The 111534-nt window shown below is 61.1% G+C and carries 104 protein-coding genes, 1 pseudogene and 1 riboswitch (2 of these 106 only partly in view); of the genes and pseudogenes, 49 read left to right on the plus strand and 56 right to left on the minus strand.

What is annotated here, in order from left to right; all coding sequences use genetic code 11:
• Both proC and HBJ59_RS16075 read right to left on the minus strand, forming a co-directional pair.
• Nucleotides 1–334 carry the 5' portion of a pyrroline-5-carboxylate reductase gene (gene proC, locus HBJ59_RS16070; RefSeq protein WP_167664091.1) on the minus strand. Its footprint begins 485 nt before the window's first position, so 334 of the gene's 819 nt are visible here — the first part of the coding sequence; the start codon lies at nucleotides 332–334; the stop codon falls past the left edge of the window.
• A gap of 33 nt (nucleotides 335–367) precedes the next feature.
• Nucleotides 368–1054, minus strand: a complete 687-nt coding sequence (locus HBJ59_RS16075) for a YggS family pyridoxal phosphate-dependent enzyme (RefSeq protein WP_076012991.1) — start codon at nucleotides 1052–1054, stop codon at nucleotides 368–370.
• Between the two features lie 57 nt (nucleotides 1055–1111).
• On the opposite strand from HBJ59_RS16075, the gene HBJ59_RS16080 reads away from it, so the two are divergent.
• The gene (locus tag HBJ59_RS16080) at nucleotides 1112–2146 is read left to right on the plus strand and encodes a type IV pilus twitching motility protein PilT (protein ID WP_167664092.1); all 1035 of its coding nucleotides are present in this window, start codon (nucleotides 1112–1114) and stop codon (nucleotides 2144–2146) included.
• 141 nt (nucleotides 2147–2287) lie between these two features.
• On the opposite strand, the gene HBJ59_RS16085 is transcribed toward HBJ59_RS16080, so the two are convergent.
• Nucleotides 2288–2923: a C40 family peptidase gene (locus HBJ59_RS16085; RefSeq protein ID WP_076012989.1), complete on the minus strand. Its 636-nt coding sequence runs from the start codon at nucleotides 2921–2923 to the stop codon at nucleotides 2288–2290.
• 249 nt (nucleotides 2924–3172) lie between these two features.
• Here HBJ59_RS16085 and HBJ59_RS16090 point away from each other — a divergent pair, with 249 nt between their 5' ends.
• On the plus strand, nucleotides 3173–3601 hold the full coding sequence (locus HBJ59_RS16090) for a TM2 domain-containing protein (protein WP_076012988.1): 429 nt from the start codon (nucleotides 3173–3175) through the stop codon (nucleotides 3599–3601).
• A gap of 134 nt (nucleotides 3602–3735) precedes the next feature.
• Here HBJ59_RS16090 and HBJ59_RS16095 read toward each other — a convergent pair whose 3' ends face one another.
• The 7 genes from HBJ59_RS16095 to gshB all read right to left on the minus strand — a co-directional run bounded on the left by HBJ59_RS16095 (nucleotide 3736) and on the right by gshB (nucleotide 9841).
• Nucleotides 3736–5007 carry a dihydroorotase gene (locus tag HBJ59_RS16095; RefSeq protein WP_167664093.1) on the minus strand — a complete coding sequence of 424 codons (1272 nt, stop codon included), beginning with the start codon at nucleotides 5005–5007 and terminating at the stop codon, nucleotides 3736–3738.
• Nucleotides 5004–6008: an aspartate carbamoyltransferase catalytic subunit gene (locus tag HBJ59_RS16100; RefSeq protein ID WP_167664094.1), complete on the minus strand. Its 1005-nt coding sequence runs from the start codon at nucleotides 6006–6008 to the stop codon at nucleotides 5004–5006. The genes HBJ59_RS16095 and HBJ59_RS16100 overlap by 4 nt, the downstream gene beginning before the upstream one ends.
• A gap of 24 nt (nucleotides 6009–6032) precedes the next feature.
• Nucleotides 6033–6539 carry a bifunctional pyr operon transcriptional regulator/uracil phosphoribosyltransferase PyrR gene (pyrR, locus tag HBJ59_RS16105; protein ID WP_167664095.1) on the minus strand — a complete coding sequence of 169 codons (507 nt, stop codon included), beginning with the start codon at nucleotides 6537–6539 and terminating at the stop codon, nucleotides 6033–6035.
• Between the two features lie 174 nt (nucleotides 6540–6713).
• Complete coding sequence (gene ruvX, locus HBJ59_RS16110; RefSeq protein ID WP_003213744.1) at nucleotides 6714–7151, minus strand: Holliday junction resolvase RuvX; 438 nt, start codon at nucleotides 7149–7151, stop codon at nucleotides 6714–6716.
• Nucleotides 7151–7720: a YqgE/AlgH family protein gene (locus tag HBJ59_RS16115; RefSeq protein WP_167664096.1), complete on the minus strand. Its 570-nt coding sequence runs from the start codon at nucleotides 7718–7720 to the stop codon at nucleotides 7151–7153. Before HBJ59_RS16115 ends, ruvX begins: the two co-directional genes overlap by 1 nt.
• 190 nt (nucleotides 7721–7910) lie before the next feature.
• Nucleotides 7911–8810, minus strand: coding sequence for an energy transducer TonB (locus tag HBJ59_RS16120; RefSeq protein ID WP_167664097.1), 900 nt, complete (start codon nucleotides 8808–8810; stop codon nucleotides 7911–7913).
• A 77-nt stretch (nucleotides 8811–8887) separates the two neighbouring features.
• Nucleotides 8888–9841, minus strand: coding sequence for a glutathione synthase (gshB, locus tag HBJ59_RS16125; protein WP_010167673.1), 954 nt, complete (start codon nucleotides 9839–9841; stop codon nucleotides 8888–8890).
• A 239-nt stretch (nucleotides 9842–10080) separates the two neighbouring features.
• Here gshB and pilG point away from each other — a divergent pair, with 239 nt between their 5' ends.
• From pilG to HBJ59_RS16155, 6 genes are all read left to right on the plus strand, one after another.
• The gene (pilG, locus tag HBJ59_RS16130; RefSeq protein WP_003213736.1) at nucleotides 10081–10488 is read left to right on the plus strand and encodes a twitching motility response regulator PilG; all 408 of its coding nucleotides are present in this window, start codon (nucleotides 10081–10083) and stop codon (nucleotides 10486–10488) included.
• A gap of 47 nt (nucleotides 10489–10535) precedes the next feature.
• Nucleotides 10536–10901, plus strand: a complete 366-nt coding sequence (pilH, locus tag HBJ59_RS16135; RefSeq protein ID WP_017476512.1) for a twitching motility response regulator PilH — start codon at nucleotides 10536–10538, stop codon at nucleotides 10899–10901.
• A gap of 12 nt (nucleotides 10902–10913) precedes the next feature.
• Nucleotides 10914–11438 (plus strand): chemotaxis protein CheW, encoded by a 525-nt coding sequence (locus HBJ59_RS16140; RefSeq protein ID WP_167664098.1) that lies wholly within the window; start codon nucleotides 10914–10916, stop codon nucleotides 11436–11438.
• Nucleotides 11435–13474, plus strand: coding sequence for a methyl-accepting chemotaxis protein (locus HBJ59_RS16145; RefSeq protein ID WP_076017745.1), 2040 nt, complete (start codon nucleotides 11435–11437; stop codon nucleotides 13472–13474). The genes HBJ59_RS16140 and HBJ59_RS16145 overlap by 4 nt, the downstream gene beginning before the upstream one ends.
• Before the next feature lie 147 nt (nucleotides 13475–13621).
• Nucleotides 13622–19462, plus strand: coding sequence for an Hpt domain-containing protein (locus tag HBJ59_RS16150; protein ID WP_167664099.1), 5841 nt, complete (start codon nucleotides 13622–13624; stop codon nucleotides 19460–19462).
• Nucleotides 19455–19910 carry a chemotaxis protein CheW gene (locus HBJ59_RS16155; protein WP_010167660.1) on the plus strand — a complete coding sequence of 152 codons (456 nt, stop codon included), beginning with the start codon at nucleotides 19455–19457 and terminating at the stop codon, nucleotides 19908–19910. Before HBJ59_RS16150 ends, HBJ59_RS16155 begins: the two co-directional genes overlap by 8 nt.
• A gap of 32 nt (nucleotides 19911–19942) precedes the next feature.
• On the opposite strand, the gene HBJ59_RS16160 is transcribed toward HBJ59_RS16155, so the two are convergent.
• A complete protein-coding gene (locus HBJ59_RS16160) occupies nucleotides 19943–20530 on the minus strand; it encodes a mobile mystery protein B (protein ID WP_167664100.1) in 588 nt (195 codons plus the stop codon).
• The gene (locus HBJ59_RS16165) at nucleotides 20521–20985 is read right to left on the minus strand and encodes a mobile mystery protein A (RefSeq protein ID WP_076017748.1); all 465 of its coding nucleotides are present in this window, start codon (nucleotides 20983–20985) and stop codon (nucleotides 20521–20523) included. Before HBJ59_RS16165 ends, HBJ59_RS16160 begins: the two co-directional genes overlap by 10 nt.
• Before the next feature lie 671 nt (nucleotides 20986–21656).
• On the opposite strand from HBJ59_RS16165, the gene HBJ59_RS16170 reads away from it, so the two are divergent.
• The 10 genes from HBJ59_RS16170 (at nucleotide 21657) to madM (ending at nucleotide 29640) form a co-directional block, all read left to right on the plus strand.
• Complete coding sequence (locus tag HBJ59_RS16170) at nucleotides 21657–21980, plus strand: DUF6124 family protein (RefSeq protein WP_008434138.1); 324 nt, start codon at nucleotides 21657–21659, stop codon at nucleotides 21978–21980.
• 315 nt (nucleotides 21981–22295) lie between these two features.
• On the plus strand, nucleotides 22296–23966 hold the full coding sequence (mdcA, locus tag HBJ59_RS16175) for a malonate decarboxylase subunit alpha (protein ID WP_167664101.1): 1671 nt from the start codon (nucleotides 22296–22298) through the stop codon (nucleotides 23964–23966).
• Entirely contained in the window at nucleotides 23967–24815 is an 849-nt protein-coding gene (locus tag HBJ59_RS16180) for a triphosphoribosyl-dephospho-CoA synthase (RefSeq protein ID WP_167664102.1), read from the plus strand.
• On the plus strand, nucleotides 24815–25114 hold the full coding sequence (locus HBJ59_RS16185; protein ID WP_003216806.1) for a malonate decarboxylase subunit delta: 300 nt from the start codon (nucleotides 24815–24817) through the stop codon (nucleotides 25112–25114). Before HBJ59_RS16180 ends, HBJ59_RS16185 begins: the two co-directional genes overlap by 1 nt.
• A complete protein-coding gene (locus tag HBJ59_RS16190) occupies nucleotides 25107–25949 on the plus strand; it encodes a biotin-independent malonate decarboxylase subunit beta (protein WP_167664103.1) in 843 nt (280 codons plus the stop codon). The genes HBJ59_RS16185 and HBJ59_RS16190 overlap by 8 nt, the downstream gene beginning before the upstream one ends.
• A complete protein-coding gene (gene mdcE / locus HBJ59_RS16195) occupies nucleotides 25946–26722 on the plus strand; it encodes a biotin-independent malonate decarboxylase subunit gamma (protein ID WP_167664104.1) in 777 nt (258 codons plus the stop codon). Before HBJ59_RS16190 ends, mdcE begins: the two co-directional genes overlap by 4 nt.
• Nucleotides 26716–27312, plus strand: coding sequence for a malonate decarboxylase holo-ACP synthase (locus tag HBJ59_RS16200; protein ID WP_167664105.1), 597 nt, complete (start codon nucleotides 26716–26718; stop codon nucleotides 27310–27312). Before mdcE ends, HBJ59_RS16200 begins: the two co-directional genes overlap by 7 nt.
• Nucleotides 27309–28214 (plus strand): malonate decarboxylase subunit epsilon, encoded by a 906-nt coding sequence (gene mdcH, locus HBJ59_RS16205; RefSeq protein ID WP_167664106.1) that lies wholly within the window; start codon nucleotides 27309–27311, stop codon nucleotides 28212–28214. Before HBJ59_RS16200 ends, mdcH begins: the two co-directional genes overlap by 4 nt.
• Nucleotides 28215–28460: 246 nt before the next feature.
• Nucleotides 28461–28874 carry a malonate transporter subunit MadL gene (madL, locus tag HBJ59_RS16210; protein ID WP_076017755.1) on the plus strand — a complete coding sequence of 138 codons (414 nt, stop codon included), beginning with the start codon at nucleotides 28461–28463 and terminating at the stop codon, nucleotides 28872–28874.
• Nucleotide 28875: 1 nt separating this feature from the next.
• Nucleotides 28876–29640 (plus strand): malonate transporter subunit MadM, encoded by a 765-nt coding sequence (gene madM, locus HBJ59_RS16215; RefSeq protein ID WP_167664107.1) that lies wholly within the window; start codon nucleotides 28876–28878, stop codon nucleotides 29638–29640.
• A 156-nt stretch (nucleotides 29641–29796) separates the two neighbouring features.
• On the opposite strand, the gene HBJ59_RS16220 is transcribed toward madM, so the two are convergent.
• Genes HBJ59_RS16220 through HBJ59_RS16230 form a run of 3 tightly spaced genes read right to left on the minus strand, consistent with a single transcriptional unit; the run spans nucleotide 29797 to nucleotide 31857 of the window.
• Complete coding sequence (locus tag HBJ59_RS16220) at nucleotides 29797–30711, minus strand: LysR substrate-binding domain-containing protein (protein WP_167664108.1); 915 nt, start codon at nucleotides 30709–30711, stop codon at nucleotides 29797–29799.
• 37 nt (nucleotides 30712–30748) lie between these two features.
• On the minus strand, nucleotides 30749–31291 hold the full coding sequence (locus tag HBJ59_RS16225; protein WP_167664109.1) for a chromate transporter: 543 nt from the start codon (nucleotides 31289–31291) through the stop codon (nucleotides 30749–30751).
• Complete coding sequence (locus HBJ59_RS16230; protein ID WP_167664110.1) at nucleotides 31291–31857, minus strand: chromate transporter; 567 nt, start codon at nucleotides 31855–31857, stop codon at nucleotides 31291–31293. The genes HBJ59_RS16225 and HBJ59_RS16230 overlap by 1 nt, the downstream gene beginning before the upstream one ends.
• Nucleotides 31858–32103: 246 nt before the next feature.
• Between HBJ59_RS16230 and HBJ59_RS16235 the strand changes: the two genes are divergently transcribed.
• Entirely contained in the window at nucleotides 32104–32721 is a 618-nt protein-coding gene (locus HBJ59_RS16235; protein WP_167664111.1) for a hemolysin III family protein, read from the plus strand.
• Here HBJ59_RS16235 and HBJ59_RS16240 read toward each other — a convergent pair.
• Nucleotides 32716–33618: a LysR family transcriptional regulator gene (locus HBJ59_RS16240; protein WP_076017762.1), complete on the minus strand. Its 903-nt coding sequence runs from the start codon at nucleotides 33616–33618 to the stop codon at nucleotides 32716–32718. The two genes, HBJ59_RS16235 and HBJ59_RS16240, sit on opposite strands and share 6 nt — an antisense overlap.
• 108 nt (nucleotides 33619–33726) lie before the next feature.
• On the opposite strand from HBJ59_RS16240, the gene HBJ59_RS16245 reads away from it, so the two are divergent.
• From HBJ59_RS16245 to HBJ59_RS16255, 3 genes are read left to right on the plus strand one after another with little or no spacing between them, the layout of a single operon-like run.
• Nucleotides 33727–34968, plus strand: a complete 1242-nt coding sequence (locus HBJ59_RS16245; RefSeq protein ID WP_167664112.1) for a D-amino acid dehydrogenase — start codon at nucleotides 33727–33729, stop codon at nucleotides 34966–34968.
• Between the two features lie 10 nt (nucleotides 34969–34978).
• Entirely contained in the window at nucleotides 34979–35332 is a 354-nt protein-coding gene (locus HBJ59_RS16250) for a RidA family protein (protein WP_167664113.1), read from the plus strand.
• Between the two features lie 24 nt (nucleotides 35333–35356).
• The gene (locus tag HBJ59_RS16255) at nucleotides 35357–36292 is read left to right on the plus strand and encodes a transporter substrate-binding domain-containing protein (protein ID WP_256576986.1); all 936 of its coding nucleotides are present in this window, start codon (nucleotides 35357–35359) and stop codon (nucleotides 36290–36292) included.
• Between the two features lie 74 nt (nucleotides 36293–36366).
• Here HBJ59_RS16255 and HBJ59_RS16260 read toward each other — a convergent pair whose 3' ends face one another.
• Nucleotides 36367–37086 carry a 16S rRNA (uracil(1498)-N(3))-methyltransferase gene (locus HBJ59_RS16260; protein ID WP_076017765.1) on the minus strand — a complete coding sequence of 240 codons (720 nt, stop codon included), beginning with the start codon at nucleotides 37084–37086 and terminating at the stop codon, nucleotides 36367–36369.
• Nucleotides 37087–37249: 163 nt separating this feature from the next.
• A complete protein-coding gene (locus HBJ59_RS16265) occupies nucleotides 37250–38656 on the minus strand; it encodes an adenosylmethionine--8-amino-7-oxononanoate transaminase (protein WP_167664114.1) in 1407 nt (468 codons plus the stop codon).
• Between the two features lie 280 nt (nucleotides 38657–38936).
• Between HBJ59_RS16265 and HBJ59_RS16270 the strand changes: the two genes are divergently transcribed.
• The 3 genes from HBJ59_RS16270 to HBJ59_RS16280 all read left to right on the plus strand — a co-directional run bounded on the left by HBJ59_RS16270 (nucleotide 38937) and on the right by HBJ59_RS16280 (nucleotide 40871).
• The gene (locus tag HBJ59_RS16270; RefSeq protein ID WP_167664115.1) at nucleotides 38937–39488 is read left to right on the plus strand and encodes a cytochrome b; all 552 of its coding nucleotides are present in this window, start codon (nucleotides 38937–38939) and stop codon (nucleotides 39486–39488) included.
• Between the two features lie 32 nt (nucleotides 39489–39520).
• Nucleotides 39521–40117 (plus strand): YceI family protein, encoded by a 597-nt coding sequence (locus HBJ59_RS16275; RefSeq protein ID WP_076017769.1) that lies wholly within the window; start codon nucleotides 39521–39523, stop codon nucleotides 40115–40117.
• Nucleotides 40118–40274: 157 nt separating this feature from the next.
• Entirely contained in the window at nucleotides 40275–40871 is a 597-nt protein-coding gene (locus HBJ59_RS16280; RefSeq protein ID WP_076017770.1) for a YceI family protein, read from the plus strand.
• 72 nt (nucleotides 40872–40943) lie between these two features.
• Here HBJ59_RS16280 and HBJ59_RS16285 read toward each other — a convergent pair whose 3' ends face one another.
• The 5 genes from HBJ59_RS16285 to ahcY form a co-directional block, all read right to left on the minus strand.
• Entirely contained in the window at nucleotides 40944–42830 is a 1887-nt protein-coding gene (locus HBJ59_RS16285; RefSeq protein WP_076017771.1) for a DEAD/DEAH box helicase, read from the minus strand.
• Between the two features lie 222 nt (nucleotides 42831–43052).
• Nucleotides 43053–43856, minus strand: coding sequence for an ABC transporter substrate-binding protein (locus HBJ59_RS16290; protein ID WP_167664116.1), 804 nt, complete (start codon nucleotides 43854–43856; stop codon nucleotides 43053–43055).
• A gap of 70 nt (nucleotides 43857–43926) precedes the next feature.
• On the minus strand, nucleotides 43927–45009 hold the full coding sequence (locus tag HBJ59_RS16295) for a hypothetical protein (protein WP_076017773.1): 1083 nt from the start codon (nucleotides 45007–45009) through the stop codon (nucleotides 43927–43929).
• 75 nt (nucleotides 45010–45084) lie between these two features.
• Nucleotides 45085–45930, minus strand: coding sequence for a methylenetetrahydrofolate reductase [NAD(P)H] (gene metF, locus HBJ59_RS16300; protein ID WP_076017774.1), 846 nt, complete (start codon nucleotides 45928–45930; stop codon nucleotides 45085–45087).
• 167 nt (nucleotides 45931–46097) lie between these two features.
• Nucleotides 46098–47507 carry an adenosylhomocysteinase gene (ahcY, locus tag HBJ59_RS16305; RefSeq protein WP_076017775.1) on the minus strand — a complete coding sequence of 470 codons (1410 nt, stop codon included), beginning with the start codon at nucleotides 47505–47507 and terminating at the stop codon, nucleotides 46098–46100.
• Nucleotides 47508–47528: 21 nt separating this feature from the next.
• Nucleotides 47529–47635, minus strand: a riboswitch (S-adenosyl-L-homocysteine riboswitch).
• A 198-nt stretch (nucleotides 47636–47833) separates the two neighbouring features.
• On the opposite strand from ahcY, the gene HBJ59_RS16310 reads away from it, so the two are divergent.
• Nucleotides 47834–48238: an acyl-CoA thioesterase gene (locus tag HBJ59_RS16310; RefSeq protein ID WP_003216852.1), complete on the plus strand. Its 405-nt coding sequence runs from the start codon at nucleotides 47834–47836 to the stop codon at nucleotides 48236–48238.
• A gap of 76 nt (nucleotides 48239–48314) precedes the next feature.
• A complete protein-coding gene (locus HBJ59_RS16315) occupies nucleotides 48315–49202 on the plus strand; it encodes a formate/nitrite transporter family protein (protein ID WP_076017922.1) in 888 nt (295 codons plus the stop codon).
• On the opposite strand, the gene HBJ59_RS16320 is transcribed toward HBJ59_RS16315, so the two are convergent.
• Nucleotides 49196–50461, minus strand: coding sequence for a sodium:proton antiporter (locus tag HBJ59_RS16320; RefSeq protein WP_076017777.1), 1266 nt, complete (start codon nucleotides 50459–50461; stop codon nucleotides 49196–49198). The two genes, HBJ59_RS16315 and HBJ59_RS16320, sit on opposite strands and share 7 nt — an antisense overlap.
• Nucleotides 50462–50706: 245 nt before the next feature.
• On the opposite strand from HBJ59_RS16320, the gene HBJ59_RS16325 reads away from it, so the two are divergent.
• A complete protein-coding gene (locus HBJ59_RS16325) occupies nucleotides 50707–51540 on the plus strand; it encodes an EamA family transporter (RefSeq protein ID WP_167664117.1) in 834 nt (277 codons plus the stop codon).
• Nucleotides 51541–51571: 31 nt separating this feature from the next.
• On the plus strand, nucleotides 51572–51958 hold the full coding sequence (locus HBJ59_RS16330; protein ID WP_167664118.1) for an MAPEG family protein: 387 nt from the start codon (nucleotides 51572–51574) through the stop codon (nucleotides 51956–51958).
• A gap of 141 nt (nucleotides 51959–52099) precedes the next feature.
• Here HBJ59_RS16330 and HBJ59_RS16335 read toward each other — a convergent pair whose 3' ends face one another.
• The gene (locus HBJ59_RS16335) at nucleotides 52100–53272 is read right to left on the minus strand and encodes a murein transglycosylase A (protein ID WP_167664119.1); all 1173 of its coding nucleotides are present in this window, start codon (nucleotides 53270–53272) and stop codon (nucleotides 52100–52102) included.
• A 128-nt stretch (nucleotides 53273–53400) separates the two neighbouring features.
• Between HBJ59_RS16335 and HBJ59_RS16340 the strand changes: the two genes are divergently transcribed.
• On the plus strand, nucleotides 53401–53850 hold the full coding sequence (locus tag HBJ59_RS16340) for a cytochrome c (protein ID WP_167664120.1): 450 nt from the start codon (nucleotides 53401–53403) through the stop codon (nucleotides 53848–53850).
• A 6-nt stretch (nucleotides 53851–53856) separates the two neighbouring features.
• Here the strand turns inward: HBJ59_RS16340 and HBJ59_RS16345 are convergent, their stop codons facing one another.
• The 5 genes from HBJ59_RS16345 to HBJ59_RS16365 all read right to left on the minus strand — a co-directional run bounded on the left by HBJ59_RS16345 (nucleotide 53857) and on the right by HBJ59_RS16365 (nucleotide 58887).
• Nucleotides 53857–54252 carry a DUF1090 domain-containing protein gene (locus tag HBJ59_RS16345; protein ID WP_076017782.1) on the minus strand — a complete coding sequence of 132 codons (396 nt, stop codon included), beginning with the start codon at nucleotides 54250–54252 and terminating at the stop codon, nucleotides 53857–53859.
• Nucleotides 54253–54333: 81 nt separating this feature from the next.
• Entirely contained in the window at nucleotides 54334–56007 is a 1674-nt protein-coding gene (gene ligB / locus HBJ59_RS16350) for an NAD-dependent DNA ligase LigB (RefSeq protein WP_173860418.1), read from the minus strand.
• A gap of 110 nt (nucleotides 56008–56117) precedes the next feature.
• A complete protein-coding gene (locus HBJ59_RS16355) occupies nucleotides 56118–56459 on the minus strand; it encodes a hypothetical protein (RefSeq protein WP_076017784.1) in 342 nt (113 codons plus the stop codon).
• A 222-nt stretch (nucleotides 56460–56681) separates the two neighbouring features.
• Nucleotides 56682–57872, minus strand: a complete 1191-nt coding sequence (gene metK / locus HBJ59_RS16360; RefSeq protein ID WP_076017785.1) for a methionine adenosyltransferase — start codon at nucleotides 57870–57872, stop codon at nucleotides 56682–56684.
• Nucleotides 57873–57891: 19 nt separating this feature from the next.
• A complete protein-coding gene (locus HBJ59_RS16365) occupies nucleotides 57892–58887 on the minus strand; it encodes a metalloregulator ArsR/SmtB family transcription factor (RefSeq protein ID WP_076017786.1) in 996 nt (331 codons plus the stop codon).
• A 249-nt stretch (nucleotides 58888–59136) separates the two neighbouring features.
• Between HBJ59_RS16365 and tkt the strand changes: the two genes are divergently transcribed.
• The 6 genes from tkt (at nucleotide 59137) to fba (ending at nucleotide 65417) form a co-directional block, all read left to right on the plus strand.
• Nucleotides 59137–61134 carry a transketolase gene (gene tkt, locus HBJ59_RS16370; protein WP_167664121.1) on the plus strand — a complete coding sequence of 666 codons (1998 nt, stop codon included), beginning with the start codon at nucleotides 59137–59139 and terminating at the stop codon, nucleotides 61132–61134.
• Between the two features lie 170 nt (nucleotides 61135–61304).
• Nucleotides 61305–62354, plus strand: a complete 1050-nt coding sequence (gene epd / locus HBJ59_RS16375; protein WP_063026588.1) for an erythrose-4-phosphate dehydrogenase — start codon at nucleotides 61305–61307, stop codon at nucleotides 62352–62354.
• 19 nt (nucleotides 62355–62373) lie between these two features.
• On the plus strand, nucleotides 62374–63537 hold the full coding sequence (locus HBJ59_RS16380) for a phosphoglycerate kinase (RefSeq protein WP_167664122.1): 1164 nt from the start codon (nucleotides 62374–62376) through the stop codon (nucleotides 63535–63537).
• Nucleotides 63538–63566: 29 nt separating this feature from the next.
• The gene (locus HBJ59_RS16385; protein WP_167664123.1) at nucleotides 63567–63794 is read left to right on the plus strand and encodes a hypothetical protein; all 228 of its coding nucleotides are present in this window, start codon (nucleotides 63567–63569) and stop codon (nucleotides 63792–63794) included.
• Between the two features lie 60 nt (nucleotides 63795–63854).
• On the plus strand, nucleotides 63855–64190 hold the full coding sequence (locus HBJ59_RS16390) for an MliC family protein (protein ID WP_076017790.1): 336 nt from the start codon (nucleotides 63855–63857) through the stop codon (nucleotides 64188–64190).
• 162 nt (nucleotides 64191–64352) lie between these two features.
• Nucleotides 64353–65417 (plus strand): class II fructose-bisphosphate aldolase, encoded by a 1065-nt coding sequence (gene fba / locus HBJ59_RS16395; RefSeq protein ID WP_003177554.1) that lies wholly within the window; start codon nucleotides 64353–64355, stop codon nucleotides 65415–65417.
• A gap of 60 nt (nucleotides 65418–65477) precedes the next feature.
• Here the strand turns inward: fba and HBJ59_RS16400 are convergent, their stop codons facing one another.
• The 3 genes from HBJ59_RS16400 to HBJ59_RS16410 form a co-directional block, all read right to left on the minus strand.
• A complete protein-coding gene (locus HBJ59_RS16400) occupies nucleotides 65478–65771 on the minus strand; it encodes a fructose-bisphosphate aldolase (RefSeq protein WP_167664124.1) in 294 nt (97 codons plus the stop codon).
• 396 nt (nucleotides 65772–66167) lie between these two features.
• Nucleotides 66168–67397: an alanine racemase gene (alr, locus tag HBJ59_RS16405; protein WP_167664125.1), complete on the minus strand. Its 1230-nt coding sequence runs from the start codon at nucleotides 67395–67397 to the stop codon at nucleotides 66168–66170.
• Between the two features lie 141 nt (nucleotides 67398–67538).
• On the minus strand, nucleotides 67539–68204 hold the full coding sequence (locus tag HBJ59_RS16410) for a polysaccharide lyase family 7 protein (RefSeq protein WP_076017793.1): 666 nt from the start codon (nucleotides 68202–68204) through the stop codon (nucleotides 67539–67541).
• 308 nt (nucleotides 68205–68512) lie between these two features.
• On the opposite strand from HBJ59_RS16410, the gene HBJ59_RS16415 reads away from it, so the two are divergent.
• The 3 genes from HBJ59_RS16415 to HBJ59_RS16425 are packed head-to-tail and all read left to right on the plus strand — an operon-like array spanning nucleotide 68513 to nucleotide 71484.
• Nucleotides 68513–70624, plus strand: coding sequence for a bifunctional diguanylate cyclase/phosphodiesterase (locus HBJ59_RS16415; protein ID WP_167664126.1), 2112 nt, complete (start codon nucleotides 68513–68515; stop codon nucleotides 70622–70624).
• Between the two features lie 43 nt (nucleotides 70625–70667).
• The gene (locus tag HBJ59_RS16420) at nucleotides 70668–71168 is read left to right on the plus strand and encodes a M48 family metallopeptidase (protein ID WP_076017795.1); all 501 of its coding nucleotides are present in this window, start codon (nucleotides 70668–70670) and stop codon (nucleotides 71166–71168) included.
• Between the two features lie 19 nt (nucleotides 71169–71187).
• The gene (locus HBJ59_RS16425; RefSeq protein WP_076017796.1) at nucleotides 71188–71484 is read left to right on the plus strand and encodes a helix-turn-helix domain-containing protein; all 297 of its coding nucleotides are present in this window, start codon (nucleotides 71188–71190) and stop codon (nucleotides 71482–71484) included.
• Between the two features lie 115 nt (nucleotides 71485–71599).
• Here the strand turns inward: HBJ59_RS16425 and HBJ59_RS16430 are convergent, their stop codons facing one another.
• Entirely contained in the window at nucleotides 71600–72052 is a 453-nt protein-coding gene (locus HBJ59_RS16430; RefSeq protein ID WP_076017797.1) for a GNAT family N-acetyltransferase, read from the minus strand.
• Between the two features lie 221 nt (nucleotides 72053–72273).
• Between HBJ59_RS16430 and HBJ59_RS16435 the strand changes: the two genes are divergently transcribed.
• Nucleotides 72274–73011 carry an ABC transporter substrate-binding protein gene (locus HBJ59_RS16435; protein ID WP_076017798.1) on the plus strand — a complete coding sequence of 246 codons (738 nt, stop codon included), beginning with the start codon at nucleotides 72274–72276 and terminating at the stop codon, nucleotides 73009–73011.
• A 119-nt stretch (nucleotides 73012–73130) separates the two neighbouring features.
• Here the strand turns inward: HBJ59_RS16435 and yccS are convergent, their stop codons facing one another.
• The 10 genes from yccS to betI form a co-directional block, all read right to left on the minus strand.
• Entirely contained in the window at nucleotides 73131–75314 is a 2184-nt protein-coding gene (gene yccS, locus HBJ59_RS16440) for a YccS family putative transporter (RefSeq protein ID WP_076017799.1), read from the minus strand.
• Between the two features lie 234 nt (nucleotides 75315–75548).
• The gene (locus HBJ59_RS16445) at nucleotides 75549–76727 is read right to left on the minus strand and encodes an NAD(P)/FAD-dependent oxidoreductase (protein ID WP_063026608.1); all 1179 of its coding nucleotides are present in this window, start codon (nucleotides 76725–76727) and stop codon (nucleotides 75549–75551) included.
• A gap of 150 nt (nucleotides 76728–76877) precedes the next feature.
• Nucleotides 76878–78215 carry an ATP-dependent RNA helicase DbpA gene (gene dbpA, locus HBJ59_RS16450; RefSeq protein ID WP_256670841.1) on the minus strand — a complete coding sequence of 446 codons (1338 nt, stop codon included), beginning with the start codon at nucleotides 78213–78215 and terminating at the stop codon, nucleotides 76878–76880.
• 130 nt (nucleotides 78216–78345) lie between these two features.
• The gene (gene mdtD / locus HBJ59_RS16455; RefSeq protein WP_076017801.1) at nucleotides 78346–79773 is read right to left on the minus strand and encodes a multidrug transporter subunit MdtD; all 1428 of its coding nucleotides are present in this window, start codon (nucleotides 79771–79773) and stop codon (nucleotides 78346–78348) included.
• Between the two features lie 37 nt (nucleotides 79774–79810).
• Nucleotides 79811–80701 (minus strand): alpha/beta fold hydrolase, encoded by an 891-nt coding sequence (locus HBJ59_RS16460; protein WP_076017802.1) that lies wholly within the window; start codon nucleotides 80699–80701, stop codon nucleotides 79811–79813.
• Between the two features lie 301 nt (nucleotides 80702–81002).
• Nucleotides 81003–82319 (minus strand): TldD/PmbA family protein, encoded by a 1317-nt coding sequence (locus HBJ59_RS16465; protein WP_167664128.1) that lies wholly within the window; start codon nucleotides 82317–82319, stop codon nucleotides 81003–81005.
• Nucleotides 82319–83761 carry a TldD/PmbA family protein gene (locus HBJ59_RS16470; protein ID WP_167664129.1) on the minus strand — a complete coding sequence of 481 codons (1443 nt, stop codon included), beginning with the start codon at nucleotides 83759–83761 and terminating at the stop codon, nucleotides 82319–82321. Before HBJ59_RS16470 ends, HBJ59_RS16465 begins: the two co-directional genes overlap by 1 nt.
• Nucleotides 83762–83968: 207 nt before the next feature.
• On the minus strand, nucleotides 83969–85672 hold the full coding sequence (betA, locus tag HBJ59_RS16475) for a choline dehydrogenase (protein WP_167664130.1): 1704 nt from the start codon (nucleotides 85670–85672) through the stop codon (nucleotides 83969–83971).
• 192 nt (nucleotides 85673–85864) lie between these two features.
• Entirely contained in the window at nucleotides 85865–87337 is a 1473-nt protein-coding gene (gene betB / locus HBJ59_RS16480) for a betaine-aldehyde dehydrogenase (protein WP_167664131.1), read from the minus strand.
• A gap of 109 nt (nucleotides 87338–87446) precedes the next feature.
• Nucleotides 87447–88040, minus strand: a complete 594-nt coding sequence (betI, locus tag HBJ59_RS16485; RefSeq protein WP_010167549.1) for a transcriptional regulator BetI — start codon at nucleotides 88038–88040, stop codon at nucleotides 87447–87449.
• Nucleotides 88041–88416: 376 nt separating this feature from the next.
• Here betI and HBJ59_RS16490 point away from each other — a divergent pair, with 376 nt between their 5' ends.
• Nucleotides 88417–90351 (plus strand): BCCT family transporter, encoded by a 1935-nt coding sequence (locus HBJ59_RS16490; RefSeq protein WP_256576989.1) that lies wholly within the window; start codon nucleotides 88417–88419, stop codon nucleotides 90349–90351.
• Nucleotides 90352–90415: 64 nt separating this feature from the next.
• On the opposite strand, the gene choV is transcribed toward HBJ59_RS16490, so the two are convergent.
• From choV to HBJ59_RS16505, 3 genes are all read right to left on the minus strand, one after another.
• Nucleotides 90416–91594, minus strand: a complete 1179-nt coding sequence (gene choV, locus HBJ59_RS16495) for a choline ABC transporter ATP-binding protein (RefSeq protein ID WP_076017808.1) — start codon at nucleotides 91592–91594, stop codon at nucleotides 90416–90418.
• Nucleotides 91591–92436 (minus strand): choline ABC transporter permease subunit, encoded by an 846-nt coding sequence (gene choW / locus HBJ59_RS16500; RefSeq protein ID WP_076017809.1) that lies wholly within the window; start codon nucleotides 92434–92436, stop codon nucleotides 91591–91593. The genes choV and choW overlap by 4 nt, the downstream gene beginning before the upstream one ends.
• Nucleotides 92437–92503: 67 nt before the next feature.
• Entirely contained in the window at nucleotides 92504–93451 is a 948-nt protein-coding gene (locus HBJ59_RS16505; RefSeq protein WP_017476446.1) for a choline ABC transporter substrate-binding protein, read from the minus strand.
• A 437-nt stretch (nucleotides 93452–93888) separates the two neighbouring features.
• On the opposite strand from HBJ59_RS16505, the gene HBJ59_RS16510 reads away from it, so the two are divergent.
• The 3 genes and pseudogenes from HBJ59_RS16510 to HBJ59_RS16515 all read left to right on the plus strand — a co-directional run bounded on the left by HBJ59_RS16510 (nucleotide 93889) and on the right by HBJ59_RS16515 (nucleotide 96886).
• On the plus strand, nucleotides 93889–95265 hold the full coding sequence (locus HBJ59_RS16510) for an L-serine ammonia-lyase (RefSeq protein WP_076017810.1): 1377 nt from the start codon (nucleotides 93889–93891) through the stop codon (nucleotides 95263–95265).
• A gap of 26 nt (nucleotides 95266–95291) precedes the next feature.
• A pseudogene (locus tag HBJ59_RS31550) lies at nucleotides 95292–95381 on the plus strand (outer membrane lipoprotein carrier protein LolA); the annotation flags it as partial.
• Between the two features lie 401 nt (nucleotides 95382–95782).
• Nucleotides 95783–96886 (plus strand): GlxA family transcriptional regulator, encoded by a 1104-nt coding sequence (locus tag HBJ59_RS16515; RefSeq protein WP_003216915.1) that lies wholly within the window; start codon nucleotides 95783–95785, stop codon nucleotides 96884–96886.
• A gap of 107 nt (nucleotides 96887–96993) precedes the next feature.
• On the opposite strand, the gene HBJ59_RS16520 is transcribed toward HBJ59_RS16515, so the two are convergent.
• The 6 genes from HBJ59_RS16520 to HBJ59_RS16545 form a co-directional block, all read right to left on the minus strand.
• Complete coding sequence (locus HBJ59_RS16520) at nucleotides 96994–97257, minus strand: hypothetical protein (RefSeq protein WP_017476443.1); 264 nt, start codon at nucleotides 97255–97257, stop codon at nucleotides 96994–96996.
• Nucleotides 97258–97635: 378 nt separating this feature from the next.
• Nucleotides 97636–98796: a gamma-butyrobetaine dioxygenase gene (locus HBJ59_RS16525; RefSeq protein WP_167664132.1), complete on the minus strand. Its 1161-nt coding sequence runs from the start codon at nucleotides 98794–98796 to the stop codon at nucleotides 97636–97638.
• 9 nt (nucleotides 98797–98805) lie between these two features.
• Nucleotides 98806–99282, minus strand: a complete 477-nt coding sequence (locus HBJ59_RS16530) for a thioesterase family protein (RefSeq protein ID WP_167664133.1) — start codon at nucleotides 99280–99282, stop codon at nucleotides 98806–98808.
• Between the two features lie 166 nt (nucleotides 99283–99448).
• Nucleotides 99449–100414, minus strand: coding sequence for an L-carnitine dehydrogenase (locus HBJ59_RS16535; RefSeq protein WP_017476440.1), 966 nt, complete (start codon nucleotides 100412–100414; stop codon nucleotides 99449–99451).
• Nucleotides 100415–100591: 177 nt separating this feature from the next.
• Nucleotides 100592–101479, minus strand: coding sequence for a 3-keto-5-aminohexanoate cleavage protein (locus tag HBJ59_RS16540; RefSeq protein WP_003216924.1), 888 nt, complete (start codon nucleotides 101477–101479; stop codon nucleotides 100592–100594).
• Nucleotides 101480–101566: 87 nt separating this feature from the next.
• Nucleotides 101567–102511, minus strand: a complete 945-nt coding sequence (locus HBJ59_RS16545; protein WP_076017815.1) for a choline ABC transporter substrate-binding protein — start codon at nucleotides 102509–102511, stop codon at nucleotides 101567–101569.
• Nucleotides 102512–102704: 193 nt separating this feature from the next.
• Between HBJ59_RS16545 and HBJ59_RS16550 the strand changes: the two genes are divergently transcribed.
• The gene (locus tag HBJ59_RS16550; protein ID WP_076017923.1) at nucleotides 102705–103649 is read left to right on the plus strand and encodes a GlxA family transcriptional regulator; all 945 of its coding nucleotides are present in this window, start codon (nucleotides 102705–102707) and stop codon (nucleotides 103647–103649) included.
• Between the two features lie 138 nt (nucleotides 103650–103787).
• On the opposite strand, the gene HBJ59_RS16555 is transcribed toward HBJ59_RS16550, so the two are convergent.
• From HBJ59_RS16555 to HBJ59_RS16565, 3 genes are all read right to left on the minus strand, one after another.
• Nucleotides 103788–104204 (minus strand): DUF3010 family protein, encoded by a 417-nt coding sequence (locus HBJ59_RS16555; RefSeq protein ID WP_076017816.1) that lies wholly within the window; start codon nucleotides 104202–104204, stop codon nucleotides 103788–103790.
• Nucleotides 104205–104242: 38 nt separating this feature from the next.
• Nucleotides 104243–105400, minus strand: a complete 1158-nt coding sequence (locus HBJ59_RS16560; RefSeq protein WP_167664134.1) for an MFS transporter — start codon at nucleotides 105398–105400, stop codon at nucleotides 104243–104245.
• A gap of 95 nt (nucleotides 105401–105495) precedes the next feature.
• Complete coding sequence (locus HBJ59_RS16565) at nucleotides 105496–105897, minus strand: lysozyme inhibitor LprI family protein (protein WP_076017818.1); 402 nt, start codon at nucleotides 105895–105897, stop codon at nucleotides 105496–105498.
• A 219-nt stretch (nucleotides 105898–106116) separates the two neighbouring features.
• Between HBJ59_RS16565 and HBJ59_RS16570 the strand changes: the two genes are divergently transcribed.
• From HBJ59_RS16570 to dgcB, 4 genes are all read left to right on the plus strand, one after another.
• Nucleotides 106117–107094, plus strand: coding sequence for a dipeptidase (locus HBJ59_RS16570; RefSeq protein WP_005792153.1), 978 nt, complete (start codon nucleotides 106117–106119; stop codon nucleotides 107092–107094).
• Nucleotides 107095–107170: 76 nt separating this feature from the next.
• Nucleotides 107171–107701: a DUF5943 domain-containing protein gene (locus HBJ59_RS16575; protein WP_017476435.1), complete on the plus strand. Its 531-nt coding sequence runs from the start codon at nucleotides 107171–107173 to the stop codon at nucleotides 107699–107701.
• 15 nt (nucleotides 107702–107716) lie between these two features.
• Nucleotides 107717–109777: a dimethylglycine demethylation protein DgcA gene (gene dgcA, locus HBJ59_RS16580; RefSeq protein ID WP_076017819.1), complete on the plus strand. Its 2061-nt coding sequence runs from the start codon at nucleotides 107717–107719 to the stop codon at nucleotides 109775–109777.
• Between the two features lie 155 nt (nucleotides 109778–109932).
• On the plus strand, nucleotides 109933–111534 hold the 5' portion of the coding sequence (gene dgcB / locus HBJ59_RS16585; protein WP_076017820.1) for a dimethylglycine demethylation protein DgcB. The gene runs 339 nt beyond the window's last position; 1602 of the gene's 1941 nt are visible here — the first part of the coding sequence; the start codon lies at nucleotides 109933–109935; its stop codon lies beyond the right edge, outside the window.

Consider the following 111534-nt stretch of genomic DNA (forward strand, 5'->3'; position numbering starts at 1 on the left):
GGGCGCCGAGCCAGTGGGTCATGCTGGCGCAAGTGATGCCGGCGGCGATGGACACCACCAGTTGATGGGGTTTGAGGCTTGGGCGCAGGCTTTCGCACACGGCTTTCATGGCTTGTGGCTTGACCGCCAGCACCACCACGTCAACGCCTTCAATCGCTTCTGCGTTGTCGGCGAAGGTTTCGATGCCGTGCTCGGCGCTGACGCGGGAGCGAGTATCGGCGCCCGGGTCGCTGGCGCGAATCTGCTGTGCTTCCAGGCCCTTGGCCCGCAGGCCGCCGATCAGGCTGGCCGCCATGTTACCGGCGCCGATAAAGGCAATACGCGTGTTGCTCATGACAGGTCCTTACTCAGATGGAAGTCAGCCATTTCACGGCTGGCCGTAGTCGCGGGCACCAAACAGCGCGGTACCGATCCGCACCCAGGTGGCCCCTTGGGCAATGGCCGACTCAAGGTCGTGGCTCATGCCCATGGAAAGTGTGTCGAGACCCAGGTTCAGGCTCGCTTGCAGGTCGCGTACTGTCGCGAAGGCTGCGTCCTGTTCTGCGCGGTCGTCGGTTGGCTCGGGGATCGCCATCAACCCGCGCAGCTTCAGGCGCGGCAGGGCGCTGATGGCTTCGGCCAGGGCGGGCAGGTCGGCGGGTGTACAGCCGGACTTGCTGGCTTCGCCACTGACGTTGACCTGAATGCAGATATTCAGCGGCGGCAGGTCAGCCGGGCGTTGCTCGGAAAGGCGTTGTGCGATTTTCAGGCGGTCCACGGAATGCACCCAAGCGAAGTTCTCGGCGATCGCACGAGTCTTGTTCGATTGAATGGGGCCGATGAAGTGCCAACTCAAGGGCAGGTCGGTTAATTCGGCCTGTTTGCCCAGGGCTTCCTGCAGATAGTTCTCGCCAAACTCACGCATCCCGGCGGCATACGCCTCGCGTATGGCTTGTGCGGGTTTGGTCTTGCTCACGGCCAGCAGGTGCACGCTGTCCGCGTCGCGCTGCGAGGCTTGGGCCGCGGCTCGGATCCGCTCGGAAACCAGGCTGATGTTGTCTGCTATGGTCGACATTCAAGTTGCGCCCGTGGATATGGAGTCCGCGGCATTCTACTGGAAATGGAAAGCCCTATGGATATCACTGAACTGCTGGCTGCCGGCGTGCGCCTGGGGGCCTCGGACCTGCATTTGTCGGCCGGGTTGGCGCCGATGCTGCGAGTTGATGGCGAGGTCTGGCCCCTCGATTGGCCGGTGCTGCTCCCTACGCAATTGGCGGAGTTACTCAGCCCTTTGCTGAACAATCATCAGCAAAAGGATTTCGAAACATCTCTTGAAACGGATTTTGCCTTCGAGCTGCCCGAGGTGGCGCGGTTTCGGGTAAATGTGTTCCAGCAGCATCGGGGCATGGGCGCGGTGTTTCGCACCATCCCCTCGACGGTGCAGAGCCTGGAAAGCCTGGGGTTGGGCGAGGTGTTCCGGCGCATCGCAGACCTGCCCCGAGGGTTGGTACTGGTCACCGGGCCGACCGGTTCCGGCAAGTCCACGACCCTGGCGGCGATGATCGATTACCTCAACACCCATCGTCGCCAGCACATCCTCACCCTTGAAGACCCGATCGAGTTTATCCATCAACCGAAAAGCGCTCTGATCAACCAGCGGCAGGTGCATCGCGACACCCACAGTTTCTCGGCCGCCCTGCGTTCGGCATTGCGGGAGGACCCGGATGTGATCCTGGTGGGCGAGCTGCGGGACCTGGAAACCATTCGGCTCGCACTGACGGCGGCGGAAACCGGGCATCTGGTGTTCGGCACATTGCACACCACGTCGGCGGCTAAAACCGTGGATCGAGTGGTGGATGTGTTTCCGGCGGGGGAAAAGGCCATGGTCCGCTCGATGCTCTCGGAGTCATTGCAGGCGGTGGTGTCCCAGGTGCTGGTGAAGAAAGTCGGCGGCGGGAGGGTGGCGGCTCACGAAATCATGCTTGGCACGCCGGCGATTCGTAACCTGATCCGCGAGGACAAGGTGGCGCAGATGTATTCGGCGATCCAGACGGGTGGGGCGCTGGGGATGACGACGCTGGACATGAGTTTGAAGGCGTTGGTCAGCCAGGGGCTGATCAGCCGGGAGCATGCGCGGGAGAAGGCGAGGGTGCCAGGGGATATTTAAGATCGCGTGGGCGATGAAAAACTAATGTGGGAGCGGGCTTGCTCGCGAATGCGGTGTATCAGTCAAGCATGTATCGACTGACACTCCGCATTCGCGAGCAAGCCCGCTCCCACACAAGCCCGCTCCCACATCAGCCTGATATCAGCGCTGCACAATCCGCAGATTGTTCTGCTCTTTAGGCAGGACACGCTTGGCAATCACGTAGTTCTTGTCCCAGAACGGCTTCTTCAGGGTATCGATGCTCACGGACTTGCCACGACGCGGTGCGTGGATAAAGCGGTCGTTGCCCAGGTAAATGGCAACGTGGTTCACCTGGCGGCTCTTCAGTTTGAAGAACAGCAGGTCGCCCGGTTTCAAATCCTTGCGCTCAACCTTTTGCCCGTGGCCGGCGGCCATGGCGTTGGAAGTGCGCGGCAAATCCACGGCTTTTACGTCGTTAAACGCATATTTCACCAAACCGCTGCAGTCGAACCCTTTACTTGGGCTGCTGCCGCCCCAACGATAAGGAGTACCGAGCACGTTGACGGCGCGGCTGAGGACGTTGCTGCTTTGCTTGGTGTTGACGGCCATCAACCCTGGAACTGCCTTACCGTTGGCCTTGCTCAGTTGAGTCGGGCGCTTCACGGTCAGCTTTACCGATTTGGCGGAGCTGGTGGTGGCGTGAACTTTAGGGGTGAAACCGTTAACGTTTGGAAGTCGTTGCTCACGATTGGTGGCGTGGGCGGCCAGTGGCATTAATAGGCAAATGGTTAGCCATGTCTTGAAAAATGGTCGCATTAGGCGTGGCTCTTTTAGGTTTGCGCGCAACTTTATAACAGCTTTTTGTGTCGTTCTAAGGCCGTTTGTCGACTGAACCCTGGGGTCAAATTCAGGAAAAACGCGACGAATTGTCGCTATTGTCCGACTCAGGTCAGGTGGCATAAGGCTTTGCGGGAGGGAAGATACCATTTGCCGTGCGTCGGGCGCCCGTAAAAAAGTCACAAAGAAAATGAAAAAATTTATCTATCGAGGCGAAAGAGGTACTCCATGAACACCTATCGACAGGATGTTTCGCAACAAGACACCCACAGCAAGGTGATCGGTTACCTGCTCTGGATTTTCGGTTTTACCGGTGCTCACCGCTTTTATTACGGCAAACCGGTGACCGGGACGATCTGGTTTTTCACCTTTGGTTTGTTCGGGATTGGCTGGCTGATCGACTTGTTCCTGATCCCGGCGATGGACCGGGAAGCGGACCTGCGATTTACGGCCGGGCCGATTGAATACAACGTGGCCTGGATTCTGTTGGCGTTCCTGGGTGTGTTCGGGTTGCACCGCATGTATCAGGGGAAATGGATCAGCGGGATCGTTTACTTGCTGACTGGCGGGTTATTCCTGATCGGCGTGCTGTATGACTTCTGGACGCTGAATACGCAGGTTTCGATCCGTAATGCCGAGCGCAGCGGCGGTCGATAAGATTTGTGAAGATCCAAATGTGGGAGCGGGCTTGCTCGCGAATGCGATGTGTCAGTCGACATCTCTATTGACTGACCTAACGCTTTCGCGAGCAAGCCCGCTCCCACATTTACTGTGCCCGCTCTGAATCGGGTTTAAGCTTGGTAGCTGATCCGCCCATCCACCAGCGTGTACCGCACATTCGCCGGCAAGCTGTGACCAATGAACGGGCAGTTCTCGCCCTTGGACAGCCAGTGTTCCCCGGCAATCGTGGAACTGGCCGTATCAAACAGCACCAGGTCCGCTGCCGACCCCACCGCCAACTTGCCCGCCGGCAGGCGCAGTGCCTCGGCAGGGCCCGCACTGAGGCGTGCCAGCAGCGTCGGCAGGTCCAGCAAGCCATCCTCCACCAGCGTCATTGCCAGCGGCAGCAACAGCTCGACACTGCTGATGCCCGGCTCTGTCGCGCCGAATGGCGCCAGCTTGGCGTCCCGCTCGTGGGGCTGGTGATGGCTGGAAATCGCCGAAACCACCCCGGACTTCACCGCAGCCCGCAAACCGTCACGGTCAGCGCGGGTACGCAGGGGCGGCTGCACGTGATACAGGCTGGAGAAGTCGATCAGCGCCTCATCCGTCAAAATCAGCTGATACAACGCCACATCCGCCGTCACCGGCAAGCCGCGGGCTTGGGCCTGAGCAATCAGGGCCACGCCGCGAGCGCTGGTCAGTTGGCTGAAGTGCGCGCGTACGCCGCTTTGCTCCACCAGCAGCAGGTCCCGGGCCAGGGCCACGGTCTCGGCGGTTTCCGGGATGCCCGGCAGGCCAAGGAAGCTTGCCGTGGCGCCTTCGTGGGCCAGGCCACCTTCGGCCAGGTCACGGTCCTGGGAGTGGAAAATCACTGTCAGGTCGAAGGTCGCTGCATATTCCAGCGCGCGGCACAGGGTGCGGGTGCTGCGAAAGCTCTCCAGACCGTTGCCGAAGGCCACGCAGCCGGCGTCGCGCAAGGCGATCAGCTCGGCCAACTGTTCGCCGTCCAGGCCTTTGCTCAGGGCGCCGATGGGGAACACTTTGCAGTTGCCGGCTTCGCGGGCGCGGTCGAGGATCAGCTCGGTCACGGCCGAGGTGTCCAGCACCGGCTTGGTGTGGGGCGGGCAGCACAGGCTGGTGACGCCGCCGGCTGCGGCGGCGCGGGTTTCGCTGGCGATGCTGCCTTTGCGGCTGTAACCCGGTTCGCGCAGGGCGACGTTCAGGTCCACCAGCCCAGGCGCGGCGATCAGGCCTTTGGCGTCGATGGTTTCACTGGCGCTGAAGCCTGCGGGTGCGGCGCCGATGGCAATGATCTTGCCGGCTTCCAGGTGCAGATCGGTGACTTGATCCAGGCCGCTGGCCGGATCGATGACTCGGGCGCCGAGAATGCTGAGCTTCACTGGGCGTTCTCCTGCTCGAATTGACGTTGTGCGGTTTGCCCGCTCATGGCCATGGACAACACAGCCATGCGGACGGCGATGCCGTAGGTCACCTGGTTGAGAATCACCGACTGCGCGCCGTCGGCCACCGCCGACTCGATCTCCACGCCACGGTTGATCGGCCCCGGGTGCATCACGATGGCATCCGGCTTGGCGCCGGCCAGGCGCGCGGTGGTCAGGCCGAACAGGCGATAGAACTCGCCTTCGCTCGGCAACAGGCCGCCGGCCATGCGCTCGCGCTGCAAGCGCAGCATGATCACCACGTCCACATCCTTCAGGCCTTCGGCCATGTCGGTGTAGACCTTCACGCCGTATTGCTCGATGCCGATGGGCAGCAGGGTTTTTGGCGCGATCACGCGGATGTCCGGGCAGCCAAGGGCTTTCAGGGCCAGCATGTTCGAGCGCGCTACCCGCGAGTGCAGGATGTCGCCAACGATGGCCACCGAGAGGTTTTCGAAGCTGCCTTTGTGCCGACGGATGGTCAGCATGTCGAGCATGCCCTGGGTCGGGTGGGCGTGACGGCCGTCGCCGCCGTTGATGATCGCCACGTTCGGGCACACGTGCTCGGCGATGAAGTGCGCAGCACCGGAGTCGCCGTGGCGCACCACGAACATGTCGGCGGCCATGGCTTCCAGGTTGCGCAGGGTGTCGAGCAGGGTTTCGCCCTTGCTCGCCGACGAGGTGGACACGTTCAGGGTGATCACGTCAGCCGACAGGCGCTGGGCCGCCAGCTCAAAGGTGGTGCGGGTGCGGGTCGAGTTCTCGAAGAACACGTTGCAGATGGTCTTGCCGCGCAACAGCGGGACTTTTTTCACCGCCCGGCCGCCGACTTCGAGGAATGAGTCGGCCGTGTCGAGGATTTCGGTGAGCAGTTCGCGGGGCAAACCGTCGAGGGACAGGAAGTGTTGCAGCTGGCCCTGAGCGTTGAGCTGCAGCGGGCGCTTGGCATCTAGAGGCGTCATCGCGGGGACTCTTTACAAGGCGGTTTAAAGGGCAAGGTCTTGCAGTTCGAGTTCGAGCGGCGTGGGACCGGACAATTTTACCCGCTGGTGGGCTTCCAGGGACAGGGTTGCGCCGACCACGTCCGGGCTGATCGGCAATTCGCCGGCATCCAGGTCCAGCAGGCAGACCAGTGTCACGCTGGCCGGGCGGCCGTAGTCGAACAGTTCGTTCAGGGCGGCGCGGATGGTACGACCGCTCATCAGCACGTCATCGATCAGTACCAGATGCTGGCCTTCGATCTCGAACGGCAGGGCCGAAGGACGCACTTGCGGGTGCAGGCCGTTCTGGCTGAAGTCGTCACGGTAGAAAGACACGTCCAGGGTGCCCAGGGGCGAGTCGCTGCCCAGTTCTTCCAATAGTGCCTGGGCCACCCACACGCCACCGGTGCGGATGCCGATAAAGCGCGGCTCGCTGATAGCGCGGTGTTCCAGGTGCGCCTTGAGGCGGATCGCCATCTGGCTGATCAGGTCGGCGGGATTGGGCAGGCTCATGGTGGCTCCTTCAAGGCCTTGCGCAGGCAAGGTCCGGGCTCAAACGTAAAAGACACTGTAGGAGCGAGCTTGCTCGCGAAGAACTCACAGGCACCGCGTGCATCACTGGACGCGCGCGTAATCGTTGACGTTTTTCGCGAGCAAGCTCGCTCCTACAAAAAGCAATGCGGCAATTCAGGATTCAAATAAAGCGGTGTTTTCATCCAGCCAGCCCTGCAACAGCAGGGCCGCGGCGATGGCATCCACCGGGTTGTCGCGGTAGCTGCCTTTCTGCCCGCCACGGTCGCGGCGCTCGCCCTTGGCTTCAAAGGTGGTCAGGCGTTCGTCGTGGGTATAGAAGGGCAGGTTGTAGCGGCCATTCAGGCGGCGGGCGAATTTTTCGGCCCGCAGGCACATCTCGCTCGGGGTGCCGTCCATGTTCAAGGGCAGGCCGACCACGACGGCGTCGGGCTTCCATTCCTTGATCAGGGCTTCGACCTGGTTCCAGTCCGGCACGCCGTTCTGGGCTTTCAAGGTGCACAGCTCGCGGGCCTGGCCGGTGATGACCTGGCCGACCGCTACGCCGATCTGTTTGGTGCCGTAGTCAAAGCCGAGGATCAGACGCAAGGCCATCAGGCGTGCCCCGCCCGGCTGGTCAACAGGCTGAGGTTGATCCGCAGCTTGGCGGCGGCGGCTTCAAGGCGCAGTTCGCTGGGGGTGTTGAACAGGATGTCGGCGTCAAACGGGCACGTCAGCCAGGCATTGCTCGCCAGCTCGGCCTCCAGTTGCCCGGCTTCCCAGCCGGCGTAGCCCAGGGTGATCACGCTTTGATCAGGCCCGATGCCATCGGCGATGGCGAACAACACATCCTGGGAAGTGGAAAGCGACAGTCCTTCAAGGTCGACGGTCGCCTGGAATTTCGGCCCGGTAGGGTGCAGCACAAAACCCCGGTCAGTCTGCACTGGCCCGCCGATGTAGATCGGTACGTGCTGGCAGTTGGCGGGCGGGTCGATGTCCGGGCGCAGTTGCTCGAGGATATCGGCCAGGTTCAGGTCTTGCGGGCGGTTGACAACCAGCCCCATCGCACCATTGGCGGTGTGCTCGACGATGTAGGTCAAGGTCTGCGCAAAGTTCGGGTCGGCCATATGAGGCATGGCGATCAGGAATTGGTGCTTGAGGTAGGTCGGGCTGACATTTTTCATGTCCGCTAGTGTGGCGTTGGAGGGGCGAACTGACAAGCTGAGGATGCGCAGGAATTGGTTTGGCGTGTTGATTCTCTGTAGGAGCGAGCTTGCTCGCGAAAAACCGGAGAGCGCCGGGTTAAACCAGAAAGCTCGCGTTATCGTTAACGACCTTCGCGAGCAAGCTCGCTCCTACACAGAGCAGGGGCGGTTAGTTACTGGACAGTCGATCACCTTTGGCAAAGCGCCAGGTGCGAATGATTTCCAGGCGGTCGATGTCGTTCAAGTCCCCGGTAAACGGCGCAAAAGGCGCCGCCAGGCGCACGATGCGTTGCGCCGCCTGGTCCAGCAGCGGCTGGCCGGAGGACTCCAGCACCTGCACTTCATACAGGGTGCCGTCGCGGTTGATCGACACCAGCAGTCGCAAATTACCGTAGATCTGCTGGCGGCGCGCTTCGTCCGGGTAGTTCAGGTTGCCGATGCGCTCGACCTTCTTGCGCCACTCGTCCTTATACCAGGCGCCTTTGTCGCGCATGGTGGAGGCGGCGTTGAGGCGGTAGATCCGTGGGCGCTTGGCGTACAGCTGTTGTTCATGGGCCAGTTCGGCTTCCAGGCTGGAGATTTCACTGGAGAGTTGCGAGCTGTCAAACGTCGGGGCCGGCGGGGCAGGCGTGGGTTCAGTCTTGGCCTTTTCCCGTTGGGTGGGCGCTTTTTGCGGTTTGGGCGCAACGGTGGTCACGGCGGCCTTGGGTGCAGCCTGTTTCACCTCCGGCTTGGGCGCTGGCGGTGGCATGACCTTATTGACCTTATTGTCCTGGAACGGTGCCACTTCGGTGGTCTTGGGCACGGCCTTCTTGTCGAGGGTACCGCTGCCTTGCTGGTTGTCCTGGGCGAGAAAGTCAGCCTTTTCGGGCTTCTTTTCGCTCTTGAAGGTGGCGAGGGTGATTTCCAGGGTCTTGGTGATCTGCTTGGGTTCGGCAAAGGTGAAGCCCAGGCCGAGGATCAACGCCAGGTGAATCAACGCCGCGAGAAACAGGGTAAATCCGAGCCGATCAGCCGGGCGCACGCCGCTGTGGGAGAGTTCGGGGGGCAGATCGGGCGGGAGCGTCATGACAAGAAAACCAACATCGCGCGTTTCACAGGTGGCGCATGATAACGCAATGTTGGTTTGTGTCCGGCTGTTCTATGTCACTTGGCTTGTAGCTTGGAGGCAATGGCCGCCATCAGCATTTCGCCGATGTTCGTGCCAAATGCATTGTCGATCTCGCGAATACAGGTCGGACTGGTGACGTTGATCTCGGTGAGGTTTTCGCCGATTACGTCTAGTCCTACAAACAGCAGGCCCTTTTCACGCAGGGTTGGGCCGACTTGGGCGGCAATCCAGCGGTCCTTGTCCGTCAGCGGGCGGGCTTCACCCCGGCCACCGGCTGCCAGGTTGCCACGGGTCTCGCCGGCCGCCGGAATACGTGCCAGGCAATAAGGCACCGGCTCGCCATCGATCATCAGGATGCGCTTGTCGCCGTCCTTGATTGCGGGAATGTAGGCCTGGCCCATGATCTGCTGGGTGCCCAGCGCGGTCAGGGTTTCCAGGATCACCGACAGGTTCGGGTCGCCCGCGCGGTGGCGGAAGATCGACGTGCCGCCCATGCCGTCCAGCGGCTTGAGGATCACATCACCGTGCTTGGCGGCGAATTCACGCAGCACATCGGCACGGCGGCTGACAACGGTGGGCGGCGTGCACTGTGGGAACAGCGTGGCGAACAGCTTTTCATTGCAGTCGCGCAGGCTCTGGGGCTTGTTGACGATCAGCACGCCCGCGCGCTCGGCCTGCTCCAGCAGGTAGGTGGAATAGACGAACTCCATGTCGAACGGCGGATCCTTGCGCATCAGGATTACGTCGAGGTCGCTCAGGGGGCTGTCGATTTCGTCTTGCAGTTCGAACCACTTCTCAGGGTTGGCAAACACCTGCAGCGGGCGCATCCGCGCCCGCGCTTCACCGTCGCCCTGGTAAAGGTCCGGCTGCTCCATATAGAACAGGCTCCAGCCGCGGGCCTGGGCGGCCAGCAGCATGGCCAGCGAGCTATCCTTTTTATAGGAGATGCTGGCGATAGGGTCCATGACAATGCCGACGCGAACGCTCATGGGGTATTTCCTCTAGCAAATAAGGGCGCATAAAAGTGGCGTCAGAGTGGCGCTGCGGCTGTTGTGGGTCAAGGAAAAACCACCGCGCGGGTCGGCCGATAGATTGCGTTCTGAGACTGTGCTAAAAAGGCTGCCATGGCACATCAGCCCTTGAATTCCGAGGCTTTTGACGCTCGTCCTGTGCAACATCAGGCAGTACACACCGAAAACCTATTCGCTGTGGCGATGGTAGAGCAGATATGGAACAGCATTCCAACGCCTTGAAAGTGATGGTGATCGACGATTCGAAAACGATTCGCCGCACGGCCGAAACACTGTTGAAGAACGTAGGGTGCGACGTCATCACGGCCATCGACGGTTTCGATGCCCTGGCCAAGATTGTTGACCATCACCCGCACATTATCTTTGTCGACATCATGATGCCGCGCCTGGATGGCTATCAGACTTGCGCGCTGGTGAAGAACAACCCGGCGTTCAAGTCGATCCCGGTGATCATGTTGTCTTCCAAGGATGGTCTGTTCGACAAGGCCAAGGGGCGCATCGTCGGTTCTGATCAGTTTTTGACCAAGCCTTTCAGCAAGGAAGAACTGCTGAGCGCGATCAAGGCCTATGTACCGGGCTTCGCCGCAGTAGAACAAGCACACTGACGAGGGCCCCACGAGGGCTTGCGTCTACTAGATAAGTGGGGAAAACCATGGCACGTGTTCTGATCGTCGACGATTCGCCGACTGAAATGTACAAACTGACTGAAATGCTCGAAAAGCATGGTCATGAAGTCCTCAAGGCCCAGAACGGCGGCGACGGCGTCGCGCTGGCGCGCCAGGAAAAGCCTGACGCGGTATTGATGGACATCGTCATGCCCGGCCTCAATGGCTTCCAGGCCACCCGGCAGTTGACCAAAGACCCTGAAACCGGGCACATCCCGGTGATCATCATCACCACCAAGGATCAGGAAACCGACAAGATCTGGGGCGAGCGCCAGGGCGCCAAGGATTACCTGACCAAGCCTGTGGACGAAGAAACCCTGATCGCCACCCTGAACAAGGTGCTGGCCGGCTGACGGCACGTTCCCATGACCGAGTCGCAAACCGCCTTCGAGCTGCTGCTGGACATCGACCGCCGCTGCCGCTTGCTGGCTGCCGACCTGCCGTCCCAGGAAACCCGGCTGCACAGCTGGAGCGGGATCGGGTTTCGCCTGGGCGAGCACTGGTACGTGGCTCCCATGGGCGAGGTCGCAGAAGTGCTGCACGAACCGCGCTGCACCTTGATGCCCGGGGTCAAACCGTGGGTCAAGGGCGTGGCCAACCTGCGCGGGCGCTTGCTGCCGGTGATGGATTTGGGCGGGTTCCTCGGCCTTGAGCTGTCGGTGGCGCGCAAACAACGGCGGGTGCTGGTGGTGGAATATCAGGACGTGTTTGTCGGCCTGTTGGTGGACGAGGTGGTGGGCATGCAGCATTTCGCACAAGACGCATTGTCGACGAGCACTGCGGCCAGCGCGCCGTTTATCCAGGGCCAGTTCGACGGCGACCAGCTGTGGCAGGTCTTCAGCCCTTTCGCCCTGGCCCTGGCCCCAGGCTTCATGGATGTCGCCGCATGAGTACCGTCACTCCCGTCAAACCCCAGGAGGCTTCCCGCAGCCGCTCGCAGATCATCGTGCTGTTTATCGCGCTGATCGTGTTCATCATGCTGCTGTTCGCCAACTTCGCTTACCTCAACACCCAGTCCACCTACGACAAGCAGTACATCGGCCACGCCGGTGAGCTGCGGGTGCTGTCCCAACGCATCGCCAAGAACGCCACCGAGGCCGCCGCCGGCAAGGCGGCTGCGTTCAAGCTGCTGGGGGATGCGCGCAACGATTTTGCCCAGCGCTGGGGTTACCTGAAAAAAGGCGACCCGGCCACCGGCCTGCCCGCGGCACCTACCGCCGTTCGCGCAGAAATGCGCGCGGTGCAGACCGACTGGGAAGCGCTGCTGAAAAACGCCGATGCGATTCTGGCCAGCGAACAGACGGTGTTGTCGCTGCACCAAGTGGCTGCCACCTTGGCGGAAACGGTGCCGCAGTTGCAGGTCGAGTCGGAAAAGGTTGTGGACATCCTCCTGCAACGCGGCGCGCCGGCCAGCCAGGTGGCTTTGGCCCAGCGCCAGTCGTTGCTGGCTGAGCGCATCCTCGGTGCGGTGAACACCGTGCTGGCGGGCGACGAAACCGCGGTGCAGGCCGCCGATGCCTTTGGCCGCGATGCCAACCGTTTCGGCCAGGTGCTCAACGGCATGCTCCAGGGCAACCCTGGGCTGCGTATCTCTCAGGTAGAAGATCACGATGCGCGGGCGCGGCTGGCGGAAATCGCCGAGCTGTTCGAATTCGTCTCCGGCTCCGTGGATGAAATCCTCGAGACCTCGCCGCAACTGTTCCAGGTGCGCGCCTCTGCGAGCAATATTTTCAACCTGTCGCAAACCCTGCTGGACGAAGCCTCGCACCTGGCCACCGGTTTTGAAAACCTGGCCGACGGGCGCACCTTCGACACCATCGGCGGCTACGTGCTGGGCTTGCTGGCGCTGGCCTCGATCATCCTGATCGGCCTGGTGATGGTCCGCGAGACCAACCGCCAGTTGCGGGAAACCGCTGAAAAAAACGAGCGCAACCAGAACGCGATCATGCGCCTGCTGGATGAGATTGAAGACCTGGCCGACGGCGACCTGACCGTCACCGCCTCGGTCACCGAAGACTTCACCGGCACCATCGCCGACTCCATCAACTATTCCGTGGACCAGCTGCGCGACCTGGTGGCGACCATCAACCTCACCGCCGGCCAGGTGGCTGGCGCGGTGCAGGACACCCAGGCCACCGCCATGCACCTGGCCCAAGCGTCGGAGCATCAAGCGCAACAGATTGCCGAAGCGTCCACGGCGATCAACCAGATGGCCCAGTCCATCGACCAGGTGTCGGCCAACGCCGCCGAATCTTCGGCAGTGGCCGAGCGTTCGGTAGAGATCGCCAACAAGGGCAATGAGGTGGTGCACAACACCATCCACGGGATGGACAACATCCGCGAACAGATCCAGGACACCGCCAAGCGCATCAAGCGCCTGGGGGAATCGTCCCAGGAGATTGGCGACATCGTCAGCCTGATCGACGACATCGCCGAGCAGACCAACATCCTCGCCCTCAACGCGGCGATCCAGGCGAGCATGGCCGGTGACGCCGGGCGTGGTTTTGCGGTGGTGGCCGATGAAGTACAGCGCCTGGCCGAGCGTTCTTCAGCGGCGACGCGGCAGATCGAAACCCTGGTGCGGGCGATCCAGACGGACACCAACGAAGCGGTGATTTCCATGGAGCAGACCACCACCGAAGTGGTGCGCGGTGCGCGGCTGGCCCAGGACGCCGGCGTGGCGCTGGAAGAGATTGAAGGTGTGTCGAAAACCCTGGCGGCGTTGATCCAGAGTATTTCCAACGCGGCGCAGCAGCAGACGTCGTCGGCGGGGCAGATTTCGTTGACGATGAACGTGATTCAGCAGATCACCACTCAGACTTCCTCTGGTTCCACGGCCACTGCCGAGAGCATCGGCAACCTGGCAAAAATGGCCAGTCAGCTGCGGCGGTCGGTGTCGGGGTTCACCTTGCCGCCAGCCCCGTAGGAGCGAGCTTGCTCGCGAAAAACCCGAGAGCGCCGCGTTCATTCAGAATGCCCGCGTCATCGTTAGCGCTCTTCGCGAGCAAGCTCGCTCCTACAGGGCGTTATGTTCAAGCAACACGGCAACTCATGAATTCAGACGGGAGCAGTTATGGTTGATCGGCACGACTACGTGGCCCTCGAATGGGTCAAGGGCGAAATTGCCGAAACCCTGAAACAGGCCCGTTCGGCGCTGGACGCCTATGTAGAAGAAGGCAGCAGCGAAGCCATCGGCCAATGCCTGGAATGCATCCATCAGGTCCATGGCAGTTTGCTGATGGTCGAGTTCTACGGCGCAGCCCTGTTCGCCGAAGAAATGGAGCAACTGGCCCTCGCCCTGCAAGGCGCGCGCGTCAGCCAGCGCGACGAAGGTATTCGCCTGCTGCAACAGGGCCTCGGCCAACTGCCGCTGTACCTCGACCGCGTACACAGCGCCCGACGCGACCTGCCCTTGGTGGTGTTGCCGCTGCTCAACGACCTGCGCAGCGTACGCGGCGAAAGCCTGCTCTCGGAAACCAGTCTGTTCAGCCCGCAACTGCTGATTATCCCGCCACTGCCCGAGGAGGCGCTGGCCCAGCGCACGCCGGAGGGTTTCCCCGAGCTGCTGCGTCAGTGGCGGCAGATGCTGCAACAGGCGCTGGTCGGTTTGTTGCGCGAAGACCACGGCCCCAGCAACCTGGAAGACATGGCACGGGTTTTCGCCCGCCTCGAAGCCCTGTGCCATGGTGCGCCGCTGTTACCGTTGTGGCAGGTGACCTCGGCGCTGGTGGAAGGCATGCTCATTGGCGTGGTCGCCAACAGCCCGGCGTTGCGCAGTTTGCTCAAAGCCTGCGACAAGGAACTCAAGCGCCTGCTGATCCAGGGCATCAACGGCATCAACACCCCGGCCCCGGATGAGTTGCTCAAGAGCCTGTTGTTCTACGTTGCCAAAGTCACCCGACCGACTCCACGGATGCAAAGTTTGAAAGAACGTTATGGCCTCGATGAAGCCCTGCCCGACAGCGCCGTGGTGGACGCCGAACGCGCCCGCCTGGCCGGCCCGGACCGCGACGCCATGGGCTCGGTGCTCGGCGCGCTGTGTGAGGAGCTGGTGCGGGTCAAGGAACGCCTGGACCTGTTCGTACGCAGCGACCGCCAGCACGCCTCCGACCTTGAAGCCTTGCTGGCGCCCTTGCGCCAGATCGCCGATACCCTGGCGGTATTGGGTTTCGGCCAGCCGCGCAAAGTGATCATCGACCAATTGGCGGTGGTGCTCGGCCTGGCCCAAGGGCAGCGCGAGCCCAACGACGCGGTATTGATGGATGTCGCCGGTGCGTTGCTCTACGTCGAGGCCACGCTGGCCGGGATGGTCGGCACTGTCGAGCCGGAACGCCGCGAAGAAAGCCGCCTGCCCACCACCGATTTGACGCAGATCCACCACCTGGTGATCCGCGAATCCTGCCAGTGCCTGACCCAGGCCAAAGAGCTGGTGATCGACTGCATCGAAGCCCATTGGGACCGCCAGCGTCTGGAGTCACTGCCCGAGTTGCTGACCCAGGTGCGTGGTGCCCTGGCGATGATTCCGCTGCCGCGTGCGGCGAGCCTGATGCGCGGCTGCAATGACTACGTCAACGAGCAACTGATGGTCAGTGAGGCCGCGCCTTCCGAGGCGCAGCTCGAGCATTTTGCCGATGTGCTCACCAGTCTCGAGTATTACCTCGAACGCATGCTGCAGGACCACGACGCCCCGGGCGAACGGGTGCTGGAAGTCGCCGCCGAAGGCCTCGCTGCACTGGGCTATTTGCCGGCCGAGAAGCCGTGGCGCCAGGCGCTGCTCGCCCAGGATGACACGCCGGCGGAACAAACCCCGTTTCTCGCGGATGCGCTGGCCAGCCCCACCTCGCGCCTCAACCCGCCAGCCCTCCAACGCCCTGGCAGCCTGCTGCCACCGCCTGCCGGCGAAGAGCCCATCGACGACGAACTGCGGGAAGTGTTCCTCGAAGAAACCACCGAAGTCCTCGACGTGCTGCACCGCTACGTACCTACCGGCACCGCGAGCCTGGAAGACAAGGCCACCCTGAGCGAAATGCGCCGCGCCTTCCACACCTTGAAAGGCAGTGGTCGCATGGTCCGCGCGTTGGTGTTGGCGGAGCTGGCCTGGGCGGTGGAAAACCTGCTCAACCGCATACTGGAACGCAGCGTTGCGCCGGGCCCTGATGTGCAAGCGGTGCTGGATGACGTGCTGGAATTGCTGCCTGAGCTGATCACCGATTTCGCCGACGATGCCCAGCGCCAGCGCGACGACGTAGACGAACTGGCGGCGCGGGCTCACGCCCTGGCCAGCGGTGTCGAACCGTCGGCCACAGACCCGGCCACCCTGGACCCGCAGTTGCTGGAGATCTTCCGCAACGAAGCCCAGAGCCACCTCGACAGCCTCAACCATTTCCTGCAACAGGCCACCGAGCACCTGCCGCTGCAAGTCAGCGATGAACTGCAGCGCGCACTGCACACCCTCAAGGGCAGTGCCTACATGGCCGGTGTGTTGCCCATCGCCGAACTGGCGCGACCGCTGGATCACCTGACCCGCGAATACAAGGCCCATCGCCTGCCGCTTGACCTGGATGAAATCGAATTGCTGCTGGAAGCCGAGGCGCTGTTCCAGCGCGGGGTGCGCCAGCTGGACAGCGATCCCCATGCGCCCATCACCGGTGCGGCAGGGTTGATCGAACGCACACAGAACTTGCTGAACAGCCAGCTTGAAGCCTTGCTGAATGCGCCCAACACCGGCCTGCGGATCAAGCGCGACCCGCAGTTGATTGCCAACTTCCTGGCCCAGGGCATGGATATCCTGCTGGACGCCGAAAGCCTGCTGCGCCGCTGGCAACAACATCCCGGCGAGCGCCAGGAACTGAGTGCACTGCTGGACGAGCTGACCACCCTCGGCGAAGGCGCGCACCTGGCCGACCTGCACCCGATGGATGAGTTGTGCGAAGCCTTGCTCGACCTCTATGGCGCGGTGGAAGAAAGCAGCCTGGCGGTCAGCGAGCGCTTCTTCCACGAGGCTGAACAGGCCCACGAAGCGCTGATCAACATGCTCGACCAACTGGCTGCCGGCCAGGAAATCAGCGCGGCTCCGGCACGGGTTCGAGCCCTGCGCGAGCTGTTGGATGAAGGCCTCGACCCGTCCGCCACCGGCTTGATCAAAACCGATGGCAGCCGTGCGCTGAGCATTTCCGAACTGGGCGCCGCCACGGCGAAGTTGGACCAAGGTTTTGCGGTAGACGATGAGATCGTCGAGATCTTCCTTGAAGAGGCGGTAGACATTCTCGACAGCGCCGGCCAGTCCCTGAAACGCTGGCTGCTGGACCCGGATAACGCAGCACCGCTGTCGTCGTTGCAACGGGATTTGCACACCCTCAAGGGTGGTGCACGCATGGCTGAAATCGGTGCGGTGGGCGACCTGGCCCTTGAGTTGGAAAACCTTTACGAAGGCTTGGTGGACCGTCGCTACAGCTATTCCAGCGAGTTGGCGAACGTGTTGATGGCCAGTCATGAGCGACTGGCACTGCTGCTTGAGCAACTGCAACACCAGCAGCCGCTGAGCGACTCCACCGACCTGATCAGCCACTTGCGTGAGTTGCGCCAAGGCCCCGTACAAGCGGCGCCCGCAGCCGCCGCCGAAGTCGAGACACCAGGCAGTGATCCCGAGCTGCTGGATATCTTTCTCGAAGAAGCCGCCGACATCCTCGACAGCTCCGGCGCCGCGCTGTTGCGCTGGCAGGCCGAGCCAAAAAATCGCCAGGAAGTCGAGACACTGCTGCGCGACCTGCACACCCTCAAGGGTGGCGCCCGCATGGTCGAGATCGGCCCGATTGGCGACCTGGCCCATGAGCTGGAGTTTCTCTACGAGGGCTTGTCGGCAGGGTTGCTGGCGCCCTCGGCTGAACTCTTCGCGTTGCTGCAAGGCTGCCACGACCGCCTGGCGCAGATGATCGATGCAGTGGCGGCGGGAATGCCGGTGGGCTCGGTGGATCTGCTGATCGAGCGGATCAAAAGCCTGGTGCATCCGGCTGAAGTGACGGCCGCACCGGTGGCGTTGGCGGCCACCAAAACCGAAGCGGTGCCGGCCAGCGATCCGGCCGCCGACATGGTGAAGATCTCTGCCGACTTGCTGGATGACCTGGTCAACCTGGCCGGTGAAACGTCGATCTTTCGCGGGCGTATCGAGCAACAGGTCAACGACGCGAGCATCGCCCTGCACGAAGTGGAAACCACCATCGAGCGCATGCGCGACCAACTGCGCCGGCTCGACACCGAAACCCAGGGTCGCATTCTCAGCCGCCAACAGGCTGAGGCCGAACGCCTGGGCTACGAAGAATTCGACCCGCTGGAAATGGACCGCCATTCCCAACTGCAACAACTGTCCCGGGCCCTGTTCGAGTCAGCCTCCGACCTGCTCGACCTCAAGGAAACCCTCGAGCGTCGCAACCAGGATGCCCACAACCTTTTGCAGCAACAGGCGCGCATCAACACCGAGTTGCAAGAAGGCCTGATGCGCACGCGCATGGTGCCCTTCGAACGCATGCTGCCGCGCCTTAAACGCATCGTGCGGCAGGTGGCGGGCGAGTTGGGCAAGGATGTGGAATTTATCGTCGGTAACGCCGAAGGCGAGATGGACCGCAACGTGCTGGAACGCATGGTCGCGCCGTTGGAACACATGCTGCGCAACGCCGTCGACCATGGCCTGGAATCCCGCGATGCGCGGTTGCTGGCGGGCAAGCCTGAAAAAGGCCGGATCACGCTGGACCTGACCCACGAAGGCGGCGACATCGTTTTCGACATGCGCGACGACGGCGCCGGCGTGCCGCTTGAAGCGGTTCGGCGCAAGGCGATCAAGCGCGGTTTGCTCGACCCCAACCTGGAAATCAGCGACCGCGACGTGTTGCAGTTCATCCTGCAACCGGGGTTTTCCACCGCCGAAAAAATCACTCAGATTTCCGGGCGTGGCGTCGGCATGGACGTGGTGCATGAAGAAGTGCGCCAGCTGGGCGGTTCGATGGTTATCGATTCGACGCCGGGGGAGGGCGTGCACTTTCGCATTCGCCTGCCGTTCACCGTGTCGGTCAACCAGGCGTTGATGGTGCAGTGCGCGGACGATCAATACGCGATCCCGCTGAACACCATCGAAGGCCTGGTGCGGGTTATGCCCCATGAGCTGGAAGGGCACTATCAACTGAATCCGCCGCGTTACGAATACGCCGGCCAGCGCTACGAGCTGTTCTACCTTGGCGACCTGCTGCACACCGTTGGCCGCCCGAACCTGCTCGGCCAATACCAGCCGCTGCCGGTGTTGCTGGTGCAGTGCAACGAGCGGCGCGTGGCGGTGCAGGTAGATGCCATGGCCGGCACCCGGGAGATCGTGGTCAAGGGCCTGGGGCCGCAATTTGCCGGGGTGAAGGGCCTGTCGGGCGCAACCATCCTCGGCGATGGCCGCGTGGTGCTGATCATCGACCTGCTGGCGCATATCCGCGCGCGGCCACCGGCCTTGCCGGCCCAGGCGGTCGAGGCGCCCTTGATCCTCAACGACCCCCTGAAAAAGCGCCCGTTGCTGGTACTGGTGGTGGACGACTCGGTCACCGTGCGCAAAGTCACCAGCCGCCTGCTGGAGCGCAACGGCATGAACGTCCTCACCGCCAAGGACGGCATCGACGCCATGGCCGTGCTGGAAGAACACACCCCGGACCTGATGCTGCTCGACATCGAAATGCCGCGCATGGACGGCTTCGAAGTGGCGATCCAGGTGCGCGACGACCCACGGCTGATGCGCATGCCCATCATCATGATCACCTCCCGCACCGGGCAAAAACATCGCGACCGGGCCATGGCGATTGGCGTCAACGACTACCTCGGCAAGCCTTATCAAGAGTCGGTGTTGCTGGAAAGCATCGCTTATTGGAGCAAGTCCCGTGCTTGATCACCGCGCTACGCAACTCACTGGCTTGCTGCTGCCATTGGCCGACCGCCACCTGTTATTGCCCAACGTCGCCGTGGCCGAGCTGATCGACTTCCAGCGCGGCGAACCGGCCAGCGACGCGCCGCCGTGGTACCTGCGGCAAGTCACATGGCGGGATCGGCAGTTGCCGTTGATCAGCTTTGAAGCGGCGTGTGGCGAGTCGGGCGTGGTGGGAGAGCGCGCACGGATTGTGGTGCTGAACGCCCTTGGAGGACGGCCGACGTTGAAGTTTATCGCGTTGGTGATCCAGGGAATTCCGCGTTCGTACAAGCTCGATAGCCAGCTGAGTTATGTGGACGTACCGCTGTGCCCGCTGGAACTGGCGGCGGTGCAGGTGGGGGAGCATGTGGCCAGGGTGCCGGATTTGATGGGGTTGGAGGCGTTGTTGGTGGAGGCGGGGTTGGCCTGATCTACACATTTTCTATAAGCAATAACATACGCTCAACTGCGCACGAAAGCCTGAAGCGGGCCGTAGTCATTTATGTCGGCGGCACGCAGTGCATGGATATATAACGTGCGTACTTCACTGGCTGCCATCAGGTTCGCGCTTCCCCAAGAGAACGGAGCGAGCCCGTGCTGCCTCAGGAGGCAGTCGGCCATAAGGCGTGAGTGTCGTCCGTTTCCATTGGGGAATGGGTGCAACGACACGAGTTGGTGGTGGAAGCGCACAGCCACCTCTTCGGCAGGGAACACGTCGTGCTCCAGCCAGTAGGTCGTGTTATCGAGTAACTGGCGCAGGTTGACTGAGATTTTTGTCCAGTCGCAGCCAATATTTTTGTCGGACTTGCGAAACGTCCCGGCCCAGATCCAGGTATCGCTGAACATTTTGATGTGAAGTTGACGGCAGAAGTGTTCGTCCAGGACGTCCAACTTTTTTTGCCGCCCAAGCCAGCGTATGGCCTTGATGATGTTTGCCGCTTCCCATTCATCAAGTTCACCTTGAGTACCGATGTGCTTTGGCTTCAGGCCTGCGGCTTCATCAAGGTCTAACGGTGTTTGCCCAGGTTTGAGTTCAAGTTCTATCGCCATAGTCGAGCCCACGATCCGGAGAGCAGTTCTTTGCGTCGATCGTCCACTTGGCTTTCGATGAACGTATCTGAAGGCCGCTGATCTTCAAGGCTCATTGTGTGGGTGACCCCCATAATCTCTTGTCTGGCCAGCCACTCGGCGCGGGCTTCAACCGTCTGGTGCAGTGGTTTTCGCGGCACCAGGGCGTAAACGAGCTCGCAGTCCAAACCCGCCGCCAGCTTGCGTAATTGCGCGAGTGTGATCCGATCTTCGGCTTCGGCCCGTTCCGACTGTTGCAAGGTTGCGAAGGCCACGCCAACCAAGGCTGCTTGAGCCCTTAACGATCGACCCAGTGCTTCCCTGATGGAGCGCAGCCAGCCGCCCGGCGGCGTGGGCTTGCCCCGCAGTGCTTCAAAGGGTTCGAGTGCCCGCTCCACTTGGGTAAGGCGCAATTTAAAGAGATCGGACGAGGCCATGAGATGCCACCTTTTTTAGCCTGGAAATATTCGTATCCAGCTTATTGTATGCCCTTAAGCATACGTTTTAATATTAATTGATAGGTTATGACCATACATAATTATCTACTATGTATGCTCAAATGCGATCAATAATAGGAATCTAGTATGGCTATAGGCAATCGGTATGGATGAGTTCCTGTGATCCTTGTAGTGAGCGAGGTAAGCCCGCTCACTACAACTCCGCTTGGTCGTTGGCGCTTTGCATTCGGCCGCTTTCAGCGGCTATACGATTTGGAAATGAAGGCTAGATGGGACGATTCCGAGCAACAACCCGAAAAGTTCGTAGGAACAATCGGCGCGTGTTTGCCTTCGGATTTTTCCTGCAACCTCTCGCGCTGTGCATGAACTTGTTGTGCTCTGTGATCGCGCCTAGTCTTCGTCCGTCATCGCAAAAAACGGTGACACGGACGTGCAAGTCCGGTTACATATCGGCGCACTAACGCCCATAGCCATTCAACGGGCGTTTTTTATGCCTGCTGTATTTCTTATGGCGGCCGTGCGTGGGAGATCCCTTGGGGTCTGCCGGGGTCCGATATGCCCGGTCTTGCACACCTGCGCACAGCTGCCACCATAATTCGCGTGCAAGCGGACGGTGTCAGCTTCCCTAATACATATCGGAGCTGCACATCATGTTCAAACCTACCCCCAATCCGCCGCACAACACCGAAATCGAACACCGCAAACTCCAGGCCGCCGCCGAGCGTGCAATGGATCATTACTTTCCGACTTCCGCTTCATCTTCACTCTTTACCGTCACTCCCTCTCAATCCACCGAAGCCCTGCTGGCCAACGCTTCTGAAACCTTTGCCTCACTCAACGCCCTGACTTCCAACCTGGCCTTCGAATTGGAAGGCTCCCAGCGCGGCGTGGTGCTGGCCATTCAGCAGATGAGTGAGCTGGGGCAGTTGCTGGTTGATCAGGCTCTGGAGCAGGTGAGCCCAGCGGCTATGTGACGAAGTGAGATCAGTCCCAAAAAGGGACTGATCGTTCCCATTTTGGGACTTCTGCACGCGTTCTCACGAACAGCGGTGAGCTAATGTGGGAGCGGGCTTGCTCGCGAATACGGTGCGTCAGTACCAGATTTATCAACTGACCCACCGCATTCGCGAGCAAGCCCGCTCCCACATTTGAACTGCGCTTAGCTCGAGCCTCAGCGTTTGCTGGCGAACCATTACTCCAGTCGTAACGATCCACCGCGCAGCTTGATTGATGCCCCCCCAATACCCTCCTAAGGTACAGCCCACGACAGCAAATCCCGTGGAGCGACCATGACAACAACAACCTCCCCCGACTCGCGCTGGACGCGGCGGCGCGATGAGAAGCAGCGCCGGCTCGCATTGGTGCGATCCTTCGCCGATGGCGCCGTGCTCCCCAGCGAACGCATCGTCGAAGCCCTGGAAGCCCTGATCCTCCCTGGCGACCGTGTGGTGCTGGAAGGCAACAACCAGAAGCAGGCCGATTTTCTCTCCCGCTCCCTGGCAAAGACCGACCCCGCCAAGCTCCACGACCTGCACATGATCATGCCCAGTGTCGGCCGCTCCGAGCACCTGGACCTGTTTGAAAAGGGCATCGCCCGCAAGCTGGATTTCTCCTTCGCCGGCACCCAATCCCTGCGCATCAGCCAGTTGCTGGAAGACGGCCTGCTGGAGATCGGCGCGATCCACACCTACATCGAACTCTACGCGCGGCTGGTGGTGGACCTGACTCCCAACGTGGTCTTGTCCGCCGGTTTCATGGCCGACCGCGCCGGTAATATCTACACCGGCCCCAGCACTGAAGACACGCCAGCGCTGATCGAGCCGGCCGCCTTCAGCGATGGCATCGTGATCGTCCAGGTCAACCAGTTGGTGGATGACGTCAGCGACCTGCCGCGTGTCGACATTCCGGCAAGCTGGGTCGATTTCGTGGTGGTCGCCGACAAGCCTTTCTACATTGAACCGCTGTTCACCCGCGACCCACGGCACATCAAGCCGGTGCATGTGTTGATGGCGATGATGGCGATCCGTGGCATTTACGAGAAACACAACGTTCAGTCCCTGAACCACGGTATCGGTTTCAACACCGCGGCCATCGAATTGATCCTGCCAACCTACGGTGAATCCCTGGGCCTGAAGGGCAAGATCTGCCGCAACTGGACTCTCAACCCTCACCCGACTTTGATCCCGGCTATCGAAAGCGGCTGGGTCGAAAGCGTGCATTGCTTCGGCACCGAACTGGGTATGGAAAACTACATCGCCGCTCGGCCGGATGTGTTCTTCACCGGCCGCGACGGCTCGCTGCGTTCCAACCGGATGTTCTGCCAGCTGGCCGGCCAATACGCGGTTGATCTGTTTATCGGCGCCACCTTGCAGGTCGATGGCGACGGGCATTCCTCCACCGTCACCCGTGGCCGCCTCGCCGGCTTTGGCGGTGCGCCGAACATGGGCCATGACCCACGCGGTCGCCGCCACGGCACACCCGCCTGGCTCGACATGCGCCATGACGACGCCCCGGAAGCCTTGCTCGAACGTGGCAAAAAACTCGTGGTGCAAATGGTCGAGACCTTCCAGGAAGGCGGCAAACCGACCTTCGTCGAAACCCTCGATGCGGTGGAAGTGGCGCGCAAAAGCGGCATGCCCCTGGCGCCGATCATGATCTACGGCGATGACGTCACTCACCTGCTCACCGAAGAAGGCATCGCCTACCTGTACAAGGCCCGCTCCCTTGAAGAGCGCCAGGCGATGATCGCTGCCGTGGCCGGAGTGACCGCCATCGGCATGCGCCACAACCCCAAGGACACCGCGCGCATGCGCCGCGAAGGCCTGATCGCGCTGCCCGAAGACCTCGGCATCCGCCGCACCGATGCCACCCGCGAGTTGCTGGCCGCCAAGAGCGTGGCCGATCTGGTGGAGTGGTCCGGTGGCTTGTACAACCCGCCCGCCAAGTTCAGGAGCTGGTAAATGCACGCACTCAAACTGCACGACCTGACACTGGCCGAACGCCTGGCCGACATGGCCGTCGACGCCTTGATTGATGAAGCCGACCTGTCGCCGAAACCGGCCCTGGTGGACCGTCGCGGCAACGGCGCCCATACCGATTTGCACCTCGGCTTGATGCACGCCTCGGCGCTGTCGCTGTGGCCGGCGTTCAAGGAAATGGCCGAAGCGGCGGTTGAATGTGGCGAAGTGGGTTTGTCCTTGCGAGAAGCCCTTGGGCGGATCGGTCGCGAAGGCGAACAGGCGATGCTCGTTACTACCAGCGGCGTGAATACCCATCGCGGTGCGATCTGGGCGCTCGGCCTGTTAGTCGCCGCCGCCGCACTGCAACCCGAATTTTGCACGGCCAACGCAGTGACTTTGCGCGCTGCCCGCCTGGCCTTGCTCAACGACCGCTACGCTCCTCAACCGCTGAGCCACGGCGCCCAGGTCGCACAACGCTATGGCGCTCGCGGTGCCCGTGAAGAAGCTCAACTGGGCTTCCCATCAGTATTGCAACGCGGCCTGCCACAGCTGAAAAAAAGCCGTCTGCAACAACACGGCGAACAGAACGCTCGCCTCGATGCCTTGCTGGCGATCATGACGGACCTGGCCGACACCTGCGTGCTCTACCGCGCCGGCCCTGAAGGCTTGCAGGCCATGCAACAAGGCGCCCAAGCGGTGCTGGACGCCGGCGGCAGTGCGAGCCTCGCCGGCCGCCGCCAACTGCACGAGCTGGACCAGCAACTGCTGGCGCTGAATGCCTCCCCCGGTGGCGCCGCCGACCTGTTGGCCGCCTGCCTGTTTATCGACCGCCTCGACGGAGCGCTGTGATGGAAACCTTATCCTTTGAATTCCCCGCCGGTCAGCCTGCCAAAGGCCGCGCGCTGGTGGGTTGCGTCGGCTCGGGCGACCTGGAAGTGCTGCTGGAACCGGGCACCGCCGGCACCCTGACGATCCAGGTACAGACTTCGGTCAATGGTGCCCAGCTACGTTGGCAGCACCTGTTTGAACGGATCTTCCAGGAGCAGACGCCCCCCGCACTGAACATCGATATCCACGACTTTGGCGCCACACCCGGCGTGGTGCGTTTGCGCCTGGAACAGGGCTTCGAGGAGATCGGTCATGACTGACTTGCTCAACAAACACAGCTTCGTCGAACTCGGCGCCCGGCAGCGGGCCAAGGCCTTGCTCGATGCGGGCAGCTATCGCGAACTGATCGATCCGTTCCAGCGCGTCATGTCGCCATGGCTGAGTCGCCAGGGCGTGGTGCCTCAGGCAGATGACGGCGTGGTGATTGCCAAGGGCAGCATCGCCGGCTTGCCGGTGGTCATCGCCGCTATTGAAGGCAATTTCCAGGGCGGCAGCCTCGGTGAAGTCGGTGGCGCGAAGATGGCTGGCGCACTGGAACTGGCCGCTGAAGACAACCGCAACGGCATCCCGACTCGCGCCATCCTGCTGCTGGAAACCGGCGGCGTGCGCTTGCAGGAAGCCAACCTGGGCCTGGCCGCGATTGCCGATATCCACGCGGCGATTGTCGACCTGCGCCAGTACCAGCCGGTGATCGGCGTGGTGGCGGGCAGCGTCGGTTGCTTTGGCGGCATGTCCATCGCGGCAGGCCTGTGCAGTTATCTGCTGGTGACCCGTGAGGCGCGCCTTGGCCTCAACGGCCCGCAGGTGATCGAGCAGGAAGCCGGGCTTGAGGAATACGACTCCCGCGACCGGCCCTTCATCTGGAGCCTGACGGGCGGTGAGCAACGCTTTAACAGCGGCTTGGCCGACCGGTATGTGGCCGACGACGTGGCGCAGATTCAGCAGCAAATCACCGAACTGCTGCAACAAGGCTTGCCGGAAAAACAGCGTAGCCGCCAGGTCGAACACTATCTGGAACGCCTGGCTGCACTGAACGCCGAACCGCAAATCGACCCGGCGACGGTTCGCGATCTGTATCAGGGAGAACGCTCATGAGAGGCTTGCAGTGGTTCAACGCATTGAGCGGCGATGCAACGCCGGTAAGCGGTTTGCCGAACTCGCTGAAAGTCGCCGACGGTGTGCTCGGTGATCAGCCGGTGCGCTTTATCGCGGTGGTCACCGATGTGCAAAATCGCTTTCCTCGCGCTCGCAATGGTGAGGTCGGTTTGCTGGAAGGCTGGGGCTTGGCCAAGGCGGTTGATGAAGCGATCGACACCGGCGACAAACGTCCGCTGATTGCCATCGTCGATGTGCCGAGCCAGGCTTATGGTCGTCGCGAAGAGGCCCTGGGCATCCATCAAGCCCTGGCCGCCGCTGCCGACAGCTATGCTCGCGCCCGGTTGGCCGGTCACCCGGTGATCGCGCTGCTGGTGGGTAAGGCGATGTCCGGCGCGTTCCTCGCCCATGGTTACCAGGCCAACCGCCTGATTGCCCTGCGCGATCCCGGCGTGATGGTGCATGCCATGGGCAAAGCCTCGGCGGCGCGGGTCACCCTGCGCAGTGTCGAAGAGCTGGAAGCCCTGGCCGCCAGCGTGCCGCCGATGGCCTATGACATCGACAGCTATGCGAGCCTTGGCTTGCTCTGGGAGACCTTGTCGGTCAGCCAGATTGAGCAACCCACTGCCGAAGATATTGCGCGGGTCAGCGATTGCCTGCTGCATGCGATTAAGGACGTGCGAGCGAGCGGCTGTGACCTGAGCGGTCGCCTGGGCGCCACCAATCGTGCGGCCTCCAGCCATGTGCGCCAACTGCTGCGGGAGCAATGGTGAACGCCCACGACTTGCTCTGGGGCATGACCCCGGTGCATGCCCCCGCTGATGCGCCGGCCTGGGTGCTGGATGCGTTGGCCGCTGGGCATCCGGTGGTGGTGCGGCGTGCCATCGCGCCGCTGGGCCATGTGGCGGTGGGTGTACGTGGGCGCTTGCGCGAGCAACGTTTTGCCGCCGTGATGCCGATCGCGGCCGTGCGGCGATGCGTGGTGCCGGAAGACTTGCGCGGTGTGATCTCTCCACGGGATTTACCGGCGTTGCAGGCACTCGCTCAGTTGCGACCGGTACTGGCGGGAGAGAGTTGGGGCGTCACCGGCAGTGCGGGTTTCGAGTTGGCCAGCGGCATCGAAGCGCTGCATGCCAAGAGCGATCTGGATTTGATTCTGCGCACGCCCGAGCGGCTTGATCGCGGCGATGCCGAGGACTTGCTGGCGATACTTGATATAGCGGTGTGCGCTGTAGACCTGCAACTGCAAACGCCGTTTGGCGCCGTCGCGTTGCGCGAATGGGCCGGTGGTTCACGTCGCGTGCTGCTGAAAAATGCCGGTAGCGCGCAGCTGGTGATCGACCCGTGGCAGGCCGTTGCATGAGCAGCCTCCTGGCCTTTCCGGGGCAGGGCGCCCAGCGTCCCGGCATGCTCCAGCAGCTGCCGCGCGCGGTGCTGGACGAAGCCAGTGCTGCCTTGAATGAAGACGTGCTGAAACTCGACTCTGCCGAAGCACTGGCCTCCACCCGCGCCGTGCAGCTATGCCTGTTGATTGCCGGCGTGGCCAGTGCGCGCTTGCTGGAACACAGCCCCGATTACGTAGCCGGCCTATCCATCGGCGCCTATCCGGCGGCCGTTATTGCCGGCTCCCTGGAGTTTGCCGATGCGCTGAAACTCGTCAGCCTGCGCGGCGAACTGATGCAACAAGCGTATCCCCACGGCTACGGCATGACCGCCCTTATCGGCCCGGACCTGTCCACTGTCGAAGCCTTGCTCGCCCAGGTCAACAGCCAGCAGACCCCGGTGTACCTGGCCAATATCAACGCCGATAACCAGACGGTTATCGCGGGCAGCGACGAAGCAATGAAAGCAGTCGCCAATCTAGTCCGCGGCAACGGCGTCGCCAAACGCCTGGCCGTCAGCGTGCCGTCCCATTGTGCGCTGCTGGAAAAACCTGCCGAGACACTGGCCCAAGCCTTCGCTGAAGTGACACTCAAACCGCCGAGCATCACTTACCTGAGCAGCACCCGCGCCCGGCCGATCCACAACACCGAACACCTGCGCGACGACCTCGCTTTCAACATGTGCCGCATCGTCGATTGGCGCGGCACCGTGCAAAGCGCCTATGAGCGTGGCGTGCGCCTGCATCTCGAACTGCCGCCCGGCGCCGTGCTCACCGGCCTTGCGCGGCGGGTGTTCGAGCAAGGCACCGTCATCGCCTTCGAAGGCGCCCGTCTGGACACCTTGCAGGCCTTGCTGCGAGAGGAGGGAAACCATCACCGATAGAGCTCCACCAAGGCTGATGCTGGTCGGTTAATAGATAGAGCGGGTCACCAATGACCTGTGGCGAGGGAGCTTGCTCCCGTTGGAGTGCGCAGCGCTCCCAGGATTTCAGGGCCGCTACGCAGCCTAACGGGAGCAAGCTCCCTCGCCACAGGTACGGTATTCATCTTTATCGGATCGGCATTGCCGCCCAAGGCTTTCGAAGCACAAAAACAACAATTTCGATGAAGCACTTTGAGGACAACCATCATGATTATTTACGGTGTGGCGTTGCTGGCGATCTGCATGTTGGCAGGCGTGATTCTGGGAGACATGCTCGGCGTGCTGCTGGGCGTGAAATCCAACGTGGGCGGGGTGGGCATCGCAATGATCCTGCTGATCTGCGCGCGGCTGTGGATGCACAAGCACGGTGGCATGACCAAGGAATGCGAGATGGGTGTCGGCTTCTGGGGCGCGATGTACATCCCGGTGGTAGTGGCGATGGCGGCCCAGCAAAACGTGGTGACCGCGCTGCACGGCGGCCCGGTGGCGGTGCTGGCGGCGATTGGTTCGGTGGTGGTGTGCGGTTGTGCGATTGCCTTGATCAGCCGTACTCACAAAGGCGAACCGCTGCCCGATGAAGAGCCGCTGATCGCGGTTGCACCTGTCGCGGGAGGTCGCTGATATGTGGGAACTCATCGAGAAAGGCCTGGCAAATAACGGCTTGGTCACCGCCTTTGCATTTGTCGGCGTGGTGATGTGGATTTCGGTGGTGCTGTCCAAGCGCCTGACCTTCGGACGCATCCACGGCTCAGCCATCGCGATTGTGATCGGGCTGGTGCTGGCGTGGGTGGGCGGTACGTTGACCGGTGGGCAGAAAGGCCTGGCGGATGTGGCGCTGTTTTCCGGGATCGGGTTGATGGGCGGCGCCATGCTGCGGGACTTTGCCATCGTGGCCACGGCGTTTGAAGTGCAGGCTACCGAGGCGCGCAAGGCCGGGTGGATTGGTGCGATTGCCTTGCTGCTGGGTACGGTATTGCCGTTTATTGTGGGCGCGAGTATCGCCTGGGCGTTTGGTTATCGCGATGCGATCAGCATGACCACCATCGGTGCGGGCGCGGTGACTTACATCGTCGGGCCGGTGACCGGAGCGGCGTTGGGCGCAAGCTCGGATGTGGTGGCGCTGTCCATTGCAACCGGGTTGATCAAGGCGATCCTGGTGATGGTGGGTACGCCCATGGCGGCACGCTGGATGGGCCTGGATAACCCGCGCTCGGCCATGGTGTTTGGTGGCCTGGCCGGCACGGTGAGTGGTGTGACGGCGGGCCTGGCGGCGACGGACCGGCGGCTGGTGCCGTATGGCGCGTTGACCGCCACCTTTCACACCGGGCTTGGGTGCTTGCTGGGGCCTTCGTTGCTTTACTTCATCGTGCGAGGAATCGTCGGCTAACCCGAGATTTGTCGACCGCTTTTGTGGCGAGGGAGCTTGCTCCCGCTGGAGCGCGAAGCGGTCCCATTGCATCCTTCCAGAAATAACGCGGGCGCTGATTTTACGACTGCTGCGCAGCCGAGCGGGAGCAAGCTCCCTCGCCACAGGGGATCATTGTCAGGTTTGGCGATTCGCATACATCCGGCACTCTGCCAACAGCGCGAGCAAATTCGGGTCGCGCTCCTTGGCTTTCAGAAACACCACGCCAATGTGCTGCTGCAAACGGTAGCGCGGTTGCAGGGGAATCAGCTTGACCCGGTTCTCATACACCGCCGCAATCCGCCCCGGCAGCAGCGCATAGCCCACACCCGAGCTGACCATGCTCAGCAGGGTGAAGATATCGTTGACCTGCATCGCCACCTTCGGCTCGAACCCTGCCTGCTTGAATACGCGGTTGCCATCCTGGTGGGTGGCGAAGCCTTGGGTGAGGGTGATGAAGGTGGCGTCGCGCACGTCCGCCAGGTCGATTTCCTGTTCGCGGTCGAAGGGTGAATCGGCCGGGGTGGCGAGGAAGATGTCGTCGGAGAACAGTGCGATTTGCTCGCAGTCGGGATCGTTGGCGTGCTCGTCGAGGGAGATCAGGATCGCGTCGACTTCCATGTTCTTCAGCTTGTAGAGCAAGTCGAAATTGGAGCCGAGGATCAGGTCGATGTTCAGCTCGCTGCGGCGAATCTTCAGCCCCATGATCAACTGTGGCACGGTCTTCACCGTCAGCGAATACAGCGAGCCCAGCTTGAAACGCTCGGCGGAAAACCCGGCGGCTTCGCGGGTCAGCCGCACACTGTCCACCACGTCCTGCACCAGCTTCTGCGCGCGCTCTTCCAGCACATAGGCGCTTTCCAGCGGCGTGAGGTTGCGCCCTTCGTGCTTGAACAGCGGGCAGCGCAGGGCGTTTTCCAGGGAGTGGATCGCCCGGTGCACGCTGACGTTGCTGGTCTGCAGTTCAGCCGCCGCCCGCGCCAGGTTGCCGGTGCGCATGAACGCCAGGAAAATTTCCAGCTTCTTGAGGGTGAACTCTTCGTCGATCAGCATGGGCGTGACTCTTGTTCGAATGCCGTCGATTGTGCCCCTAAAACCAGTTCACTCCCAGCCATGCACTGCACAGGCCCAGCAGCACGCCGAGGATGATCAGCCAGATCGCGTTGAGCCTTGTGTAATACACCACGGCGGCGCTGGCCAGGGTCAGCACCAGGCTGGTGGCATTGTTTTCCAGGCTGTTCATCAGGATGTAGCTGGCGGCCAGGATCAGCCCGATGGAGATCGGCAACAGGCTGCGCTTGACCCGCTGCACCCACGGCGTCTCGGTGTGTTTTTCCAGCCAGCCGGCGCCGAAGTAGGTGAGCACCGAGCAGGGCAGCAGCTTGGCGGTCAGCGCCACCAGCGCGCCGGGCAACCCGGCGGCTTGCTGGCCGATAAACACCAGGAACATGCCGTTGGGCCCGGGCAATGCCTGGGACAGGGCGAAGAAGGCAACGAACTGGGCGTCGGTGATCCAGTTCATGTCGGTGACGGTGTAGCGGTGGATATCACTCAGGGCCACGGTGTTGCCGCCAATCGCCATCAGCGACCACAGTGCGCATTGGATCATCAGGTGAAACAGCACGCTCTGCATCAGCCGGCCACCTTTTGCTTGCCCATGAAACTCAAGGCCAGGGAGCTGGGAATGCAGATCAGCAAGACCATCCACAACGGCAGCACCAGCACCGCCATCAACACGAAGGTCAGGACGAACGCGCTGTAATTCGCCAGGGTCCGCGGCATGGCCTTGAGCAGGCGCAGTGTGGTGCCGAGCATCAGGCCGGTGGCGATCGGCATGACCGCGCCGAAGACCTGCTGCACCACGTCATGGCTCCACCATTTGGCATAGGCGAAGCCGGCCAGCACGGTGATCAGCGAGGGGAACAGATACAAGCCAACCACGGTCACAACCGCACCCGGCAAGCCGTGAAGGCGCCGGCCGTAGATGATGCCGACGTTGGCGATATTCGGCCCGGGGAAGAATTGGCCGGTGGTCAGCAGCTCGTTGAAACCTTGTTCGCTGACCCACTGCCTGCGGTCCACCATCATCTGCCGCGCCCAAGGCATCACGCCGCCGAAGCCAAACAGGCCGACCATGGCGAAGTTGTAAAACAACTGCCACAGACTGGGATGAGGCGGGGCAGGTTCGACGTCGGGCATGGGCGTTACCGTTGAGGGGCTTTGTGTGGGAGCGGGCTTGCTCGCGAAGGTCGTTAACGATGACGCGGGCATCCTGGATGAACGCGGCACCCTCAGGTTTTTCGCGAGCAAGCCCGCTCCCACAGGATGAAGCGAATCATCTATCGGCTCGTGTATTTGGGCAAATGAAGAAAGGTTGTTACCTGAAATTGAGTAGGTGACGTCAGAATGGTCTGGGTGATAACCGTTATTCGAGGTGAGTGACACATGTATCACGGGGAACGATTCAACGCCTGGAGCCACTTGCTCGGGGCGGTTGCGGCTTTTGTGGGCGCGGTATGGCTGTTGGTGGTGGCCGCTATGGACGGCAGCCCCTGGAAGATTGTCAGCGTGGCCATTTACGGTTTCACGTTGCTGGTGCTGTACAGCGCGTCGACCGTGTACCACAGCGTGCGCGGGCGTAAAAAAGAGATCATGCAGAAGGTGGATCACTTTTCGATCTACCTGCTGATCGCCGGCAGCTACACGCCGTTTTGCCTGGTGACACTGCGCGGACCGTGGGGCTGGACGCTGTTCGGGATTGTGTGGGGGCTGGCGGTGATCGGCATCCTGCAGGAGATCAAGCCACGCTCCGAGGCGCGGATTCTGTCGATCGTGATCTACGCCGTGATGGGCTGGATCGTGCTGGTGGCGGTCAAGCCGCTGATTGCCGCGCTGGGCCCCACGGGGTTTGCCTGGCTGGCGTCGGGCGGGGTGCTGTACACCGTGGGCATTATTTTCTTTGCCCTGGAGGACCGATTGCGGCACTCCCACGGGATCTGGCATTTGTTCGTGATCGGCGGCAGCCTGCTGCATTTTGTGGCGATCATGGGCTACGTGTTATAGCCGGTCCAATTGCTCCTGAGCGCGGCTGCTGAAGATCTCCAGCAGGCTCGCGAGCATATGCGGCGGCGGTTCGTCGGCGCGAGTCAGGGCGTACAAGGTGATCGGCAGCGGCGGCGCCAATGGGCGAATGCAGGTGGTTGCCGGCGATGCGCCGAGGGCGGTGAACGGGTCGATCACCGCCAGCCCGGCGCCGGACTCGACCATGGCCCTGGCCAGGGAATAGGTCTGCACCGCAATGCTGACCCGCGGTGGCGGATCGACCGCTTCCAGGTAGCTGTCCAGCTTCGCCGACAAGGGGTCGGCGCTGGACAGGCCAATCAACGGCGCGCCCGCCAGCGCCATCAGCGGCAGCGGTTTGCCCCATTCGTTTTCCTTCCAGTAATCCTTTGGCGCCAGCGCTACCAATACGCCGTGGGCCAACGCCTGGGCGCTCAGCCCCGGGTGATCGGGTGGCTGCAGCGTCAGCGCCACGTCGACTTCACGCATCAGCAGGTTTTGCACCAGCTCGCGGCTGTGAGCGCTGGACAGCTCGCAGGCGATGTCCGGGTAGCGTTGGGTCCATTCGCGGATGGCCGGTGGCAACAACGACAAGGCTAGCGCTGGCGTGGCGCCAATACGCAGGCTCTGGCCCGGCTCGCGCCGCAGGTTCTGCGCCAGGCGCCGCACGCCTTGCAGGCTCTCGGTCACCTTGTCGACCTCCCGTTCCAGCGCCAACGCTTCCGGCGTCGGCTGCAACTTGCCGCGTATGCGCAGGAACAGCGGGAACCCCAACTGCAGCTCGGCATGCTGCAACACCTTGCTCACCGCCGGCTGCGAGACATGCAGCAGTTGTGCAGCGGCGCTGATGGAGCCGGTCTGGCGGATGGCCTGGAAGATTTCGATATGACGCAAGCGCATGGGCAGTCCATAACCTTTGTTTATGGGTGACCCATCTTTATTCATTGTCCCGCCGCTGTCACCTGCCTCTAACCTTCGAGCCTGACATCGCACAGTTTAGGGACGCACATGGCTCAGCAGGTTTGCATCATCGGTGGTGGGGTTATCGGCCTGGCGAGTGCCTACGCCCTGGTGCGTGCCGGGATGCAAGTGACCGTGGTCGAAGCCCGGGAAACCCTGGGCAGCGAGACCAGTTTCGCCAACGGCGGGCAGCTGTCCTACCGCTATGTCGCACCGCTGGCCGACAAGGGCGTGCCGCTGCAAGCCATTGGCTGGATGCTGCGCGGTGACTCGCCGCTGAAGCTGCGCCCGCGTATGGACCCGACGCAGTGGCGCTGGATGGCGTCGTTCCTGGGGGCTTGCCGTGGCTCGGTGAACCAGCGCAATGCGGCCCATCTGCTGCGCCTGGCGTCCCTGAGCCAGGACACCCTGCAACGCTGGCGTGAAGAGGACCAGCTGGGGGATTTCCACTGGCGGCGCAATGGCAAGTTGGTGACCTTTCGCAGCCTCGACAGCTATGAGCGCGCGCTGAATAAAGTGACGGACCCTTTGCAGCAGCAAGTGCTCTCGGCGGCGGATTGCGCCCGGCTGGAACCGACCCTGGACGGCGCCGGTTTTGCCGGCGGCATCTATACGCCCAATGAAGAAGTTGGCGACTGTCACGCGTTCTGCCAGCAACTGGCGGCACGTCTTGAGGCGTCGGGGCGCTGCACGTTCCTGCTGGGGCGCAAGGTGACGGGGATTCGTCACAGCGCAGGCGCCGTGCAGGCGATCGAAATGGGCCGTGAGCTGCTGCCCGTGCAGCAATTGGTGCTGGCCGCCGGACATCGCAGCCCCGAGCTGGCCTTGCCCGGCGTGTCGCTGCCGCTCTATCCCCTCAAGGGCTACAGCCTGAGCGTGCCGATTGGCGCGCAGCACCGGGCGCCGAATATCAGCATCACCGACTACGATCGCAAGATCGTCTACGCGCGCATCGGTGAGCAACTGCGGGTGGCGGCGATGGTGGATATCGTCGGCTTCGACACACGCCTTGAACCCAAACGCCTGGCGCTGATTAAACGTCAGGCGCTTGAGACGTTCCCGCTGGCCGGGGATTACCAGCATGCGGTCGAATGGGCCGGCATGCGCCCGGCCACGCCTACGGGTGTGCCGCTGATTGGTGCCAGCGCTTATAGCAACCTGTGGCTTAACCTCGGGCATGGCGCCCTCGGGTTTACCCTGGCTTGCGGCAGCGGCCAGGTGCTGGCCGAGTTGATTGGCCGGCACAGCACTTCCATTGATATGCAGGGCTTCGCGCCCCGTGCCGCTTGAGGATGTTTAGATGACCATCACCCGAATCAACAGCAACAGTCGCCTGTCTGGCGCCGTGGTGTTTCAGGACTTGGTGTTTTTGTCCGGCCAGGTGCCGGGGGAAGGCCGCGATGTGAAGACCCAGACCGAAGAAGTGTTGGTCAAGATCGATGCGCTGCTGGCCGAGGCCGGCAGCGACAAGGATCATCTACTGAACGCGACCATCTACCTGAACAATATTCAGGACGGTTTTGCGCCGATGAATGAAGCCTGGTCCGCCTGGTTGTCGCCGAGTCAGGCACCGACGCGTACCACGTTGCAGGCGCAGTTGGCACGGCCCGACGTATTGGTGGAGATCAGCGTCATCGCTGCCCGCCGTCCATAACTAAAACAAAAACGGAGAATAACAATGCAAAAACTGTGGCGAGGGGGTTTATCCCCCGTTGGGCTGCGCAGCAGCCCCATACTCTTCTTGGCACTGATATTGAGCGCCCAGACCCAGGCAACCGAAGCCCCTCTGGAAGGCACACTGAGCAAGATCGCCAACGCCAAGAGCATCACCCTCGGCTACCGCGACGCCTCGGTGCCGTTTTCCTATGTGGGTGATCACAGCGGCAAGCCCATGGGCTATTCGGTGGAGCTGGCGAACAAGATCGTCGAGCGCATCCAGCAGAAAACCGGTGTGCCAAAACTCAACGTGAAGTACAACCTGGTGACCTCCCAGACCCGCATTGCCCTGGTGCAAAACGGCACCGTGGATCTTGAGTGCGGCTCCACCGGCGTGACCGCCGAGCGGCAGAAACAGGTGGCGTTTTCTTACGGGTTTATCTATGTGAAGGGCCAGTTGCTGACCGCCAACGACAGCGGCATCAAACGCTTCGCCGACCTGCGGGACAAGAACGTAGTGACCACCGCCGGCACCACCAATGAACGCTTCCTCAAGAGCTACAACGTCGATCACAAACTAAACATGTCGGTGATCAGCGCCAAGGACCATGGCGAGGCGTTCCAGATGCTGCAATCGGGCCGGGCAGCGGCGTTCTACATGGATGACGCGTTGCTCTACGGCGAGCGGGCCAAGGCCAAGGATCCGCACAAGTGGGTAGTAGTGGGGGAGGAGCAGTCGCGGGAAATCTACAGCTGCATGGTGCGCAAGGACGACCCGCAGTTTCTCGCGGTGGTCAACGAAACCCTGGCCGGCCTTTACAGCTCGGGGGAGATCAACGGGATTTACCAGCGCTGGTTTGAACAGCCGATTCCGCCCAAGGGCCTGAACCTGGAATTCCCGATGACCAGTGAGTTGAAGGCGATTATTGCCAAGCCGGTGAGTGATCCGGTGGAGTAGTGGAGTGGAAACCCGATCAAAATGTGGGAGCAGGCAAGCCAGCTCCCACATTTGATCGGGTTTGCAAAGCGGGTTTAGAAGTCGCCCCAGAGTTGTTGGGCCACCGCCAGCGCCACGACTGGCGCAGTTTCGGTGCGCAGCACCCTAGGGCCCAGGCGTGCAGAATGAAAACCTGCACCTTGGGCCGTCTCGACTTCCCCATCAGTCAAACCACCTTCCGGCCCGATCAGGAAGGCCAGGCTTCCAGGCTTGGCGTGGCTCACCAGCGGCTCGGCCACCGGGTGCAGCACCAGCTTCAAATCCGCTTCGGCCTGCTTCAGCCAATCCGCCAGCAACAGCGGTGGGTGAATCACCGGCACCCGCGAACGCCCGCACTGCTCGCACGCGCTGATCGCCACCTGGCGCCAGTGCTGCAGGCGTTTGTCGGCGCGTTCGTCCTTGAGGCGCACTTCGCAGCGGTCGCTGAAGATCGGGGTGATTTCATTTACCCCAAGCTCGGTGGCCTTCTGGATCGCCCAGTCCATCCGCTCGCCACGGGACAGGCCCTGGCCGAGGTGAATCTGCAACGGTGATTCGATCTGCCCGGCGAAAGTCTCGGTGACCTGCACCACCACGCGTTTTTTGCCGACTTCCAGCAAGCTGGCGCGAAACTCCTGGCCGGAGCCGTCGAACAGTTGCACGGCGTCGCCTTCGCTCATGCGCAACACGCGGCTGATGTAATGCGCCTGGGCTTCCGGCAACTCGTGGTCGCCAAGGCTCAGTGGGGCGTCGACAAAAAAGCGGGACAGTCTCATTTCTGTTCTCTGGGGAGGTTCATGTAGGAGCGAGCTTGCTCGCGAAGAACGTAAGGGCGCCGCGTTTAACCAGGATACCCGCATTATCGTTGACGATTTTCGCGAGCAAGCTCGCTCCTACAGGTCAGGCAGCAGCGGCACCCGATTAATCAAGTGAACTCAATCAGCCCGGATCACGAAACCCCGGGTGGAAATCCTTGGGCACCGCCACGCTGACCTTGCTGTTGGTGGCGATATCAATCCCTTCGCTGGCCACTTCGGCCAGGAAGTCGATCTGCTCCGGGGTGATCACATAGGGCGGCAGGAAATACACCACGCTGCCCAATGGCCGCAGCAACGCGCCACGCTCCAGCGCATGCTCGAACACCTTGAGGCCACGGCGTTCCTGCCACGGGTAGGCGGTCTTGGTGGCCTTGTCCTGCACCATCTCGATGGCCAGCACCATGCCGGTCTGGCGTACTTCCGAGACGTGAGGGTGGTCCACCAGGTGCGCGGTGGCGGTGGCCATGCGCTGGGCCAGGGCCTTGTTGTTTTCGATGACGTTCTCTTCTTCGAAGATATCCAGGGTCGCCAGGGCCGCCGCACAGGCCAGCGGGTTGCCGGTGTAGCTGTGGGAATGCAGGAAGGCACGCAGGGTCGGGTAGTCGTCGTAGAAGGCGTCGTACACATCGTCGGTGGTGACCACCGCCGCCAACGGCAGGTAGCCGCCGGTCAGGGCCTTGGACAGGCACAGGAAGTCCGGGCGGATGCCGGCCTGTTCACAGGCGAACATCGTGCCGGTGCGGCCAAAGCCCACGGCGATTTCGTCGTGGATCAGGTGCACGCCATAGCGGTCGCAGGCTTCCCGCAGCAGCTTGAGGTACACCGGGTGGTACATGCGCATGCCGCCGGCGCCCTGAATCAACGGTTCGACGATCACGGCGGCCACGGTGTCGTGGTTGTCGGCGAGGGTCTGCTCCATGGCCAGGAACATGTTCCGGGAATGTTCTTCCCAGCTCATGCCCTCTGGGCGAAGGTAGCAGTCCGGGCTCGGCACCTTGATGGTGTCGAGCAGCAAGGCCTTGTAGGTTTCGGTGAACAGCGGCACATCACCCACCGACATCGCGGCGATGGTTTCGCCGTGATAGCTATTGGTCAGGGTGACAAAGCGCTTCTTGTTCGGCAGGCCGCGGTTGAGCCAATAGTGAAAGCTCATCTTCAGCGCGACTTCGATGCACGACGAGCCGTTGTCGGCGTAGAAGCAGCGGGTCAGGCCTTCGGGCGTCATCTTCACAAGGCGCTCGGACAGCTCGATCACCGGCTGGTGGCTGAAACCGGCGAGGATCACGTGTTCCAGCTGATCCACCTGGTCCTTGATGCGCTGGTTGATGCGCGGGTTGGCGTGGCCAAACACGTTGACCCACCAGGAACTGACGGCGTCGAGGTAGCGTTTGCCTTCGAAGTCTTCCAGCCAGACGCCTTCGCCACGCTTGATCGGGATCAACGGCAGTTGCTGGTGGTCTTTCATCTGGGTGCAGGGATGCCATAGCACCGCAAGGTCGCGTTGCATCCACTGGTTATTCAAACCCATCTTCATTCTCCTCGAAGCGGCTCGCGACGTGCGCGGGCGAAACAATCGCGCAAGCCTATGCAATGCGGACCTGTGTCACAACCCATTGCGAGGTGGAAGCGTAAATTGGTGGTAAATGCAGGACAGTCCGTCACGTTTCTTCTGGATAGTCCTTAATCTCTTGTTAACTTACTCTGCATACGCTCTTGATCGTATTTCTCGATATTTCAAAGCGAAATTTTCCGCTTTAAATCGATAGGTAAGTCGATAGTCTTGGCACAGTTCTTACGGGATTTGGAACATGCAGCTACGTAACTCATCGGCCCGCTACGGCTGGGTCAGCATTGTTTTGCACTGGGGCGTGGCCCTTGTGGTGTTCGGTCTGTTCGCGTCGGGCCTGTGGATGGTGGGTCTCGACTACTACAGCACCTGGCGTAAGGACGCCCCGGACCTGCACAAAAGCATCGGCATCACGCTGTTCGCCATCATGCTGGTGCGCATTGTCTGGCGTTTGCTCAGCCCGCCGCCGCCCCCGCTTGCCAGCTATAGCCGCATGACGCGTCTGGGGGCTGCGTTTGGCCACGCATTCCTGTATCTCGGGCTGTTTGCCGTGATGATTGCCGGTTACCTGATTTCCACCGCAGACGGTGTCGGGATCCCGGTATTTGGCCTGTTTGAGATTCCTGCACTGGTTTCCGGGCTACCGGACCAGGCAGACACCGCAGGCGTGGTGCATTTGTACCTGGCCTGGGTATTGGTGGTGTTCTCCGGCCTCCATGGTGTGGCTGCGTTGAAACACCATTTCATTGATCGTGATGTGACCCTGGTTCGTATGCTGGGGCGCAAAGCCTGATGTTCAACCTCGACTCACAAGGAATAGAAAGCATGTTGAAAAAGACTCTCGCCGCTCTGGCCATCGGTTCTGCCCTGCTGACTGCCGGTCAGGCGATGGCAGCTGACTACGTTGTCGACAAGGAAGGCCAGCACGCCTTCGTTGACTTCAAGATCAGCCACTTGGGCTACAGCTTCATCACCGGTACGTTCAAGGACCTGGACGGCAAGTTCAGCTTCGATGCTGCCAAGCCTGAAGACAGCAAGATTGAGTTCAACGTCCGCACCGCCAGCGTGTTCACCAACCACGCCGAACGTGACAAGCACATCGCCAGCAAAGACTTCCTGGATGTTGGCAAGTTTGCCGATGCCAAGTTCGTCTCCACCAGCGTCAAGACCACCGGCAAGAATGCTGACGGCAAAGTCACTGCAGACGTGACCGGCGACCTGACCTTCCACGGCGTGACCAAGCCAATCGTCGTCAAGGCCACCTTCCTGGGTGAAGGCAAGGATCCATGGGGCGGCTACCGTGCCGGCTTTGAAGGTACTACTTCCTTCAACCGCCAGGACTTCGGCAAGCAGATGGACCTGGGCCCAGCGTCCAACACCGTTGAGCTGTACGTGACGTTTGAAGGTGTGAAAGCGAAGTAATTTTCGCCCGCTAAACAAAACGCCGACCTTTGTGTCGGCGTTTTTTTTTGTGTCGTTTAAGAAGACTCCTACGCAATTTCAGCTCTTAGCCTGTTTTTTTACGCGACGGATATCTCTATTTCTACACGGTCCCCCCTGACTCTCTAGGAGTAGACCGATGCTGATGAAAACATTTGCTGCACTGACGATGAGCTTCAGCGTGCTTGCTGCAGGCCAGGCCCTGGCTGCGGACTATGTGATCGACAAGGAAGGCCAGCACGCCTTTATCGACTTGAAGGTCAAGCATCTGGAGTACAGCTTTATCACCGGCACCTTCCGAGACCTGGACGGAACGTTCAGTTTTGATGCGACCAAGCCCGAAGACAGCAAGATCGAAGTGAATGTGCGTACCGCCAGTCTGTTCACCAATCACACGGAACGCGACAAGCACCTGCGGGAAAAGGAATACCTCAATGTCGACAAGTTTCCCGACGCCAGGTTTGTTTCTACAGGTGTGAAACTGACCGGCACCAATTCGGAGGGGAAACTCACGGCCGATGTAACGGGTGACCTCACCCTTGGCGGTGTGACGAAATCCATCGTGGTCAAATCAACGTTCCTCGGGGAGGGCGATGACCCATGGGGCGGTTACCGTGCGGGGTTCGAAGGCACCACCAGTATTCTGCGGGAAGACTTTGGCCAGACGGGCAAGCTGTCCCCAGGCTCCAGCCGGATCGAGTTGTACATCACGTTCGAAGGCATAAGGACGAAGTAAGTCTTCGTTGCCCTGAAACAAAAATGCCCCGGATCTCGCGATCCGGGGCATTTTTTATGGCGCTTTGAAAACTCAGCGGTTGCGGGTCAGCAACGCCGGTTTTTCACCACGTGGACGGCCCGGCAGTTGATCCAACTGCTCAGGTGTCAGCGTGCGATCGCTTTTCGACTCTTTGTGGATGATCTTCGGTGCCGGGCCGCCGCGCGGGTTTTGCACCGCTGGCTCCGACAGACGAGGTTGATCATCACTAGCCGGACGACGGTTGCGCGATTCTTCGCGACGGGCCTGGCCGTCACGCGGTGCGCCGTTGCGCGGGCCGCTGCGCTTGGCAGGCGGGGTGCCGGTGGTGGCACCGTTGCTGCTGCGCGGGCCGTTCTGGCGACCTTGTGGCTGGCCGCCAGTGCGTGGCGCAGAACCTGCGCCTGCGCCCTGGGCCGGAGCGCCCGGGCGACGACCACGGCCCTGGGCCGGCTTGGCCTGGGGTACGTAGTCAACGCGGTTACCGAAGTTGTCTACGTCGTCGTCCAGGAACTCGTCCGGCGCTCGGTCGGCAGCAGCACGTGCCGGCTGGCTCGGCTGGCGCTGTTCGCGGGCCGGGGTGCCTTCACGGGGCTTTTGCTCACGAGCCGGGCGTTCGCCACGGCCGTTGGTCGCAGCCTTGTCCTTGCCGCCTTTGTCCTTGCCCTTGTCTTTACGACCGCCACCACCGCCGCCGCCGTTCGGGCCATCGCCCTTCGGACCGCGTGGGTTGTTGCGTGGGTTGCGCACGTCCGGACGCTCGCGCACTTCAGGCTTTTCAGCCTCAACGGCGCTGGAGTCGAAGCCCATCAGGTCGCCGTCGGTGATTTTCTGCTTGGTCATGCGCTCGATGCTTTTCAGCAGCTTTTCTTCGTCCGGAGCGACCAGGGAAATGGCCTCGCCCGAACGACCGGCCCGGCCAGTACGGCCGATACGGTGCACATAGTCTTCGTCGACGTTTGGCAGCTCGAAGTTGACCACGTGTGGCAGCTGGTCGATATCCAGGCCGCGAGCGGCGATGTCGGTGGCGACCAGGATGCGCACTTCACCGGCCTTGAAGTCGGCCAGGGCTTTGGTGCGAGCGTTCTGGCTCTTGTTGCCGTGGATGGCGACGGCGGTGAGGCCGTGCTTGTCCAGGTACTCGGCCAGGCGGTTGGCGCCGTGCTTGGTGCGGGTGAAGACCAATACCTGTTCCCACGCGCCGGCGGTGATCAGGTGGGCCAGCAGCGAACGCTTGTGGGCGGCCGGCAGGCGGAACACGCGCTGCTCGATACGCTCGACCGTGGTGTTCGGCGGCGTGACTTCAATGCGCTCGGGGTTGTGCAACAACTTGCCCGCCAACGCGGTGATGTCGTTGGAGAACGTGGCCGAGAACAGCAGGTTCTGGCGTTTAGCCGGCAGGCGCGCGAGGACCTTTTTCACGTCATGGACAAAGCCCATGTCGAGCATGCGGTCGGCTTCGTCCAGCACGAGGATTTCCACGTGGGACAAATCGACGCTGCCTTGGCCGCACAGGTCGAGCAAACGACCCGGGCATGCAACCAGTACGTCGACACCGCGGGACATGGCCTGAACCTGTGGGTTCATGCCGACGCCGCCGAAGATGCAGGCGCTGACGAACTTCAAGTCGCGGGCATACAGCTTGAAGCTGTCATGCACCTGGGCGGCGAGTTCGCGGGTAGGGGTCAGGACCAGTACGCGCGGTTGGCGCGGGCCATGACGCTGGGATTTGTCCGGGTGACCATTGGGGAACAACCGCTCCAGGATCGGAAGGGCGAAGCCGCCGGTTTTACCAGTACCTGTCTGAGCCGCAACCATCAGGTCGCGACCTTGCAACACGGCGGGAATGGCCCGCTGTTGCACCGGAGTAGGCTCGGTATAGCCCGCTGCCTCGATGGCGCGGACTAAAGCCTCGGAGAGACCGAGGGAAGCAAAGGACATGAGTAATCCTGTTTTAGTTAGGGCTTGGCCCAGAGGGATAGTCTTGCCTGGCGTGAATGGCGTTTAGATGAACGCAATCCCGTCCGGTCCTGCTGGGGCTGGCAGGCACTCAGACGGCTCGCGCGGGCTTGAAAGCTGCGCTGTAGCGGGGTCGGGTGCCTTTTGCAAGACCGAAGCGTCCGGGCGTAAGCCTGGCGGAAAGGCCGGAGTATAACAGAGCAATCACTCTGCGCTGCTTTCCTGCTGCTCAACGGTGCGCGCGGGCACGGCGGATGCGCTGGTTTGGGGGCTGCTGCCTGCATATTTGGCGCTCAAGGCCGCGTAGGCCGGCTCTTGCTTGAAGCGTTTGAGTTCGGCGGCAAAGCGTTGCACCAGCAAATCCATGCCGGCCCCCCGGCGCACGGCGAGGAATTGTGGCTGGCTGCTGACCACCTGGGGTGCCTGGGTGATCTGGCCCTCAAGTCCGAGGGCCTTGAGCACATGCTGGCCGACTCGGCGGTCCGTGATCACCAGGTCGATTCGCCCCAGGGCCAGCTTGCCGAAGTTGGCCTCATGGCTGGCGGCCGGCTCCTGCTTGAACTGTGTGGACTCGCTGAACTCGGCGCCATAGAGGTAACCCGGCGACGTGCCGATGGTCAGGCCACGCAGGTCGTCGAAGGTCTGGAACGGATGTGGTCGCTCGTTGGCGTAGAACAGCACGAACTCCACCTCGGACAGCGGCTCGCTGGGGTACAGCAGCACCGCGTCGCGTTCGTGGCTGTAGAAAATATCCAGTGCGCCATCGGCCTGGCCCTGATCGAGCATCGCCAGGCAGCGCTTCCAGGGCAGAAATTGCCAATCCACATCGATGCCCAAACGCTGGAACACGATCACCGTGGTCTCGTAGTCGAGCCCGCGCATGGTGCCTTTGTCGTCGTATACGTAAGGCGCCCAGGGCTCGGTGACAATGCGCAGTTTCTCGCCATGGGCACCGAGGCTCAGGCAAGCGAAAAGAACAACAGTCAACAACCGGAAAGTGACAGGCATGCCCCGAGATTACGACTGTCTCGGGCTAAAGAGAAGCTCTGGCTCAGTGATCTGCGGGCGCCCGCCGGTTTTACTTACCGGGAGATTTGATCAAGTGTTCGTAGATCGCCTCGCGCCGCTCACCGAGAATCAGCCGCACCACGGGATTGGCAAACCAGTGCTCCAGCAGATGGGCATCAACGGGCCGGCCCTGGCGCTCTTCCTGATTTTGCCGGGCCTTGTCCCACCAAACCGGGCCACACGCCTGGTCGAACTCGTTTTCATGCTCATAGCAGCCGTAGAGGATTTCCCGGATGAACTGCTGCTGGTGCTTGGGCAATATCAGGGTGATCAGCTTGTACATCAGCCGTTGCAGGCGCGGCGGGCGCGGCAGGTGGGCGGAGACCTGGCGGGTATCGTCGAGGGCCGTGACGCTGGTGGGGTTCGCCGCATGCTTGGCGATCCATGCCTTGACCTTGGCCCGGAACAGCTGCTTGCGGCTCCAGTAGTGGTGGATCAGGTCCGGGCATTCGCGCACGTTGAGGGTGCGATAAGCGGCGATGGACAGGCAGAACTCTTCCAGGGTGTAGGCACCCTGGGCATGGGGAAACAGTTCGTCCATCAGCTCGATCGAACGGTCGAGAATGTGCGCGTCCTGCTGCGTCAGGCCCATGACCCCGGAGTTGAGGGTCATCATGTCGTCGTCGGCCACGCCCATGTCCAGCAGGCGTTGGTACAGGGCGCTGTACAGAATGCTTTCGTGGTTGTCGCCGTACTTGGTGTAGAAGGCGTTGCACAGCAGGGTGCCGGGCTGCACGCGTTCAAACAGCGCCAAGGGCGAGTGGTGGAAAAACGTGTCGGTGTCGATCAGCAGCGCCACTTCGGACTCTTGCAGCACCTGCCGCAGCACCACGTGCTTGGTGCGGAAGTGGTAGCCATGGGGCTCGCTCCAGCGTTTACGCGTGGCTTCATCCAGCGGGCGCACCCGTACCGGCAGCAGGCGATAAGGCTCGGGATTGTCGCTGAAGACCTGGATATCGATGCCGGCATCCGGCGTATCCCGCAGGAAGGCCAAGGCACTGGCGATACTGAATACCGCTTCCTGATGGTAAGTCTCGGCGCCGAATACCAGGTACACCAGTTGCGGGCGGGACGTCGGGGCGGTTGTATTCATGGACTGCAGAATTCCGTGGGCGTTTAGAACGGCAAAGGCCCTCGATATGAGGGCCCTGGCATTTCGGAGCAGACCTTAGCGTGGCAGCTTCAGGTTGTTCCAGACAGCGAGGCTTGGCTCAGCCTGGTTCAGGGTATAGAAGTGCAACCCTGGCGCGCCACCTTGCAACAATTGTTCACACATTTCGCTGATGACCTGCTCGCCGAACGCCTGGATGCTCTTGACGTCGTCGCCGTAGGCTTCCAGTTGTTTGCGAATCCAGCGTGGGATTTCCGCGCCGCAGGCGTCAGAGAAACGCGCCAGTTTGCTGTAGTTGGTGATCGGCATGATGCCCGGCACGATCGGGATATTCACACCCATCGCCTGTACACGTTCAACGAAGTAGAAGTAGCTCTCTGCGTTGAAGAAGTACTGGGTGATTGCGCTGTTGGCGCCGGCGTTGGCTTTGCGCACGAAGTTCTGCAAATCATCTTCGAAATTGCGCGCCTGGGGGTGCATCTCCGGATAAGCGGCCACTTCGATGTGGAAGTGATCGCCGGTTTCTTCGCGGATGAAGCTCACCAGGTCATTGGCGTAGCGCAGCTCGCCGCTGGCCATGCCCATGCCGGACGGCAGGTCACCGCGCAGGGCGACGATGCGCTTGATGCCGGCGTGCTTGTATTGGGTCAGCAGGCTGCGCAGGTCGGCCTTGCTGTCGCCCACGCAGGACAAATGCGGAGCAGCAGGGACTTTAACTTCGCTTTCCAGCTGCAACACGGTGTTGATCGTGCGATCGCGGGTGGAGCCACCGGCACCGTAGGTGCAGGAGAAGAAATCGGGGTTGAAGCTGGCCAACTGCTTGGCAGTCGCCATCAGTTTTTCATGCCCAGCATCGGTCTTGGTCGGGAAGAACTCGAAGCTGTAGCGACGGTCTTGGGACATGGTCGTATCCTTGGAAACTCAAAACTGGAAGGCTCACACCGTCAATGTGGGAGCGGGCTTGCTCGCGAATGCGGTGGGTCAGCCATGATTGCTTCGACTGACACTCCGTATTCGCGAGCAAGCCCGCTCCCACACAAGCCCGCTCCGACAGGGAGAGAGCCGGTTACTTAGTAGCGGTAAGCGTGCGGCTTGAACGGGCCTTCGACGGTCACGCCGATGTAGTCGGCCTGGGTCTTGGTCAGTTGAGTCACTACGCCGCCAAAGCCGCGGACCATTTCCAGGGCCACTTCTTCGTCGAGTTTCTTCGGCAGTACTTCCACGGTCAGGCGCTCGGCTTTCTGGGCTGGCGACAGGTCGGCGTATTTCTGGCCGAACAGGAAGATCTGCGCCAGAACCTGGTTGGCGAACGAGCCATCCATGATGCGGCTTGGGTGGCCAGTGGCGTTGCCCAGGTTCACCAGACGGCCTTCGGCCAGCAGGATCAGGTAGTCATCGTTCTGCGGGTCGAAATCACCAGCACCGGTACGGTGAACCTTGTGTACCTGTGGCTTCACTTCTTCCCATGCCCAGTTCTTGCGCATGAAAGCGGTGTCGATTTCGTTGTCGAAGTGACCGATGTTGCACACCACGGCGCGCTTTTTCAGGGCCTTGAGCATGTTCGAGTCGCACACGTTCACGTTGCCGGTGGTGGTCACGATCAGGTCGATCTTGCCCAGCAGTGCTTTGTCGATGCTGGCTTCGGTGCCGTCGTTCTGGCCGTTGATGAACGGCGAAACCACTTCGAAACCGTCCATGCAGGCTTGCATGGCGCAGATCGGGTCAACTTCGGAGACTTTAACGATCATGCCTTCCTGACGCAGGGACTGGGACGAACCCTTGCCCACGTCACCGTAGCCGATCACCAGCGCTTGCTTGCCGGACAACAGGTGGTCGGTGCCACGCTTGATCGCATCGTTCAGGCTATGACGGCAGCCGTACTTGTTGTCGTTCTTGCTCTTGGTCACTGAGTCGTTGACGTTGATGGCCGGGATTTTCAGCTCGCCCTTGGCCAGCATGTCCAGCAGGCGGTGAACGCCGGTGGTGGTTTCTTCGGTCACGCCGTGGACGCGGTCGAGGATCTGCGGGTATTTCTTGTGCAGCAGCTCGGTCAGGTCGCCGCCGTCGTCGAGGATCATGTTGGCATCCCATGGCTTGCCATCCTTGAGGATGGTTTGCTCCAGGCACCACTCGTACTCTTCTTCTGTCTCGCCTTTCCAGGCGTAAACAGCGATCCCGGCAGCAGCGATAGCGGCAGCAGCCTGGTCTTGAGTCGAGAAAATGTTGCAAGACGACCAACGTACTTCGGCACCCAGGGCAACCAGGGTTTCGATCAGCACGGCAGTCTGAATGGTCATGTGGATGCAGCCGAGAATCTTCGCGCCCTTGAGCGGCTGCTCAGCGGCGTACTTGCGGCGCAGGCCCATCAGGGCTGGCATTTCGGATTCGGCGATAAAGGTTTCGCGACGGCCCCAGGCAGCGAGGGACATATCGGCGACTTTGTAGTCGGTAAAACCTGCAGGCGTGATTACAGCGCTCATGAAGAGCCTCCATTCGTAGTGTGCGAATGGGCGCCGTTGTGCGTTTAGTATCAGGCCCAATTAACCAGGCCAGACAACGCCCCATCCGAGCCTGACAGGTCGAGCCTGCTGCAGCGCCCCTCGGACAGGTGGCGGGAGAACGGTATCAATCGAAGATGACCGTTTTGAAGCGGAGGCGATTATAGCCGCCTGCGCCTGACTTCTAAAGCCTTTCTGTCGGCGGCATGAAGATCGCTCATGGGGTTGATAGCCAATGGCTCATAGAGCTTGGGGCCGGCCTCTGCCATGATGTTGACCATCATTTCGCAACACGCTTTGGAGTGAACATGAACTTCCACACCCGCAAATGGGTAAAACCCGAAGACCTCAACCCCAACGGCACCCTGTTCGGTGGCAGCCTGCTGCGCTGGATCGACGAAGAAGCCGCCATCTACGCGATTGTCCAGTTGGGCAACCAGCGGGTGGTGACCAAGTACATTTCTGAAATCAACTTTGTCAGCGCCTCGCGCCAGGGCGACATCATCGAGTTGGGCATCACCGCCACCGAGTTCGGCCGCACCTCCATCACCCTGACCTGCGAAGTGCGTAACAAGATCACGCGCAAGAGCATTCTGACGGTGGAAAAAATGGTCTTCGTGAACCTGGGCGAAGACGGTTTGCCGGCGCCCCATGGCCGCACCGAGATCAAGTACGTGAAGGATCAGTTTCAGTCGGAAGGCCTCGGCGAGTAATCCTGCGCTGGGCCAGTGAACGCTCTTGATCAACCATAGGTCGTACCTGAACATCGCCCCCCGTTCAGGTATCACCATGGCCACCCAAGAAGACGGCAAGACCCCCAATCTGTCGCAGGAAGAACAGCACGACGTCGACAAGAACCAGCCGCCTCGCGCGGCGGTTCTGCATGAAATCATCCGCACTCAAGGCGACCAGGAGCTGGAGCGCAATGTCGCCGCGTTGTGGTGGTCGGCGCTGGCCGCTGGCCTGACCATGGGCCTGTCGCTGATGGGCATGGGCTTGCTCAACTCGCGCCTGCCGGATGGCGAAGAGTTCAAGGTGATAGCCAGTTTTGGCTACTGCGCAGGTTTTCTGGCGGTGATCCTCGCCCGTCAGCAGTTGTTCACCGAAAACACCCTGACAGCGGTGTTGCCGGTGATGAGCAAACCCACGCTGAATAATTTCGGACGTCTGCTGCGTTTATGGGCAGTGGTGCTGGTGGGCAACCTGTGCGGCACCTTGCTGGTGGCGTACGTGATGCTGCACTTGCCGATCTTTGACACCAAGACCGACCTGGCCTTCCTGGAAATCGGGCGCAAGGTCATGGAAAACGACGCCTCCCAGATGTTCGCCAAGGGCATTGTCTCCGGCTGGATGATCGCCACCATGGTCTGGATGATCCCGTCCATGGAAAGCGCCAAAATCTGGATCATCATCCTGATCACCTACCTGATGGCACTGGGAGACTTCACCCACATCGTGGTGGGCTCGGCGGAAGTGTCGTACCTGGTATTTGCCGGCGAGTTGCCGTGGAAAGACTTCTGGCTGGTGTTCGCCGGGCCGACATTGGCGGGCAATATCATCGGCGGCAGCTTTATCTTTGCGCTGATCAGCCATGCGCAGATTCGCAGCGAAAGCAGCCTGCCAGGCAAAGCCGCTGCGGACCCGAGGCATCCGCAGCAGATCAAAAAGGATCAGTGAGTCTCCGGCGCCGCAGCAGGCGCCGGATCATCCTTGGTCACGTGCTTGACCAGCTTGCCGATGCTCAAGCCCTGCAACAGGATCGAGGACAGCACCACGATGTAGGTGATGCTCAGCAGCAAGTCGCGCTCCGGGCCCAACGGCAGGGCCAGGGCCAATGCCACGGAAACCCCACCGCGCAAGCCGCCCCATGTAAGGATGCGGATGGTGCCGCGGGGCACCGTGCGCCAGCGCCGCAGCAGCAGGATCGCCGGGGCGACCGTCAGCAGGCGTGACAACAGGATCGCCACCGCCAGCAAACTGGCGGCCAGCACGTGCAGCCAGTTGAACGGCAACAGCAGCAATTCCATGCCGATCAGCGCGAACAGCAGGGCGTTGAGCATGTCATCCAGCAGTTCCCAGAAACCGTCCAGGTAGCGACGGGTCATGTCGTTCATTGCCAGCTTGCGGCCCAGGTTGCCGATGATCAGTCCCGCCACCACCATCGCAATCGGTGCCGAGACGTGCAACTCGGTGGCCATTGCCGAGCCGCCGATCACCAGGGCGAGGGTCAGCATCACTTCGATCTGGTACTGCTCGATGCTCTTGATCATCAGGTACACGATGTAGCCGATCAGCCCGCCGAACACCACGCCACCAATGGCCTCATGGGCAAACAGCATGGCCGTGGCGCCAACCGTAGGCGTCTCGCCCAGCTGCGCGATGCCCAACAACACCGTGAACACCACCACCGCCGTGCCGTCGTTGAACAGCGATTCGCCGACAATGGTGGTCTTCAGCGGCTTGGACGCGTTGGCGGTTCGCAGCACACCGAGTACGGCAATCGGGTCGGTGGGGGAAATCAGCGCGCCGAACAGCAGGCAATACAGGAAGCTTACGTGCCAGCCGAACAGGGCAAAGATGTAGAAGGCCAGGCTGCCGATCACCACCGTGGCGATCAATACGCCGAAGGTGGCGAGCAGGCCGATGGGCCAGCGGTAGCTGCGCAGGTCGCTCAGGTTGACGTGCAAGGCGCCGGCGAACAGCAGGAACGAGAGCATCCAGTTCATCAGCAAGTCGCCGAAGTCGATCTGGCCGATCAACTGCTGGATGCGTTCTTCAAGGCCGGGGTAGCCGATAAAGCTCAAACCTTGCAGCAGCAGGGAAAACATCAGCGCCGTCACCATCACGCCGATGGTGGGCGGCAGGCCGATGAAGCGGTAATTCACGTAAGTGAGCAGGGTGGTGAGGCAAATAAACGCAGCGACAAGTTCAAGCATCCGGGGTCCTTGGATGGGGGGGTGAGTAGTTAGTTGGATAGGTGGACCGCAGCGAGGCGGCGACGTTGCAAGCAGATGGAGAAAAGTGCCGTCAGGCATACGCTCGGGTCGATGAGGATCGGGCAGCAGCAAAAAATTATGGGTAGAGGTCTTTGCGCAACTGAGTGCGGCGTGGTTGGCTTTAGTATAAACAGGTGCTGACATATGGTGCATCAATTCTGCTGTTTCTGACGGGGGAGTCACGAGTGATTGCAACAGCTCTGGTACTGGTAGCGGCGCTGTTGCATGCGACGTGGAACACCTTGATCAAATTCAGCGGCGAACGCCTGTTGGTGATCGCGTGCATGGACACGGTGGCGTTGCTGTTTGTCTTGCTGGCGGTAGGTTTCGTGTCGTTGCCGCCGCTGGAAATCTGGCCATGGATCATCGCCTCGGCGCTGTTTGAATTGCTCTATCGCTACCTGCTGATCCAGGCCTATCGGGTGGGTGACCTGGGGTTGGTGTACCCGTTGATGCGTGGGCTGTCGCCTCTGGTGGTGCTGGTGCTGACGCTGGTGTTTGCCGGTGAGGTGCTCAGCACCCAACAGATCCTCGGCATTCTGCTGATTCCGTTCGGCATGCTGTGCCTGTTGTGGCAAGGCGGTGGTGGCGAGCGGTTGCCCTGGTCGATGTTGCCGGTGGTGGCGCTGATTGGCCTGTGCATCGGTTGCTACACCTTCCTCGACGGCCAGGCGTTGCGCCGTTGGTCGCACCCGCTGGATTATCTGGTGTGGCTGACGCTGATCAGCGCCTGGCCGTTTCCGTTACTGGCGGTGGTGCGCAAGCGGGCGGCGTTCGGCCTTTTCTGGCGTACCCAGTGGCGGCTGGGGCTGAGTGTCGGGTTGTGCGTGTTGTTGAGCTACGCTCTGGTGCTTTGGGCCATGCAATTGGGCTCGATTGCCGAGGCTGCCGCGCTGCGGGAAGTCAGCGTGATCCTGGTGGTGCTGTTCGGTATGCGTTACCTGAAAGAACCTTTCGGCCGCCCGCGGCTCATAGCCTGTGGGTTGGTGCTGATCGGCATGTTCGTGATGAAGCTCTAACCGTCGGACAAAACTAAAAAAGGAATGGGTTATGACAGTCGCTTTCTGGTGTGTGTTGATCGCAATTTTTCTGCCGTACCTGTGCACGGGCGTGGCCAAGTTCAGCGGTGGCAAGTTCGGGCCCCGGGATAACCATGATCCGCGTGCCTTCCTGGATACGCTGGAGGGGTTTGCCAAGCGTGCCCACAGTGCGCAACTCAACAGCTTTGAAGTGACCCCGGCCTTTGCGGCGGCGGTGATCATCGCCCATTTGGCCGGCGCGGCGTCGCTGGTGACGATCAACGTGCTGGCGGTGCTGTTTATTACCAGCCGGTTGCTTTACATCATCTGCTATCTGGCGGACTGGGCGATGCTGCGGTCGGTGGTGTGGGCGGTGGGGATGGCGTTGATTGCGAGTTTCTTCTTCGTCTCGATCTAAAGCCTGACACTGTTCAAATGTGGGAGCGGGCTTGCTCGCGAATGCGGTGGATCAGTCGATACATCCGGTGACTGACACACCGCATTCGCGAGCAAGCCCGCTCCCACACAAGCCCGCTCCCACATAGACCCTTGGTGTTCTTCAGGTGCCTGTCGGCGCATCGGGCACTTTCGGCAGCGCTGCGCCTTTTGGCCACAGCATCCAGATCTGGCCCTGCTGCTTCATGTTGCCCGCCAACTCACCAGCGGCATCACCGGTTCCCCAGAACAGGTCGGCGCGCACTTCGCCGGTAATTGCACCGCCGGTATCCTGCGCAGCCACCGGGCGGGCAATCGGTGCGCCATCCGGTCGCGTAGTCGACAGCCATAACAGGCTGCCCAGCGGAATCACCTTGCGATCCACCGCAACGCTATAACCCGCGGTCAACGGCACGTTCAGCGAGCCTCGCGGGCCTTCGTTGCTGTCGGGGCGGGCGCTGAAGAACACGTAGCTGGGGTTGCTTGCCAGCAATTCAGGAATGCGCTGCGGATTCGCCTTGGCCCATGCTGCGATGGCGCCCATGGTCACGTCTTCTTTTTTCAGCTCACCTTGCTCAACCAGCCAGCGACCGATGGGGCGGTACGGGTAGCCGTTCTGGTCGCCGTAACCGACACGCAATTGGCGGCCATCATCCAGTTGGATGCGGCCCGAACCCTGAATCTGCAGGAATTGCAGGTCCATCGGATTGGTCAGCCAGGCGATAGGCTTGGCGGTGGAGCCTTGCTGGTTGATGGCGCTGGCGTCGTCATAGGGTTTGAGTACCCGACCTTCCAGGCGACCGCGCAGGCGTTTGCCCTTGAGTTCCGGGTAGATACTTTCCAGGTTGACGATGATCAGGTCATCCGGCACGCCGAATACCGGCACGTGGGCGGTAGGGGTTTCGGTGAGGCTACCGGGGTAAACCGGTTCGTAGTAACCGGTGATCAGGCCGTTGGGGCTGTTGTCAGCCGAACGCAGGCCGTAGACATCAAGGTTGGCCTTGAGGAAGTCGCGAATCGCCACTGCGGTCGACGGTACGGTGGCTGATGCCGCGCACGTCGTGCCCCACACTGGATCAGCCTTGAGTCGTTGGCAGGCACTGCGCCAGGATTCGAAGCCGGCTTGCAGGTCGCTGTCCGATACCGCCGGCAAGTTTTCCCAGGTGGCACTGGTGTAGGTCGCGATGGCGTGGGGCTTGGCTTTTTCATCTTTGCCGGTGTCGCAACCGGCCAGCAACGCGATCATTGGCAGAGCCCACGCCAGGCTGCGGCTCCAGGGTTTAAAGCGGGTATTCATACACAAAATTCCTGAGGCGATTGCCCGCGCGGGTTGGCGCTCGAACAACCCTTATTATTAATAGGGGTATTGGTCTTTACAGGCGGGGCGAGGATACTGGCCGCCGTTTCCCGTGACCTTGAGCCATCATGACTTTTAAAAGACTGACCGTTGTATTGCTGGCCTGCCTGACACTGTCCGCCTGTGGCGGAGTTGATCCGAATTCGCCCCTTGGCCAGCGCAAGGCGATTTTCAAGCAGATGCTCAAGACCGGCGAAGACCTGGGCGGCATGCTGCGTGGACGCCTTCCGTTCGACGGCGCTAAATTTGCCGAAGGCGCGGTCAAGCTTGATACGTTGTCCCATGAACCGTGGAAACATTTCCCGAGCGTGCGTGAAGAAGACCACACCAGCGCCAAGGACGACGTGTGGCAGCAACAGGCACGCTTCCAGGAGATGGCCCGCAACCTTGAAGCGGCCACCGGTGAATTGGTGATCGCCAGCCAAGTCCAGCCCTACAAGGCCAGTAACCTGGGGCCGGCCGTGCAGAAAGTCGAAGATGCCTGCACCGCGTGCCATAAACAGTTCCGCGATCACTGAGGCGTCTTACTTGTCCAGATCGTCCAGGGCTTCCTGCAAGTCCTTGCGTGACTGGGCTAGCTTGTCCTTGCGCTTGTTGATCTTGTCGGAATCACCCTTTTTCATCGCCTTGTCGAGGTCGGCCTGACGCCGGCTGACTTCGTGCTTGGCGTCGAGCACCTTGTTTTCGCGCTCCTTTTTCAAGGAGGCGTCGGTGCAATTGGCGGTGACTTCACTCAAGGCTTTTTCCAGGCCGGCTTGCTGCTCGCTGTTGCCGTGGGCCTTGGCTTGTTCGATCTGGGTGCTGATGGCCTGGCGCTTGGCGGCGCAGCCGGTGAGCTGCGGGGTTTCCTCGGCCGCCAGCAGTGGTGTGGCCATAAAGGTTGCGACGGTCAACAAGGCAAAAGGTGCGAGAAACTTCATAAAGGCTCCAAAGGAAACAAGGTCGCAATCAGGTGGGCAGGATGAATTCTGCCGGCACCGGTTAATGCTGTCGGGCAGAGGTCAAAAACCATCTATCCCGGCAGCCCGTAATGTTTCACTCAAGGCCTGCACCTGCGGGTCGCGAAAAAAAGCGCTCAGTTGCGCCGCGCGGCCCGGGCCTATGCCATCTTCGGCCAGCCAGGCTTGAGTGTCTTTGGCGGCCAGGGTTTGCCAGCCGCCTTGTAGATTGTTGCGGGCCGTGGGCGGTACTCCCAGGGCCATCAGCCATTGCGCGAACGGGCGTTGCCGGGCGCCGCGCAAGCTGTCGAGTAAACGTGCACTGCTGCGTTCACCTAAGCCATCAATGTTAGCAAGCTCTGCCTCATCCAGGGTTAACCAATCGAGCAGCCCGGCGATTAGACCGGCCTGAATCAAAGTGTTCCAGGTTTCACGGCCAATATGTGGCAGGGCCAGCCCCTGGGCGCCGCTCAGCCAGGTCAGGCGCGCGAGCAATTGTTCCTCACAGCCCGGGGCCAGTTCCCAGCAACTCAGGGGATGAAAGTTGTTGGCCTGGGGGATCTGCAACTCGACCCGTGGCTGGCTACGCAGCACGACGTGGTCAAGGCGCGGAATGACCTGGCCGGCAAGGCTGATGGACACCTGGTCGCCAGGGCGAATATCCAGTTCCCGCCAGCGTTTCAGGGAGCCAACGCTGACCCGGCTGATTTTCCGGTCATCAAGCAGTACCGGCTCCAGTTCCAGGATGGAGGTGATGCGCCCGGTGCGCCCAATCTTGAAATGCACCTTGCGCACATGGGCCAGCGCTTTGACTACCGGGTATTTCCAGGCAACCGCCCAATAGGGCGAACTGACCCTCCAGCGTTTGGCCGGCGCTCGCTGGCCCTGATGCAACACCACGCCATCGCTGGCGAAGGGCAGTGGGTGGCTGTACCAGTAGCTGCGCCAGTGCGCTGCTTCGGTAATGTCCTTGATCGGATGGCTATAGCGCTCGCTGTCATTGAAGCCCCATTTCGCAAGCTGGCTCAGCCGTTCGGAAAAATCATCGGGGCCTTGGGGCCAAGCCCACACAAACAGCCCAATATTGGCGGCTTCGGCTTCGCTCAACTGCCGGCGATTCATCAGCCCGGCGACTTTACTGCGGGCGCCGAGGCCACCTTCGGCGGCCTGCACGTGATCATCCAGTCGCCAATAGAGTTCGCCTTGCAACAACAGGTCTACGGGCTCGGGCAGTTGCTGGACGATCCCGGGAATCCTGCGGGCGGAGGCTGACCAATCCTGGCCCAGCCGGCCATCGCCACGACTGATGACCCGGCTCAGTCGGCCCTTGCGGTAAACCAGCGTGACGGCGACGCCATCGACCTTGGGCTGAATCCATACGTCCTGGCGAGTGCTCAGCCAGGTTTGAACGGCATTGTCGTCCAGCAGTTTTTCCAGGCCGGTGTGTGGTGTCGGGTGAGCGATGGTGCCTCGTGCGCTGGCCAGCGGATTGTCCGTGGTCGGCGCGGAGGAGGCGAAGCAACTGCGCCATAGGCCAAGGCGCTGGCGGGCCTGGTCATAGAGCTCATCGCTGATCAATGACTGGCCGAGTCGATGATAGCTGTCATCCCACAAGCGGACTTGCTGCGCCAAGTCGGCGATCTGGGTCCGGGCGTGATCGGCCTCCCAGTCGGGACACTCCCGCGCCCACGCAATCAGCGGCGAGAGACTGAGTAAAAAGAAGAACAGCAACCGCATAGGCAGCATCATCATGAGCATCCTTGCTCTGAAAGGGCGCCCAGACTAAGCCATCCCGGCGGGCATAAAAAAGCCCCGCAACCGCGAGGCTTTTTACCCGATGTTTCGGCTTACTTGAACAGACCACCCAACGCTTTCACGGTGTCGTTGCTGTCCGCCTTGGCCTGCTGCTTTTGTTGGCTGGCATCGAGCTTGGCCTGGGACTCGCCGACTTTTTTGCAACCTTTGTTTACTTGATCCAGAGCGGCCTGCATGGCCTTCACTTTCAATTCTTCGCCATTGGCTTTGGCCGCGTCGACCTTGGCCTGCAGGTCTGTGCCCTGTTTTTCGCAATCGCCGGAAGACACGCCCAGTTGGGAAGTCAGGCCGCTGAGTGCGCTCAAGTCGGCGTGCGCCGGCAGGGCAAACAGGCTGAGCAGAAGGGCGGCAGGGGCGAGTGTGGAAATGCGCATGGAAAACCTCAATGTACGATTGCCTGCGCGCTTATCGGTCCCGGGCAGGCGCAGTGCAATATCCAATAAGAGGTGAAGGCCCGGGAGGGCGCGGATTCTAGTGGGCCATCATTTAGCCTGCAAGCATTGGATCCAAAAAAGTGATTGTCGCCCGCAAATCATCCGGCAATAAAAAACCCTGCCGGGATAGCCCGGCAGGGTTTTGTGTTCACCGTAAGGCGATTACAGGCCGGCGGCAGTGCGCAGGTCGTTGGCGCGGTCGGTCTTTTCCCAGGTGAACGTGGTGAAGGTGTCGTTGCCGACAGTCTTCTGCTCAGGGGTGCGACCGAAGTGGCCGTAGGCCGCGGTTTCCTGGTACATCGGGTGCAGCAGGTCGAGCATGGTGGTGATTGCGTAAGGACGCAGGTCGAAGATTTCACGCACCAGCTTGACGATCTTGTCGTCGCTGATCTTGCCGGTACCGAAGGTGTTCAGCGAGATCGACGTAGGCTGGGCCACACCGATGGCGTAGGACACCTGGATCTCGCAACGCTCGGCCAGGCCGGCAGCCACGATGTTCTTGGCCACATAACGCCCGGCGTAGGCAGCCGAACGGTCAACCTTGGATGGATCCTTGCCGGAGAACGCGCCGCCGCCGTGACGGGCCATGCCGCCGTAGCTGTCGACGATGATCTTGCGACCGGTCAGGCCGCAGTCGCCTACCGGGCCACCGATGATGAATTGGCCAGTCGGGTTGATGTGAAACTGGGTGTCTTTGGTCAGCAGTTCGGCAGGCAGTACGTGCTTGACGATCAGCTCCATGACGCCTTCGCGCAGGTCGCTGTAGGACACGTCCGGGTTGTGCTGGGTCGACAGTACAACCGCGTCGATGGCGACGACTTTGCCGCCTTCATAACGGCAGGTCACTTGGGACTTGGCGTCCGGGCGCAGCCATGGCAACACACCCGATTTACGGGCTTCGGCCTGGCGCTTCACCAACTGGTGGGAGAAGGTGATCGGTGCTGGCATCAGCACGTCGGTTTCGTTGCTGGCGTAGCCGAACATCAGGCCTTGGTCGCCGGCGCCCTGATCTTCAGGCTTGGCACGGTCGACACCCTGGTTGATGTCCGGGGACTGCTTGCCGATGATGTTCATCACGCCGCAGGTCGCGCCGTCGAAGCCGACGTCGGAGCTGTTGTAGCCAATGTCGATGATCACGTCACGAACGATCTGCTCCAAGTCTACCCAGGCAGAGGTGGTGACTTCGCCGGCGATGATCGCCACGCCCGTTTTCACCAGAGTCTCGCACGCCACTCGGGCGAACTTGTCTTCAGCAATGATGGCGTCCAGCACCGCGTCAGAGATCTGGTCGGCGATTTTGTCCGGATGCCCTTCAGACACGGACTCGGAGGTGAAAAGGGAGTATTCGCTCATCTCGATGTTTTCCTGATATTTACCGATGGTGAGTGTCGCCAGCCGGCCGCTGAAAATGGCGGACCTGAATCTGGAAACCATTACGTAAACCTACATAGAGGCTTTCCCCGGGAACGAGTCCCGCAGCGGTGGCCCAACGGGCCAGATCGTCCTGTTCAAAACCCAGCCAGAGATCACCGCAGGCCTCCCTGGCCCAGCTCTGGTTGTGGCTGCATAAATCTGTGACCAACAGGCTGCCGCCTGGTTGCAGCAAATTCGCCATCTGCTTGAGGGCTTCTGCCGGGGCGGCGAAATGGTGCAGGACCATGTTCAGCACCACGCAATCGGCCCGCAGGCTGGTGTCATTCAGGGCGTCCGCCAACTGCAGATGGACATTGCCCAGCGCCTCGCGCTCACACAGTTGGCGGGCCAGTTCCAGCATCGCCGGGCTGTTGTCCAGCGCCGTGACCTGATGAAAGCGACGCGCCAGCTCCGGCAAAAAACCACCATCGCCGGGGCCCACTTCAACCGCCGTTGCCTCATCACTGAAGCTCAGCTTGTCCAAAAGTGCCAACACGCTTTCGCGGTATTGCGCCAAGCCGGCGATCAGGTCCTGCTGGGCGCGAAACTTCTCGGCTACCCGTGAGAAAAAGTCCTGGCTGGCCGCAGCGCGTTGCCCGTGCACCTGGCTGATGCGCGACTGCACATCAGCCGGCAGGGCCAGGCTGTCTATTTCTTCCAGCAGCGCAGCGTGCAGCCTGCCGCCCAACTGTTCGGTGTGGGGCAGGGCACGACGGTAAAAAATCGCATTGCCTTCGCGGCGGGTTGCCACCAGGTCGGCCTGGGCCAGTACCTTCAAGTGGTGGCTCATGCCGGACTGGCCGATGGCGAAGATCTGCGCCAGTTCCAATACCCCGAACGAATCGTTGGTCAGCGCGCGCAATACATTCAGGCGCAACGGGTCGCCGCCGGCCTTGCACAGGGCTGCCAGCTCGTCGCTGTCGTCGGGGCGAATGGAAGATGCGCTTAAGTTCATAAGGCCAGCAGTCTAGAGACGGTGGGAAAACCCCGCAAGGCCAATATCAAAAAGTTTTGATATTGGTCGATAATCGGTGGTTATAAGCAGCCGCTATAACCCATAGACGAAGCGGGGGGCGGTTTCTCCAGCCAATCGGCAGGAAAAACGCCCCCAAGTGACTATCTGTCATTGCCCCGAGGGCCGTGGCTGAGGGAAAATGCCGATCCTTTTTTCCGTTTCTTTTATTCAACCTCCAGGAGATCAGCGATGCCCAGCCGTCGTGAGCGTGCCAACGCCATTCGTGCCCTCAGCATGGATGCCGTGCAAAAAGCCAACAGCGGCCATCCCGGTGCCCCGATGGGCATGGCGGATATCGCCGAGGTACTTTGGCGTGACTACCTGAAACACAACCCGAGCAACCCGTCGTTCGCCGACCGTGACCGGTTCATTCTGTCCAACGGCCACGGCTCGATGCTGATCTACTCGTTGCTGCACCTGACCGGCTACGATGTCACCATCGACGACCTGAAAAACTTCCGCCAGATCCACAGCCGCACCCCGGGCCACCCGGAATACGGCTACACCCCTGGCGTCGAGACCACCACCGGTCCATTGGGCCAGGGCCTGGCCAACGCCGTGGGTTTTGCCCTGGCTGAAAAAGTGTTGGGCGCACAGTTCAACCGTCCAAACCACAACGTTGTCGACCACCACACCTACGTGTTCCTGGGTGATGGCTGCATGATGGAAGGCATTTCCCACGAAGTCGCTTCCCTGGCCGGTACCCTGGGCCTGGGCAAGCTGATTGCCTTCTACGATGACAACGGCATCTCTATCGACGGCGAAGTCGAAGGCTGGTTCACCGACGATACGCCAAAGCGTTTCGAAGCCTACAACTGGCAGGTGATCCGCAACGTCGACGGCCACGATCCTGAAGAGATCAAGACCGCCATCGAGACCGCCCGCAAGAGCGAGCAACCGACCCTGATCTGCTGCAAGACCACCATCGGCTTCGGTTCGCCGAACAAGCAAGGTAAAGAAGACTGCCACGGCGCCCCACTGGGTGACGCGGAAATCGCCCTGACCCGCGCTGCGCTGAAGTGGAACCACGGCCCGTTCGAAATCCCGGCTGACATCTACGCCGAGTGGGACGCCAAGGAAGCCGGTCTGGCTGTCGAAGCCGAGTGGGACCAGCGTTTTGCAGCCTACTCCGCTGAATTCCCTGAGCTGGCCAACGAACTGGTACGCCGCCTCGCGGGTGACCTGCCTGCCGACTTCTCGGAAAAAGCCTCGGCCTACATCGCCGAAGTGGCTGCCAAGGGCGAAACCATCGCCAGCCGCAAAGCCAGCCAGAACACCCTGAACGCGTTCGGCCCGCTGCTGCCTGAGTTCCTCGGCGGTTCGGCTGACCTGGCCGGTTCCAACCTGACCCTGTGGAAAGGTTGCAAAGGTGTCTCGGCGGAAGACGCCAGCGGCAACTACATGTACTACGGCGTGCGCGAATTCGGCATGAGCGCCATCATGAACGGCGTCGCCCTGCACGGCGGTCTGGTGCCTTACGGCGCGACCTTCCTGATGTTCATGGAATACGCCCGCAACGCAGTACGCATGGCGTCGCTGATGAAGAAGCGTGTGATCTTCGTCTACACCCACGACTCCATCGGCCTGGGCGAAGACGGCCCGACGCACCAGCCGGTCGAGCAACTGACCAGCCTGCGCACCACGCCGAACCTGGACACCTGGCGCCCGTCGGACGCAGTCGAATCGGCTGTGGCCTGGAAGCACGCAATCGAGCGTAAAGACGGCCCTTCGGCGCTGATCTTCTCCCGTCAGAACCTGCAGCACCAAACCCGCGATGCGGCGCAGATCGAAGGCATCAGCCGTGGTGGCTACGTGCTGAAAGACTGCATCGGCGAGCCGGAGCTGATCCTGATCTCCACCGGTTCCGAAGTGGGCCTGGCGGTTCAGGCTTACGACAAGCTGACGGCAGACGGTCGCAATGTGCGCGTGGTTTCCATGCCGTGCACCAGCGTCTTCGAAGCCCAGGATGCGGACTACAAGCAATCGGTGTTGCCGTTGCAGGTCAGCGCGCGTATCGCCATCGAAGCGGCTCACGCTGACTACTGGTACAAGTACGTGGGCCTGGAAGGCCGCGTGATCGGCATGACCACCTACGGTGAGTCGGCGCCGGCGCCAGCGTTGTTCGAAGAGTTCGGCTTCACCCTGGAAAACATCCTGGGTCAGGCTGAAGAGCTGCTGGAAGACTAAAAGCTCGAACGCGGTGACCCTTTGGTTGCCGCATCCACTGTAGGAGCGAGCTTGCTCGCGAAGATCGTCAACGATAACGCAGCGTTTCTGGTTTAACGCGGCGCTCTCGGGTTCTTCGCGAGCAAGCTCGCTCCTACAATGGTTTGTGTCGCCCACAATGCGAGAACCCCATGCCTCAACCGCGTCCCTACAAAGTTGCACTCAACGGCTACGGCCGGATTGGTCGTTGCGTCTTGCGTGCTCTGTTCGAGCGAGGGGCGGCTGCCGGGTTTGAAATTGTTGCGATCAACGATCTGGCTGACATGGCCAGCATCGAATACCTGACACGCTTTGACTCCACTCACGGCCGGTTCCCCGGCGAAGTGCGGGTTGAAGACGACTGTCTGCATATTAATGGCAACTGCGTGAAGGTGTTGCGCAGTGCCACCCCCGAGGGCATCGACTGGGCGGCGCTGGACGTCGACCTGGTGTTGGAATGCTCCGGTGCTTACCACACCCGTGCCGACGGCCAGCGGTTTCTCGACGCCGGCGCGCCGCGGGTCCTGTTCTCCCAGCCGATGGCCAGCGAGGCGGATGTCGACGCCACCATCGTCTATGGCGTGAACCAGGATTGCCTGACCGGCGCCGAACTGCTGGTGTCCAACGCCTCCTGCACCACCAACTGCGGCGTGCCGCTGTTGCGCCTGTTGGACCAGGCGATCGGCCTGGAATACGTGTCGATCACCACCATTCACTCGGCGATGAACGATCAGCCGGTGATCGATGCCTACCACCATGAGGACCTGCGTCGCACGCGTTCGGCGTTTCAGTCAGTGATTCCGGTGTCCACCGGGCTGGCGCGCGGTATCGAGCGACTGTTGCCGGAACTTGCCGGGCGAATCCAGGCCAAAGCCGTACGGGTACCGACGGTGAATGTGTCTTGCCTGGACATCACCATGCAAACCGTCAGCGACACCGACGCCGGCGAGGTCAACCGGATCCTGCGCGACGCCGCCACCAGCGGCCCGCTCAAAGGCCTGTTGGCCTACACCGAGTTGCCCCACGCCAGCTGTGATTTCAACCATGACCCGCATTCGGCCATCGTCGATGCCAGCCAGACCCGCGTTTCCGGCCCACGGCTGGTGAACATCCTGGCGTGGTTCGACAACGAATGGGGTTTTGCCAACCGTATGCTGGACGTTGCAGAGCACTATCTGCAAACAGCCTCTCCACAACTTTAGCTCTCAGGAATTGCCACCCATGACCGTGTTGAAGATGACCGACCTCGATCTGCAAGGTAAGCGCGTACTGATCCGCGAAGACCTCAACGTCCCAGTCAAGGACGGTGTTGTCACCAGCGATGCGCGAATCCTGGCCTCGCTGCCGACCATCAAGCTGGCCCTGGAAAAAGGCGCGGCCGTGATGGTCTGCTCCCACCTGGGTCGCCCGACCGAAGGTGAGTTCTCGGCAGAAAACAGCCTCAAGCCTGTGGCCGAGTACCTGAGCAAGGCCCTGGGCCGCGACGTGCCGCTGGTTGCCGACTACCTGAACGGCGTGGACGTGAAGGCCGGCGACATCGTGCTGTTCGAAAACGTGCGCTTCAACAAGGGCGAGAAAAAGAACAGCGACGAACTGGCCCAGCAATACGCTGCCCTGTGCGACGTGTTCGTGATGGACGCCTTCGGTACCGCTCACCGTGCCGAGGGTTCGACCCACGGCGTGGCCAAGTTCGCCAAAGTTGCTGCAGCTGGCCCGTTGCTGGCGGCTGAGCTGGATGCACTGGGCAAGGCGCTGGGTGCTCCGGCCCAACCGATGGCCGCCATCGTTGCCGGCTCCAAGGTCTCCACCAAGCTCGACGTGTTGAACAGCCTGAGCCAGATCTGCAACCAGTTGATCGTCGGCGGCGGCATTGCCAACACCTTCCTGGCGGCTGCCGGTCACCCGGTGGGCAAATCGCTGTACGAGCCGGACCTGCTGGACACCGCCCGCGCCATTGCCGCCAAGGTCAGCGTGCCGCTGCCGGTGGACGTAGTAGTGGCCAAGGAATTCGCTGAAAGCGCCGAAGCCACCGTCAAGCTGATCGCTGATGTGGCCGACGACGACATGATCCTGGATATCGGCCCGCAAACTGCAGCCAACTTCGCTGAACTGCTGAAGTCGTCCCAGACCATTCTGTGGAACGGCCCGGTGGGTGTGTTCGAGTTCGATCAGTTCGGCAACGGCACCAAAGTATTGGCCCACGCCATCGCTGAAAGCTCGGCATTCTCCATTGCCGGCGGTGGCGACACCCTGGCAGCCATCGATAAATATGGCGTTGCTGACCAGATCTCCTACATTTCTACCGGTGGTGGTGCATTCCTCGAGTTCGTCGAAGGCAAGGTACTGCCGGCCGTCGAAGTGCTGGAAAGCCGAGCGAAGGGCTGAAGCACTTGCTGAGGAAAAGGAGCATTCCGATGATCAAGTCGTTGGCACTGGTGATAGCGGCGGGCGTGTTGGCCGGCTGCGGCAGCACGCCTAAAGCGGCGCCCGAGTCTGAAAAGCCCGGGGCTGAGCCGCGCAAGAGTTGCTACCAGGCTGACTGGCAGGCCGAAACCATGCCGGTGATCAGCAAGCGCATCGGGCCGGACGGGTTGGAGAAATACGACTCTGCGCCCAACGGTCAGGAACAGGGTTGCCCTTGACGGGTCTGATTCACTAACCGACAGCAGCGGTGGCCGCAGGTCGCCGCTTGAGGATTGGCAATGAAAGGCGTTTTCGCCCTGGCAGCACTGGCGTTATTGGCCGGATGCACCAACCTGAACATGTTCGAAAAGAAGGCAGAGCCGGTAGACAAGTGGACCACCTGGACGTGTGACAGCCAGGCGCAAGTCAACTGGCGCTTTGCCGACCAGGCCCGCACCCAGGTGGATGTACGCCTCGGCGGCTCAGACCAGGTGTACCGCCTCAAGCAGGAAGTGGCGGCTTCGGGCGTGCTGTACAGCGACGGCCAGTTGGCGTTTCACACAAAGGGTGAGGAAGGCCTGGTTTACTGGGTTGCCACCGACGATTTGATCGGGCGTGGCTGTAAAGCGATGTAGGAGCTGGCTTGCCTGCGAAGGGGCCATCAGCCGCACCGAAATACTGATTTAACGATTAAGCAAGGCAGGCTTTGAAAGCCTGACCTTCAATAACTTGAATAGCAGCCGCCGCTACGGCAGGCTTGCACGATTAACGACCCTCGACCGGGAGAGAGACTCACAATGGCACTTATCAGCATGCGCCAGATGTTGGACCACGCAGCCGAATTCGGCTATGGCGTTCCAGCCTTCAACGTCAACAACCTTGAGCAGATGCGCGCCATCATGGAAGCCGCTGACAAGACTGACTCTCCAGTGATCGTCCAGGCTTCGGCCGGCGCGCGCAAATACGCCGGTGCTCCGTTCCTGCGTCACCTGATCCTCGCCGCGATCGAAGAATTCCCGCACATCCCGGTGTGCATGCACCAGGACCACGGCACCAGCCCTGACGTGTGCCAGCGCTCCATCCAGCTGGGCTTCAGCTCGGTAATGATGGACGGTTCCCTGGGTGAAGACGGCAAGACCCCGACCGACTACGAATACAACGTACGCGTCACCCAACAAACCGTAGCCATGGCACACGCCTGCGGCGTTTCGGTTGAAGGCGAGCTGGGCTGCCTGGGTTCCCTGGAAACCGGCATGGCCGGTGAAGAAGACGGCATCGGCGCCGAAGGCGTACTGGATCACAGCCAAATGCTGACCGATCCGGAAGAAGCCGCCGACTTCGTGAAAAAGACCCAAGTTGACGCCCTGGCCATTGCCATCGGCACCAGCCACGGCGCCTACAAGTTCACCAAGCCACCTACCGGCGACGTGTTGGCCATCGACCGCATCAAGGAAATCCACAAGCGCATCCCGAACACCCACCTGGTGATGCACGGTTCTTCCTCGGTACCGCAAGAGTGGCTGGCGATCATCAACCAGTACGGCGGCGACATCAAAGAAACCTACGGCGTGCCGGTTGAAGAAATCGTTGAAGGCATCAAGTACGGCGTACGTAAGGTCAACATCGACACCGACCTGCGCCTGGCCTCCACCGGTGCGATGCGTCGCCTGATGGCCACCAACCCGAGCGAATTTGACCCACGTAAATTCTTCGGCGCTACCGTGACGGCCATGCGTGACGTGTGTATCGCGCGTTATGAAGCTTTCGGTACTGCGGGTAATGCTTCGAAGATCAAGCCGATCTCCCTGGAAGCGATGTACCAGCGTTACCTGAAAGGTGAGTTGAACGCCAAGGTGAACTAAGCCTTATGCGTTAATGAAGAAGCCCGCAGCGATGTGGGCTTTTTTGTGGCTGAAATTTGATCAGGCGGCTGTGGGTGTGTCGAAGCTGCGGTGTTCGATGACGCGGAATACGTCGCTTACGTCCTGCACCAGGATGCGGGCGGTGTTGGCTACGTGGTTCAGGTCACGCTCCGCAAAATCGGGCAGGCTGGAGCAGGCCATCAGGTTGAGGTGTTCGAGGGCGGCGTTGAGGCGTTCACGCAGGCAGGCGTGCAGGTCCGTGAGTGGTGCATCGCTGTCGATCAATAGCACGGGGTATTCGGTGGCTGTTTCGGTGCAAGGGGTGAAACGGCGGGGTGGGAGTTGTGGCTTCATGGCAAATCCTTAACTCAAGAGAAGATTAGCCACCGTTTGCTGCGAAACAAATGGGGTGGCAGTTGTACGCGGGTTCGCAGACCGAGGAGTTAAGACCCGGCAGACCCGAAGGTCTCCCACGTACAACCGCCATAAAAAACCGAGCATTGGCAGGACTGCCTATGTCGTATTTTGACGGGTACGGTATTAACTCTGTAGGGCTGCGAAACCCTATCGCCAATCAATGCTGGCGACGGGGCGAACTATAAGCGCCGAGTCCAACCGCTGCAACCGGCCATCTGTAGGAGCGAGCTTGCTCGCGAAGGTCGCGAACGATAACGCGGGAAGCCGGATGAAGCGCGGCGGTCTCGGGTTTTTCGCGAGCAAGCTCGCTCCTACAGTAAGCAGTGATGCAGCTTATTTATCCACCAACACCTTAGGATTGGAATTGCCCCAAACCGTATACAGATCCGCCAGCAACGCACCGTTGATGTCTTCAACCTCCGCCTGGCTGGTCTCCACCGCGCCCTGCTTGCCGAACAACACCACCTCATCGCCGCTCTTAACGGTCGGCACGTCGGTGACATCTACCATCAGCGTGTTCATCGACACCTTGCCCACCACCGGCACCCGGTGCCCGTTGATCAGCACCACGCCTTTGTTGGTAAACGCCCGGCGATAGCCGTCGGAATAACCCACGGTGATGTTCGCCAGTTTCGAATCCCGCGCCAGGGTGTAGGTTCGGTCGTAGCCCACGGTGTTGCCCTTCGGGTAGCTGTTGACCGACGCCACGTGGGATTTGAACTGCATCACGCGCTTGTATTCGGTGAACGACGGCACGGTATCGCCAAACAGCAGGCCGCCCGGACGAACCATGTCCAGCCGTGACTCGGGCACTTCCAGGGTGGCGAAGGAGTTGGCGGCGTGCAGGGTGATTTTGCTGCGGTCGAGCTGGGCGACGTTGATCAGCCAGTTGGCTTGTTCGTTAAACGCCTTGAGCCCCGTGCGCACGTCGACGGCATCTTCAACGGCGAAGTGGGTCATGATCGCCGTCACCTGCAGGTTCGGCACCTTGGTAATGGCTACGGCGTCGCGGCGGCCTTGGGCGGTGGTCATTTCCACGCCGTTGCGGCTCATGCCGCTGGAGTTCAGGCCCAGGTGCACGACCAGCGGGCGGCCGTGGTTTTCGGCGATCAGGCTGGCGCGCACGGCGAAGTCCAGATTGCCCACCAGCTCTTCTACGTTATACGGCAACGCAGCTTCCAGCTCGCTCAGGGCGGCGGTGCGTACGCGGATCAGTTGGCCCTTGAAGCCGCTTTCACGGACCACGCGGGCTTCTTCGTTGCTGGCGATGCCAACGCAGGGTACGCCCAATTTGATCACCGAAGGCATCAGTAAACCGATGCCGTGACCGTAGGCATCCGCCTTGAGCACGGCGCAAATTTTCGATTTGTCGGCGAGGCTGGCTTGCAGGGTGCGGATGTTGTTTTCGAAGGCGACTTTGTTGATTTCGACCCAGGCGTTGCTGTCCTGGATATTGACCTGGGCCACCCCGTCGGCCATCGAGAGAGGCGGGGCGGCGAAGGCCGGGTTTTGCAGCAGAGCCATGCCCATAGAGAGGGCGAGCAGGGTGCGGGAAAAGGGCATTGGGCAGTCTCCATGACTTTCTTATAGGGGGTAGTGCGCGTGCGCGGCGCCATACTCGGATTGTCCTACAAGAAAGTCGAGACCCTGGGTCGCGGTTCTGTCCTAAAGCGTCGTGGGACCGGTCGCTGAAGCGAATCAGCTTCAGTCGTGATCAATATCCAGCTTGGCAAACGTCACCCGGGCGCCTTCCTTGCTGTTGCCGCTGTTGTCCTGCACGTAGGCACCGGCCTTGAAGTACAGCGGCTGTTTGCCCCACGCAGCACCGATGCGTTCGTTCCACTGCCCGTTGGCCGCGTCGACGCTCAGCAGGCCAGCCTTGTTCAGGTGGATGACGTAGGTGAAGTCGCGGTCCAGCGGTACGTTCTCGGCAACGATGATCACCCGGCCTTCTGACTCGTCGGGACGCATGCGCACCTTGGCGACGATGTTGCCGGTCTGGGTTTTTTCCTTGTATTGGTACTCGACCTTGATCAGTGGCTTCTGGCTTTCGTAGGCGTGGATTTGACCGATCACTACCTTGCCGGACGACGGCACCTTGTTGACCGCCAACGTGGCACGCAGGAAATTGTCGGCGTCGCTGTAGAGCCAGTTGCGCAGGCGGCCGTCGGAGTAGGTTTCACGCAGTTCGCTACGCGGGTAAACCGCGTTTTCGGTCCGCGTGCCGGTGACCGGGGTCCAGAATTGCACGCTGCTGCCTTCGGCCTGGAAGTATTGGTCCTTGAACCCGCTGAGCAGTTTCGGGGTGTCGATGGTCGAGGGCGGGGAGCCGACGGGGATGCTCAGGTTCCAGGTGGACAGATCAATCATTGAATACGCCTTTAACGGGGAGAGAAGGCCTTGACTCGGGAGCCGGCACTTTCTTTATAGGTGGCTCGAAATGGATTGTTAATGATTTTGTGGCGGATTGTTGGCGCCAATCAAATGTCAAAAAGCCATGTTTCACGTAAACCGCGGGCTGTAGACACTGACCGTTAGTCGGTTGTCTGGAGTTTGGCGCAATGATGGCACCGTCGTGGCTTCTGCTTTATGGGATCCAAGGCTAGAGTGAGCCCTTATTGTTTATCCGGTTTTGTCGCAAAAATGACCGGAATGACGCCGACGAAAGAGAAGCAGCAATGGAATGCGCTCCAATCAAGCCCCGCGATGGTTGTTCAGTGCTTCTGGTGGTCGATGACTATCCCGAAAACCTGATCAGCATGCGTGCGCTATTGCAGCGTGAAGACTGGCATGTGGTGACGGCGGCATCCGGGGTTGAAGCCTTGGAATTGCTGCTCGAGCATGACGTCGATCTGGTGCTGCTCGATGTAATGATGCCCGGTATGGACGGGTTCGAGGTGGCTCGGCTGATGCGGGGTAGCCAGCGCACGCAACTGACCCCGATCATCTTTCTCAGCGCCCACGCCCAGTCGCCGGCGGCGATGCTGGAAGGGTATGCCAGCGGCGCAATCGACTACCTGCTGAAACCCTTCGATCCGAATATCCTCAAGCCCAAGGTCCAGGCCCTGCTGGAGCACCAGCGCAATCGCCGGGCCTTGCAGCGGCTGAGCCACGACCTTGAATCCGCCCGTGCCTTCAATGCCTCGGTGCTGGACAATGCCGCCGAAGGCATCCTGGTGGTGGGCGAGGACGGTGTGATCAGCTACGCCAACCCGGCGATTTCGCGGCTGCTGAATGCGCCGGTTGCCGAGCTACAGGGCGCCGAGTTCCTCGATTTTTTGCAAAAGCCCCACGTGCCTGCCTGGTCTGACTCGGCTTTGTACGAAGGTTACAAACGCGGCGAAACCTGGCGCCTGCACGACGCGATTTTGCGCACCGTGCCCGGCCAGCAGCTGCCGGTGGCGATGTCGTGTGCGCCGCTGCCGGCCGAGCAGAAAGCCATGGTGGTGACGGTGCTGGACATGTCCGAGGTGCGCCATCTGCATCAGCAACTGGAGTTCCAGGCGGTGACCGACCCGCTGACCGGCTTGCTCAATCGGCGCGGGTTTCACCAGTCCGTGGAGAATGTGCTCCTGCGCAGTGAGCGTAACGAACAGTCGCTGGTGCTGCTGTACCTGGACCTCGACGGGTTCAAGCGGGTCAATGATTCCCTGGGCCACGACGCCGGTGACCGGGTGCTGCGCTGGGTCGCGGAGCAGTTGAAAGCGTGCCTTCGTTCTTATGACATTCTTGGACGCATGGGCGGGGATGAATTCACCGCGCTGTTGGAGCTGGAGTTCCCGGAGCAGGCGGCCAAAATTGCGGAAAAACTGATCGAACGGGTGTCGATCTGTCAGCAGGTTGACGGTTTGGATGTGATGCTCGGGGTCAGTATCGGTATTGCCACGTTCCCGGACTGCGGCTCGGACCTCAACGGCCTGCTGCGCGCGGCGGACGTCGCCATGTACGAAGCCAAGCGCGCCGGACGTCAGCAATATCGCTATTACGACCAGGAAATGAACGGCCGCGCCCGCTCGCGCTTGATGCTCGAGGACAGTGTGCGCAGCGCCATCGACAGCAAGGATTTCACCCTGGTGTACCAGCCGCAGGTGTCGTTGCACGACGGCCAGCTGCGGGGTGTCGAGGCGCTGCTGCGCTGGCAGCATCCGAGCGTTGGCGATGTGCCGCCGGGGCTGTTTTTGCCGTTGCTGGAAGAGGCGCGGCTGATCAGCCAATTGAGCACCTGGATCTACCAGCAGGTGGCCGCCCAGCGGCAGGCATGGAAGTCGGTGTTCGGCGACGAGTTGGTGCTGAGCGTGAGTTTGAGCAGCAGCCAGTTCAATATGCCGAACCTCGCCAGCCAGCTGCAGCAGGTGCTGGATCGACATGGGCTGCAGGGCCGGCAGCTTGAGGTGGAGATCAGCGAAGAAAGCCTGATGCACAACCTGGATGAGTCCACCAAGCAGCTCAAGCTGTTGCGCCAGGCCGGTGTGCGGATTGCGCTGGATGATTTCGGCGCCGGGAACTGTTCCCTGGCGCACCTGCGGGACCTGGAATTCGACACCCTCAAGCTCGACCCGAAGCTGGTCGCTCGCCTGCCGGGCTCATCCCGGGACGCGGCGATGGCGCGGAGCATTATCGAACTGTGCCGGCACTTCGATCTGCTGGTGATTGCCGAGGGCGTCAAGACCCAGGAGCAAGTCGAATGGCTCAAGGCCAACGGTTGCCAGTTCATCCAGGGGCCGCAGGTGGCGGCCCCGTTGATAGCGGATGAAGTCGCCAACTGGCACCTGCGCGCAGCGTCCCGCTGAATTCGCTACACTGGCGGCCATTCAAATACCCGTTGTTGACCTCATGACCGCGCTGAAATACCTCCAGGCCTACCCCCCAGCATTGCAGGAGCAAGTGCGTCAGTTGATTGCCAAGGACCAACTCGGCGACTACCTGACCCAGCGCTACCCCGAGCGGCACGGGGTGCAGAGCGACAAAGCGCTGTACAACTACGCCCAGGCCTTGAAGCAGGAACACCTGCGCAACGCCCCGGCCATCGACAAAGTGCTGTTCGATAACCGCCTGGACCTGACCCACCGCGCCCTCGGCCTGCACACCACCATCTCCCGGGTGCAGGGCGGCAACCTCAAATCGAAGAAAGAAATCCGCATCGCCTCGCTGTTCAAGGAAGCCGCGCCGGAGTTTCTGCGCATGATCGTGGTACACGAACTGGCGCACTTCAAGGAATCGGACCACAACAAGGCGTTCTACAAACTCTGTGAATACATGCTGCCGGGCTACCATCAGGTGGAATTCGACCTGCGGGTATACCTGACCTGGCGGGACATGCAGGGCAAGCCCTAACCTTCAAAGGCGATCGAGCATGGATGTGAGCAAGACCAAAAGCAGCTTCTACCGGCGCTTGTATGTGGCGTATCTGATCGACAGCCAGCTGGCCAGCAGCGTCCCGGCCCTGACCGAAGTCACGGGCATGCCCCGGCGCACTGCCCAGGACACGATTGCGGCGTTGGCGGATTTGGACATTGTGTGTGAGTTTGAGCAGGAAGACGGCGCCCGCAACCATGCCGGGCGCTATCGGATTCACAGTTGGGGCGCGATCGAGCCGCGCTGGATCGAGGCGAACCTGGCGAGCATTAAACAGGTGTTGGGGTACCCCTGAAGATTTGTGGTGACCGGGCTGACGCCTTCGCGAGCAAGCCCGCTCCCACATTCGACCGCATTCCAAAGGTGGGACTCGGTCAAATGTGGGAGCGGGCTTGCTCGCGAAGAGGCCCTCATGCCCGGCGCATGCCTATATGTGGAATGTCATCCTCAAGGTATTCCTCACCCGCCACCACAAACCCGTATCGCCCGTAATACCCCTGCAAATGCGCCTGGGCCGACAGATAGATCGGCACGTCGGGCCACTGTTTCTCCGCCTGCCTGAGAGCCTCATCCATCATCTCGTGCCCCAGCCCGGTGCCCCGCGCACTCGGTGCGACGATCACCCGGCCGATCACCACATCGCCGCCCTGGGATTCAGGATCAAGCAGGCGCAGGTAGGCCTGCAATTGACCGTCGCTCCAGGCCATCAGGTGATGGGTGTCGCCGTCCAGGTCCTGGCCATCAATGTCCTGGTAGACGCATTTCTGCTCGACAACGAAGACCTCCGAACGCAGGCGCAAAATGGCGTACAGCTGCTCCTTGCCCAAGTCACTGTGGTGTTTGCAGACCCATTCGACTGTCATGGTGTTCTCTCGGCTAATTGTCTGGTCAGGATAGTAAGCGCGTGGGAGGCGAGTGTCTAAATTGCGGCTTTTTTGTGAGTGAGATCAATTTGCCATCATTCTGTGCGCGCGCGACTGCCGCGTTTGTGTAATCTGCAGTGCAGGCTCATTGATGAGCTACTGTTAAACCCTCGGGTTCAACCCTGAGGTCAGGCCATAGAACGCCCGCCAAGGACTTGAGCATGCCGCGATTTTCTCGTGCCGTTGCTTTGATCGGTTTGTTGTTGCTGGCCCAGACGGCGGCGGCAGAACGCTTGCGCCTGGTGGCGGATGCCTGGCCGCCGTTTACCGATGCCACCCTGATCAATGGCGGGTTGGCCACCGACATCGTCACCACCGCCCTGGCCCGCGCCGGCTATGCCAGTGACTTTGAACAGGTGCCCTGGGCTCGAGCGCTGATGGGCGTGGGCGATGGGCGTTACGACGTGCTGGTCAATGCCTGGTACGACGATGCGCGTACTCAGTTGGGGCAGTTTTCCGGTGAGTACTTGCTCAATCGGGTGCTGTTTCTAAAGCGTCGGGACGACGCCATTGAGTACCAGAACCTGCAACAACTCCACGACTATCCCATCGCAGTGGTGCGCGGCTATGCCTATTCCGCGGCGTTCGACGCTGATCCGCAATTGCAGAAAGTCCCTGTGCATAACTTCGCCATGGCCGTACGCATGCTGGCGGCGCAGCGGGTGCGGCTGACGGTGGAGGATGAATTCGTCGCCCGCTACTACCTGGCTCGGGAGTCCGCCACCGTGCGTAATGCGGTGGAGTTTTTGCCGATGCCGCTGAGCGAGAACAGCCTGCACATTTTGGTCAGCCTGAAAAATCCGCAGCATGAGCAGATTGTCGCCGGGTTTGATCGGGAGATCGCCAGGATGAAGGCGGATGGTAGCTATGCGCGGTTGATGAAGCAGCATGGGATGTAGTGGGGCTAATGGCCCCTTCGCGAGTAAGTCGAATCGTCGCACCGCCCCTCCCACATTCGACCGCATTCCAAAGGTGGAACTCGGTCGAATGTGGGAGCGGGCTTGCTCGCGAAAGGGGTTCAGGCTTCGCTGGTGTCTTTGATCAGGTGAGCCGCCAGTGTGCGCAACGGCCCCAACTGCCGGCAGATCAACGCCAGTTGCGTCTGCACCAGCCGCTGCCCTTCATCAATCTCATCCGGCATCTGCTCCAGGTCCACCGCCAAGGCTTCTTCCGCATCACTCTGAATCGCGATCGGTTGCTTGTTGGCCAGCCCCGTGGCGATCTCGTCGATACTCGCCGCCAGCGTCTTCCCGGCGCCTTCGATCAAGTGTTCGCGCACCTCCGCAGGCAATTGGGTTTCCCGGTGCGCACCCAGCCCCGACAGGTAGCTGAGCAGTGTGTGTGACAGCACCAGGAACCTGAACCCCACATCCGCCTCCTTACGGAAATGCCCCGGCTCCATCAGCATATTCGCCAGGGTGGTGGACAGTGCGGCGTCGGCGTTGTGGGCATTGCGCCGGGCCAGGCGGTAAGCCAGGTCGTCGCTTTTGCCCGCTGCGTACTGCTGCATGATCTGCCGCAGGTAGATGCTGTTGCAGGTCAGGGTGTTGGCCAGCACTTTGTTCAGGCGTCGGCCCTGCCAGTCCGGCAGGAACAGGAACACCGCCAGCCCGGCGATGAGGCTGCCGAGCAAGGTATCGAACAAGCGTGGCAGGAACAGCCCGTAGCCGTCGCCCACCTGATTGAAGCAGAACAGCACCATCAGCGTGATCGCAGCGGTCGCCAGGGTGTAGCGCGTGGTGCGGTTGATAAAGAACACCAGGCCGGCGGCAATGGCGAACATCGACTGGATCAGCGGGTTGGGGAACAGGTCGAACAGCGCCCAGGCGATGGTCAGGCCGATGGCGGTGCCGATGATCCGCTGGCCCAGCTTGCGTCGGGTGGCGCCGTAATTCGGCTGGCACACGAACAGCGTGGTGAGGATGATCCAGTAGCCTTGGGACGGGTGAATCAAATGCACCATCCAATAGCCGATGCTCAGTGCCAGCGGCAGGCGCAGGGCGTGGCGGAACAGCAAGGAGGTTGGCGTCAGTTGCGTGCGCAGGCGGGTCCACATCTCCTTGAGGTTGCGCGGTGCACGGTCCAGCAGGCTGCTGTCGGTGGCATCGGCCAGGCTGTCGGGGTTGGCGGCGTCGCCGAGCAGGCGGTCCAGGGTCGACAGGTTGGCGGCCAGGGCACGCAGGGAGCGCAGCAGGCCGCGCCAGGCCGGGTTGCTCTGGATGCGCAGGTGTTCCAGGGAGGCATTCAGGTCGCCCAGGGCTTCGGCAAAGCTGTCGTCATAGACGAAGGGCTGGCGCAGCTGGATCGATTCGGCGAGGGTCTGGCAGGCCTTGCCTTGCTGGCGCAGCAGGCGCTGGCAGCGGAACAGCACGTCGCTGTGGAAGAAGGCGTCGGCGAGTGCGTTGTAAGGGTAGTGCGAGGAGCTGGCGCGTTCGTGGATGTCCTGGGCCAGGAAATACAGCTTGAGGTAGCGGCTCACCTTGGAGCCCGGGCGGCCATTGCCGACCCGGTGCAGGATGATCTCTTTGGCCGCGTTCAGTGCTGCCACCACCCGGCCGTTTTGCTGCGCCAGTTCCAGGCGTCGTGCTTCCACATCCAGCTGGCGGATCGGTTCGAACAATGAGGACTTGAGCTTGAGGTAGCGCCCCAGCTCACGAAACAACCGCGCCAGGCTCTGCTGCACTGGCTGGTTGGAAAACAGCACCTGCCACAGCACCGACAGCGCGCCATACCACGCGGCACCGGCCACCAGCAGCAAGGGTTCATGCCAGAAGTCCGTGACCGCACCCCCGCGCTGGTCCACGCCGATCATGGTGTAGACCGAGAGAATCAGGGTGGCCGAAGCGATCGCCCCATAACGCTCGCCCAGCGCACCGAGCATGGTCAGGCCGAAGCTGGAAAGAGCCAGGAAGATCGCGAAGATCCAGGGATAGGGGAAGAGCAGTTCGACGGACAGTGCCGCAGTGCTGAAACACACCAGTGTCACGGCCAGGGCGTTGAGCCGGCCTTGCCAGTTGTCATCGGTCTCGGCCAGGGCGCTGGCGATAATCCCCAGGAACAACGGGATCAGCAGCGCCATTTCATTCTGGTACCAGCACAGCGCCATGCTGCCGGTCAGGGCGATGAATACCCGTACGCTGTAACTGAATTTATCCAGTGCCCAAAGGCGCCGCATGGACTGCTTGAAGGAGGTCGATGACATGAAGGCTGGGGTCTTCCGGGACGATGCCGCTAAATTGAGCCAGTAATGACGCCACGGCAAGCGTGGCGATCACATCTGAGAGCAAAATTTATTCCAGTCATTACTTCCAAGCACACCACGAACCAAATGTGGGAGCGGGCTTGCTCGCGAATGCGGAGTGTCAGCTAATACATGAGTGACTGATACACCGCCTTCGCGAGCAAGCCCGCTCCCACATTTTTTTACCGCATTCCGTCAGGCAAATTGAGCGGCTGCATACCCGGAAGCCCAAGCCCACTGAAAGTTGAACCCGCCCAGGTGACCGGTCACATCCAACACTTCGCCGATGAAGTACAAGCCGGGGCTTTTCAGGGACTCCATGGTCTTGGACGAGACTTCCCGCGTGTCCACGCCACCCAGGGTGACCTCGGCGGTGCGATAGCCTTCGGTGCCCGCGGGCACCAATTGCCAGCTCCCCAGTTTGCTGGCGATGTCGGCAATTTCGGCATGGGTGTACTGCTTCATCGGCTTGGAAACGAACCAGGTTTCAGCCAGCAGGTTGGCCATCTTTTTTGTGAAGATCTCACCCAGCAGGGTTTTCAGCTCGCTGTTCGGGCGCTCGACCTGTTGCTCTTGCAGCCAGGTGTGGGCGTCGTGATCGGGCAGCAGGTTGATTTCCACGGTGTCACCGGACTCCCAGTACGAGGAAATCTGCAGGATCGCCGGCCCGCTCAGGCCACGGTGGGTAAACAGGATGTTCTCGCGAAAGCTCTGGTCGTTGCAGCTCACCAGGCAATCCACGGAAGTACCGGACAGCTCGCCGCACAATTCCTTGAGCTGATCGGTGATGGTGAACGGCACCAGCCCGGCGCGGGTTGGCAGCAGTTCATGGCCGAACTGCTTGGCCACTTGATAACCAAAGCCGGTGGCGCCCAGGGTTGGGATCGACAGCCCGCCGGTGGCGATCACCAGTGACTCGCAGCGCAACTCACCCAGGGTGGTTTGCAACTGGTAGCCGCCATCGACCTTGGCAATCTCTTGCACCGACGTATCCAGGTGCATGCTCACGCCGACCTGGATGCACTCATCCAGCAGCATCCCGAGGATGTCGCTGGACTTGTTGTCGCAGAACAGTTGGCCGAGTTTCTTCTCGTGGTACGGCACGCCGTGCTTGGCCACCAGCCCGATGAAATCCCACTGGGTGTAGCGGGCCAGGGCAGACTTGCAGAAGTGCGCGTTGTGGGAGAGGAAGTTGGCAGGCTCCGTGTACATATTGGTGAAGTTGCAGCGGCCACCGCCGGACATCAGGATCTTCTTGCCGGCCTTGTTCGCGTGGTCGATCAACATCACCTTGCGCCCACGCCCGGCGGCGGTCAGCGCACACATCAAGCCTGCGGCGCCGGCGCCAATGATTACGACTTCGGTAGAGCGCAAAACGGTGTCCTCACACATGAATCAGAAAGATCCCTGTAGGAGCGAGCTTGCTCGCGAAAAACTTCAACGATAACGCGTGCCGTCTGGGTAAACGCGGCGCGCTCAGGTTTTTCGCGAGCAAGCTCGCTCCTACAGTAGAGCGGTGGCGCTTTAGAGAATACGCACGCGCAACGAACGGCCTTTGATCTTGCCGTCATTCAAGCGCTGCAGCGCCTGCTTGGCGATCCCGCGTTCCACAGCCACGAAGGCCTGGAAATCAAAGATCGCGATCTTGCCAACCTGGGCCCCCGGAATCCCGGCTTCACCGGTCAGTGCGCCAAGGATGTCGCCCGGGCGAACCTTGTCTTTACGGCCGGCACCAATGCACAGGGTGCTCATCACCGGCAGCAACGGGCCGCCGCTCTGAGGCTTGAGGTTGTCCAGTTGGTCCCAGTTCAGCGGCGACTTCTGCAGTTGCTCGATGGCCTGGGCGCGATGGGCTTCGGACGGTGCAACCAGGCTGATAGCAATGCCAGTCTCGCCCGCACGGCCGGTACGGCCCACACGGTGGATGTGGATTTCCGAGTCGCGGGCCAGTTCGACGTTGATCACCATGTCCAGTGCATCAATGTCCAAGCCGCGGGCGGCAACGTCGGTGGCAACCAGTACCGACGTACTGCGGTTGGCGAACATCGCCAGCACTTGGTCACGGTCACGCTGTTCCAGGTCGCCGTGCAGGCCGACTGCGGAAATGCCCTTGGCGGTCAGGTGATCCACGGTTTCCTGCACTTGCTGCTTGGTAAAGCAGAAGGCTACGCAAGAAGCCGGACGGAAATGCGCCAGAACCTTGGTCACCGCGTCCATGCGCTCTTCCGGGGAAATCTCGTAGAAGCGCTGCTCGATCTGATCGTCCGAGTGGAACGCTTCGGCCTTGACCTGTTGCGGCGCGCGCATGAATTTCGAGGCCAGCTGCTTGATGCTCACCGGGTAGGTGGCCGAGAACAGCAGGGTCTGGCGGCGGGCCGGGGTCTTGCTGATGATGTCTTCGATGGCGTCGTAGAAGCCCATGTCGAGCATGCGGTCGGCTTCATCGAGGATCAGCGTGTTCAAGCCGTCCAGAACCAGCGAACCCTTGCGCAGGTGCTGCTGGATGCGGCCCGGGGTGCCGACGATGACGTGGGCGCCGTGTTCCAGGGAAGCGATCTGTGGGCCGAGGGACACGCCGCCGCACAGGGTCAGCACCTTGATGTTGTCTTCGGCGCGGGCCAGGCGGCGGATTTCCTTGGCCACCTGGTCAGCCAACTCGCGGGTCGGGCACATGACCAGTGCCTGGCAGCCGAAGTAGCGCGGGTTGATCGGGTTCAGCAGGCCGATGCCGAAGGCTGCGGTCTTGCCGCTGCCGGTCTTGGCCTGGGCAATCAGGTCCAGCCCTTTGAGGATCACCGGCAAGCTTTGCGCCTGGATCTGCGTCATCTCGACATAACCCAGCGAGTCGAGGTTAGCCAGCATGGCGGCGGACAGGGGCAAAGTATTAAAAGCGGTGGCGATGGTAGTCACGGGACTGGCTCTGCAAAACAAAATGTCGCGCAGTGTACCAGCCCCGTGGGATTTTCCCTGCAAGTTCTAGACGAGAAGCCTGTTAATGCTCAATGTCGTGCTCGCGGCTGACCATCCGTTTGCCGTCTTTTGGCGACAATTGCAGGAAGATCGCCGCCGCCAGCATCGCCATGATGCCCACGGTGACGAAGGTCAATTGGAACGCGCCGAGCACGGTATCGACCCCGTCGTTGCCCACTTCAGCGGTAAAACCGCCCAGCAACGCACCGGCGCAGGCCACCCCCAGGCTCAGGGACAATTGCGCGACCACCGACAGCAAACTGTTGCCGCTGCTGGCCTGGGCATCGTCGAGGTCGATCAGGGTCACGGTGTTCATCGCGGTAAATTGCAGCGAGTTGATTGCCCCGAGGACCGCCAGCATGCCCAGCAGCAACGGGTAGGGCGTGTGTTCGCTGACTAGGCCCATGCTCGCCAGCATGATCCCCAGCGCCAGGGTGTTGCCGGTGAGCACCACGCGGTAGCCCAGGCGCTCGATCAGCGGCCGGGCGATGGACTTGGCAAACATCGCCGCCGCCGCCAGCGGCAGCATGCTCATCCCCGCTTCGGACGGCGAATAACCCAGCGCCACCTGCAACAGCAGCGGCACCAGGAACGGCAACGCGCCGCTGCCCAGGCGGGCGAACAGGTTACCGAGGATGCCCACGGCAAAGGTCCGGGTCTTGAACAGCACCGGCGAGAACAGTGGATTATCGATATGCCCGGCCCGCAGCCAATACGCGGCCAGGCACGCCAGGCCACCGAACAGCAGCAACATCACCCGCAGGTGCGGCAGGTGCAATTCGCCGAGGCCTTCCATGGCGATGGTGATCAGCACCATCGCCGCGCCGAACAGCAGGAAACCCACGCCGTCGAAACGGGTGCGTTCGCTGCCGCGCAGGTCGGGGATGAATTTCCAGACGGCGTAGCAGCCGATGATGCCCACCGGCAGGTTGATCAGGAAGATCCAGTGCCAGGTCAGGTATTGCACCATCCAGCCGCCCATGGTCGGGCCGAGCAGCGGGCCCAGCAGCCCGGGAATGGTGATGAAGCCCATGATCCGCACCAGCTCCGAACGCGGGTAGGCACGCAGCACCACCAGCCGGCCCACTGGCAACATCAAGGCACCGCCCAGGCCCTGGATCACCCGGGCGCCCACCAGCATGGTCAAGGTGCTGGAGAGCGCGCAGAGCAACGAGCCAATGCTGAACAGCATGATCGCGCCGAAGAAAATCTTCTTGGTGCCGAAGCGGTCGGCGACCCAGCCGGAGGCCGGGATCAGCAAGGCCACCGTCAGCATGTAGGCGATCACCACGCCTTGCATACGCAGCGGGTTCTCCGCCAGGTCTCGGGCCATGGCCGGCAAAGCGGTGTTAAGAATCGTCCCATCCAGCGACTGCATGAAGAAGGCAATCGCTACCACCCAAGGTAGCCAGCGGGCGGTCTTGGCATCGAGAGGGGCGCGATTCGGCATGAGTTACCTTTTTTGTTAGCAGCCTATGTTTCGGCGATTATGCGCCATCGGCAGCTCCTTTTCCCACTGGCGCTTCGTCTATATCTGACAACGCCACGTCTTTGCCCACCAGGAAGTCAATCAGCGCCCGGTGCACGGCCAGGGCCGCTTCGCGGGATTCCAGGTCGAGCAAATGGCCGGTGTGCTCGGCCGTGGCAAAGCTGCTGCGGCCTACGTATTTTTTGAACAGTTGGGCTTCATCTGCCGGGGTGTACTCGTCCAGCACGCCGTTGAGGAAGTGCACCGGGGTTTCGATCCGGGTCAATTGCGGCAGGTAGTTGCCGTCACCCAGCGCCAGCACCTGATGGATATGGAACCGCGCCTGGCGATACTCGGTGGTGGCCATGGTCGACAGATGACGGTGGTTATTGCGCTTGAGCCGGGGCGACAGGTATTTGCCCACGGTTTCATTCAGCAGATGGCCGACGGCAGATTTGTCATCGGCCTCGATCAGTACGCGCACCCGTTCCACGTACTCGAGCATCGCCCGATTGAGGTTGGGCGCCAGTGCCATCACCACCGAGCTTTCAATGGAGGGCGGATTATGGGCCAGGGTCAGCAGCGTGGAAATCCCGCCCCATGAGGCGGACACCAGATGGTTGACCTGAAAGCGCTCCACCAGTGCCCGCAGGATCTGCACTTCATCGTCCTTGGTCACAAGGTCGAGGTCGGTGTTGTGGGGGCGCGAATAGCCGGAGAACGGCAAGTCGAACATCAGCACATTGAAGTGCTCGGACAGGCACTTGCTGGTGCGGGCAAAAGAGCGGGTGGTGGAGAGCGCGCCATTGACCAACAGCACGGTTTTCTTCTCTGGGTTGTTACCAAGCTGCTCTACGTGAACGTTGTAGTGCTTGAACAGCTTTTCAATGACAAAACTTCCATGGTTCATGTCAACGCTCCAGCTTGCCCTATCCCGGGCAAGGTCATGCATCACTTGAATGTAGGAGCGAGCTTGCTCGCGAAGATCGTCAACGATGACGCGGTTTGCCTGCCTTGACGCGGTGCTCTCGGGTTTTTCGCGAGCAAGCTCGCTCCTACGGTGGCTTTGGGTGGCTGAGTGCCACTAACCGTTATAACGAGAATTTCGGCAGGGAACAACAGACCGGATGGCCGGTATAGAGAGGCGGAAGGTTCGCCGGGAGGGAGGATAATCCCCCGTAGGAATTGTCATTCAAAACGGGGGAGGAGTTTTACAGGGTCAGTGTCAGGCGTTTTACCAACGCCCCCGGCAATAGATTGGATGAGGTATTGCGCTGGCTATACGTACTCGCCGACAGCAGCAATTCCCGATCAGCGGTCAATGCCTCCAACTGCGAACCCAGCAGGCCGTAAACGCTGTCATCAAAACGCATGGTGCTGACCGGCGCCTTGATCTCGCCGTCCTCGACCCAGAACGTGGCGAAGCGGGTCATGCCGGTCAGGCGCGCGGCGGGCTGGTCGGAGTAGTTCAGGTACCACAGGTTGCTGATGTACAAACCGGTGCCCAATTGCTTGAGGATATCGGCCTGGGCCAGGCTGCCGGCGGCCATCTGCAAGGCGCTGGGCGATTCATCGCTGCTGGCGCCGTTGGTGCTCAAGCCGTATTCGGCCGCGCTGCGGGAGTTCACCAGTTGGCCTTCGGCCTTGCCGGCATTGATCAGCTTCACGTCGCTGCGTGGATAGCCGTCACGGGAAAACGCCGAGCTCAGGGAACCACTGACCTGTTCGTCTATGGCCACCAACGGGCTCAAGGCCTGGTCGCCGTTGTACAAGCGTTGCAACGGGCTGCCTTTACTGGCGATGGACTGGGCGGAAAAACCGCCCCAGGTCAGCATGCTGATGATCTCTTCCATGGCCGCCGGCGCCAGGTAGGCGCGGTACTGCCCAGGCGCCAGCGGGTGCAGCGGGCGGCCGAGGAATTCCAGTTGCTCGCGGGCCTGCTGGAAACGCTGGGCGAAGGCCGCGCGGTCCCAATCGTTGCCGGCGTAGCTGGCTTTCACCGCTTCGCCGTTGGCGTGGAACAGGCTGAAGTCGAAGTTGAAACTGTTGGCCTGGTGCCAGCCAAAGGCGCCTGATGAGCTGGCGAAGCCACGACTGATCGGGCCAGCGGCGTAGAAGCCGACCATGTCCACACCTTCGGCGGCCACACTGATTGCTTCCAGCACCTGGGCCAGGTCCGGCAGCGGTCGGTCCTGCTGGTCCTTGTTTTGCCAGGCGTTGTGATTGAGCAGCAGGTACGGATCCTGCGGCAACAACGGCAAGGTCTCGCGCAGCTGTTGCAGGCCGTTGGCCAGGCGCTGGCGATCCAGCTCAGGCTCGCCCGCCAGGGTGATACCGAGGTCGGCGTGGCGCCCGTCGTTGATCAGCTTCAGGTTCAGGCTGGCTTGTTGCACCTGGCCGGCCTGGCGCACTTTGCCGTGGTTGAAACGCACAAACTCTGACGACTCGTCGGCGTAGCCGAGGTGGAATTGTTCGTTGTCGGTGATGGCCTGCTTGAGCCAGTCCACCAGGGCTTTGAAATTGTTCATCAGGCGTCTCCCCCGAATACGTCCACGTTGCTAAACACGCAGGCCGGCGACGCATGGCCGACGCGGATCACCTGGTTCGGCTCGCCCTTGCCGCAATTTGGTGTGCCCAGGACCCTGGAGGTGCTGGCGTCGCCGACAGCGCTGAGGTTGCGCCAGAACTGCGCGGAAATCGCCCGGTAGTTGGGGTTTTTCACCACGCCTTTGAGCTCGCCGTTTTCAATCAACTGGCCCCATTCGCAACCGAACTGGAATTTGTTGCGCGCGTCGTCAATCGACCAGGAACGGTTGGTGGACATCAGGATGCCGTTCTCGATACCGCCAATCAGCTGCGCCATGTTCTGGTCGCCGACCTCGATATTCAGGTTGGCCATACGGTCGATGGGCGCGCGATTCCAACTGCAGGCGCGGCTGTTGGCCACGCCTTGCATGCCGGAGCGGTACTGCGACAGTGCACCGCCCAACGGCTTGAGCAGCAGGCCTTCGCGGATCAGGAATTGTTTGCTGGCCTTCGTGCCGTCGTCGTCATGCCCATAGCTGGCGAGCTGCTCGGGAATGTCCGGGTCGAAGGTTACGTTCAGCAGTTTGGAGCCGTATTGCAGGTGGCCGAAGTCGCTGGCCTTGACGAAGCTGGTGCCGGCGTAATTGCGCTCGTCGCCGAGGATACGGTCGAGTTCCAACGGGTGGCCGATGGACTCGTGGATCTGCAGGATCATCTGGTCGGGCATCAGCAGCAGGTCGCGCGGGCCTTGGGGCGTGTTCGGTGCCAGCAGCAGTTGCAGCGCCTGCTCGGCAATCTGCGGCGCGGCGCCCACCAGGCCGAAGCGGCTGATCACGTCAAAGCCGCCTTGCTGGCCGAAGTTGGTGCCGCCCAGAGTGCGGGTCTGGCTGTCATCGCCATCGTAGGCCGTGACGCTGACGCCGGGGAACACAAACCGCTGGGCCTGGCGCAGTTCGGCGCCGGCGCTGTTGAGGTAGATCTGTTCGACGTGGGTGGTGCCCAGGCTGACTTCCCAGTTCACCAGGCGCTCGTCCTTGGGCACAGCGGCAGATTCGGCGCCGAGCAGTTGGTAGCAGTCGCTCAGGGACGGGAAGGGCTGGTCGAGGTTCGGCGACAGGTAGTCGGCGATGTCGCTGGACACTGGCTGGTCGCGCAGGTCGAGCAGGGCGTGAGGCTTGATGAGTCGGGCTTGCTGTTCGGCGCGATCGAGGGCGGCTTGCAGGCCGGGCAGGGAAATGTCGTGAGTGGCGGCGTAGGCTTCGACGCCGTTGAGGCGCACGGTGAGCATCGCGCCTTCGTCCTGGCTGAGGTGTGGCGGCTCGGCGACGTTTTTGCGTACCGACAGGTACTGGCCGGACTCGCGGACATAGCGCAGGGAGAAGAATTCGGCGGTGGTGCGCAGGGCACTGAACTGCTTTTTGAGTGTGGCGTGGTGTTCGAACATGGGGCCTTCCTTGTGGGCGGCTCGGCGCGGGCAGGCAAATAGAGTAGGCCTGGGCTAGGGAGCTGATCAAGGAAAGTGTAGGGGAGGGGTTTTGCAGTGTCTGGTCGGGCCTCTTCGGGAGCAAGCCCCCTCCCACATTTGATCGGGTTCACACGGTCAAAAGGTGGGAGCGGGCTTGCTCGCGAAGGGAGCGCCGCGGTGTATCAGTTACTGCGCAGTAGGACCTACTTCACGCATCGGCTTGCCACGCACCGGCGCATCGCCCGCTACGTAGTAATCCGCAGTGCTGCGCGGCAGTGGCTGGCGGCCACGGATCTTGTCGGCGATTTTCTCGGCGATCATGATCGTCGGCGCGTTCAGGTTACCGGTGGTGATGATCGGCATGATCGACGCATCAACTACGCGCAGACCCTGCATGCCATGCACACGGCCTTCGGCGTCTACCACGGCCATCTCGTCGGTGCCCATCTTGCACGAGCAGGACGGGTGGAACGCAGTTTCGGCGTGCTCACGGATAAATTTATCCAGTTGCTCGTCGGTCTGCACGTCGATGCCCGGGCTGATTTCGCGGCCACGGTATTGGTCGAGTGCCGGCTGTTGCATGATTTCACGGGTCAGGCGGATGCCGTCGCGGAATTCCTGCCAGTCCTGCTCGGAGGCCATGTAGTTGAAGAGGATGCTCGGGTATTCCCGTGGGTTCTTCGACTTCAATTGCACGCGGCCACGGCTCGGCGAACGCATGGAGCCCATGTGCGCCTGGAAACCGTGCTCTTTCACACCGTTGCTGCCGTTGTAGTTAATCGCCACCGGCAGGAAGTGGTACTGGATATTCGGCCAATCGAAGTCTTCACGGGTACGAATGAAACCGCCCGCTTCGAACTGGTTGCTGGCGCCGATGCCGGTGCCGTTGAACAGCCATTCGGCACCGATGGCCGGTTGGTTGTACCAGAGCAGCGACGGGTACAGCGAGACCGGTTGGGTGCACGCGTATTGCAGGTACAGCTCAAGGTGATCCTGCAGGTTTTCGCCGACGCCAGGCAGGTCGTGGACCACCGGGATGTCGAGGCTTTCCAGCAGTTTCGCCGGGCCTACGCCTGAGCGCTGCAGCAGTTGCGGCGAAGCGATTGCGCCGCTGCACACCAGGACTTCCTTGCGGGCACGGGCTTCAACACGCTCTTCGGCAGCACCGATCAGGTAACGCACGCCGACGGCGCGCTTGCCTTCGAACAGGACTTTGTCGGTCAGGGCGTGGGTGACGATGGTCAGCGTCGAGCGCTTCTTGGCCGTGTCCAGGTAACCGCGAGCGGTGCTGGCGCGACGACCGTTTGGCGTCACGGTACGGTCCATCGGGCCGAAGCCTTCCTGCTGGTAGCCGTTCAAGTCTTCGGTACGCGGGTAACCGGCTTGTACGCCTGCTTCAACCATCGCGTGGAACAGCGGGTTGTTGCCGGCCTTTGGCGTGGTCACGCTGACCGGGCCGTCGCCACCGTGGTAGTCGTTCGGGCCGATGTCGCGGGTTTCGGCTTTACGGAAGTACGGCAGGCAGTCGAGGTAGGTCCAGTTTTCCAGGCCCGGCAGTTTCGACCAGTTGTCGTAGTCCATCGCGTTGCCGCGGATGTAGCACATGCCGTTGATCAGCGAGGATCCACCGAGGCCTTTGCCGCGACCGCATTCCATCCGGCGACCGTCCATGTGTGGCTCTGGATCGGTTTCGTAGGCCCAGTTGTAGCGGCGGCCTTGCAGGGGGAACGCCAGCGCGGCTGGCATTTGGGTACGGAAATCGAGACGGTAGTCCGGGCCGCCGGCTTCCAGCAGCAGGACAGTGACGCCTTCGTCTTCGGTCAGACGGGTCGCCAGGGTGTTACCGGCGGAGCCGGCACCCACAATGATGTAGTCGTATTCTTGGGACATAAAATGCACCCTCATGTAAGTGGTTCAAGCTGCTTTTGTGGCGAGGGAGCTTGCTCCCGCTCGACTGCGCAGCAGTCGCAAAATCAGCGAACGAGTTCGGTCTGGCGAACTGCGATGCCTGGGATGGGGCTGCTGCGCAGCCCAGCGGGAGCAAGCTCCCTCGCCACAAAGGCGCACCCCTGGCTGGCAGGTTTAGAACACCGAGGCGTAGTCGCCCAGCTCAACCTGTACCGATTTGATGCGAGTGAAGTTGTTCAGCGAGCTGATCCCGTTTTCACGGCCCACGCCCGATTGCTTGTAGCCGCCCACCGGCATCTTCGCGTCGGACTCGCCCCAGGCGTTGATCCAGCAGATACCGGCTTCCAGCTGATGAATCACGCGGTGCGCGCGGTTCAGGTCTTTGGTCACCAGGCCAGCGGCCAGGCCGAAGTCGGTGTCGTTGGCGCGACGGATCACTTCTTCTTCGGTGTCGTAGGTGAGGATGCTCATCACCGGGCCGAAGATTTCTTCACGGACGATGGTCATCTCGTCGGTGCAGTCGGTGAACACGGTCGGAGCCACGTAGGCACCCTTGGCGAATTCGCCGTCGGTCAGGCGCTCGCCGCCGCACAGCAGGCGCGCACCTTGCTCTTTACCTTTGGCGATGTAGCCGAGCACGCTTTCCATGTGGGCGAAGCTGACCAGCGGGCCGAAGTTGGTGTTTTCATCTTCCGGGTTGCCGATGCGGATGCGTGCAACGCGCTCGGCGATCTTGGCTTCGAACGCGCCTTTGAGGGCGGTCGGAACGAAGACGCGAGTGCCGTTGGTGCAGACCTGGCCCGAGCTGTAGAAGTTGGCCATCATCGCGATGTCGGCGGCGCGGTCGAGGTCGGCGTCGTCGAAAATGATCAGCGGGGATTTGCCGCCCAGTTCCATGGTCACTTCTTTGAGCGAGGAGCTCGAAGCGCTGGCCATGACTTTCTTGCCGGTGTCGGTGCCGCCGGTGAAGGAGACTTTCTCGATGCGCGGGTGCTCGGTCAGCCAGGTGCCGACTTCACGGCCGCTGCCGGTCAGAACGTTGAACACACCGTCCGGAACGCCGGCTGCGGTGTAGATTTCAGCCAGTTTCAGGGTGGTCAGCGAGGTGACTTCGCTTGGCTTGAAGATCATCGCGTTACCGGCCGCCAGGGCCGGTGCGGATTTCCACAGGGCGATCTGGATCGGGTAGTTCCACGCGCCGATACCGGCCACGACGCCCAGCGGCTCGCGACGGGTGTAGACGAACGAAGTGTCACGCAGCGGGATCTGCTCGCCTTCGATGGCGGGCACCAGGCCTGCGTAGTATTCCAGCACGTCGGCGCCGGTGACGATGTCGACGTATTGGGTTTCGGAGTACGGCTTGCCGGTGTCGAGGGTTTCCAGGGCGGCCAGCTCGTCGTTGCGCTCGCGCAGGATGTCGACGGCACGACGCAGGATGCGCGAACGCTCCATGGCGGTCATGGCGGCCCAGATTTTCTGGCCCTTTTCGGCGCTGACCACAGCGCGCTCAACGTCTTCTTTAGTAGCGCGTTGCACGTTGGCGAGAACTTCACCGTTAGCCGGGTTGATGGCTTCGAAAGTGGCATCGCTGCCAGCGTCGGAGTAGCCGCCGTCAATGTAGAGTTTTTGCAGTTCGAAACGGGCCATAAAGTCCTCGCAAGTGCATCAGTGGTTGGCGTTAACCGCCGAAGGTGGGCCATAAGGTTCTGGCAACACCGGCCGGCAGCCGTTCAGGGGTTGAGCGTTTATGTGTGCTCTAACTCACCTGCTTGGCCAATTGGAAATCCATGTATTCGTAAGCGATCCGTTGCGCCTGCTCCGTGTCGAAAGCGTCTCCCGACAGGGCGCCGCGCAACCACAAACCGTCGATCAGGGCCGCCAGGCCTCGGGCTGCGCTGCGTGCCTCGGACAACGGCAACGCTCGGCGGAACTGGCAGCACAGGTTGGAATACAGACGGTGATCGTTGATCCGCTGCAGCCTGTGCAATGACGGGTGGTGCATGCTGGTGGCCCAGAAGGCCAGCCAGGTTTTCATAGCCGGGCCGTTGACTTGGCTGGCGTCGAAGTTGCCTTCGATGATCACCTGAAGATGAGCCCGCGGGCTGTCATCTTTCAGCGCCAACCGGCGCTCGGTGACGTTCTCGATCAGGACGTTCATCAGGTACCGCATCGTGGCGGCGATCAGGCCATTCTTGTCCTGAAAGTAGTGACTGATGATGCCATTCGAGACACCGGCCAGACGGGCGATCAGCGCAATGCTGGCATCTCCCATCCCGACCTGATCGACCGCAGTCAATGTGGCTTCGATCAACTGCTGGCGGCGTATGGGTTGCATACCGACCTTGGGCATCGTGCACCTCTCCTTAGGCCTGCCAACGGGCGATAAACGTCCGTCGGCTTGTGGGCCAGTCTATTTTGTTTTGATTGAACGTTCAATCAACAAAGAATAAGATCTGCGACAAATGGTCGCTGCCTACAGGTATTTCCTACGTGCATGTGGCGCCACCTGACATCGGGAAAACCCATGAAACAGCCCGGCACAGCGGTTCGCCGAGGGTTCATGGTTTTTCGGGGTGTCTTTATACACCCGTCCGTCGACTGCCGAAAAATCGATGGCTCGGGTCATGCGTTGCCTTGTGTTTCTCTGCACTGCCCGGAGCATCTGTGCCATGAGTTCTGCCTCTCTTATAAAGACCCCGCCGGAAAAGGTGCGGGTCAACGGTTGGGTGTTCTACACCTCCACCGCGCTGATTCTGTTGTTGACCGCGATTCTGATTATCGCCCCGCAGGAAGCCGGCAGGATGCTCGGTGTGGCCCAAGCCTGGTTGTCGAAAAGCTTTGGCTGGTACTACATGGTTGTGATCGCCGCCTACCTGGTGTTTGTGGTGGGCCTGGCGTTCTCGTCCTACGGAAAATTGAAACTGGGCAGCAAGGACGACACCCCGGACTTCAGCTACGGCGCCTGGGCCGGCATGCTCTTCTCGTCGGGCATCGGCATCTCGCTGCTGTACTTCGGCGCGTCCGAGCCGCTGGACCACTACTTCAACCCGCCTGAAGGCGCGTCGGCCACTGGCGACGCTGCGCGTCAGGCATTGCAGTTGACGTTCCTGCACTGGGGCCTGCACGGCTGGGCGATCTACGCACTGGTCGGCCTGGCCGTGGCGTACTTTGCCTACCGTCATAACCAGCCGCTGGCCTTGCGCTCGGCGCTGTACCCGCTGGTGGGCGAGCGTTGGGTCAAAGGCGCGGCCGGTCACGCGGTGGACGGTTTCGGCATGTTCGTAACGCTGCTGGGCCTGGTGACGAACCTGGGGATCGGTTCGATGCAAGTGTCCTCCGGGTTGGAAAACCTGTTCGGCATGGAGCACAGCAACACCAACCTGCTGATCGTGATCATCGTGATGAGCACCGTGGCGACTATTGCTGCCGTGTCGGGTGTGGAAAACGGCATTCGCCGCCTGTCCAACCTGAACATCGTGCTGTTCAGCGGCCTGCTGATTTTCGTGCTGCTGTTTGGCCCGACCCTGCACTTGCTCAACGGCCTGGTGCAAAACACCGGCGACTACCTGAACGGTATCGTGCTGAAAACCTTCGACCTGTACGTGTACGAAGGCGACGCCGACAAGACCGAACGCTGGATGGGCCTGTGGACCCTGTTCTACTGGGCCTGGTGGATTTCCTGGGCGCCATTCGTGGGCATGTTCATCGCACGTATTTCCCGTGGTCGTACGGTGCGTGAACTGGTCGCCGGTGTGCTGCTGATCCCGTTGGGCTTCACCCTGGCGTGGTTGTCGATCTTCGGCAACTCGGCCTTGGACCTGGTGTTGAACCATGGCGCGGTGGAGTTGGGCAAGACCGCACTGGAACAGCCGTCCATGGCGATCTACCAGCTGCTTGAGCATTACCCGGCGTCGAAAATCGTCATCGGTGTGTCGATCTTTGTCGGCTTTGTACTGTTCCTGACCCCGGCGGATTCCGGCGCAGTGATGATGGCGAACCTGTCCTGCAAGGGCGGCAACGTTGACGAAGATGCGCCGCACTGGCTGCGGATTTTCTGGTCGGTCGTCATCACGCTGGTGACCATCGGCCTGCTGTTCGCCGGTAACTTCGAAGCCATGCAAACCATGGTGGTGCTGGCCGGCCTGCCGTTCTCGGTGGTGCTGATCCTGTTCATGTTCGGCCTGCACAAAGCAATGCGCCAAGACGTGGCGATCGAGCTGGAGCAGGCGCAATTGGCTGAACGTGGTCGGCGTGGTTTCAGCGAGCGTTTGACTGCCCTGGACCTGCAACCGAGCCAAGGTACCGTGCAGCGCTTTATGGACAAACACGTCACGCCGGCGCTGGAAGAAGCGGCGACTGCGTTGCGTGATCAGGGGCTGGAAGTGCAGACCCTGCTGGGTAAATCCAAGCGCTGCATTGGTGTGCGCATCGAGATGGAAGAGGGTAATCCGTTTGTCTACGAGGTGAGCCTGGATGCTTATTCGTCGGCACCGAGCGACTTGCCCGAGGAAGAGCGCACGCGTTACTACCGCGCCGAGGTTTACCTGCACAACGGGCCTCAAGAGTACGACCTGATGGGCTTCACCCAGGAACAGATCACCCGGGACGTGCTCGATCAGTTTGAAAGCCATCGGCAGCTCCTTGGCCGTGTCTATAGCTGAGTGTTGAAAGGACAGGTGGTGTCGTTACTGACACCACCTGAGCAAAATGTGGGAGCGGTGTCTGTTAGCCCAGGTTCTTGCCCAAGAGGGCGTGATAGAGCTCGCTGTCACCCAGAATCCCTACCACCTTGTTGTCGTCCTGCAGCACCAGCTTGTTCCCTGTCTGGTACCGAATCTGCAACGCATCGCGCATCCCGATATTGGAATCCACCAGCGTCGGTATCCGTCCCAAACCTTCCACGGCTTGCCCCGGTGCCCAGTTCTGCAAGTTCAGCACCGCGCCGTTCTGCCGCGCCCCCTTGATGGTGTTGCCTTCCGCCAGGTCCAGCCACGAGTCACCGCCCGGGTCCAGGCTGATGGAGCCGTTGACGTGGGTGCAGTTATCCAACGTGCGCATCAGGCTGCGGCCACACAGCACATTCAGCGGGTTGGTGTGGGCCACGAAGGTCCGCACATAGTCATCCGCCGGGTTCAGCACGATCTCTTCCGGCACGCTGTACTGGATGATCCGGCCGTCTTTCATGATCGCGATGCGGCTGCCGAGTTTCAGCGCCTCATCCAGGTCGTGGCTTACAAATACGATGGTCTTGCTCAGCTTGCGTTGCAGCTCCAGCAACTCATCCTGCAAGCCCTGGCGGATCAGCGGGTCGAGTGCGGAGAAGGGTTCGTCCATCAGCAGGATATCGGCGTCCATCGCCAACGCGCGGGCCAGGCCGACACGTTGCTGCATGCCGCCGGAAAGCTCGTCGGGCTTCTTGTTGCGCCACTGCGACAGGCCCACCAGTTCCAGCTTGTCGTCCACCAGCTTGCGCCGCTCTTTCTCCGGGCGGCCCTGCATCTCCAGGCCGAAGCTGATGTTTTCGCGCACCGTCAGCCAAGGCATCAGGGCGAACTTTTGAAACACCATCGCGATGCGCTGGGTGCGCATCATTTTCAGCTCGGCGGGGGTGCAGGACGCGATGTCGATCTGCCGACCTTCATGCTCCACAAACAGCTTGCCGCGGCTGACGGTGTTCAAGCCGTTGATGCAGCGCAGCAAGCTCGACTTGCCCGAGCCGGACAGGCCCATCAGCACGCAGATCTCGCCTTTCTCGACATCCAGGCTGGCGTTTTCAACGCCGACAATCTGCCCGGTCTTTTTCAGGATCTCGTTGCGCGTCATGCCCTGGTCCAGCAGCTTGAGCGCTTCGCGTGGGTCTTTGGAGAAGATCACGTCGACATTTTCGAACCGGATAATGCTCATGCATCACCCCCTACTTTGGCGTCGGGTTGTTTGCAGATGCGGTCGAGCATGATGGCCAGCAATACGATCGCCAGGCCCGCTTCAAAGCCCAGGGCGATGTCGGCGGTGTTCAGTGCGTTGACCACCGGTTTGCCGAGGCCGTCGGCGCCCACCAGGGCTGCGATAACCACCATCGACAACGACAGCATGATGCATTGGGTAATGCCGGCGGCGATGCTCGGCATGGCGTGGGGCAGTTCAATCCGCGAGAGCAACTGACGGCGCGAGCAGCCAAAGGCCTTGCCGGCGTCCATCAACTCTTGCGGCACATCACGGATACCCAGGTAAGTCAGACGGATAGGCGCGGCAATCGCAAACACCACCGTGGAAATCAGCCCGGGCACCACACCCAGCCCGAAGAGGGTCAGGGTAGGGATGAGGTAGACGAAGGTCGGTACGGTCTGCATCAGATCGAGCACCGGCCGCATCAGGGTGTAGAACATCGGTTTGTGCGCGGCAACGATGCCCAGCGGCACGCCGATCACCACGCAGACCAGGGTGGCGAACAGCACCTGCGCCAGGGTCTCCATGGTTTCCTGCCAGTACCCAAGATTCAGGATCAGCAGGAAGGAGGCGATGACAAACACCGTCAGGCCCCATTTGCGTTGAATGAAGTGAGCGAGCAGCGCAATCAGACCGATCAATGCCAGTGGATTGAACCAGGTCAGCGCGAACGTCACGCCGTGGATCATCGTTTCCAGGGTCGATGCGATTGCGTCGAAGTAGTTGGCCCCGTGTTGGGTCAACCATTCAACGAAGGCAGCGATGTACTGGCCTAGCGGGATTTTATGTTCAGTCAGCATGGTAGTGAATGTCCACATGCGAAGAGGAAAAACATCCCGGGCCAGCGTACCGGCCCGGGGTCAGCGGTTACTTGGCGAGGTAAGCTTTGACGGCCTCCAATCCTGGTTTGCCATCGACAGTGGTGACACCAGCCAGCCAGGTGTCGAGCACTTGCGGGTTCTTCTTCAGCCACGCCTTGGCGGCGGCGTCAGGCTTCATTTTGTCGTCCAGGACGTTACCCATCAGGGTGCTTTCCATGTTCAGGGTGAACGACAGGTTTTTCAGCAACTGGCCCACGTTGCTGCATTCCTGGGTGTAGCCCTTGCGGACGTTGGTGTAGATGGTGGCCTGGCCGTAGTTGGGGCCGAATGAATCATCACCCCCGGTCAGGTACTTCATCTTGAAGCGGGTGTTCATCGGGTGCGGTTCCCAGCCGAGGAACACGATGGCCTGGTCGCGCTTGGTGGCGCGTTCCACCTGCGAGAGCATTCCGGCTTCGCTGGATTCAACCACTTTGAAACCTGCGGTTTTCAGGCCGAAAGCGTCTTTGTCGATAAGGGTCTGAATGGTGCGGTTGCCGTCGTTGCCCGGCTCGATGCCGTAGATCTTGCCGCCCAGCTCATCCTTGAATTTGACGATGTCGGCGAAGTCTTTCAGGCCCTTGTTGTACAGCGCTTCCGGTACGGCCAGGGTGTACTTGGCGTTTTCCAGGTTGGCGCGCACGGTTTCCACGGTGCCGGCATCACGGTACTGCTTGATGTCGTTTTCCATGGTCGGCATCCAGTTGCCGAGGAAGATATCCATGTTCTTGCCATCGGCCAGGGACTTGTAGGTCACCGGTACGGAAATCATCGTGGTGCGGGGTTTGTAGCCGAGGCCCTTGAGAACTTCGCTGGTGGTGGCGGTAGTGACGGTGATGTCGGTCCAGCCGACATCGGAGAAGTTGACGGTCTGGCATTGCGCCGGTTCTGCAGCGTGAGCCAGGACTGGCAGACTCAGCATGGCGGCCAACAACAACGACGGTGAACCTTTCATGGGGGTGGACTCCTGGTGTTTTTCTGGCGGCAATAACACCGCGCTTATAGGTGTTGCGGTTGGGCGTGCGGCACAGCTCTGCCACGCAACTGTGCAAACGAGTCGAGACTGATCATGTACCAGTGAAAATCTGACGCCTACAGGGGGCGTCGTATCCAGTACAGGGATGGTCGTATCCAGTGTCGGTGACGTCGCTTACAGATTTTTTCAACGGCAAAACTGCACTTTTTACCGATCTGAACCGCAAAAAACGGCCAAAACGTCGCCTTCCACAACAGCGGCGCTGATGAGCATGGGTACGTCGGTGTGAGACGCCGTGAGCGCCAACAAAAGCTTGATGATGGCCGCATCTCGGCGGATTGCGACATGAGCGTAGCAGCTCCGTCACCAGGTGCTTTTCTACGCCTGGCCTGTGCTCATCGAGGAGTTTCACGTCAATGGCTATCAGCGTTTTCGACCTGTTCAAGATCGGCATTGGGCCTTCGAGTTCTCACACCGTCGGCCCCATGCGCGCCGCGGCGTTGTTCGTTCAAGGATTGCGTGAACGTGATGTGTTGGAACAAGTAACGCGCGTCGAAGTTCAGCTGTTTGGCTCCTTATCGGCCACCGGCATCGGCCACGGCAGCGATAACGCCGTGATCATGGGCCTGATGGGCGAGTGGCCCGACGCGATCGATCCGTCGCAGATTGGCATCCGCATCGAAACCCTGCGCGAGACCAACACACTGCTGCTGGACGGACATTTGTCGGTGCCTTTCTTATGGGCGCGGGACATGCGCCTGATCGACGAAAACCTGCCGTTCCATCCCAATGCCATGACCCTGGTGGTGTTCGGTGATAACGGTGAGTTGCACCGCGACACCTACTACTCCGTAGGCGGCGGGTTTGTGGTGGATGAAGCCCAGGCCAACAGCGGCGTGGCGGACATGGACCGCACCGAATTGCCCTATGATTTTTCCAGTGCAGTGGAGCTGCTGCAGTTGTGCAAGACCCACAACCTGCGGGTCGCTGAACTGATGCTGGCGAATGAAAAAACCTGGCGCTCGGAAGACGAGATCCGCAGCGGCCTGATGAAACTTTGGCGCGCCATGCAGGATTGCGTGGAGCAAGGCCTCAAGCACGAAGGCATTCTTCCCGGCGGCCTCAATGTACGGCGCCGCGCGGCCAAGTTGCACCGCAGCTTGCAGGAGCTGGGCAAGCCGAATGTGATCGGCTCGACCCTGAGCGCGATGGAATGGGTCAACCTGTTCGCCCTGGCGGTGAATGAAGAAAACGCCGCCGGCGGGCGCATGGTCACGGCACCGACCAACGGCGCGGCGGGGATCATCCCGGCGGTGTTGCATTACTTTATGAAGTTCAGCGAAGAAGTGACCGAGGCCAACGTCGTCGACTATTTCCTCGCGGCGGCGGCGGTGGGCATCCTGTGTAAAAAGAACGCGTCGATTTCGGGTGCCGAAGTCGGTTGCCAGGGTGAGGTCGGTTCGGCGTGCGCCATGGCGGCGGCGGGGTTGGCGGAGATCCTCGGTGCTACGCCGGAGCAGTTGTGCAACGCGGCGGAAATCGGCCTGGAACACAACCTCGGCCTGACCTGCGACCCGGTAGGCGGCCTGGTGCAGGTGCCGTGTATCGAGCGTAATGCGATTGCTGCGGTGAAGGCGATCAACGCCGCGCAGATGGCGCTGCGGGGGGATGGCCAGCACTTTATCTCGCTGGATCGGGTGATCCGCACCATGCGGGATACCGGGGCGGATATGCATGACAAGTACAAGGAAACATCGCGGGGCGGGTTGGCGGTGAGTGCGGTGGAGTGTTGAAGTAAGCCCCCCCTGTAGGAGCGAGCTTGCTCGCGAAGGTCGTGAACGATAACGCGCTCATCCTGAGTCAGCGCGGCGCTCTCAGGTTTTTCGCGAGCAAGCTCGCTCCTACATTGAGCATCACCAACTCGTCACGCCACCTTTTAGCGCGTCGCAATTAGATAAGTAGCTCCCGAACGATTTCCTACCACGACCCTCTGTCACCCGTGCTTGTGGTGACAGACTTTTCCCACGTCGTTTCTCTCCCTTCCCACAAGTGCTACCGATCTGCTCACACACCTTGAGCCTGCGTCCTCTCAGGTCGTTTTCGGGTCATATCCCCCACTCCATGCGCGGGCTTATATAGACACGTCATGAGGTCGTTTTCAGGAGTTATTGAATGCGCATTCAACTTTAGGCATGGCATTTGCTCTATCAATACAAAGCCTCTCGCCACAGGAGTTTCCTTAAGGTGATGAGCGCAATAACAAGAGCCTCGCCTGAGGCCATCACCCGCTTTGTGTGAGGAGATACCGCGATGACGTCGTTCAACTCAGGGGCTCAACCCCAGAACCGTGCGCCTCAATCCATCGGCTTTTTGCTGCTGGACAATTTCACGCTGATTTCCCTGGCCTCCGCAGTCGAACCCCTGCGCATGGCCAACCAACTCTCCGGCCGCGAGCTGTATCGCTGGACGACGTTGAGTGTGGACGGAAACCAGGTGTGGGCCAGCGACGGTCTGCAAATCACTCCCGATGCCTCCATGCACAAAGCCCCGGCCCTGGACACCGTGATCGTCTGCGGCGGCGTGGGAATCCAGCGCACCGTGACCCGTGAGCACGTGTCGTGGCTGCAAAGCCAGGCGCGCCAGTCCCGTCGCCTTGGCGCCGTGTGCACTGGCAGCTGGGCCCTGGCCTGCGCCGGCCTGCTGGACGGTTTTGATTGCAGCGTGCACTGGGAATGCCTGGCGTCGATGCAGGAAGCTTTCCCTCGCGTGGCCATGAGCACACGCTTGTTCACCCTCGACCGCAACCGCTTCACCAGCTCCGGCGGCACTGCGCCGCTGGACATGATGCTGCACCTGATCAGCCGCGACCACGGCCGTGAATTGTCGGCGGCGATCTCCGAGATGTTTGTGTACGAGCGCATCCGCAACGAACAGGATCACCAGCGTGTGCCACTCAAGCACATGCTGGGCACCAACCAGCCGAAACTGCAGGAAATCGTCGCGCTGATGGAAGCCAACCTGGAAGAGCCGATCGACCTCGACGAACTGGCGGTGTACGTCGCGGTTTCCCGGCGTCAGCTGGAGCGGCTGTTCCAGAAATACCTGCACTGTTCGCCATCGCGCTATTACCTCAAGTTGCGCTTGATCCGTGCGCGGCAATTGCTCAAGCAAACGCCGATGTCGATCATCGAAGTGGCGTCGGTGTGCGGTTTTGTCTCCACGCCGCACTTCTCCAAGTGCTACCGCGAATACTTCGGCATTCCGCCGCGGGATGAGCGCGTGGGGTCCAATACCACGCAGCAAGTGGCGATGATGCCGATTCCGCAGGCGCTGGTGTTGTCACCGTTGTCCGGGCCGTTGTCGGCGTTGAGCCAGGCCAGGAATGAGTCGACTTTCGCCAGTGTAAGGCTTTAGACCGAGTCGCCTGCATTCGCGAGCAAGCCCGCTCCCACACTTGACCGCGTTTTTTCAGTAGGAACGCGGTCGAATGTGGGAGCGGGCTTGCTCGCGAATGCGGTATATCAGGCGCCAGAGTTCTGCCGAAATTGCACCAAAGCCGGCAACAACTGCTTATCGATCGCCTGCCTCACCGCCGGTAAGATCGTCGCGCTGCCGGTGTACATCTGCTCAACCATGTTCTTCAGCGCCTTGGCCCGCGCTTCACTCAAACCGCGCACCGCACACTCACAAGCCTGCTCGGCGGTAGCGCCGCTGGACACTTCGAAACCCAACGACCGCAGCTGGCCCAGCAGGTCATCCTGGTCAATCAAATCCGCGTGCATCATGACGTTTATCCTTGTTAGGGGAGCGGGGGACTGAGGTCGATTCTGGTAGGCCATCACCGAGTCGGCAAGGCCTGAATGTACGAATGTCCGGCACACCTATGAACAGGTCGTTTTCGGCTAACTTGGCAAGAAGGGGAGTGTGCACACTGGAACCCAGCAAGCAGCTTGAAGGTTTGGTCACCCTCGGGATGCGCAGCTCACACAAAGCACTCTGCCCCGATCCTGTCACGGCTTGATCGGGGCTTTTTTTTGGCTGAATTTGTAGTGGTTGTGCGGGCCCCTTCGCGAGCAAGCCCGCTCCCACATTTGACCGCGTTTTTTCAGGAGGAACTCGGTCAAATGTGGGAGCGGGCTTGCTCGCGAAGGGCGCGCCTCGGTCTACCTCTGCAACACCAATATCCTGGACAGCAGCTCATCTCGATCGATATAGCAGCCCTGAAAATGCCGCGCGCCGGACGCCGGGTCAAAGGCATTGCGCGCATGCAGGGTGCGGCGGTTATCGAAGCACCACAGCTCGCCCGGATTCAGCCGTTTGACCAGCCGAAAACGCTCCTCCCGGGTCATTGCAATAAACCGGCGATAGGCGCGATACAGCAAGGGCATCTGCTCTGCCGGCGCCTCAAACGGCCCGCGCAGAAAGTTGGCCATGCGAATCTCGGCGACTTCACCCAGGGCATCCAGCGCAATGATCGGTGCCAGCCGGCGATAGTCGCTGTGACGGTCCTTGTTGCGAAACTCCACAGGGATTTCGCACAGCGCGCGAAAGGCTTCGGAGTCTTCATCGCGCAACGCCCGGGCTATGGCGAAACCATCAACGAAAATACTCTCGCCACCGTCGGCGTCGTTCACCAGGCAATGCAAAAATTGCAGTCCCGGTTGCAGCTCCCGGGTGGGCAAATCGCTGTGCAGCGGCAGGTTGAATGCGGTGTAGGCGTTGCTGTCGGCATCGGCCTTGGATTGCACGTTGAACAACACGCCAAAATTACTCTCGCGAATGAACGAAATGCGCTTGGCGATCAGTGTCAGGGAGCCGGGTTCGGTGGGCACGCCGCGCACTTGCGTGAGGCCGCTGTCACGCACGGCCAGCAACCATTGCAGCAGGGATTTCGGGTCTTCCATCAGTGCTGCGTAGTCAAACACGGGCAGCTCGAAAGTACGGTCCCACAGTTTGGATTTCGGTTTGGCCGCCCGACGTTCAGCGCGGGACTCATCGTCGTAGGCATGCGCTCGCAGCCAACCGGGATCGTACTGGCTGTGATGCCCGCCACTCCATTCAACCGTCAGCAAACCCTGGTGGATACGCGCGCTGACAGCTGTAAGGTTTTCGTCCACATCGACGATTTCCAGCACCTGTTCACGGGTCACGCTGTAGACGCAGGTCGGGCACGGGCAGTTGTCTCGCAGCCACTGGTGATGGAACGGGCTAACCCGTCCATCGGCCCATTGCACGCGCAAGTGATCACTGCGCACCTGCACCTCGGCCAGGTCGCTGATCAGCGGGTAAGTACGGAAGTCGGCAACAGCGGCGGCGGTTTGCATGGCGATTCCTTATTTTTGGGGTGGCAGTCCAATCACGCGGCCGAGCAGGGCGGGCTTCGGCAGGTCGGTTTGTTCGGCACTGATGCTTGCAAGCTTGCCCAGCACCGCCTCGCTGAACGGCGCCGAATGCGGGCCGGCGAGGTCGACGTGGAGCAACATTTGCTCGTTGCCGGCCAGCTCCTTTTCGTCGCCCACCAGATGCAGGCTGTGATAGAGATGCAGGCGCTTGCGGTCGTGGGCGATGAGTTGGGTGTGCACTTCGACGGCGGCGCCCAGCTTCACTTCGTGCAGGTAGTTGAGGTGCAACTCCAGGGTGAACAGCGAGTTGCCGCTGGCTTCGCGGTTTTCGCTGTCCAGGCCCAGGGTGTCCATCAGCGCATCGGTGGCGTAGCTGAAGATCAGCAGGTAGAACGCATCGCGCAGGTGGCCGTTGTAGTCGACCCAGTCGGGGAGAATTTTGGTGGTGTAGGTGGTCAATGCGGGCATGACTTAAATTCCAAGATGTACGCAGTCAAAATGTGGGAGCGGCGGTGCGACGATTCGACTTGCTCGCGAAGGCGGTGTGCCAGGCGGTGATTGCATCGACTGATACACCGCTTTCGCGAGCAAGTCGAATCGTCGCACCGCCGCTCCCACATTGGATGTTCATCGTCTATTCGGCGAAGGTCATACCGTGTTTTTCCTTGGTCGTCTTCACCGCTTCCAGCACCGCCAGCAGGCAATCATCACGATAGCGCTCCAGCGCCGAGATACTGTGTTTGCCCAGTTGGTCGCTGGTGCCATCCACCACATCGTCAATCAACTTGTCGGTCAGTTCCGGGGCCGGCAAGTAGGTCCACGGCAACTGCAACGCCGGGCCGAACTGCGCCATGAAGTGCCGCATCCCGGCATCACCGCCGGCCAGGGTATAGGTCAGGAACGTGCCCATGAATGACCAGCGCAAACCAGCGCCAAACCGAATCGCGTCGTCAATTTCGCCGGTGGTTGCCACACCATCGTTGACCAGGTGCAACGCCTCACGCCACAAGGCTTCCAGCAGTCGGTCAGCGATAAACCCGGGCACTTCCTTACGCACATGCAATGGGCGCATGCCGAGGGATTCATACACCTTGATCGCTGCCTGAATGGCTTCTGGCGCAGTGTTTTTGCCGCCCACCACTTCCACCAGCGGCAACAGGTAAACCGGGTTGAACGGATGGCCTACCACGCAACGTTCCGGGTGCGTGGAGCCTTCGTAAAATTCACTCGGCAACAGGCCCGAAGTACTCGAACCAATCAATGCGTTTGGCTTGGCCGCGGCGCTGATCTTGCTGTGCAGTTCCAGCTTCAACTCAAGGCGTTCCGGGGCGCTTTCCTGGATGAAGTCGGCGTCTTTCACGCACTCTTCAATCGTGGCGACAAAGCGCAGGCGGTCTTGCGAGGCACCCGGGGCAAGGCCTTGTTTCTCCAGTGCGCCCCAAGCATTCGCGACACGTTTGCGCAGGGCCGCTTCGGCACCAGGCGCCGGGTCCCAGGCCACCACGTCCAGGCCATGGGCCAGGGCCCGGGATACCCAGCCGCTGCCGATAACACCGCTGCCCAGCGCGGCGAAGGTTTTGATTTCAGTGATAAAGCTCATGGCAAATTCCTAAAGAGTTCGGTGATTCTGTGTGAGAGCCAAGATCAAAATGTGGGAGCGGGCTTGCTCGCGAAAGCGGTGTGTCAGTTGATGCATTCGGTGACTGATTCACCGCATTCGCGAGCAAGCCCGCTCCCACATTTGATTCGGTTCCTGCTGGGAGTCGTGTGGTGCGCCTTAGCCGCGCTTGGTCAGGCCCATCTTCACGCGGCCCTCGGCAGGGGTCATGACCCGCGCACCCAAGCGGCTGAGGATTTCGCTGGCGCGTTCCACCAACTGGCCGTTGGTCGCCAGCACGCCCTTGTCCAGCCACAGGTTGTCTTCCAGGCCGACCCGCACGTTGCCGCCCAGCAGTACCGCTTGTGCCGCCATCGGCATCTGCATGCGACCAATGCCGAAGCCGGCCCACACAGCGTCTGCCGGCAGGTTGTCGACCATGGCTTTCATGGTGGTGGTGTCGGCCGGGGCGCCCCACGGGATGCCCAGGCACAGCTGGAACAGCGGGTTGTCGAGCAAGCCTTCCTTGATCATCTGCTTGGCGAACCACAGGTGACCGGTGTCGAAAATTTCCAGCTCGGCTTTTACGCCCAGCTCTTGAATACGTTTGGCGCCCGCTCGAAGTTGCGCCGGGGTGGAGACGTAAATGGTGTCGCCATCGCCGAAGTTCAGGGTGCCGCAATCGAGGGTGCAGATTTCCGGCAGCAACTCTTCCACGTGGGCCAGGCGGGTCAGCGGGCCCACCAGGTCGGTGTTGGGGCCGAACTCCATGGGGTTCTCGCCGCCACCGATTTCCAGGTCGCCACCCATGCCGGCGGTGAGGTTGACGATGATGTCGACGTCCGCCTCGCGGATGCGCTCCATCACTTCGCGGTACAGCGCGACGTCGCGGCTGAACTTGCCGGTTTCCGGGTCACGTACGTGGCAATGCACCACGGTGGCACCGGCCTTGGCAGCTTCCACCGCCGCGGCGGCGATTTGTTTGGGAGTGACCGGCACGTGAGGGCTTCTGGCGGTCGTGTCGCCAGCACCGGTGAGTGCGCAGGTGATGATGACGTCGTGGTTCATGGGGCAGGTTCCTTACAGGCGTGATTTTCAGGCGTAGTCATACCGTTCGCAGCCAGGAGCGGCTGCGAAGCGGTGATTCAATAGCGGTTATTTGCTGGTCAATTGCAGGTTGGCCGCGGCGGGTTTGCCGTCGAAGGTAGTCACGCCTTCCAGCCAGCGCTGCTGGTCTTGCGGGTGGTCCTTGAGCCATTGCTTGGCCGATTCGAAAGCGTCCTTGTGATCCAGCAGCGGCTGCATCATTCGGCTCTCGTCGGCGGCGGTGAAGGTCAGGTTGCTGAGCAACTTGTGCACGTTGGGGCATTGCTCGGCGTAGGTTGGCGACGTGACGGACCACACGGTGGCCATGCCTTCGTTCGGGCCCAGCGCGTCATCGCTGCCGGTGAGGTACGTCATCGCCACGTTGACGTTCATCGGGTGCGGCGCCCAGCCGAAGAACACCACGGCTTCCTTGCGGCGCACGGCGCGGTCGACGGCGGCGAGCATGCCGGCCTCGCTGGATTCCACCAGTTGGAACTTGCCGAGGCCGAACTGATTCTTGGCAATCATCGCCTTGATCTGGGTGTTGGCGCCCGAGCCCGGTTCAATGCCGTAGATCTTGCCGCCCAGTTCTTTTTCAAACTTGGCGATGTCGGCGAAGGTTTTCAGGCCTTTATCAGCCAGGTAAGTCGGCACTGCCAACGTAGCGCGGGCATCTTCCAGCGACGGCTTGTCGAGCACCTTGACCTGCTTGGCATCGACAAACGGAGTAATGGTCTGGGTCATCAACGGGTTCCAGTAGCCCAGGAACATGTCCAGGCGCTGGTCGCGGATCCCGGCAAAGATGATTTGCTGGGACGCGCTGGTCTGTTTGGTCTTGTAGCCGAGGCCGTCGAGCAACACTTGAGTCATGGCGCTGGTGGCGATTACATCGGTCCAGTTCACCACGCCCATGCGCACGTTCTGGCAAGAAGCCGCATCGGCTGCCATGACGTTGGTGCTCAAAATGGCGCTGGCGCTGAGTGCGAGCACGCAGCGGCTGATCAGTCGGTTCATGGTGGTTCCCTCGGCAGGTTGTTATTGTGGGTTCCGGCGTCTTTGTGCGCCGTGCAGCCAAGTTACGCAGCTTGCAGTGCGACAAAACGCACGGCGGCGACCAGCTCTTGCACTGCAGCGACCTGCCCCCTTGAATGACCGAATGAACTGGCGTATCACAGTGACCACGCTGTCCGTCCTACGAGAGCGCTCCATGTCCCAGGATTTCTACTTTCTGCTGATGCCGGGCTTCTCCGCCATCGGCTTTATCTCCGCGATCGAACCGCTGCGGGTTGCCAACCGATTCCGAGGCGAGCTGTACCGCTGGCACGTATTGAGTGCCGACGGCGGCGCGGTGTTGGCGAGCAATGGCATGTCGGTCAACGCCGACGCCGCACTGGAGCCGCTGAAAAAGGGCGCGACCTTATTGGTGGTGGCCGGCTTTGAACCGCTGAAGTTCGCCACCCCGGCACTTGAGCATTGGCTGCGCCGTCTCGAACACGACGGCGTGACCCTCGGTGCCATCGACACCGGCAGCTTTGTGCTCGCTGAAGCCGGCCTGCTCGACGGCCATCGGCTGACCCTGCACTGGGAAGCCATCGACGCCTTCAAGGAGTCTTATCCACAGCTGACGGTGACCCAGGAGCTGTTCGAGATCGACCGCCGGCGCATCACCTCGGCGGGTGGCACCGCCTCCATCGACCTGATGCTCGACCTGATCAGCCAGGCCCACGGGCCCGAGTTGGCGATTCAGGTGTCCGAGCAGTTCGTGCTCGGCCGCATCCGCCCGCGCAAAGACCACCAACGCATGCAGATCGCCACGCGCTACGGCATCAACAACAAGAAGTTGGTGCAGGTGATTGGTGAGATGGAACAGCACACCGAGCCGCCGCTGAGCACCTTGGCGCTGGCGGAAGCGATCAAAGTGACGCGACGGCAGTTGGAGCGCTTGTTCCGGCTGCACCTGAACGACACGCCGAGCAATTTCTACCTGGGCTTGCGCCTGGAGAAGGCTCGGCAGTTATTGCGCCAGACCGACATGAGCGTGCTGGAAGTGAGCATCGCCTGCGGGTTTGAGTCGCCGTCGTATTTCACCCGCAGTTACCGGGCGAGGTTCGCCAAGTGCCCAAGGGAGGATCGGCGACGGGAGGCGGTGTGATTACCGCTCTCGAAAACGACACAGATCAAATGTGGGAGCGGGCTTGCTCGCGAATGCGGTGGATCAGTCGGTACATGTATTGACTGACACACCGCATTCGCGAGCAAGCCCGCTCCCACAGGGGATGTGCGATGTAGCTTATTTCTTCAGCAGGGCTGAACACGCGGCTTTGAACGCCTCATGCTGATACTTGTTCAGCGTCGCCGGCAGTTCAAAGTCGTGTTTCTTGTTCTGCGCATTGATGGTCTGCGGCGACAGCAGCGTCACCTCAACACCCTCCAGCAGCTGAAACACCCCTTCAATCTTGAACGTGGTCGGGCCACCGGCGAATTCGCCTTTCTTGCTGCGTTTCTTGATCGCGATCCGCGTGATTGCATTTTCCCGGACAAACGCACTCACCTGGGCGGCGAAGGCTTTGACGTTGGCCGCCTCATCATCGTCTTCAAGGGCGATTTTCTTGGTGGCCAGGGCTACATGGCTCAATGCCTGACCGTCCAGCGAGGCGACAGCAATAATGGCTTCACTGCCTTTGATTTCGATGCCGCAGATAGTCATGGGGTCGCCTTGGAAAAGTGGAGAAGGCGCGAATGGTATCAGGCCCGACGCGATTGGCGCGCTCCGGCCATCAGGCTCAAGCACGCTGCTGCCAGGGCCAATGCCGTCACCAATGCGCCCACCAGCGGCGTGATTTCCAGGCTGCCCTTGGCGATTACCACGCCACCCAGTGCGGCGCCCAAAGCCACGCCCAGGTGCATCGCCGAGGTATTGATCCCCACATTGGCTTCACCGGATTCGGGTGCGGTATGCAGCAGGTAGTTCTGCACCACTGGCGAGATGGTCCAGCTCAACGCCATCCACAACGCGTACAGCGCCAGGAAACTCGCCAGCGAACCGGTGGCCCATGGCAGCAACGCCATGACCAGGCTGAACAGCGACGGGATCAGCACCAGCGCGCGTTTGAACCCCAATCGGTCCGACAGCCAGCCGCCGCAATAACCACCGCTGATGGCGGCAATGCCGAAGAAGACATAGAGATAGCTCAAGGACACGCCATGGATGCCCATGGTCTGTTGCACATAAGGCGCGAGGTAAGCGAACAGCACGAAATGCCCGGTCAGCAGCAATACCGACACCAGTTGCGCCAAAAGCAGCTTGGGAATCGCCAGTTGCCGACAGTACTCGCGCATTGAGGTGGGCGGGCGGCTGGCGAACGTCGGCAGGCTCAGGCGCAACAGTGCGGCAATCACCAACGCCAGGAGGGCCAGCAACAGGAACGGCGCACGCCAGCTCAGCGACTCGCTAACGGCGATCCCCAGCGGAATCCCCAGCACCAGCGAACCGCTGATGCCCATGAACACAATGCCGATCGCCCGCCCACGCAAGCGTGTGTCCACCAGCGACGCCGACAGTGTCGATGCCAGCACCACCACCAACGCACAACTGGCCGCGCTGATGATGCGACAGACCAGCAGCATCCAGTAATTCACCGCCAGCCCGGAGCCCAGGTTGCCCACTGCAAAGGTCAGCAAAGCTGCGATCAGGAGGGTGCGTCGCTCCATACGCGAAGTCAGCGACAGCAACGGTGCGGCACACAGCGCAAAAGTCAGGGAAAACACCGCCGTCAGCTGCCCGGCTGCGCTCAGGGTGACGCCCAGTTCGCGGGACAACAGCGGCAGAATCCCGCCTATCAGGTTTTCGTCGATACCGGCGACGAAGGCGGCGAGGGCGAGGAGGTAGATGCGTGGGTTCATGGGGCGCCGCACAAGAGAAATGGACGGCGATCATGGCGAACGATTCGGTTGACTGGCAAGTCAACAATCACGGGTTTCGTGGAATTGCCTACGGATTACTCCTGCCCAATCGACTCCAAAAACTCCGACCGTTCATCACTCATCCGCGCCAAACAATCATTCTGCTGGATCGCATATTCCTTGCTTCCCGCCACTGCCGGGAAGGTATCCACGGCGCAATCCGCATCCCGTAACTTTTCCCACTTCTGCTGGGCATCCTTCAGACGAGCGGTAATGTCTGCCAGCTGCGTCTTGTTGCTGCCATAGGTCGAACCCATGCGTTCCAGCAGCCCTTGGTAGTTATCCTTGAGCAGTTGCTCGGCGGTGGTTTTGTTGTAGGTGGCGCATTCCAGGGTTTGCTTGTCGTTCTCGATGCCATCGCAAGGCGTGCTATCGGTGTCTTCAGCTGCGTGTACGCCGGTTGCGATGAGTGCCAAAGCCAGGAAAATCGATTTCATTGCGCCGTCTCATATCAGTTGATGAGCAAATTCTGGCTCAAGCGTAAGACAAAGAACAGACACCCGTCAGAGATGTCATGTTGGCCTTTGTCGCGGATTGACGCTTTCGGCAATTCCCTTGTCGTTTTTGCACCCGGCTCCTTCTGCCCCGGGGCATATGCTGGCCCCAAAGCGCCGGCAGACGATTCGGCGCATGAATCGCCAATAAGGGGACGCCTGATGAGCCCAGCCGAATTGCACGCCGACAGCATCGTTATCGACGGGCTGATCATTGCCAAGTGGAACCGCGACCTGTTCGAAGACATGCGCAAGGGTGGCCTCACTGCTGCCAACTGCACGGTGTCGGTCTGGGAAGGGTTCCAGGCCACCATTAACAACATCGTGGCCAGCCAGACCCTGATTCGCGAAAACAGCGACCTGGTGATCCCGGTGAAAACCACCGCCGATATCCGTCGTGCCAAGGAGCAGGGCAAGACCGGCATCATCTTCGGCTTCCAGAACGCCCACGCATTTGAAGACCAGCTCGGCTACGTCGAGATCTTCAAGCAGCTCGGCGTTGGCGTGGTGCAGATGTGCTACAACACCCAGAACCTGGTGGGCACCGGCTGCTATGAGCGTGACGGCGGCCTGTCGGGCTTCGGTCGCGAGATCGTCGCCGAGATGAACCGCGTCGGCATCATGTGCGACCTGTCCCACGTCGGCTCCAAAACCTCTGAAGAAGTCATCCTCGAATCGAAAAAGCCGGTGTGCTACTCCCACTGCCTGCCGTCGGGCCTGAAAGAGCACCCGCGCAACAAATCCGATGAAGAGCTGAAGTTCATCGCCGATCACGGCGGCTTTGTCGGCGTGACCATGTTTGCGCCGTTCCTCGCCAAGGGCATCGATTCGACCATCGACGACTACGCCGAAGCCATCGAATACACCATGAACATCGTGGGCGAAGACGCCATCGGCATCGGCACCGACTTCACCCAGGGCCATGGCCAGGATTTCTTCGAAATGCTGACCCACGACAAAGGCTACGCCCGCCGCCTGACCAGCTTCGGCAAGATCATCAACCCGCTGGGCATCCGCACCGTGGGCGAGTTTCCCAACCTCACCGAGACCCTGCTCAAGCGCGGCCATCCCGAGCGTGTGGTGCGCAAGATCATGGGCGAGAACTGGGTCAACGTCTTGAAGGACGTTTGGGGCGAATAAGCCACCTCTCACGCATCTTTTCCCTCGACCTTTCGCGTCGGGGGCTTACCAAAGAATTTTCCGGAGTTAAGTTTCCATGGCCAAGATCGCCCCTCAATTGCCTATCGAAGTCGACAGCGAAACCGGTGTCTGGACCTCCGACGCCCTGCCGATGCTCTACGTGCCACGCCATTTCTTCGTCAATAACCATATGGGTATCGAAGAAGTCCTGGGCGCCGACGCCTACGCCGAGATCCTCTACAAAGCCGGCTACAAATCCGCCTGGCACTGGTGTGAAAAAGAAGCTGAATGCCACGGCCTGGAAGGCGTCGCGGTGTTCGAGCACTACATGAAGCGCCTGTCGCAGCGTGGCTGGGGCCTGTTCAAGATCCAGGACATCGATCTCGACAAAGGCACGGCCAGCGTCAAGCTCGAGCACTCGGCATTCGTCTACGTGTACGGCAAGGTCGGGCGCAAGGTCGACTACATGTTCACCGGCTGGTTTGCTGGTGCGATGGACCAGATCCTCGAAGCCCGCGGTAGCAAGATCCGCACCGTTGCGCAGCAGGTCTACGGTGGCTCCGAAGAGGGCCATGACGACGGCCTGTTCACCGTCAAGCCGTTGTAAGTCGAGGACCCTGCCATGGCTTTCGAAGCAATGTTTGCGCCGATCCAGATCGGCAAACTGACCATCCGCAATCGCGTGCTCAGTACCGCCCACGCCGAGGTGTATGCCACCGACGGCGGCATGACCACCGACCGCTATGTGAAGTATTACGAAGAGAAAGCCAAGGGCGGGATCGGCCTGGCGATCTGCGGCGGTTCTTCCAGTGTGGCCATCGACAGCCCGCAAGGCTGGTGGAAGTCGGTGAACCTGGCGGATGACCGGATCATCCCGCACTTCCAGAACCTGGCCGATGCCATGCACAAGCATGGCGCCAAGATCATGATCCAGATTACCCACATGGGCCGTCGCTCACGCTGGGACGGCGAGCATTGGCCGACCTTGCTGTCGCCGTCGGGCATCCGCGAGCCGGTGCACCGCGCCACCTGCAAAACCATCGAGCCGGAAGAAATCTGGCGGGTGATCGGCAACTACGCCACCGCAGCGGCACGCGCCAAGGCCGGTGGCCTGGATGGCGTGGAACTGTCGGCGGTGCACCAGCACATGATCGACCAGTTCTGGAGCCCGCGGGTCAACAAGCGTACCGACGAATGGGGCGGTAGCTTTGAAAACCGCATGCGTTTTGGCCTTGAGGTATTGAAGGCTGTACGCAAGGAAGTCGGCCCGGATTTCTGCGTCGGCATCCGTTTGTGCGGCGACGAATTCCACCCGGACGGCTTGTCCCACGAGGACATGAAACAGATCGCCAAGTACTACGACGACACCGGCATGCTGGACTTTATCGGTGTGGTCGGCTCGGGTTGCGATACCCACAACACCTTGGCCAACGTTATCCCGAACATGAGTTATCCACCGGAGCCCTTCCTGCACCTGGCGGCCGGCATCAAGGAAGTGGTCAAGGCCCCGGTGCTGCACGCGCAGAACATCAAGGACCCGAACCAGGCCACCCGCATCCTGGAAGGCGGCTACGTGGACATGGTCGGCATGACCCGTGCCCACATCGCCGACCCGCACCTGATCGCCAAGATCAAGATGGGCCAGATCGACCAGATCAAACAGTGCGTGGGCGCCAACTATTGCATCGACCGCCAGTACCAAGGGCTGGACGTGCTGTGCATCCAGAACGCCGCCACTTCCCGTGAATACATGGGCGTGCCGCACATCATCGAGAAATCCACCGGGCCGAAACGCAAAGTCGTGGTGGTGGGGGCCGGCCCTGCCGGGATGGAAGCTGCGCGGGTTGCTGCTGAGCGCGGCCACGACGTGACGCTGTTCGAGAAGAAAGAATTTATCGGCGGGCAAATCACTACCGCCTCCAAAGCGCCGCAGCGCGACCAGATTGCCGGGATCACCCGCTGGTTCCAGCTGGAACTGGCACGCCTGAACGTCGACTTGCGCCTGGGCGTGGCGGCAGACGCGGCAACCATCCTGGACCTGCGCCCAGATGTGGTGGTGCTGGCGGTGGGCGGTCATCCGTTCCTGGAGCAGAACGAACACTGGGGCGCGGCTGAAGGCCTGGTGGTCAGCAGCTGGGACGTGCTCGATGGCAAGGTCGCGCCGGGCAAGAACGTGCTGGTGTACGACACCATCTGCGAGTTCACCGGCATGTCGGTGGCGGACTTCCTCGCAGACAAGGGCAGCCAGGTCGAGATCGTCACCGACGACATCAAGCCGGGCGTGGCCGTCGGCGGTACGTCGTTCCCGACGTACTACCGCAGCATGTACCCGAAGGAAGTGATCATGACCGGCGACATGATGCTGGAAAAGGTCTACCGCGAAGGCGACAAGCTGGTGGCGGTGCTGGAGAACGAATACACCGGGGCCAAAGAGGAGCGGGTGGTCGATCAAGTGGTGGTCGAGAACGGCGTGCGTCCGGATGAAGAGATCTACTACGGGCTCAAGGCAGGTTCGCGCAACAAGGGCCAGATGGACATCGAAGCCTTGTTCGCGATCAAGCCGCAGCCGTGCCTGAGCGAGCCGGGTGAGGGGTACTTGCTGTTCCGCATCGGTGACTGCGTGGCCCAGCGTAATACCCACGCTGCCATCTACGACGCCCTGCGCTTGTGCAAGGATTTCTGACCCAACACCGAACCAATGTGGACTCGGTCAAAAATGTGGGAGCGGGCTTGCTCGCGAAAGCGATGTGTCAGTCGATGCATCCGGTGGCTGATTCACCGCCTTCGCGAGCAAGCCCGCTCCCACATTAGACCTGTGTGGTCTGTGGGAGCTTCACCATGTTGAACACCTTGCTTCCTGTTCTTTTGTTCGCCGCCCTGGGCCTTGCCGTCCTCGGCGCCCTGCGCCGGGTGAACATGTGGCGCCGCGGCCGCTCCTCCAAAGTCGACCTGATCGGCGGCCTGCTGGCCATGCCCAAGCGCTACATGGTCGACCTGCACCACGTAGTCGCCCGCGACAAATACATCGCCAACACCCACGTCGCCACCGCCCTGGGTTTTGTGCTCTCGGCGTTGCTGGCGATCCTGGTACACGGTTTCGGGCTGCATAACCGCGTCCTCGGTTACGCCTTGCTGCTGGCTTCGGTGCTGATGTTTGTCGGCGCCACCTTTGTCTACCTGCGCCGACGCAACCCGCCTGCGCGCCTGTCAAAAGGCCCGTGGATGCGCCTGCCGAAAAGCCTGATGGCGTTCTCGGTGAGCTTCTTCCTGGTGACCCTGCCGGTGGCCGGGATTCTGCCGGCGGACTTCGGCGGCTGGCTGCTCGCCGCCTTGTTGAGCCTGGGTGTGTTGTGGGGCGTGTCCGAAATGTTCTTCGGGATGACCTGGGGCGGCCCGATGAAACATGCCTTCGCCGGTGCCTTGCACCTGGCCTGGCACCGCCGCGCCGAGCGTTTCGGCGGCGGCCGTTCCACCGGCTTGAAGCCCCTGGATCTCACCGATAAAACCGCGCCCCTGGGTGTGGAAAAACCGGTGGATTTCACCTGGAACCAGTTGCTCGGTTTCGACGCCTGCGTGCAGTGCGGCAAGTGCGAAGCCGCGTGCCCGGCGTTCGCCGCCGGCCAGCCGTTGAACCCGAAAAAACTGATTCAAGACATGGTGGTCGGCCTGGCCGGTGGCACCGACGCCAAGTTCGCCGGCAGCCCTTACCCTGGTAAAACCATCGGCGAACACGGTGGCAATCCGCACCAGCCGATCGTCAACGGCCTGGTGGATGCGGAAACCCTGTGGTCGTGCACCACTTGCCGCGCTTGCGTGGAAGAGTGCCCGATGATGATCGAACACGTGGACGCCATCGTCGACATGCGCCGCCACCTCACCCTGGAAAAAGGCGCGACCCCGAACAAAGGCGCCGAAGTCCTGGAAAACCTGATCGCCACCGACAACCCGGGCGGCTTTGCACCGGGCGGGAGGATGAACTGGGCGGCGGATTTGAACCTGCCCTTGCTCAGCGACAAGAAAACCGTCGACGTGCTCTTTTGGGTTGGCGACGGCGCGTTCGACATGCGCAACCAGCGCACCCTGCGCTCGTTCGTCAAAGTCCTGAAAGCCGCCAAGGTCGACTTCGCGGTACTGGGCCTTGAAGAGCGCGACAGCGGTGACGTGGCCCGGCGCCTGGGCGATGAAGCCACCTTCCAATTGCTGGCCGCGCGCAATATCCAGACCCTGGCCAAGTACAGCTTCAAGCGCATCGTCACCTGCGATCCCCACAGTTTCCACGTGCTGAAAAACGAATACGGCGCCTTCGACGGCAACTACCTGGTGCAGCACCACAGCACCTACATGGCCGAGCTGATCGACGCTGGCGCCCTGAACCTGGGCCAGCACAAAGGCAGCAGCGTGACTTATCACGACCCGTGCTACCTGGGCCGCTATAACGGC

Source organism: Pseudomonas sp. AN3A02 (assembly GCF_011765255.1).
GTDB lineage: Bacteria > Pseudomonadota > Gammaproteobacteria > Pseudomonadales > Pseudomonadaceae > Aquipseudomonas.

What these genes read in the sequence shown, in the direction of transcription:
- HBJ59_RS16075 (WP_076012991.1), bottom strand. Translation starts at nt 1,054, where the DNA reads ATGTCGACCATAGCAGACAACATCAGCCTGGTTTCCGAGCGGATCCGA.
- HBJ59_RS16080 (WP_167664092.1), top strand. Translation starts at nt 1,112, where the DNA reads ATGGATATCACTGAACTGCTGGCTGCCGGCGTGCGCCTGGGGGCCTCG.
- HBJ59_RS16085 (WP_076012989.1), bottom strand. Translation starts at nt 2,923, where the DNA reads ATGCGACCATTTTTCAAGACATGGCTAACCATTTGCCTATTAATGCCA.
- HBJ59_RS16090 (WP_076012988.1), top strand. Translation starts at nt 3,173, where the DNA reads ATGAACACCTATCGACAGGATGTTTCGCAACAAGACACCCACAGCAAG.
- HBJ59_RS16100 (WP_167664094.1), bottom strand. Translation starts at nt 6,008, where the DNA reads ATGACGCCTCTAGATGCCAAGCGCCCGCTGCAGCTCAACGCTCAGGGC.
- pyrR (WP_167664095.1), bottom strand. Translation starts at nt 6,539, where the DNA reads ATGAGCCTGCCCAATCCCGCCGACCTGATCAGCCAGATGGCGATCCGC.
- ruvX (WP_003213744.1), bottom strand. Translation starts at nt 7,151, where the DNA reads ATGGCCTTGCGTCTGATCCTCGGCTTTGACTACGGCACCAAACAGATC.
- HBJ59_RS16115 (WP_167664096.1), bottom strand. Translation starts at nt 7,720, where the DNA reads ATGAAAAATGTCAGCCCGACCTACCTCAAGCACCAATTCCTGATCGCC.
- HBJ59_RS16120 (WP_167664097.1), bottom strand. Translation starts at nt 8,810, where the DNA reads ATGACGCTCCCGCCCGATCTGCCCCCCGAACTCTCCCACAGCGGCGTG.
- gshB (WP_010167673.1), bottom strand. Translation starts at nt 9,841, where the DNA reads ATGAGCGTTCGCGTCGGCATTGTCATGGACCCTATCGCCAGCATCTCC.
- pilG (WP_003213736.1), top strand. Translation starts at nt 10,081, where the DNA reads ATGGAACAGCATTCCAACGCCTTGAAAGTGATGGTGATCGACGATTCG.
- pilH (WP_017476512.1), top strand. Translation starts at nt 10,536, where the DNA reads ATGGCACGTGTTCTGATCGTCGACGATTCGCCGACTGAAATGTACAAA.
- HBJ59_RS16140 (WP_167664098.1), top strand. Translation starts at nt 10,914, where the DNA reads ATGACCGAGTCGCAAACCGCCTTCGAGCTGCTGCTGGACATCGACCGC.
- HBJ59_RS16145 (WP_076017745.1), top strand. Translation starts at nt 11,435, where the DNA reads ATGAGTACCGTCACTCCCGTCAAACCCCAGGAGGCTTCCCGCAGCCGC.
- HBJ59_RS16150 (WP_167664099.1), top strand. Translation starts at nt 13,622, where the DNA reads ATGGTTGATCGGCACGACTACGTGGCCCTCGAATGGGTCAAGGGCGAA.
- HBJ59_RS16160 (WP_167664100.1), bottom strand. Translation starts at nt 20,530, where the DNA reads ATGGCGATAGAACTTGAACTCAAACCTGGGCAAACACCGTTAGACCTT.
- HBJ59_RS16165 (WP_076017748.1), bottom strand. Translation starts at nt 20,985, where the DNA reads ATGGCCTCGTCCGATCTCTTTAAATTGCGCCTTACCCAAGTGGAGCGG.
- HBJ59_RS16170 (WP_008434138.1), top strand. Translation starts at nt 21,657, where the DNA reads ATGTTCAAACCTACCCCCAATCCGCCGCACAACACCGAAATCGAACAC.
- mdcA (WP_167664101.1), top strand. Translation starts at nt 22,296, where the DNA reads ATGACAACAACAACCTCCCCCGACTCGCGCTGGACGCGGCGGCGCGAT.
- HBJ59_RS16180 (WP_167664102.1), top strand. Translation starts at nt 23,967, where the DNA reads ATGCACGCACTCAAACTGCACGACCTGACACTGGCCGAACGCCTGGCC.
- HBJ59_RS16185 (WP_003216806.1), top strand. Translation starts at nt 24,815, where the DNA reads ATGGAAACCTTATCCTTTGAATTCCCCGCCGGTCAGCCTGCCAAAGGC.
- HBJ59_RS16190 (WP_167664103.1), top strand. Translation starts at nt 25,107, where the DNA reads ATGACTGACTTGCTCAACAAACACAGCTTCGTCGAACTCGGCGCCCGG.
- mdcE (WP_167664104.1), top strand. Translation starts at nt 25,946, where the DNA reads ATGAGAGGCTTGCAGTGGTTCAACGCATTGAGCGGCGATGCAACGCCG.
- HBJ59_RS16200 (WP_167664105.1), top strand. Translation starts at nt 26,716, where the DNA reads ATGGTGAACGCCCACGACTTGCTCTGGGGCATGACCCCGGTGCATGCC.
- mdcH (WP_167664106.1), top strand. Translation starts at nt 27,309, where the DNA reads ATGAGCAGCCTCCTGGCCTTTCCGGGGCAGGGCGCCCAGCGTCCCGGC.
- madL (WP_076017755.1), top strand. Translation starts at nt 28,461, where the DNA reads ATGATTATTTACGGTGTGGCGTTGCTGGCGATCTGCATGTTGGCAGGC.
- madM (WP_167664107.1), top strand. Translation starts at nt 28,876, where the DNA reads ATGTGGGAACTCATCGAGAAAGGCCTGGCAAATAACGGCTTGGTCACC.
- HBJ59_RS16220 (WP_167664108.1), bottom strand. Translation starts at nt 30,711, where the DNA reads ATGCTGATCGACGAAGAGTTCACCCTCAAGAAGCTGGAAATTTTCCTG.
- HBJ59_RS16225 (WP_167664109.1), bottom strand. Translation starts at nt 31,291, where the DNA reads ATGCAGAGCGTGCTGTTTCACCTGATGATCCAATGCGCACTGTGGTCG.
- HBJ59_RS16230 (WP_167664110.1), bottom strand. Translation starts at nt 31,857, where the DNA reads ATGCCCGACGTCGAACCTGCCCCGCCTCATCCCAGTCTGTGGCAGTTG.
- HBJ59_RS16235 (WP_167664111.1), top strand. Translation starts at nt 32,104, where the DNA reads ATGTATCACGGGGAACGATTCAACGCCTGGAGCCACTTGCTCGGGGCG.
- HBJ59_RS16240 (WP_076017762.1), bottom strand. Translation starts at nt 33,618, where the DNA reads ATGCGCTTGCGTCATATCGAAATCTTCCAGGCCATCCGCCAGACCGGC.
- HBJ59_RS16245 (WP_167664112.1), top strand. Translation starts at nt 33,727, where the DNA reads ATGGCTCAGCAGGTTTGCATCATCGGTGGTGGGGTTATCGGCCTGGCG.
- HBJ59_RS16250 (WP_167664113.1), top strand. Translation starts at nt 34,979, where the DNA reads ATGACCATCACCCGAATCAACAGCAACAGTCGCCTGTCTGGCGCCGTG.
- HBJ59_RS16255 (WP_256576986.1), top strand. Translation starts at nt 35,357, where the DNA reads ATGCAAAAACTGTGGCGAGGGGGTTTATCCCCCGTTGGGCTGCGCAGC.
- HBJ59_RS16260 (WP_076017765.1), bottom strand. Translation starts at nt 37,086, where the DNA reads ATGAGACTGTCCCGCTTTTTTGTCGACGCCCCACTGAGCCTTGGCGAC.
- HBJ59_RS16265 (WP_167664114.1), bottom strand. Translation starts at nt 38,656, where the DNA reads ATGGGTTTGAATAACCAGTGGATGCAACGCGACCTTGCGGTGCTATGG.
- HBJ59_RS16270 (WP_167664115.1), top strand. Translation starts at nt 38,937, where the DNA reads ATGCAGCTACGTAACTCATCGGCCCGCTACGGCTGGGTCAGCATTGTT.
- HBJ59_RS16275 (WP_076017769.1), top strand. Translation starts at nt 39,521, where the DNA reads ATGTTGAAAAAGACTCTCGCCGCTCTGGCCATCGGTTCTGCCCTGCTG.
- HBJ59_RS16280 (WP_076017770.1), top strand. Translation starts at nt 40,275, where the DNA reads ATGCTGATGAAAACATTTGCTGCACTGACGATGAGCTTCAGCGTGCTT.
- HBJ59_RS16285 (WP_076017771.1), bottom strand. Translation starts at nt 42,830, where the DNA reads ATGTCCTTTGCTTCCCTCGGTCTCTCCGAGGCTTTAGTCCGCGCCATC.
- HBJ59_RS16290 (WP_167664116.1), bottom strand. Translation starts at nt 43,856, where the DNA reads ATGCCTGTCACTTTCCGGTTGTTGACTGTTGTTCTTTTCGCTTGCCTG.
- HBJ59_RS16295 (WP_076017773.1), bottom strand. Translation starts at nt 45,009, where the DNA reads ATGAATACAACCGCCCCGACGTCCCGCCCGCAACTGGTGTACCTGGTA.
- metF (WP_076017774.1), bottom strand. Translation starts at nt 45,930, where the DNA reads ATGTCCCAAGACCGTCGCTACAGCTTCGAGTTCTTCCCGACCAAGACC.
- ahcY (WP_076017775.1), bottom strand. Translation starts at nt 47,507, where the DNA reads ATGAGCGCTGTAATCACGCCTGCAGGTTTTACCGACTACAAAGTCGCC.
- HBJ59_RS16310 (WP_003216852.1), top strand. Translation starts at nt 47,834, where the DNA reads ATGAACTTCCACACCCGCAAATGGGTAAAACCCGAAGACCTCAACCCC.
- HBJ59_RS16315 (WP_076017922.1), top strand. Translation starts at nt 48,315, where the DNA reads ATGGCCACCCAAGAAGACGGCAAGACCCCCAATCTGTCGCAGGAAGAA.
- HBJ59_RS16320 (WP_076017777.1), bottom strand. Translation starts at nt 50,461, where the DNA reads ATGCTTGAACTTGTCGCTGCGTTTATTTGCCTCACCACCCTGCTCACT.
- HBJ59_RS16330 (WP_167664118.1), top strand. Translation starts at nt 51,572, where the DNA reads ATGACAGTCGCTTTCTGGTGTGTGTTGATCGCAATTTTTCTGCCGTAC.
- HBJ59_RS16335 (WP_167664119.1), bottom strand. Translation starts at nt 53,272, where the DNA reads ATGAATACCCGCTTTAAACCCTGGAGCCGCAGCCTGGCGTGGGCTCTG.
- HBJ59_RS16340 (WP_167664120.1), top strand. Translation starts at nt 53,401, where the DNA reads ATGACTTTTAAAAGACTGACCGTTGTATTGCTGGCCTGCCTGACACTG.
- HBJ59_RS16345 (WP_076017782.1), bottom strand. Translation starts at nt 54,252, where the DNA reads ATGAAGTTTCTCGCACCTTTTGCCTTGTTGACCGTCGCAACCTTTATG.
- ligB (WP_173860418.1), bottom strand. Translation starts at nt 56,007, where the DNA reads ATGCGGTTGCTGTTCTTCTTTTTACTCAGTCTCTCGCCGCTGATTGCG.
- HBJ59_RS16355 (WP_076017784.1), bottom strand. Translation starts at nt 56,459, where the DNA reads ATGCGCATTTCCACACTCGCCCCTGCCGCCCTTCTGCTCAGCCTGTTT.
- metK (WP_076017785.1), bottom strand. Translation starts at nt 57,872, where the DNA reads ATGAGCGAATACTCCCTTTTCACCTCCGAGTCCGTGTCTGAAGGGCAT.
- HBJ59_RS16365 (WP_076017786.1), bottom strand. Translation starts at nt 58,887, where the DNA reads ATGAACTTAAGCGCATCTTCCATTCGCCCCGACGACAGCGACGAGCTG.
- tkt (WP_167664121.1), top strand. Translation starts at nt 59,137, where the DNA reads ATGCCCAGCCGTCGTGAGCGTGCCAACGCCATTCGTGCCCTCAGCATG.
- epd (WP_063026588.1), top strand. Translation starts at nt 61,305, where the DNA reads ATGCCTCAACCGCGTCCCTACAAAGTTGCACTCAACGGCTACGGCCGG.
- HBJ59_RS16380 (WP_167664122.1), top strand. Translation starts at nt 62,374, where the DNA reads ATGACCGTGTTGAAGATGACCGACCTCGATCTGCAAGGTAAGCGCGTA.
- HBJ59_RS16385 (WP_167664123.1), top strand. Translation starts at nt 63,567, where the DNA reads ATGATCAAGTCGTTGGCACTGGTGATAGCGGCGGGCGTGTTGGCCGGC.
- HBJ59_RS16390 (WP_076017790.1), top strand. Translation starts at nt 63,855, where the DNA reads ATGAAAGGCGTTTTCGCCCTGGCAGCACTGGCGTTATTGGCCGGATGC.
- fba (WP_003177554.1), top strand. Translation starts at nt 64,353, where the DNA reads ATGGCACTTATCAGCATGCGCCAGATGTTGGACCACGCAGCCGAATTC.
- HBJ59_RS16400 (WP_167664124.1), bottom strand. Translation starts at nt 65,771, where the DNA reads ATGAAGCCACAACTCCCACCCCGCCGTTTCACCCCTTGCACCGAAACA.
- alr (WP_167664125.1), bottom strand. Translation starts at nt 67,397, where the DNA reads ATGCCCTTTTCCCGCACCCTGCTCGCCCTCTCTATGGGCATGGCTCTG.
- HBJ59_RS16410 (WP_076017793.1), bottom strand. Translation starts at nt 68,204, where the DNA reads ATGATTGATCTGTCCACCTGGAACCTGAGCATCCCCGTCGGCTCCCCG.
- HBJ59_RS16415 (WP_167664126.1), top strand. Translation starts at nt 68,513, where the DNA reads ATGGAATGCGCTCCAATCAAGCCCCGCGATGGTTGTTCAGTGCTTCTG.
- HBJ59_RS16420 (WP_076017795.1), top strand. Translation starts at nt 70,668, where the DNA reads ATGACCGCGCTGAAATACCTCCAGGCCTACCCCCCAGCATTGCAGGAG.
- HBJ59_RS16425 (WP_076017796.1), top strand. Translation starts at nt 71,188, where the DNA reads ATGGATGTGAGCAAGACCAAAAGCAGCTTCTACCGGCGCTTGTATGTG.
- HBJ59_RS16430 (WP_076017797.1), bottom strand. Translation starts at nt 72,052, where the DNA reads ATGACAGTCGAATGGGTCTGCAAACACCACAGTGACTTGGGCAAGGAG.
- HBJ59_RS16435 (WP_076017798.1), top strand. Translation starts at nt 72,274, where the DNA reads ATGCCGCGATTTTCTCGTGCCGTTGCTTTGATCGGTTTGTTGTTGCTG.
- yccS (WP_076017799.1), bottom strand. Translation starts at nt 75,314, where the DNA reads ATGTCATCGACCTCCTTCAAGCAGTCCATGCGGCGCCTTTGGGCACTG.
- dbpA (WP_256670841.1), bottom strand. Translation starts at nt 78,215, where the DNA reads ATGCTGGCTAACCTCGACTCGCTGGGTTATGTCGAGATGACGCAGATC.
- mdtD (WP_076017801.1), bottom strand. Translation starts at nt 79,773, where the DNA reads ATGCCGAATCGCGCCCCTCTCGATGCCAAGACCGCCCGCTGGCTACCT.
- HBJ59_RS16460 (WP_076017802.1), bottom strand. Translation starts at nt 80,701, where the DNA reads ATGAACCATGGAAGTTTTGTCATTGAAAAGCTGTTCAAGCACTACAAC.
- HBJ59_RS16465 (WP_167664128.1), bottom strand. Translation starts at nt 82,319, where the DNA reads ATGAACAATTTCAAAGCCCTGGTGGACTGGCTCAAGCAGGCCATCACC.
- HBJ59_RS16470 (WP_167664129.1), bottom strand. Translation starts at nt 83,761, where the DNA reads ATGTTCGAACACCACGCCACACTCAAAAAGCAGTTCAGTGCCCTGCGC.
- betA (WP_167664130.1), bottom strand. Translation starts at nt 85,672, where the DNA reads ATGTCCCAAGAATACGACTACATCATTGTGGGTGCCGGCTCCGCCGGT.
- betB (WP_167664131.1), bottom strand. Translation starts at nt 87,337, where the DNA reads ATGGCCCGTTTCGAACTGCAAAAACTCTACATTGACGGCGGCTACTCC.
- betI (WP_010167549.1), bottom strand. Translation starts at nt 88,040, where the DNA reads ATGCCCAAGGTCGGTATGCAACCCATACGCCGCCAGCAGTTGATCGAA.
- choV (WP_076017808.1), bottom strand. Translation starts at nt 91,594, where the DNA reads ATGAGCATTATCCGGTTCGAAAATGTCGACGTGATCTTCTCCAAAGAC.
- choW (WP_076017809.1), bottom strand. Translation starts at nt 92,436, where the DNA reads ATGCTGACTGAACATAAAATCCCGCTAGGCCAGTACATCGCTGCCTTC.
- HBJ59_RS16505 (WP_017476446.1), bottom strand. Translation starts at nt 93,451, where the DNA reads ATGAAAGGTTCACCGTCGTTGTTGTTGGCCGCCATGCTGAGTCTGCCA.
- HBJ59_RS16510 (WP_076017810.1), top strand. Translation starts at nt 93,889, where the DNA reads ATGGCTATCAGCGTTTTCGACCTGTTCAAGATCGGCATTGGGCCTTCG.
- HBJ59_RS16515 (WP_003216915.1), top strand. Translation starts at nt 95,783, where the DNA reads ATGACGTCGTTCAACTCAGGGGCTCAACCCCAGAACCGTGCGCCTCAA.
- HBJ59_RS16520 (WP_017476443.1), bottom strand. Translation starts at nt 97,257, where the DNA reads ATGATGCACGCGGATTTGATTGACCAGGATGACCTGCTGGGCCAGCTG.
- HBJ59_RS16525 (WP_167664132.1), bottom strand. Translation starts at nt 98,796, where the DNA reads ATGCAAACCGCCGCCGCTGTTGCCGACTTCCGTACTTACCCGCTGATC.
- HBJ59_RS16530 (WP_167664133.1), bottom strand. Translation starts at nt 99,282, where the DNA reads ATGCCCGCATTGACCACCTACACCACCAAAATTCTCCCCGACTGGGTC.
- HBJ59_RS16535 (WP_017476440.1), bottom strand. Translation starts at nt 100,414, where the DNA reads ATGAGCTTTATCACTGAAATCAAAACCTTCGCCGCGCTGGGCAGCGGT.
- HBJ59_RS16540 (WP_003216924.1), bottom strand. Translation starts at nt 101,479, where the DNA reads ATGAACCACGACGTCATCATCACCTGCGCACTCACCGGTGCTGGCGAC.
- HBJ59_RS16545 (WP_076017815.1), bottom strand. Translation starts at nt 102,511, where the DNA reads ATGAACCGACTGATCAGCCGCTGCGTGCTCGCACTCAGCGCCAGCGCC.
- HBJ59_RS16550 (WP_076017923.1), top strand. Translation starts at nt 102,705, where the DNA reads ATGTCCCAGGATTTCTACTTTCTGCTGATGCCGGGCTTCTCCGCCATC.
- HBJ59_RS16555 (WP_076017816.1), bottom strand. Translation starts at nt 104,204, where the DNA reads ATGACTATCTGCGGCATCGAAATCAAAGGCAGTGAAGCCATTATTGCT.
- HBJ59_RS16560 (WP_167664134.1), bottom strand. Translation starts at nt 105,400, where the DNA reads ATGAACCCACGCATCTACCTCCTCGCCCTCGCCGCCTTCGTCGCCGGT.
- HBJ59_RS16565 (WP_076017818.1), bottom strand. Translation starts at nt 105,897, where the DNA reads ATGAAATCGATTTTCCTGGCTTTGGCACTCATCGCAACCGGCGTACAC.
- HBJ59_RS16570 (WP_005792153.1), top strand. Translation starts at nt 106,117, where the DNA reads ATGAGCCCAGCCGAATTGCACGCCGACAGCATCGTTATCGACGGGCTG.
- HBJ59_RS16575 (WP_017476435.1), top strand. Translation starts at nt 107,171, where the DNA reads ATGGCCAAGATCGCCCCTCAATTGCCTATCGAAGTCGACAGCGAAACC.
- dgcA (WP_076017819.1), top strand. Translation starts at nt 107,717, where the DNA reads ATGGCTTTCGAAGCAATGTTTGCGCCGATCCAGATCGGCAAACTGACC.